Annotated in this window: 86 protein-coding genes, 1 tRNA gene, 1 pseudogene and 1 riboswitch (2 of these 89 only partly in view); of the genes and pseudogenes, 44 read left to right on the forward strand and 44 right to left on the reverse strand. The window is 57.1% G+C overall.

Annotation, left to right across the window (positions count from 1 at the left end):
* Positions 1–96, forward strand: the 3' end of a protein-coding gene (locus ACYVHC_RS08795) for a phosphatidylserine decarboxylase (RefSeq protein ID WP_460613319.1). 585 nt of this gene lie to the left of the window's left edge; 96 of the gene's 681 nt are visible here — the last part of the coding sequence; its start codon lies beyond the left edge, outside the window; the stop codon is at positions 94–96.
* Positions 97–210: 114 nt separating this feature from the next.
* Here ACYVHC_RS08795 and ACYVHC_RS08800 read toward each other — a convergent pair whose 3' ends face one another.
* Positions 211–1110, reverse strand: a complete 900-nt coding sequence (locus ACYVHC_RS08800; protein ID WP_460613320.1) for a carboxypeptidase regulatory-like domain-containing protein — start codon at positions 1108–1110, stop codon at positions 211–213.
* Positions 1111–1224: 114 nt separating this feature from the next.
* Entirely contained in the window at positions 1225–1794 is a 570-nt protein-coding gene (locus tag ACYVHC_RS08805; RefSeq protein WP_460613321.1) for a dihydrofolate reductase family protein, read from the reverse strand.
* A gap of 462 nt (positions 1795–2256) precedes the next feature.
* Here ACYVHC_RS08805 and ACYVHC_RS08810 point away from each other — a divergent pair, with 462 nt between their 5' ends.
* The 8 genes from ACYVHC_RS08810 to ACYVHC_RS08845 all read left to right on the forward strand — a co-directional run bounded on the left by ACYVHC_RS08810 (position 2257) and on the right by ACYVHC_RS08845 (position 9849).
* Positions 2257–2739 (forward strand): GAF domain-containing protein, encoded by a 483-nt coding sequence (locus ACYVHC_RS08810; RefSeq protein ID WP_460614302.1) that lies wholly within the window; start codon positions 2257–2259, stop codon positions 2737–2739.
* A 215-nt stretch (positions 2740–2954) separates the two neighbouring features.
* Entirely contained in the window at positions 2955–3758 is an 804-nt protein-coding gene (locus ACYVHC_RS08815) for a HipA family kinase (RefSeq protein ID WP_460613322.1), read from the forward strand.
* Positions 3736–4128, forward strand: a complete 393-nt coding sequence (locus tag ACYVHC_RS08820) for a DUF3037 domain-containing protein (protein WP_460613323.1) — start codon at positions 3736–3738, stop codon at positions 4126–4128. Before ACYVHC_RS08815 ends, ACYVHC_RS08820 begins: the two co-directional genes overlap by 23 nt.
* A 377-nt stretch (positions 4129–4505) precedes the next feature.
* The gene (locus ACYVHC_RS08825) at positions 4506–5774 is read left to right on the forward strand and encodes a tyrosine-type recombinase/integrase (protein WP_460613324.1); all 1269 of its coding nucleotides are present in this window, start codon (positions 4506–4508) and stop codon (positions 5772–5774) included.
* 76 nt (positions 5775–5850) lie between these two features.
* A complete protein-coding gene (locus ACYVHC_RS08830) occupies positions 5851–6840 on the forward strand; it encodes a hypothetical protein (protein ID WP_460613325.1) in 990 nt (329 codons plus the stop codon).
* Between the two features lie 110 nt (positions 6841–6950).
* Positions 6951–7253, forward strand: a complete 303-nt coding sequence (locus tag ACYVHC_RS08835; RefSeq protein ID WP_460613326.1) for a helix-turn-helix domain-containing protein — start codon at positions 6951–6953, stop codon at positions 7251–7253.
* Positions 7254–7257: 4 nt separating this feature from the next.
* A complete protein-coding gene (locus tag ACYVHC_RS08840; RefSeq protein WP_460613327.1) occupies positions 7258–8139 on the forward strand; it encodes a BT4734/BF3469 family protein in 882 nt (293 codons plus the stop codon).
* Between the two features lie 525 nt (positions 8140–8664).
* A complete protein-coding gene (locus ACYVHC_RS08845; RefSeq protein ID WP_460614303.1) occupies positions 8665–9849 on the forward strand; it encodes a DUF3987 domain-containing protein in 1185 nt (394 codons plus the stop codon).
* Positions 9850–10376: 527 nt separating this feature from the next.
* Here ACYVHC_RS08845 and ACYVHC_RS08850 read toward each other — a convergent pair.
* From ACYVHC_RS08850 to ACYVHC_RS08860, 3 genes are all read right to left on the reverse strand, one after another.
* Positions 10377–11261, reverse strand: coding sequence for an HNH endonuclease (locus tag ACYVHC_RS08850; RefSeq protein ID WP_460613328.1), 885 nt, complete (start codon positions 11259–11261; stop codon positions 10377–10379).
* Positions 11242–14061: a tetratricopeptide repeat protein gene (locus tag ACYVHC_RS08855; RefSeq protein ID WP_460613329.1), complete on the reverse strand. Its 2820-nt coding sequence runs from the start codon at positions 14059–14061 to the stop codon at positions 11242–11244. The genes ACYVHC_RS08850 and ACYVHC_RS08855 overlap by 20 nt, the downstream gene beginning before the upstream one ends.
* Before the next feature lie 232 nt (positions 14062–14293).
* A tRNA-Met gene (locus tag ACYVHC_RS08860) sits at positions 14294–14366 on the reverse strand.
* A 219-nt stretch (positions 14367–14585) separates the two neighbouring features.
* Between ACYVHC_RS08860 and ACYVHC_RS08865 the strand changes: the two genes are divergently transcribed.
* Complete coding sequence (locus ACYVHC_RS08865) at positions 14586–15740, forward strand: alpha/beta hydrolase (RefSeq protein ID WP_460613330.1); 1155 nt, start codon at positions 14586–14588, stop codon at positions 15738–15740.
* Positions 15741–15876: 136 nt separating this feature from the next.
* Here the strand turns inward: ACYVHC_RS08865 and ACYVHC_RS08870 are convergent, their stop codons facing one another.
* The gene (locus ACYVHC_RS08870; RefSeq protein WP_460613331.1) at positions 15877–17745 is read right to left on the reverse strand and encodes a BamA/TamA family outer membrane protein; all 1869 of its coding nucleotides are present in this window, start codon (positions 17743–17745) and stop codon (positions 15877–15879) included.
* A gap of 164 nt (positions 17746–17909) precedes the next feature.
* Between ACYVHC_RS08870 and hemW the strand changes: the two genes are divergently transcribed.
* The 5 genes from hemW (at position 17910) to ACYVHC_RS08895 (ending at position 22837) form a co-directional block, all read left to right on the forward strand.
* Positions 17910–19046, forward strand: coding sequence for a radical SAM family heme chaperone HemW (gene hemW / locus ACYVHC_RS08875; protein ID WP_460613332.1), 1137 nt, complete (start codon positions 17910–17912; stop codon positions 19044–19046).
* 198 nt (positions 19047–19244) lie between these two features.
* Positions 19245–19727: a hypothetical protein gene (locus ACYVHC_RS08880; RefSeq protein WP_460613333.1), complete on the forward strand. Its 483-nt coding sequence runs from the start codon at positions 19245–19247 to the stop codon at positions 19725–19727.
* A 24-nt stretch (positions 19728–19751) separates the two neighbouring features.
* Positions 19752–20426, forward strand: a complete 675-nt coding sequence (locus ACYVHC_RS08885; protein ID WP_460613334.1) for an alpha/beta hydrolase — start codon at positions 19752–19754, stop codon at positions 20424–20426.
* A gap of 104 nt (positions 20427–20530) precedes the next feature.
* Positions 20531–21298 (forward strand): cyclase family protein, encoded by a 768-nt coding sequence (locus tag ACYVHC_RS08890; RefSeq protein WP_460613335.1) that lies wholly within the window; start codon positions 20531–20533, stop codon positions 21296–21298.
* A gap of 36 nt (positions 21299–21334) precedes the next feature.
* Positions 21335–22837: a zinc-binding metallopeptidase family protein gene (locus ACYVHC_RS08895; RefSeq protein ID WP_460613336.1), complete on the forward strand. Its 1503-nt coding sequence runs from the start codon at positions 21335–21337 to the stop codon at positions 22835–22837.
* Positions 22838–22925: 88 nt separating this feature from the next.
* Here ACYVHC_RS08895 and ACYVHC_RS08900 read toward each other — a convergent pair whose 3' ends face one another.
* The 7 genes from ACYVHC_RS08900 to ACYVHC_RS08930 all read right to left on the reverse strand — a co-directional run bounded on the left by ACYVHC_RS08900 (position 22926) and on the right by ACYVHC_RS08930 (position 39350).
* Positions 22926–23201: a hypothetical protein gene (locus ACYVHC_RS08900; RefSeq protein WP_460613337.1), complete on the reverse strand. Its 276-nt coding sequence runs from the start codon at positions 23199–23201 to the stop codon at positions 22926–22928.
* Positions 23202–23470: 269 nt separating this feature from the next.
* Positions 23471–24523, reverse strand: coding sequence for a galactose-1-phosphate uridylyltransferase (locus ACYVHC_RS08905; RefSeq protein WP_460613338.1), 1053 nt, complete (start codon positions 24521–24523; stop codon positions 23471–23473).
* 72 nt (positions 24524–24595) lie between these two features.
* The gene (gene galK, locus ACYVHC_RS08910) at positions 24596–25765 is read right to left on the reverse strand and encodes a galactokinase (protein ID WP_460613339.1); all 1170 of its coding nucleotides are present in this window, start codon (positions 25763–25765) and stop codon (positions 24596–24598) included.
* Between the two features lie 231 nt (positions 25766–25996).
* The gene (locus ACYVHC_RS08915; protein WP_460613340.1) at positions 25997–28462 is read right to left on the reverse strand and encodes a DUF5686 and carboxypeptidase-like regulatory domain-containing protein; all 2466 of its coding nucleotides are present in this window, start codon (positions 28460–28462) and stop codon (positions 25997–25999) included.
* 152 nt (positions 28463–28614) lie between these two features.
* Complete coding sequence (locus ACYVHC_RS08920) at positions 28615–29577, reverse strand: NAD(P)/FAD-dependent oxidoreductase (RefSeq protein WP_460613341.1); 963 nt, start codon at positions 29575–29577, stop codon at positions 28615–28617.
* 138 nt (positions 29578–29715) lie between these two features.
* Positions 29716–35637: a putative Ig domain-containing protein gene (locus ACYVHC_RS08925; RefSeq protein WP_460613342.1), complete on the reverse strand. Its 5922-nt coding sequence runs from the start codon at positions 35635–35637 to the stop codon at positions 29716–29718.
* A gap of 983 nt (positions 35638–36620) precedes the next feature.
* The gene (locus ACYVHC_RS08930) at positions 36621–39350 is read right to left on the reverse strand and encodes a 4-alpha-glucanotransferase (protein ID WP_460613343.1); all 2730 of its coding nucleotides are present in this window, start codon (positions 39348–39350) and stop codon (positions 36621–36623) included.
* 543 nt (positions 39351–39893) lie between these two features.
* Between ACYVHC_RS08930 and ACYVHC_RS08935 the strand changes: the two genes are divergently transcribed.
* Both ACYVHC_RS08935 and tamL read left to right on the forward strand, forming a co-directional pair.
* The gene (locus ACYVHC_RS08935) at positions 39894–45374 is read left to right on the forward strand and encodes a translocation/assembly module TamB domain-containing protein (RefSeq protein ID WP_460613344.1); all 5481 of its coding nucleotides are present in this window, start codon (positions 39894–39896) and stop codon (positions 45372–45374) included.
* A gap of 64 nt (positions 45375–45438) precedes the next feature.
* On the forward strand, positions 45439–47871 hold the full coding sequence (gene tamL / locus ACYVHC_RS08940; RefSeq protein WP_460613345.1) for a BamA/TamA family outer membrane protein: 2433 nt from the start codon (positions 45439–45441) through the stop codon (positions 47869–47871).
* Between the two features lie 130 nt (positions 47872–48001).
* Here tamL and ACYVHC_RS08945 read toward each other — a convergent pair whose 3' ends face one another.
* Both ACYVHC_RS08945 and ACYVHC_RS08950 read right to left on the reverse strand, forming a co-directional pair.
* Complete coding sequence (locus ACYVHC_RS08945; protein ID WP_460613346.1) at positions 48002–50554, reverse strand: FdhF/YdeP family oxidoreductase; 2553 nt, start codon at positions 50552–50554, stop codon at positions 48002–48004.
* Between the two features lie 309 nt (positions 50555–50863).
* On the reverse strand, positions 50864–51187 hold the full coding sequence (locus tag ACYVHC_RS08950; RefSeq protein ID WP_460613347.1) for a DUF7009 family protein: 324 nt from the start codon (positions 51185–51187) through the stop codon (positions 50864–50866).
* Positions 51188–51325: 138 nt separating this feature from the next.
* Between ACYVHC_RS08950 and ACYVHC_RS08955 the strand changes: the two genes are divergently transcribed.
* The 4 genes from ACYVHC_RS08955 (at position 51326) to ACYVHC_RS08970 (ending at position 58552) form a co-directional block, all read left to right on the forward strand.
* Positions 51326–52090: a hypothetical protein gene (locus tag ACYVHC_RS08955; protein WP_460613348.1), complete on the forward strand. Its 765-nt coding sequence runs from the start codon at positions 51326–51328 to the stop codon at positions 52088–52090.
* A 61-nt stretch (positions 52091–52151) separates the two neighbouring features.
* Positions 52152–54926, forward strand: coding sequence for a carboxypeptidase-like regulatory domain-containing protein (locus ACYVHC_RS08960; protein WP_460613349.1), 2775 nt, complete (start codon positions 52152–52154; stop codon positions 54924–54926).
* Between the two features lie 11 nt (positions 54927–54937).
* Entirely contained in the window at positions 54938–56077 is a 1140-nt protein-coding gene (locus ACYVHC_RS08965) for a DUF4249 domain-containing protein (RefSeq protein WP_460613350.1), read from the forward strand.
* Between the two features lie 42 nt (positions 56078–56119).
* Positions 56120–58552 (forward strand): hypothetical protein, encoded by a 2433-nt coding sequence (locus ACYVHC_RS08970; RefSeq protein ID WP_460613351.1) that lies wholly within the window; start codon positions 56120–56122, stop codon positions 58550–58552.
* A gap of 14 nt (positions 58553–58566) precedes the next feature.
* Here ACYVHC_RS08970 and fdhD read toward each other — a convergent pair whose 3' ends face one another.
* Entirely contained in the window at positions 58567–59430 is an 864-nt protein-coding gene (fdhD, locus tag ACYVHC_RS08975; RefSeq protein WP_460613352.1) for a formate dehydrogenase accessory sulfurtransferase FdhD, read from the reverse strand.
* A gap of 189 nt (positions 59431–59619) precedes the next feature.
* Here fdhD and moeB point away from each other — a divergent pair, with 189 nt between their 5' ends.
* The 3 genes from moeB (at position 59620) to ACYVHC_RS08990 (ending at position 62508) form a co-directional block, all read left to right on the forward strand.
* On the forward strand, positions 59620–60723 hold the full coding sequence (gene moeB, locus ACYVHC_RS08980) for a molybdopterin-synthase adenylyltransferase MoeB (protein ID WP_460613353.1): 1104 nt from the start codon (positions 59620–59622) through the stop codon (positions 60721–60723).
* A 181-nt stretch (positions 60724–60904) separates the two neighbouring features.
* Complete coding sequence (locus tag ACYVHC_RS08985) at positions 60905–62071, forward strand: putative sulfate/molybdate transporter (protein ID WP_460613354.1); 1167 nt, start codon at positions 60905–60907, stop codon at positions 62069–62071.
* Positions 62072–62169: 98 nt separating this feature from the next.
* Complete coding sequence (locus ACYVHC_RS08990) at positions 62170–62508, forward strand: hypothetical protein (RefSeq protein WP_460613355.1); 339 nt, start codon at positions 62170–62172, stop codon at positions 62506–62508.
* On the opposite strand, the gene ACYVHC_RS08995 is transcribed toward ACYVHC_RS08990, so the two are convergent.
* The 3 genes from ACYVHC_RS08995 to moaA form a co-directional block, all read right to left on the reverse strand.
* Complete coding sequence (locus ACYVHC_RS08995) at positions 62505–63323, reverse strand: DUF2490 domain-containing protein (RefSeq protein WP_460613356.1); 819 nt, start codon at positions 63321–63323, stop codon at positions 62505–62507. The genes ACYVHC_RS08990 and ACYVHC_RS08995 overlap by 4 nt on opposite strands.
* A gap of 221 nt (positions 63324–63544) precedes the next feature.
* Positions 63545–64342, reverse strand: coding sequence for an alpha/beta hydrolase (locus ACYVHC_RS09000; RefSeq protein ID WP_460613357.1), 798 nt, complete (start codon positions 64340–64342; stop codon positions 63545–63547).
* A gap of 85 nt (positions 64343–64427) precedes the next feature.
* Positions 64428–65435, reverse strand: a complete 1008-nt coding sequence (gene moaA, locus ACYVHC_RS09005; protein WP_460613358.1) for a GTP 3',8-cyclase MoaA — start codon at positions 65433–65435, stop codon at positions 64428–64430.
* Between the two features lie 273 nt (positions 65436–65708).
* Between moaA and moaD the strand changes: the two genes are divergently transcribed.
* Both moaD and ACYVHC_RS09015 read left to right on the forward strand, forming a co-directional pair.
* Positions 65709–65951 carry a MoaD/ThiS family protein gene (gene moaD, locus ACYVHC_RS09010; RefSeq protein WP_460613359.1) on the forward strand — a complete coding sequence of 81 codons (243 nt, stop codon included), beginning with the start codon at positions 65709–65711 and terminating at the stop codon, positions 65949–65951.
* Positions 65952–66098: 147 nt separating this feature from the next.
* A complete protein-coding gene (locus ACYVHC_RS09015) occupies positions 66099–66518 on the forward strand; it encodes a molybdenum cofactor biosynthesis protein MoaE (RefSeq protein WP_460613360.1) in 420 nt (139 codons plus the stop codon).
* Between the two features lie 86 nt (positions 66519–66604).
* On the opposite strand, the gene ACYVHC_RS09020 is transcribed toward ACYVHC_RS09015, so the two are convergent.
* Both ACYVHC_RS09020 and moaC read right to left on the reverse strand, forming a co-directional pair.
* Positions 66605–67795, reverse strand: a complete 1191-nt coding sequence (locus ACYVHC_RS09020) for an NTP transferase domain-containing protein (RefSeq protein WP_460613361.1) — start codon at positions 67793–67795, stop codon at positions 66605–66607.
* A complete protein-coding gene (gene moaC / locus ACYVHC_RS09025) occupies positions 67785–68273 on the reverse strand; it encodes a cyclic pyranopterin monophosphate synthase MoaC (protein ID WP_460613362.1) in 489 nt (162 codons plus the stop codon). Before moaC ends, ACYVHC_RS09020 begins: the two co-directional genes overlap by 11 nt.
* 246 nt (positions 68274–68519) lie before the next feature.
* Between moaC and ACYVHC_RS09030 the strand changes: the two genes are divergently transcribed.
* Entirely contained in the window at positions 68520–69770 is a 1251-nt protein-coding gene (locus tag ACYVHC_RS09030; protein ID WP_460613363.1) for a molybdopterin molybdotransferase MoeA, read from the forward strand.
* Positions 69771–69805: 35 nt separating this feature from the next.
* Here ACYVHC_RS09030 and ACYVHC_RS09035 read toward each other — a convergent pair whose 3' ends face one another.
* From ACYVHC_RS09035 to metH, 11 genes and pseudogenes are all read right to left on the reverse strand, one after another.
* Complete coding sequence (locus ACYVHC_RS09035; protein WP_460613364.1) at positions 69806–70168, reverse strand: tetratricopeptide repeat protein; 363 nt, start codon at positions 70166–70168, stop codon at positions 69806–69808.
* A pseudogene (locus ACYVHC_RS09040) lies at positions 70157–70243 on the reverse strand (hypothetical protein); the annotation flags it as partial. The pseudogene ACYVHC_RS09040 and the gene ACYVHC_RS09035, both read right to left, overlap by 12 nt.
* Positions 70244–70261: 18 nt before the next feature.
* Positions 70262–70534 (reverse strand): hypothetical protein, encoded by a 273-nt coding sequence (locus tag ACYVHC_RS09045; protein WP_460613365.1) that lies wholly within the window; start codon positions 70532–70534, stop codon positions 70262–70264.
* An 83-nt stretch (positions 70535–70617) separates the two neighbouring features.
* Entirely contained in the window at positions 70618–71052 is a 435-nt protein-coding gene (locus ACYVHC_RS09050) for a putative signal transducing protein (protein WP_460613366.1), read from the reverse strand.
* A 79-nt stretch (positions 71053–71131) separates the two neighbouring features.
* Positions 71132–71278 (reverse strand): MFS transporter small subunit, encoded by a 147-nt coding sequence (locus ACYVHC_RS09055; protein WP_460613367.1) that lies wholly within the window; start codon positions 71276–71278, stop codon positions 71132–71134.
* A 58-nt stretch (positions 71279–71336) separates the two neighbouring features.
* On the reverse strand, positions 71337–72737 hold the full coding sequence (locus tag ACYVHC_RS09060) for an OFA family MFS transporter (protein ID WP_460613368.1): 1401 nt from the start codon (positions 72735–72737) through the stop codon (positions 71337–71339).
* A 421-nt stretch (positions 72738–73158) separates the two neighbouring features.
* Positions 73159–73686 carry a hypothetical protein gene (locus ACYVHC_RS09065; protein WP_460613369.1) on the reverse strand — a complete coding sequence of 176 codons (528 nt, stop codon included), beginning with the start codon at positions 73684–73686 and terminating at the stop codon, positions 73159–73161.
* Positions 73687–73787: 101 nt separating this feature from the next.
* The gene (locus tag ACYVHC_RS09070) at positions 73788–74357 is read right to left on the reverse strand and encodes an energy transducer TonB (RefSeq protein ID WP_460613370.1); all 570 of its coding nucleotides are present in this window, start codon (positions 74355–74357) and stop codon (positions 73788–73790) included.
* A gap of 312 nt (positions 74358–74669) precedes the next feature.
* Positions 74670–75140 (reverse strand): tetratricopeptide repeat protein, encoded by a 471-nt coding sequence (locus ACYVHC_RS09075; protein WP_460613371.1) that lies wholly within the window; start codon positions 75138–75140, stop codon positions 74670–74672.
* A 129-nt stretch (positions 75141–75269) separates the two neighbouring features.
* Positions 75270–76226 (reverse strand): methylenetetrahydrofolate reductase, encoded by a 957-nt coding sequence (gene metF / locus ACYVHC_RS09080; protein ID WP_460613372.1) that lies wholly within the window; start codon positions 76224–76226, stop codon positions 75270–75272.
* Positions 76227–76409: 183 nt separating this feature from the next.
* Complete coding sequence (metH, locus tag ACYVHC_RS09085; RefSeq protein ID WP_460613373.1) at positions 76410–80120, reverse strand: methionine synthase; 3711 nt, start codon at positions 80118–80120, stop codon at positions 76410–76412.
* Positions 80121–80192: 72 nt separating this feature from the next.
* A riboswitch (SAM riboswitch) is annotated at positions 80193–80307 on the reverse strand.
* A gap of 416 nt (positions 80308–80723) precedes the next feature.
* Here metH and ACYVHC_RS09090 point away from each other — a divergent pair.
* From ACYVHC_RS09090 to ACYVHC_RS09125, 8 genes are all read left to right on the forward strand, one after another.
* Entirely contained in the window at positions 80724–81845 is a 1122-nt protein-coding gene (locus ACYVHC_RS09090) for a PA14 domain-containing protein (RefSeq protein WP_460613374.1), read from the forward strand.
* Positions 81846–82025: 180 nt separating this feature from the next.
* The gene (locus ACYVHC_RS09095) at positions 82026–83159 is read left to right on the forward strand and encodes an alkene reductase (RefSeq protein ID WP_460613375.1); all 1134 of its coding nucleotides are present in this window, start codon (positions 82026–82028) and stop codon (positions 83157–83159) included.
* 369 nt (positions 83160–83528) lie between these two features.
* The gene (locus tag ACYVHC_RS09100) at positions 83529–84530 is read left to right on the forward strand and encodes a Rossmann-fold NAD(P)-binding domain-containing protein (RefSeq protein WP_460613376.1); all 1002 of its coding nucleotides are present in this window, start codon (positions 83529–83531) and stop codon (positions 84528–84530) included.
* A 306-nt stretch (positions 84531–84836) separates the two neighbouring features.
* Positions 84837–85436, forward strand: a complete 600-nt coding sequence (locus ACYVHC_RS09105) for a gluconate 2-dehydrogenase subunit 3 family protein (RefSeq protein ID WP_460613377.1) — start codon at positions 84837–84839, stop codon at positions 85434–85436.
* 90 nt (positions 85437–85526) lie between these two features.
* The gene (locus tag ACYVHC_RS09110; RefSeq protein ID WP_460613378.1) at positions 85527–87215 is read left to right on the forward strand and encodes a GMC family oxidoreductase; all 1689 of its coding nucleotides are present in this window, start codon (positions 85527–85529) and stop codon (positions 87213–87215) included.
* Between the two features lie 27 nt (positions 87216–87242).
* Positions 87243–88580 (forward strand): glycoside hydrolase family 1 protein, encoded by a 1338-nt coding sequence (locus ACYVHC_RS09115; protein WP_460613379.1) that lies wholly within the window; start codon positions 87243–87245, stop codon positions 88578–88580.
* Positions 88581–89057: 477 nt separating this feature from the next.
* On the forward strand, positions 89058–90500 hold the full coding sequence (locus ACYVHC_RS09120) for a M16 family metallopeptidase (RefSeq protein WP_460613380.1): 1443 nt from the start codon (positions 89058–89060) through the stop codon (positions 90498–90500).
* A gap of 8 nt (positions 90501–90508) precedes the next feature.
* Positions 90509–91972, forward strand: a complete 1464-nt coding sequence (locus tag ACYVHC_RS09125) for a M16 family metallopeptidase (RefSeq protein WP_460613381.1) — start codon at positions 90509–90511, stop codon at positions 91970–91972.
* A gap of 235 nt (positions 91973–92207) precedes the next feature.
* On the opposite strand, the gene ACYVHC_RS09130 is transcribed toward ACYVHC_RS09125, so the two are convergent.
* Positions 92208–93722 carry a catalase gene (locus ACYVHC_RS09130; RefSeq protein WP_460613382.1) on the reverse strand — a complete coding sequence of 505 codons (1515 nt, stop codon included), beginning with the start codon at positions 93720–93722 and terminating at the stop codon, positions 92208–92210.
* Positions 93723–93868: 146 nt separating this feature from the next.
* Between ACYVHC_RS09130 and ACYVHC_RS09135 the strand changes: the two genes are divergently transcribed.
* From ACYVHC_RS09135 to ACYVHC_RS09155, 5 genes are all read left to right on the forward strand, one after another.
* Positions 93869–94798, forward strand: a complete 930-nt coding sequence (locus ACYVHC_RS09135; protein WP_460613383.1) for a LysR substrate-binding domain-containing protein — start codon at positions 93869–93871, stop codon at positions 94796–94798.
* A gap of 120 nt (positions 94799–94918) precedes the next feature.
* Positions 94919–95533: a TlpA family protein disulfide reductase gene (locus ACYVHC_RS09140; RefSeq protein WP_460613384.1), complete on the forward strand. Its 615-nt coding sequence runs from the start codon at positions 94919–94921 to the stop codon at positions 95531–95533.
* 92 nt (positions 95534–95625) lie between these two features.
* Positions 95626–96366: an alpha/beta fold hydrolase gene (locus ACYVHC_RS09145; protein WP_460613385.1), complete on the forward strand. Its 741-nt coding sequence runs from the start codon at positions 95626–95628 to the stop codon at positions 96364–96366.
* 186 nt (positions 96367–96552) lie between these two features.
* Entirely contained in the window at positions 96553–98562 is a 2010-nt protein-coding gene (pulA, locus tag ACYVHC_RS09150; protein ID WP_460613386.1) for a type I pullulanase, read from the forward strand.
* 85 nt (positions 98563–98647) lie between these two features.
* The gene (locus tag ACYVHC_RS09155) at positions 98648–99487 is read left to right on the forward strand and encodes an MIP/aquaporin family protein (RefSeq protein ID WP_460613387.1); all 840 of its coding nucleotides are present in this window, start codon (positions 98648–98650) and stop codon (positions 99485–99487) included.
* An 89-nt stretch (positions 99488–99576) separates the two neighbouring features.
* On the opposite strand, the gene ACYVHC_RS09160 is transcribed toward ACYVHC_RS09155, so the two are convergent.
* From ACYVHC_RS09160 to ruvX, 6 genes are all read right to left on the reverse strand, one after another.
* Positions 99577–101913 (reverse strand): patatin-like phospholipase family protein, encoded by a 2337-nt coding sequence (locus ACYVHC_RS09160; protein WP_460613388.1) that lies wholly within the window; start codon positions 101911–101913, stop codon positions 99577–99579.
* Positions 101914–102106: 193 nt separating this feature from the next.
* Complete coding sequence (locus ACYVHC_RS09165) at positions 102107–102478, reverse strand: DMT family protein (RefSeq protein WP_460613389.1); 372 nt, start codon at positions 102476–102478, stop codon at positions 102107–102109.
* A gap of 32 nt (positions 102479–102510) precedes the next feature.
* Entirely contained in the window at positions 102511–103488 is a 978-nt protein-coding gene (locus tag ACYVHC_RS09170; protein WP_460613390.1) for a zinc dependent phospholipase C family protein, read from the reverse strand.
* Positions 103489–103521: 33 nt separating this feature from the next.
* Entirely contained in the window at positions 103522–104196 is a 675-nt protein-coding gene (locus ACYVHC_RS09175) for a DUF4241 domain-containing protein (protein ID WP_460613391.1), read from the reverse strand.
* A 228-nt stretch (positions 104197–104424) separates the two neighbouring features.
* Entirely contained in the window at positions 104425–105024 is a 600-nt protein-coding gene (def, locus tag ACYVHC_RS09180) for a peptide deformylase (protein ID WP_460613392.1), read from the reverse strand.
* Complete coding sequence (gene ruvX / locus ACYVHC_RS09185; RefSeq protein ID WP_460613393.1) at positions 105021–105431, reverse strand: RuvX/YqgF family protein; 411 nt, start codon at positions 105429–105431, stop codon at positions 105021–105023. Before ruvX ends, def begins: the two co-directional genes overlap by 4 nt.
* A 423-nt stretch (positions 105432–105854) precedes the next feature.
* On the opposite strand from ruvX, the gene ACYVHC_RS09190 reads away from it, so the two are divergent.
* Positions 105855–107537 (forward strand): S41 family peptidase, encoded by a 1683-nt coding sequence (locus tag ACYVHC_RS09190; RefSeq protein WP_460613394.1) that lies wholly within the window; start codon positions 105855–105857, stop codon positions 107535–107537.
* Between the two features lie 68 nt (positions 107538–107605).
* On the opposite strand, the gene ACYVHC_RS09195 is transcribed toward ACYVHC_RS09190, so the two are convergent.
* Positions 107606–108628: a transglutaminase-like domain-containing protein gene (locus tag ACYVHC_RS09195; protein WP_460613395.1), complete on the reverse strand. Its 1023-nt coding sequence runs from the start codon at positions 108626–108628 to the stop codon at positions 107606–107608.
* A gap of 192 nt (positions 108629–108820) precedes the next feature.
* Here ACYVHC_RS09195 and ACYVHC_RS09200 point away from each other — a divergent pair, with 192 nt between their 5' ends.
* Together ACYVHC_RS09200 and ACYVHC_RS09205 are read left to right on the forward strand one after the other, a co-directional pair.
* Positions 108821–110029 (forward strand): homogentisate 1,2-dioxygenase, encoded by a 1209-nt coding sequence (locus ACYVHC_RS09200; RefSeq protein WP_460613397.1) that lies wholly within the window; start codon positions 108821–108823, stop codon positions 110027–110029.
* A gap of 228 nt (positions 110030–110257) precedes the next feature.
* A complete protein-coding gene (locus ACYVHC_RS09205; protein WP_460613398.1) occupies positions 110258–110788 on the forward strand; it encodes a hypothetical protein in 531 nt (176 codons plus the stop codon).
* A gap of 81 nt (positions 110789–110869) precedes the next feature.
* Here ACYVHC_RS09205 and ACYVHC_RS09210 read toward each other — a convergent pair whose 3' ends face one another.
* The 4 genes from ACYVHC_RS09210 to ACYVHC_RS09225 all read right to left on the reverse strand — a co-directional run bounded on the left by ACYVHC_RS09210 (position 110870) and on the right by ACYVHC_RS09225 (position 114592).
* A complete protein-coding gene (locus tag ACYVHC_RS09210; protein ID WP_460613399.1) occupies positions 110870–112426 on the reverse strand; it encodes a hydroxymethylglutaryl-CoA reductase in 1557 nt (518 codons plus the stop codon).
* A gap of 86 nt (positions 112427–112512) precedes the next feature.
* Positions 112513–113034, reverse strand: a complete 522-nt coding sequence (locus ACYVHC_RS09215; RefSeq protein ID WP_460613400.1) for an energy transducer TonB — start codon at positions 113032–113034, stop codon at positions 112513–112515.
* A gap of 39 nt (positions 113035–113073) precedes the next feature.
* The gene (locus ACYVHC_RS09220) at positions 113074–113745 is read right to left on the reverse strand and encodes an energy transducer TonB (RefSeq protein ID WP_460613401.1); all 672 of its coding nucleotides are present in this window, start codon (positions 113743–113745) and stop codon (positions 113074–113076) included.
* Between the two features lie 76 nt (positions 113746–113821).
* Positions 113822–114592 carry a WG repeat-containing protein gene (locus ACYVHC_RS09225; RefSeq protein ID WP_460613403.1) on the reverse strand — a complete coding sequence of 257 codons (771 nt, stop codon included), beginning with the start codon at positions 114590–114592 and terminating at the stop codon, positions 113822–113824.
* 224 nt (positions 114593–114816) lie between these two features.
* Between ACYVHC_RS09225 and ACYVHC_RS09230 the strand changes: the two genes are divergently transcribed.
* A protein-coding gene (locus tag ACYVHC_RS09230; RefSeq protein WP_460613404.1) for a phytanoyl-CoA dioxygenase family protein crosses the window boundary here: on the forward strand, positions 114817–115343 show its 5' portion. The gene runs 289 nt beyond the window's last position; 527 of the gene's 816 nt are visible here — the first part of the coding sequence; its start codon is at positions 114817–114819; its stop codon lies beyond the right edge, outside the window.

Genomic DNA, 115343 nt, shown 5'->3' on the forward strand with positions numbered 1-115343 from the left:
CTTGATACGGAAGTGAAAGTGCAGATTGGCGAAAAGGTAAAAGGCGGCCAAACCATCATTGCCCAGCTCAAAACCGAAGCTCCTTCGCTTTTTTAATACCGAATAGGCCCGACACTAGCATCGATATAGTGCCAAACCCCTACAGCAGCAGCGCCCGCCTCAATACTGAGGCGGGCGCTGCTGCTGTAGGGGTTTGGCCGGTAATCAGGCCTAGGGCTGCACCACAGCCTGAATGGCGGGGTCAGAAATTGAAAACTCCTGGCCATTGGGCATAGTGCGGGCTATCATCTGCCGCCACTGGTGGCCAGCCGAACGATACCACACCACAGCACCTGGCTGCGTTAGTCCGCCCAGGACTTGCCCGTACATAGTGCGCTGCTTTTTTTGCTTTGAGGTAGGGTCGGTATAGGGGTAGGTGCAGAGGTATTTGTCATCGGTATACACCCATTCCATAGCTACAAAGAACCCACCAGCAGGTGCCGTAAGGCCAAAGCGGCGCAGGTCAACGACTATCCAGCCCGGCTGGGTGGCCGCCGCCAGCACCGACTCAGTGAGCAAATCGGTGCCGGGGGAGATGCCAGGGCCGTCGGCTGCGTACACCCGCACCCGAAACGGGGCCTGATGCATATCCTTGCAGCTGCCGATATTCTTTTTCTTGACAAAGAAACGAGCCTCGGTCAGCGTTACCGGCGCGGTGGTAGGGAAGTACCGGGCAATCTGCCACCCCGTGTTTTTGGTGGTCGAAAGCCCCGTTTGGCTGTACCCGCGCACGTTGAAGTTGCCGGAGGTAGGCCCCAGAACTAAGGTGGGAGCCGCCCGCACTACCACTTCCCGCAAGGAAACCGGTAAGGGCTCCAGCATCAGGCGGAAGGAAGCAGTGGAATTAGGCAGTACCACGCGGCGTGGCCGGTAGCCCAACGCTGTGACGGTAAGCGAATCGTGAGGGGTTACGGCTGCGGGAAGGGGTAGCGAAAAACGGCCCGCCTCGTCGGCCTGCACGCCTTGCTGTTGCGCGGGCAGCTCAATCACTGCAAAGGGCACTGCGGTTCCCTGAGGGTCGTGGACGGTGCCCGTAAGGGTTTGTTGGGCCAACAGGGATAGGGCACCCATACTTAATCCCATAGTAAGTAACAGGCGCATCAGAAGCTATGAGCTAGCAGCATAAAAAAACCGAATAGCAGAGCGAAGCTATTCGGTTTTAAAAGAAATATAGCGCGAATGATATTAAAGGGTGACTGCGGCGTCAGGTTCAGGTAAAGCAGCGGCGTCATGCGGCAACTGGTAGTGCAGCAGCGTAGTGCCATCGGGCCAGGTTTGAGTACGTAGCAGCACGGTGGCTTGTGGGTGAGGCTGAGGCCGCCAGAGCGTAATGCCCGAGCCCAGCAGCTGGGGCACAATGAACAGCATAATCTCATCAATCAGGCGGGCGGCCAGCAGAGGCGCCGCCAGCGTGCTGCCCCCAATCAGCCAGATGGTGTTGCCGGGCTGCTGCTTTAGCTTACTAACAAAGCTAGTGGGGTCTTCGGATACAAAATGCACGGAGGGGTGCGCCGGCTCAGTGGGCGGGCGGTGCGTAAAAACGTAGTTGGTAAGCGTGGGGTAGGGCCACTCCCCGAAGGTGAGCACCTGCTCGTAGGTAGCCCGACCCTGCAGCGTAACGTCGGCCGTGGCCAGAAAATCGGCATAGCCGTAGTCCTCGCCGGGGGGCGGAGTCGGCAGCCATTCAACGGAACCATCAGGAGAGGCAATGTAGCCATCGAGGCTAGTCGCAATGTACAGAACGACTTTACGCATGGGTGGGAGGTAGTGGTTGGGTGGGAGTGGTAGGCAAACGAGGGGCAGGACCACTAGCCGCGCAAGCCGCTAGTGGCATAGATCAGGAGCGAGGAAAAGGAGCAGAATAACCCAGTTTGGCGCAGTTGGCTACTGCCAGCAAATGGGAGAAGTTCTAACTAGCTGTAAAATACAACTTCTTTCGTCGCGGCAAGCACTTTTGGCTGGCGCCTTGGTGTTTGGCGTTTCTTTCAACTGTGCCAGGTTTTATAAGGTTGCGCCCGAACCTAAAACAGCCAGCGCGGCCTCCCAGTGCTACCAGCAAGCCTAGTTGCGGACTGCTGCCTACCTTCGCAGTAGCAGTTGCCTGTTGGCTATTAAGGCTGGCAAGAATGTGACTGCGCCTGAACCACGCAACCTGCCCGGGCGGAGCGTTGGTGCGCAGGCCTGAAACCTTATTCGCCTTTTTTGATTTCTGCTGCTATGGCCGAAGAACTGCACCTCGATACAACCCTCACCAAAGCGGAGCAATACCGCCAGCTACTACCCCAAATTGAAGCCCTAACCACCGGCGAGCCGGACTTGGTGGCTAACCTGGCTAATACTGTGGCAGCCCTGCGGCAGGCTTTCGGCTTTTTCTGGGTTGGTTTTTACCTGGTGAAGCAAGATGAGCTGGTATTAGGTCCTTTTCAGGGACCCATTGCCTGCACCCGCATCCGGCGCGGCAAAGGCGTGTGCGGCAGCAGCTGGCAGCAAGCCGCTACGCTGCTAGTGCCTGATGTAGAGGAGTTTCCCGGGCACATTGCCTGCAGCTCCGATTCCAAATCGGAAATTGTAGTGCCCGTCATCAAAGATGGCCATGTAGTAGCCGTGCTCGATGTGGACAGCGACAAGCTCAACGACTTTGACCACGACGACCAGCAGGCCCTTGAACAGCTGATGCCGCTGGTAGCCAGTTGGTTTTAACTCCGCGTGGGCTGAAGCTTCGGGGGGGCTAGCTGAAGTATGCCGCCTGAGTCTGGACTAAGGTTCAGGCCACCACGAGGCCTAGGGTTCTGCCCAGCACCCCAACATCCGTGCTAGGGCTGGGTTGGCAACCAAGGCCGGTGCTAGTGCGTTGCAGAACCTTCCTGTCTCCGACCGTTTATCCATCCTTTCTGCGGTCTTTCTTTTGCTCCTGTATGCCGCCTAGTGCCCTTGCTCTGAGAACTGTTGAAGTAACCCGCTACGTCACGCCGCTGCGGGAAGGCGGCTCCCTACCCGCTCTGGCTGAGGCCGACGACGAGTTCCTGTACGTGCTCAAGTTTCGGGGCGCTGGGCAGGGCGTGAAAGCCCTGATTGCGGAGCTAATTGTGGGCGAAATGGCCCGCGTACTGGGTCTGCGAGTTCCAGAGCTGGTGTTTTGTGAGCTGGATGTGGCCTTTGGCCGCAGTGAGCCCGATGAGGAAATTCAGGACCTGTTGCGCGCCAGCACCGGGCTCAACCTAGGCCTGCACTACCTCTCGGGCGCCAGCACTTACGACCCCCTAGTGAATACCATTGAGCCCCGGCTCGCTTCCCAAATTGTGTGGCTTGACAGCCTAACGCTAAACGTAGACCGCACCGCCCGCAATACCAACCTACTGATGTGGCACAAGGAGCTCTGGCTGATTGACCACGGCGCCGCCCTCTATGTGCACCATGCCGGCCCGGGCTGGGCACAGCCAGAAAAGCACCGCACCTTTGCCCAGGTGAAAGACCACGTGTTACTACCCCAGGCCAGCGAGCTAACCGCCGTTGATGCCGAAAGTCGCGCGCTTCTGACTCCCGAAATCCTCCGGACTATTGTGGCCACCGTGCCTGAGGAGTGGCTGCAAGTAGCCGCCGGCCCTGATAGCACTGCCCAGGAGCAGCGTGAGGCGTATATCCAGTTCCTGGAGGCCCGCCTGGCCACCTCCGACCTTTTTGTTCAAGAAGCTCAGCATGCCCGCAATGCACGTATTTGAGTATGCCGTGTTACGCGTGGTGCCCCGCGTGGAGCGTGAGGAATTCCTCAACGTCGGGGTAATCCTGTATTGCCGTGAGCAGGGCTTTTTGCAGGTTCACGTTGCCCTGCCCGAAGCACGCCTGCAGGCATTCACTAGCCCGGAGTCTGCCCTGGACCTCGATGATCTGAAGGCGCGCCTGCACTCGTTTGAGCGAATCTGTCAGGGACGCGCAACCGGCGGACCCATCGGGCAGCTACCTATTGCCGAGCGGTTCCGCTGGCTCACGGCCACGCGCAGCACCATTGTGCAAACCTCGGCGGTACATCCGGGCCTCTGCGAAGATGCTGCTGCCACCTTAGCGCGCTTATTTCAACAATTGGTAGCGTAACAACACTTGGTTTCCATTCACTACTGAGCGTCATTCCTGCCTTCCCTAGGTCCAGAATGGCGCTCAACCCTGTGTAAGGTGAGGCCACAACCAACTCGTGTTACGCTTGCTTACCTGCAAAAGAAAAAGGCCAAACAATTCGTTAGAATTATTTGGCCTTTTCGGAGGTAGCGGGGACTGGATTACAACCTACATTTTCATAACGTACGTGAATTGAGCAAAACAGCCTCCTTGTAGTCTTAAAATTGCCTTTTATGTCGTTCTTCTGTCAAGACAAGTAAGGATAGACACGGTATAAATATGATTTTTTGTCCTACAAAGTGTCCTATGAAGGACAGGATTCTATACTTTTGGAATGGCAACTACCACCTTTCCAAATGGCTAAAATATCCTACCTGCTGAACGCGCCCGGTGCGGACAAGCCGACCCCTATTTTCACCTTTCTAAGCTTTGAGGGCCGCCGGGTGAAAGTGTACGCGAACCGTTCTATACTCCCCCGACAATGGGACGCTAAGGAACGCCGCGCTCTGACGCGGGGCTACCCACGTAACGGGCATCTAAATGACTGGCTAGACCTGTTAGCCGAACGTCTGATTGCCTGCTGCGATGCTCACGCTGCCGCTGGTACCGCGCCTACAGCCGCCGAGCTTCGCGCTCTAGCCGAAACTGAACAAATTGTTGAGCCTGCCCCTGTAGAAGTTGCTGTTCGTGGGTCGCAATTCTGGCAACGCTATGATGAATGGGTAAACTATACCCGCGCCGCCGGTACCGTTCGCACGGCGCAAGCCCACGCCACCGCCGGCCGACACTTACGGGAGTTTGCTGAGACCAACGGGTATGCTATCGATTTTGATACCCTGACGCCCACCGTAGGAGACCGTTGGGCCGCTTACCTGCTGAACGTAGCACGTCTAACTGATAATACCATTAACAAGCACCTGGGACGGCTCAAAGCTTTTATGAAGTGGGCAGGCAAACGGGGCTATACGGAAAACACGGCCCTTGACCGGGTTAGCTGGGCACGACGAGAGCCGGATGTTATAGCCCTAACTGCCGACGAGTTGGCCGCTCTCGAAGCATTGCCGCTGGTCACTGGCTCCCGTCTCGACAAGGCCCGCGCTTGGTTCCTACTGGCCTGTTACACCGGCCTGCGGTACTCTGACCTAGTGAGCATCCGTCCCCAGCACCTACGGTCCGCTACTGAGAAGATACCCGCACACCTGCGACTGACCGCCAAGAAAACCCGTGCCGTGGTGAACGTGCCTCTGAGTGCCCTCGCCCTCGATATTGTAAACCGTTTGCTGGCTGGAGAACTGGCTACCGTAAAAGAGCAACCTATTACTAACCCTGTACTTAACCGCTTCCTGAAAGAGCTAGGTAAGCTAGCCCAAATTGATTCGCCGGTTGAAGTTATCCGGTATAGGGGTGGGGTTGCCGATATAACGACGTGCTGCAAGTACGAAAAGCTGACTGTTCACACAGCCCGCCGCACGTTTGTAACGCTGAATCTGGGTAAGGGTATGAGTGCCGAGTTTGTGATGAAACTAACCGGGCACACGTCCTATAAATCATTTCAGCGGTACGTGAACCTCACGCCCCAGCGGGTAGCCGAAGAATTTGCTCGGTTTCACGAAATGCCTAGCTAAGAATAAAAGATGTTTTCAGCCTGGCACTTTCGATAACCTTGATACCAGGCAAACTTCCAACTTGAGCAGGCAAACCATGAAATCCGCAATAGAAGTACACGAATACTATTCCCAGTTATTTGAAGCTTACACCGTATTGCCACCGGCTGATATTGCAAAAGACCTCAGTTTCGGGTGCCTGGCAGAGCTTTGGAATCGGGGTAAATATCAAGAATACCGAGATAGTTTAGACCGTCTGAACTCCTACCTAGATAAGAGTAAACTTGACCCGGAAAGACGAAAAGAAGTAGCCGGTTTTCTAGCAGTTCATAAGCTCCTTGTTGAAAAACACATTCTGTTTCCAGAGTGCCGACACCGCTTGTTTGAAAGTGACCGGATAGACTTGCGGGAGCGGTTGTTTGAGCTATTGAACGGCCCCAATTTTGGAGAGGGAAAGCTGTGGGCCGCTGGGATATATCTTGGAACAGTAGCAGAATTAGAGGCCAACGCCCAAATAAAGCCTGATAAGGATGCCTGCAACCGGATAGCAGTAATCAAAAAGTGTCTGGCAACCCTAGACGAACAGCGAGAAGCTAGGGTAAATGATTCTACGGATGATGAAGGGTTGCCATTCCCCCAGCGCACCTTTTACTATCCAGGTACGGTGAGTGAAAGTTCAACCATCCGAACAACACCCCGTCCACAGTTAGAATCGGAGCTACGCGTCACTGTGGGGCCAGTAACTGCCGCGCCAATGGGAGTAACGGTCACCGGGCCCTTCGATGCGCTATTATTCAACTACTCCTTGGCCAACTTAACCGCATTACTTAAAGAGCTGGGGCTACTCAACCCTGACACAGAAAAGGCCACCCCAGCGGCCAGGCCTGGAGCCTGGGTTGGGGTAATCTATGCCTTACTAGATGCAGAGAGCCCGCGCCTTAGAGGTAGTATGGCCGCTATTCGCCGGGCATTCATTAGCACATTTGGGGCGGTTGTAAGTGAGCGGGCGGTTCAAAACGGACTAGGTAAGCGTGAAAGTGAGGCCGAACAGGTCAAAAGGAATGCCTTGTCAATCCTAAATAGATAAAAGAATTGCGGATTACTGCGGGTTAATGCGGTCCGCAAGGTTCCGCAATGGTTATTCCCGCCCTTTGTGGCAGAGCTGGCCGGCACACCTCCCCGGCGGCCCTGTTGCCAATGCAAGCTGTTATTCCTGTAGGCGTTGAATATGCCCAATTACTCGAAGATGTACGGGCGGTCGTTCGTCATGAATTAACCCAACGCACCGCATCATCCACTACTGTGGCCGCGCCTGTTGATGAACTTCTAACCGTACGCGAAGCCGCCACGCTGTTAGATGTTACGCAGCAAACAGTACACGAATGGAAACGACGCGGGCTGCTGAAATACCATAAGCTAGGCCAGCGTACCTACCTAAAGCGGGCCGACGTGCTGGCCGCGCTACAAGGGTGTCAGCGGAGCGTGAAAAAAGGTCGTTAGTCCGATGCAGCAGATTAACGACCTCAACACAGCGAGCGGGGTGGGAGGGCGCAAAATCATAGAAGACGACGCGCTGGCGTGTGCTTTAGTGCTGACAGGAACATGTACGCCCACCTCTAAACGACTAGCCGCCGCTCTAGCTGAATTATTTCCTAACGGTACCGGCCCTACCGTGGCCGGCATACTAGCTGCTGGGCTGTTAGTGCCCACGGTGGATAAGCGAGGCCTACGGATACCCCCTCTACAAACTGATACGCACTTTTGTGCGCCACACACGACCGCTTTGCTCAAGGATACGCCCGTAGTACAACCTTCTTCTATAGCCAGCGGGCTGCCTGCGCCCCTGTTTAGCCTTTACCGTGGGCCTATTACTAACTCGGCCCCTTGCAGATCTATTACTCCGGTTGAGCTTCACCAACTGCTAACCTCAGACTGTTATCGGAGCCGAACTGAAGCATTACGAGTCGCCCCGGTAGGCAGTACCCAGCGAACCGCTTTAAAAAAGCAACTCGATTATGTGACACCCGCCGGCATTTTCACCCATCGGGCAAATAGTGGGTTAAGAGAAAGTTCGGGTTTGCTGGTTCTGGATTTTGACCATGTACCTGAGTTAGGCATGGCCCGCGCTGCCTTGCTAGCTGATGCGCTGCTGGCCCCTGAAATAGTGCTAGTATTTGTCAGTCCCAGCGGAGACGGGCTAAAGGCATTGGTGAAGGCTGACCCTAATGCTGGACACCTTGACAATTTCCGGGCATATGCTGCCTACCTAACGGGGCGCTACGCAACCCTGGGGCTACGCCCTGATGAGGCGGGCAAAGATGTAGCCCGCGCCTGCTTCGTGCCCTATGCACCTGATGCTTGGCTGGCTCCTGGCTTCGCAGCCTGACCCCTTTCATATTCTTCAAGCTGGCAACAAATGGATATTAAAAAGCTCAGGGCAGCTACACCCGTTCCTCTGCCCACTAGCGATACTTTACCCCTGCGCTTAGCTTCGTCTCCCGTTGTCGCTTCGGCTGATGCGTTGGCTTGGTGTCTCGACACATTCAACCGGGGGACGTTCCCGGCGGAGGGTGGGCGCAACGACTGGCTCGCCGCGCTGGGGCTGTTTTGCAACGAAAGAGGCGTACCCCTAGCTGAACTTGAAGCCTATGCCCTAGTTCACTACGTAGCAGCCGACTTTCCCCAGCGGGAAATAGAGCAAACGCTACGCGGTATTTATACCCGAGAAGCTGACGCCCACAATAGCAAGCCTTACGCTTCGCATACCGCCTTAACTAATCACACGCCCACAGGGCTAATACGAACTGCTTCGTTACACTTGCCGGATACGTTCCCATCGGTCATGTATGATGCACTTCCCGATTACTTACGGCGCTGCTGTGCGCCCTTTGAAGGCCACGAAAAGGCGGTTATGCTGCTAGGTGCGTTGGCCGTACTATCTGGGTGTTTTCCGGCAGTAGGTGGCACATACAACAGACGTCAGTTTGGCTTAAATCTATTCGCATTCATCATTGCCCCAGCAGCTAGTGGCAAGGGCACATTAGCTTGGGCGCGTCGGCTGGCTTGGCCGCACCATAAGGCGCTGACGGAAGCCAGCCGCGCCGCCCGCCTTGACTTCGATGCGGAACTGGCCGCGTTTAGAAACGCTGGAAAAGCTAAAGCCAGCTTGACACCGCCACTCGCCGCTCCACCAGCTTACAAGATGCTGTATCTACCCGGTAACACTACGGCCGCCGCATTACTAACCGCGCTGGCTGAAAACGATGGGCGTGGTATTATTTGCGAGACTGAAGCCGACACTCTAACCGGGGCACTTGGGTCTGACTTCGGTAATTTTTCCGATGTGCTCCGCAAATCCTTCCAGCATGAGCCTATTTCATTACTCCGCAAGACGGACCGCCAGCACCTCGATTTAGCACGCCCTGCCCTAAGTATTGCACTCACAGGTACCCCCGGACAGCTCCCCCGACTAGTGCCGTCTGCTGAAGATGGGTTAGTGAGCCGTTTTCTTTTCTATACTTTCGCTCAAACACCCACCTGGCAAGATGTTGGGCCCAGCGCCGGCCCGGCCCTTGACCCGTATTTTGATGAATTGGCAGGTGAACTAAGCCATATGATTGAGGTTACCCCGCTAGCCTCAGAAGAGGGCAATAACTACCCTATTGAAATAACACTGACGCCAGCAGACTGGCAACGGTTAAACAAAGCAGGCGCTGCCGGACTAGATGAGGCGCTATCCGTAGGCGGGGAAGTTGGGGGAAGCTCAGCGTACCGTCTAGGGCTGATTGCTTGGCGAGTAGTGGGGTTACTTACTGTGTTGCGCTGCTTCCAAAACGGGGAGGCCCCAATAGGTCGCCTACAAGCTGACCCGACCGATGTGGGTTCGGCCCTAGCAATTATGGATACCGCCCGCGCCCACGCTCTAGCCGTGCTGGCTTCTTTACCTACGCCCGGTGGGCAGGGCAGGGGGCGCTTTACAGCAAAAGCCGGAAAAGAAGAACAAATACGAGAGCTTCAAGCACAGGGCCTAAGCCTTCGGGAAATTGCCGATAAAACAGGTGTTTCTAAATCCACTGTAAACCGCTGGCTGGCGTAGTGCCCTAAGTGTCCCGTCCCATTTTTGGGACGGGACACTTAGGGCACTACTCTAGGCCGACATACTCCTGACTGAGTTGAACTGATGGAGCTTAGTCGGGATTATTGTCTACCATAAGCGCCGCAAAAAGGACAGTGTTTTCCGGTTTTTTGCGGCGTGACTCATGTTTCTATAAGAATTTTGCGGTGCTACTATATAAAAGAACTCATTACCGCAAAAAGCCGAATAGAAGTAACTAGCTTAACTAGCCGCGTGGAATAAAACAGTAGTGTAAACACACAATAGATACAAACGCAATATTCGATCGTGCCGCAAAACTTCGAATAAAAAGCCCCGCGTTCCTCAGTTGAGAAACGCGGGGCTTTGCCGTAGGTAGAGCTGGCAACTACACACCTATTAGCATGCAAATTTAATATAACTAGCCTAGTTTATGGGCAGGAAGTAGGGAGTGTGAGATTTAAATCAGACTGGTACTTCAAGTGAACTTTACAACTACTTAAACTGTGCTGTTGATAAGCGCTGAACCATTATCTACTCCATGTCAAAGCATTTGGAACGGCCTGAAATAATTTTTTTGCTCTATTCAGCCTCTGATGCTGGCGCTGCATCTCGCGCCATACAGTTGGATGTTGATATTCTATGATAGACCTTTTTATGTTGTCTAACATACTTTGCCGCTCAGTATCGATGTCATTCGAGTAATTAAGTAAATGAGGGTCCCGCACAAAATCTTCGAGTTCATCCCAAGTAGTGCAAGCCTGCAACTTTTGGTACTGACTTAACAAGTTCTGAAAATGATTCAAGGCTGTCTCACGCGCAAAGGCAAGCGCTGGTCGGTCACCAATTTGCAGTACGCTCAATGTGCGTTCAGCCTTGGCAATATCGCGTGGGTCGGTAAGTAAAGGATGGGGAACTAGGTGAAAACCGTTATGCTTAATTTCGAGAAAGAGGAAGTCCATTGGATCTTCAACATGCGGGTCGATAAAAGCTGCATCTTCCGATGGCGGCAGCTGTTTTCGTTGCAATGCTACAGCATTTGAAGACTGTGCTGGAGAAAAGACATAAAATTTATCTAGCTTAAACTTTGTATTACAGGACTTACAAGCCAACAGAAAATTAGATAGCTGAAAAGTGCGGCCCGGGAAAAACGACTTTGGATAAATGTGCTCAACGTCGGTAGCTTCATTATGCTCACAATAGTTGCAAAGCTCCGTACTCACACACATTCCAAGCAGCGTTTCCTTCAATTCATCAAAAGCAATTTTTCCTGCTTTGGGGTTGCTTTTAGAGTCCCATAGGTCCTGCGCTTTATCTGCTTGTTGATCAACTGGTAGGCTATTGATAGCAGCTTGCTTAGTGGCTAGATATCGAAGCGTTGTTAAGCTTGGTGAGCTAATATTCAACTGTAGCATCAACGGACGAGAATATTTGACGTAGTTCAATAAGGCGCTTTAGATCACTTGGCGTGGCTTTTCCAACCGACTCCTTGGCGCTGAGGCGTGCGCGCTCATTGAGTAGTGCTGTAGCTTCCTGAGCTTGCTCTACTTCATGTCCACCAAACAAGCCGGTACCATAAGCGTCAAGCACAGAGCCAAGACGTAAGCGCTGCCGTTCCACACCTGTAACTTCTTCAGCGTTTTGTCCCTGGCCAGGAGTAGGAAGACGCCAGATACTACCTGCAGTATCAGTTACAGCGCGGCAAATAAGAGGGCTGTGTGTGGTAACAATAAACTGAAGCTGTGGAAAACACTTCGTGAACCATTGCCCTATACGCGTCTGCCAGGTAGGATGTAAATGAGTGTCTATTTCATCGATAAGCACAACCCCTGGTAATTCAATAATTGTGTGTGTGCGGCTGGGTGGGAAAACAGCTGCTAAGCCGTATACTCGAATTAGTTGGCGAATAAGCTCGAAGGATAAGCTCAGTATTGAGCGGAATCCATCTGATAACTGTGTTACGGATACTTTCTGTCCATTTCCATCCTGAAAAATAGGGCCCTCAGTGGACATACCTTTAAATTCAGTCCCGGCTGGTAGAAGCTTACTTTCGTTTATGAACGTTCGCAAACGGATCGCTAACCAGTCATTATCCTCAAGTGGTAACTTTTGTGATACGCTAGTAGCATTAATGGCAATAATTGGAGCCGTTGAGGCAGCATTCTTGGCTTTATATTGTTGGACTAGTGTGCTGGCTTCCTCTAGGCGGTTAGTATCCTTAAGAAGAAGGGCTAGGTCGTTAAGCCTTGCAATTACTCTGGGGTGGCCAGGGCCGTAGTTCGCCTCATCAATGGCGAGTGCTCGGCGTATGAGCGGCTCAGCTTCCTCTAACCGATTAGCATCCTGAAGTAAAATAGCCAGATTGCTCAACCTGAGACCGATAGTTGGATGGTCAGGGCCATAACTGGCCTCATCAATGGCCAGAGCTCGGCGCACGAGCGGCTCAGCCTCCTCTAGCCGGTTAGTTTCCTGAAGTAAAGCAGCTAGATTATTAAGGTCAGTAGCTACCCCAGGATGGTCAGGGCCATAACTGGCCTCATCAATGGCCAGAGCTCGGCGTATGAGCGGCTCAGCTTCCTCTAGCCGCTTAGTTTCCTGAAGTAAAGCAGCTAGATTATTAAGGTCAGTAGCTACCTCATGATGGTCAGGGCCATAACTGGCCTCATCAATGGCCAGAGCTCGGCGTATGAGTACCTCAGCCTCATCTAGCCGCTTAGTATCCTTAAGAAGAAGGGCTAGGTTGTTAAGCCTAGTAGCCACTCTGGGATGATCAGGGCCGTAGTTCGCCTCCCCAATAGCTAGGGATCGGCGCATGAGCGGCTCAGCTTCCTCTAACCGATTAGCATCCTGAAGTAAAATAGCCAGATTGCTCAACCTGAGACCGATAGTTGGATGGTCAGGGCCATAACTGACCTCATCAATGGCCAGGGCTCGGCGCATGAGCACCTCAGCCTCCTCTAGCCGGTTGGTGTCTCTAAGTAATAATGCTAGATTGTTGAGGCATACTGTTAGTGAGTTATTATCATTACTATGATGTGCTTCAGCAAGGGCCAGTGCTCGGCGCATCAAAAGCTCGGCCTCGCTCAATTTGTTGACTTTTTTAAGCAGAGTACCTAAGTTGCTGAGACTAACTAAGATATCGGGATGATTGGGTCCATAATTCGCCTCGTCTAGGGCTAAAGCACGGCGCAGAAGCGGCTCAGCTTCCTCTAGCCGGTTAGTCTCCTGAAGCAAGTTGGCTAGATTGATAAGGCTGATTGCTACCCCTGCACTATCTGATCCATGGTTCGCCTCATCAATGGCCAGAGCTCGACGTATAAGTGGCTCGGCCTTAGACGTGCGGTTTGTCTCCATAAATAGTGAAGCCAAATGATTCAGGCCTAATGATATAAGAGAACGATTGTGCTCAATTTCATTCTCTGCAATATTTAAAGCTCGATGAAGCAAAGATTCTGCTTCCTTATAAAGACTGTTTTTGCGCAGCCTAGCAGCTATATCCCAAAGCTGTTCTACTTTCTCTATAACTTCTTCAACGGAGTCAGCTTGTATACTTTTGTTAACAGCCAAGTTAAGAGGTTGGGTATCCTGCCGAATCTTCTTCTCCCTAGCTTTTAACTGCTGATAGTCGATCTCTTGTAGCCACCGCAGTGCCTCGGTAAGTGCTACATCTTCCCCAAATACAGATAGGTGAGCACCGCAACGAGGTGATGACAGATATACTTTGTCATGCTCAGTATCACCGCCAGTAAAGCGTCGGAATGGCCCAAAACCAGCCGAAAACCAACCTTTCGTAGAATTTCCCCAAAGGTGTTTAGCAAGAGCTGGCTTAACTACATGTTCGTCGATTATGGCCTCTATAATTGGAGCGCTGCCGGCTATACCACTAAACGAATTTGAAGGCTGCAATAAAACCTTAGCCTTAAGGCTCTGAGCCTTGCCAAGTCCTCTGGAAGAGTCATAATGTGAATCCCACCCTAAGCTAAGCTCTACAAAGCCACTTTTAGCATCCTTGCGCAGCCATTCCGCAAAATTTGGATGAGCGGCTCGAACCTCATTTGGTCCTATCAACCCTAATGCAATAGCCCGTATTAAAGTTGATTTACCAGCACCATTGTCACCTATTATAACGTGCCATCCCGCAGGTTGCACAGGAAAGGTCATCTCGAGGTGCTTTAGCCCCCGGATATTTTCAATGGTCAGCTTTTTTAAGTACATACGAGTGGCTAAGAGCCTAAATATAGGATGCAATATAAGCGCAACATCCTCTAAGGCTGTTTAACTATTTAGTGTGCGTAACAGAGCAATACTAGTTAGTAAGGATGCGTATCCTACGCAATCCACTGATATATTATCCTTTAATAGTTTAATAGATAATGTAAAATAGTCCTATAAGATGTCCTATGGACATTAAAAAAGGGCGTTTCCATCTTGGAAACGCCCTTTTAGGTAGCGGGGACTGGACTCGAACCAGTGACCTTTGGGTTATGAGCCCAACGAGCTACCAACTGCTCCACCCCGCACTGTTTGGTAATACAAATGTAAGAGGCTTTTTGGGAAATCCGCATAGTGGTGTCGCAATTAGCGTGAATTGAGGCTTTTTAGGCTGAGTATCAGCTATAAAAATTTTATAATGGTAGCAGTGGAGTTCAAAGTAGGTACATGATTTTGGGTGTGTTAGTTTTTTATGGAGGCTCAACCGTAAGGTAGCCTGATCTATCTGTTCTTCTCATAACACAAACATGAACCCCTCCTTCCTCCCCTCCCTTCGTTGGGCAGTGCCCATGCTGGCAACTGGCCTAGCACTAGCTTCCTGCAACTCGTCGCAAACCAATGAGTCGAAGTCGGCTACGGCTGTTGCTACCGACTCGATGATGACGGCTCCCGTTGATTCTGTCAGTGGCAGCGCTTTAAAGGCCATAAAGCCAGCCGGCCCGAAACCGGCCTGGGCGCCTACCATTGCCCCCGAAATGCAAACAGTGATGGAGGCCCTGGCCAGCCTCAATCCGAAACCTATTGAAACCCTTTCAGCAGCGGAGGCGCGCAAGCAGCCGGGCCCTAAAGAAGCGGTAGAAAAGGTAATGCGCGACAACAGCATCCCGATGCCTGCTTCCACTGCTGACACTACCAGCCGCATGGTGATGCCCGGCGTGAAGGTTAGAATTTATACCCCGCGCAATCCCAGCGGCCCTTTGCCCGTGGTGGTGTACTACCACGGCGGTGGCTGGGTAATTGCCAACCTAGATGCCTATGACGCTTCGGTGCGGGGATTGGTGGAAAAAACCGGCGCCATCTTCGTGTCGGTAGCGTACCGGCAGGGGCCGGAGCACAAGTTCCCAACTGCCCACAACGATTCGTTTGCGGCTTACCAGTGGGTGCTGCGGAACGCTGCTTCTTTCAATGGCAACCCACAGAAGATAGCAGTAGTAGGAGAAAGTGCTGGAGGCAACTTGGCGGCGGCCGTGAGCATGATGGCACGCGACAAGAAGGTAATGCTGCCCAAACATGAGGTATTGGTATACCCCATTGCCGGCTACGACCTCAATACGCCCTCTTACCAGCAGAATGCGCAGGCTAAGCCTCTGAACAAGCCCATGATGGCGTGGTTCTTTGAAAACTACCTGCGTGGCGCGGCCGACGGGAAAAACCCGATGATTTCGCTGGTAAATGCCAATCTTAAAGGCCTGCCGCCGACCACGGTAATTACCGCCAGCATCGACCCGCTGATGAGCGACGGAAAAATGTTGGCCGATAAGCTGCAAGCTGCTGGTGTGGCTACCCGCTACCAGAACTACGAAGGCGTTACGCACGAGTTCTTCGGAATGGCCGCCGTAGTGCCCCAGGCTGGTCAAGCACAAGAACTAGCTGCCAGCGAGCTTAAGAAAGCGCTGCAATAAGCAGTCAGCATGAATACGGCAAAAGCCTCTGCTACCTGGTAGCAGAGGCTTTTGTAGTTAATAGCACTAGGTTGATCCAAGCAGTCAACCGGCGAGCTAACAAGGTTTGACGCTGTGTAAGGGGTAGTAGCCTGGGTTAAAAGCGGCTGGTGATGCCAAAGTGAATTTTGCCCGAGTTGAGCCCAAACTTCTGCTGCTTGTCGCGGCCTAGGGCGTACACAAACTGAAACTGTCCGGCCCCGGTCCGGAAGCTCAGGCCGGCTCCTAGCCCGGTGGGCGTATCCTGTGGCACGGGGTCGGCAGGTAAGTCGCGGCGGAGGTACGCCTGATCGACAAACAAGAATACGTAGGCATCACTGCCCGTAAATTGGCGGTACTCGGCGGTACCAACGGCGTACTGGCTGGCGTAGAAGTTCAACTCATTAAAGCCGCGCAACGTCGCTAGGCCTCCCACCCGAAACAAGTCGTTGAGAAACAGGCGCTGATTGATGAGGGCTTCGCCGCGCAGCCGGGCTAGCAGCACGCCGGCACGCCCCACCCGCACGTACTGCTCAATGCGGGTGCCCAGGCTGACCTGGGTAGAGCGCAACGGAATGCCTTGGTATAGGCTTTCGTTCAGGTCGGAGTTTTTGCTGATGATTTTTGTGCCAATGGCCGCCTGCCCGCTGGCTAGCAAGCCGCGCCGTGGAAAGTACACGTCGTCCAGGGTGTTCCAGGCGTATTCCAGGCCGTAAGAAGTAAACCGCGAGTCGATATTTTCGGGCAGTACGGTGGCCTTATACAGCAGCGAATCAATCAGCCGGGAGTTGCGCCATTCCACAAACACCGACACGCGGCCGGCTTGCGCGGTAGGGTACACGGCCTGCAGGCGGGGCTTTAGAGTCAGAAACTGGTCGTTTTGCTTAAGCAGGTTGAAGGAGCCGTTCAGCTCTAGCGGCGTGCCAAAAAATGCCGGGTGCACGTACTGCGCATCTAGCAGCTGCGACGTCGGGTCAAGTTTGCGCCACTGCACCCCAATGCCTTTGCCGCCCCCACTGATGTTGCGCAGGTTGATGGTCACGTCGCCGGTAATCTGCACGCGTTTTTGGCCGGCCAGCGGGTTGGGGTTGGGCAGCACACCCACAATAGCATCAAACTGATTGGCCGTGCGGTCTTCGAGCAGAAAGTATACCCGCGCCCGCCCTTTGGCAAAGCGTACTTCGGGTTCGGCCTTGAGTTGGAGGTAGGGAAGCTGCCGCAAGCGCCGTGTGGCTTCCTGAATGCGCAGTTGGCTGAACGGCTGGTTGGGCTCAATCTGTAGGTATTTGGCCAGAAACCGGGCCCGCGTTTTGGTTTTGCCCACCACCTGAATGGAATCGAATACCACGGCTGGCCCGCGGCGCAGCACGATTCGTCCCTCAATGTCAGTCCCGTCCATCGATAAGGAATCGAGGCCTATGGTGGCAAACGGGAAGCCTTGGTTTTCAGCCTCGTGTAATACACGCTCCTGCAATTGGGCCCACTCTTGGGGCCGGAAGGGTTGCTGCTGAAACAGCTTTTCGCGGTAGCCGGCCCTGGTAAGCAGCCCGTCGCCGAGGTTGCCGTTGCGCAAGCGTGCCCACCGAAACTTCTCGCCCAAGTAGAGTCGCACGCACACCGTGTCGCGGCTCCAGCGCAGCTCATCGGCCGAGGCTGTGAGGTACGCATCGGTTTGCAACGCCAGCACTAGGGCCCGGATTTCGCGCAGGGCCGCCAACGAATCGGGTAGTACAGTGCGATATCGATAGGCCCGTAGCGTCGGTTGGTCGCTAGGTTCAATTTGCAGTTGAAGTGTAACCGGGGGCCTACTGGGCTTTAGGGCTGGTGCCGGCCGCTTTCGGGTAGTATCGGGGGGTAGGGCTGCGGCGGGGCTGGCCTGTAGGGGCGGCGCAGCCGGATTGAGCGGTGCCGTTTGTTGCGCCCAGGCGCGGGAGCCACTGCCTACAGCAAACAGCAACAACCAGAAAACGAGGGCGCGGGCGTACATTTGAAGTCTGAAACGCGAATCGCCGCGTTTAATTTCCCGAAAGGTATTTCTCTGCCGCCAATTCAGCGGCTATTCTGCCGAAGCCACAGAACGTAGCGCCCTTGGTTACTGTTCCGGCATTATTCGCGGCACCCATTGCCCGCCCCTGAACGACTCTCGCGCCCATGTCTGGCCTCTACCTTCACATTCCCTTCTGCAAGCAGGCCTGCCATTACTGCGACTTCCATTTCAGTACCTCTATGGCACTGAAAAGCAGTTTGGTAACGGCTATTACTCAGGAGCTGGCCTTGCGCCGCGACTACCTGGGACCTAACGCCACGCTCAATACCATTTACTTTGGTGGCGGTACGCCCTCTTTGCTGACAGCGGCAGAATTAGATTCGATTTTTGAGGCCATCCACCGCCACTTTAGCGTTGCCACCGATGCGGAGATAACCCTGGAAGCCAACCCCGACGACCTCACGCCCGAAAAAGTACGCGAGCTGGCGGCGTCGCCCATTAACCGCCTAAGCATTGGCTTACAAAGTTTCCACGAGCCTCACTTGCGGATGATGAACCGGGCACACTCGGCGGAAGAATCTAGGGCGGGGGTGTTGCGGGCGCAGGATGCGGGCTTCGAGAATATTTCGGTGGATTTGATTTACGGCGTGCCCGCGCCCGACCATAGCATTTGGCAGCAGGATATGGCCGTGGCGTTTGGCCTGCAGGTGCCACACCTGTCGTGTTACGCCCTCACCATTGAACCCGACACGGTGTTTGGCCGCCAGCTCCGGAAAGGCAAGTTTGTGGCGCCACCCGATGAGTTTGTGGCACAGCAGTTTGAGATGTTGCTGTCAGAAATTGAGCGCCACGGCTATCAGCAGTACGAAATCAGCAACTTCTGTAAGCCCGGCCGCGAGTCGCGCCACAACTCGGCGTACTGGCGCGGGGTGCCTTACCTGGGGTTGGGGCCTAGCGCGCACTCCTTTAACGGCGAGAGCCGGCAGTATACGGTAGCCAAAAACCCTCAGTATGTAGCAGCCGTGCTGGAGCGCCAGCAGGTGCCAGCCACCGTGGAAGTGCTGAGCCCCCAAGACCGCGCCAACGAGTACCTGATGACCAGCCTGCGCACCGCCGGCGGCTGCAGCCTGAGCCACCTGCGCGACGCACTAGGGGTAAATTTGCTCGCAACCCGGGCGGCCTACCTGCACGAGCTCCAAACCACGGGCTTGGCTACCTTGGATGCCAGCGCCACCCTGCGCCTCACCGACCAAGGCAAGCTGCTCGCCGACCATATCACCTTGGAGCTATTTCAGGGCTAGCGAGTTCTGCTTTCGGTGTAGGCCAACTGCCGGGAGGTGTGGCAATGCTTTCTGCCTATGTCTGCTCAAAATGCCAGTAAAAGCACTAATTTCCGGCATTCCTCTATCCTTTTCCCTATGGTTGAGCGGGCACTGGTGGCAGCACGCGCCCGCAATTTCCTCTGAGCCTAGGGTGCTTTCAGGCTCAAGTCCGTGATTATGAGAAGACTAATAGACGCTCTGGCCGACGACACGGATTTCTTTATCGAGCAGGTGCAGATAACTGCTATTGTCTTCGATAATTCTGATGACGTCACCATCTGGGCAACTACCAATTTCGATCAGGAGCCCCACTTCTTCCACTTGGGCCTGCCGTTTCAGCTGCTTGATTTGCTGTTGCGGCTGGCCGGCCCGCGCGTTGAGGAACTGCAAGAAGATATTGCCGACGCCTTGGCCACGGTGCACGAGTGGCCTTGCCTGCTGGAGTACAACAGCGAAGCCGACCCGCCCGTGCTGCTGCCCAACGTGGCCCTCAAGCTTTCGTGCACTTACCCTGCCGATGAGCCTTATGAAGAAGGCGACGACGACGAAACCTTTGATATCAGCATGGCCGCCGACCTGGAGGATGCTGAAGAGTTTGAATCCAGCCAGCCCCACAACATTTTCTACCTTGAGGGCGTGTTCCTGCGTATTGAGCCCTAAATACGCTGCCGTATCCTGCTACCTATGTTTTACCTTTTTCCCGGGCTAGGGGCCGATGAACGGGTGTTCCGGAACCTGCTGCCGTTGCTCAAGGGCGAGGCACAGGTGATGCAATGGCTCACACCTACCCCCCAGGAGCCCCTGCTGCACTATGCAACCCGCATGGCGGAGTCCATTCCGCAGGAGGCAGAGGGGTTGTTGGTAGGCGTTTCGTTTGGAGGGGTAGTGGCCTTGGAAATCAATCGGTTGCGGCCGCGCATGCGCACCGTACTTATCAGCAGCATTCCAGATGCCAGCTGCCTGCCGCCCTTGCTGCGGCTGGTGCGGTTTACGGGAGTTCACCACCTAGTGCCTCCTCAGCTACTGAAGCTATTTCCGAGAGCCGGACAGTGGTATTTCGGGGTGGAAAACGGCGAAGAATACCGGCTCTTCAAACAGATTTTACAGGATATGGAGCCGGTGTATACCCGCTGGGCCATTCACTGCCTTCTGCACTGGGACAGCACCCACGTGGGCCGCAGCATCCAGATTTTGGGTACCCACGACCGAGTATTTCCGCCCGGCCCCACTCCGGTAGAGTACCTTATTCGGGGCGGCGGCCACTTCATGGTGGTTAGCCACGCCGAAGAGATTAGCCGGATTCTGAATACGCTCAATACCAAAGAGGTACAATCAATAGCCGCGGAGAGAGAGGTCTGAAAACGAGCTTCCGAATCTACGCCTCCTGACACTTCGCCACCCCTAAGGGGCTAGCAGCATCTGCTGCTAATGCACCTCACGTTGTTTTCTGCACTTCCTTTCTCATGCTTGCTACCTACCCCCATCAAGGCCGCAGCTTTGCCTTCGACCCCGCTGCCCCGCTAGATATATCGTTGCCGCTGGCGCCCGGCGAGCAGCAAGTAAACTGCTTCTGGGCCGAGCCCGTGCAGTTTGATGTGATTCGGGTGGGGAGTTTTGTAGGGAGTGTGGCCGAGGGTGGCAGTACCAACTACAAGCGCGTGCACCTCACGCCCCACGGCAACGGCACCCATACCGAGTGCTACGGCCATATTTCGGCTAGCCCCGCCGCCACGCTCAACCGCTGCCTGCGCCGCTTTCTGTTTGTAGCGCGGCTTGTTTCGGTACAGCCGCGCCCCCAGCCCAACGGCGACGAGGTGGTGATGCTTGACGATGTACGGCGCGAGTTGGAAGGTGGCCCCGATGCGGCCATCCGGCCAGAGGCCCTAATTTTGCGCACGCTGCCCAACCACAAGGCCAAGCGCACTAGGCAGTATTCGGGCACCAACCCTACCTACCTGGAGCCGGCTTTGGCGCACTACCTGGCTGAGCACCACATAGAGCATTTACTGCTTGACCTGCCTAGCGTAGACCGGGAAGAAGATGGCGGCGAACTGCTGGCGCACCATGCCTTTTGGCGCTACCCCGCCGCTACCCGCGAGCACGCTACCATCACAGAGCTGATTTTTGTGCCCGATGAAGTGGAAGACGGCTTATTTCTGCTTAATCTGCAAATAACTAGCCTTGAGCTCGATGCCAGCCCTAGCAAGCCCATCCTGTACGCCCTGCGCTAGTAGTCACCTTCCGCCTTACTTTTTCGCTTTTCAACGATGCGCACAACTACGCTGTATGGTGCCTTGGGGCTTTTTGTTGGCATACTGGCCGGGTGCGCCCGGGGGCCGGTAGCTTCCACAACCAGTGCGGGTGATTCTGGCGGGCCGGGCCTAGGGGCAATTCGGGAAGATGACCTGCGCCGCGACCTGTTTGCCATTGCCGACGACAGCTTCCGCGGGCGCCGGGCCGGCACCGCCGATGAGTTGCGGGCCGCCGTGTGGGTAGCCGAACGCGCCCGGCAAGCCGGATTGGAGCCCGCCGGTGACGATGGCACCTACTTCCAGTTTTATCCGCTGCGGCGCATCACGGTGGCCGCTACCTCCCGCCTGCTGCTCAACGGTCAGCCCTTGGCCCTGTGGCGCGATGCCTGGGTGACGACCCCCATGAATGCCCGGCTCAGCGGCCCAGTAGTGTGGCTCAATACCTTAGCCGATACCGTGCGCCGCGACCTGCGAGGGAAAATTGTGGCAATGCCCATTGTGCCGCCTACCCCGTTGCCGGCCCCCAAAATGAGCCTCTGGGGCATGCGCTACGCCCTAGCTGCCATTAATCAGCAAAGTGTTGCGCTGCGGGCCCGTGGAGTTGCTGGTATTGTGCTGGCCGCTGATGCCACGACGGAGCCGAACCTGGATTTTGTAGGGCACCGCTACGAAGACGGCCAATACCTGCTGCCCACTATGCTAGCGCCGGAAACGCTGGTGCCGGTGCTGCTGGTGCGGCAAGCAGTAGGTGCTACGCTCCGCAAATCGGGCGCGCGCCTACAGGCCGAGCTGGAGAAGAACGACTTCGAGTACCCATCCGTGAACGTGGTAGCACGCGTGGCCGGCACTGACCCCACCCGGCGACAAGAGCACGTGCTCTTCAGCGGCCACCACGACCACGATGGCATTGGCAAGCCCGTAGCCGGCGACTCCATCTGGAACGGGGCTGATGACAATGCTACCGTGACGGTGGCCCTGCTGGCCATCGGCCGGGCCTGGAAGCAGCGGCCCGGAGCTCGGTCGGCGCTGTTTGTGTGGCACGGCGCCGAGGAGCGGGGTCTGTTGGGCTCGCGCTGGTTTGCTGAGCACCCCACCGTGCCGAAGTCCTCGCTGGTAGCCGTGCTCAATGGGGATATGATGGGCCGCAATGCCCCGGACTCAGCGGCCCTGCTGGGTTCTATTCCGCCTCACCGCAACTCCCGCGCCCTTACCGAAATGGCCCTGCAAGCCAACCAACGCACCGCCAGCTTCAAGCTCGATACAACCTGGGATGCCGCCACCCACCCCGAAGGCTGGTACTTCCGCTCCGACCATTTACCCTATGCCCGCGCCGGCATTCCGGCCGTGTTCTTTACCACCCTGCTGCACCCCGACTACCACACGCCCCGCGACGAAGCCTCCCGCATCGACATCGGCAAGCTTACCCGCATGACGCGCTGGATGTATGCCACCGGCTGGCTGGTTTCGGAGGCATCCGAACGACTTAAGGCGGACCCTGACTTCAAGCTGGAACGGTAGCCACGAAAGCCAACTTCACCCAACGTAAAACGCCCGATTCTCACGTGAGAATCGGGCGTTTTGCTGCTATGTTAATACGAGAGTCGGACTAATTCAGCCACACGGTCAGCAGCATTTCGAAGCGGTGTGGGCCGTAGGCATTGTAATAGGGCGCTTCGCCCTCAAAGCCAAGCACGTGCACCAGCGGAATGCCCTCCGTGTGCGAGTCCACTACCCGAACGGGGTACAGCTGGCCTTCTTCGGGCCAGTCGCCCACGTGGTTGTAGGGGCGCTGGCTGGCATCTACGCAACGCGCGTAATCAACAAAAGGAGCATGACGGGTAGCTTCCGCCAGGGTAAGATTAGCAACTTCGTACTTTGGCATGGTGTGTCGTTCTACAGATATGAGGCCTTAGGCAGAGTGCTACCCCTACAAAGAGCGGTAACCCGGGCCAACGGATGATGAGAGCAAAAGCCTGCGGGGTATTCCGTGCCAAGGGTACGGGCTCCGGACGGACCTAGTCAGGTAGTAATGCTTACCGTCCAACGCATCGGCGCGGCGCATTGTTCGACTAAACTAACCGGATTTTTTCTGTTCCAAGCAAATCCTTGCTATCATACAACCTTATCTTGACTGGTGTCAAAAGCAGGTAACTATTTGTTGTTCAGCTTGTAGTGAGTCGATGGTAAGCTCCGCAGTTTTTCGGCGCTGAACTCCGGCGTGATGTCGCGCTGCGGGGTGCCTAGCATTTCGTAGCCTACCATAAACTTGCGGACGGAGGCCGAGCGCAGCAGCGGCGGATAGAAGTGCATGTGCAGGTGCCACTCGGGGTGCTCCTGGCCATCGGTGGGGCGCTGGTGCAGCCCCGCGGAGTACGGGAAAGAGATGTTGAACAGGTTATCGTAGCGGATGGTCAGCTGCTGCAGCGCCTCGGCAAAGGAGTCCTTTTCGGCGTCGGTCAGCTGCTCAATGGACTGCACATGCCGACGCGGTAACACCAGCGTCTCGAAGGGCCATACCGCCCAAAAGGGCACTACCACTACCCAATGCTCGGTTTCCAGCACCACGCGCTTTTGCTCGCGCAGCTCCAGGGCCAGGTAATCGGAAAGCAGGCTGCGGCCATGTTCTTGGAAGTAGGCAGCCTGCTGCACCGACTCTTTGGCGGGCTCCACCGGCACCGTGCGCTGCGACCAAATCTGGCCGTGCGGGTGCGGGTTCGAGCAGCCCATAATGGTGCCCTTGTTCTCAAAAATCTGCACGTAGTTGATGTCAGGCAGCGCACCCAGCTCCAAGTACTGCTGCACCCACACATCTACTACCCCCCGAATGGCTGGCAACTCCATTTCCGGCAGGGTCAGGTCGTGGCGCGGTGAGAAGCAGATAACGCGGCAAATACCCGATTCAGCTTCGGCCCGCAGCAGCCCTTCCACATTAATGCCGCCCGTGGGCACATCAGGGGTGAGGGCGCCAAAGTCGTTATCGAAAACAAACGTGCCTTCGTAAGCTGGGTTTACCTCGCCATTAGCGCGCGTGTTGGTGGGGCAGAGGTAGCAGGTAGGGTCGTAGGCCGGACGCACTTCCGGCTCCGCCGACTCCTGTTGGCCCTGCCAGGGGCGCTTGGCGCGGTGCGGCGAAACCAAAATCCATTCTCCGCTCAGCGCATTGTAGCGGCGGTGAGGGTGCTCGGTGCTATCAAAATCGGCCATGAGAAGCTGAGGTAAGTAAGAGAAACGTGCCGGTTGGGCAGCAAAGTAGGGCTAGGCTTTAATGGCAGCAGATTACTGCACTACGCTGGGTTCCAGCGTACCCACGCCGCCCACAATGGTAGCCGTGTAGGTTTCCAGGTGTAGCCCCAGTTGCTGCTGGTAGGCGGCCGTCTGGTGGGCAATGAACGCCTCCACGTGTTCGGGCGCTACCAGGTTAATAGTGCAGCCGCCAAAGCCGCCGCCCATCATCCGGGCTCCGAACACGCCGGGTGCCTGCTGAGCCGAAGCCACCAAAATATCCAGTTCGGGGCAGCTTACTTCGTAGTCGTCGCGCAGGCCGGCATGCGAAGCGTACATTTCCTGCCCGAAGGCGCGCAAGTCGCCGGCCAGCAGGTGGCGGCAGGCTGCTTCTACCCGCAGGTTTTCCTGCACCACGTACAGGCAGCGGCGGAATACAACATCCCCGAGCTCGTCCTTATGGGCCTGTACTTGCTCCGGGGTGGCGTCGCGCAGGCTCTGAATGTGGGGGTAGTGGCGTTGCAGCAGCGCTACGCCTTGCTCGCACTCCTGGCGACGCGTGTTGTATTCCGAGCTGGCCAAGGAGTGCTTTACGCCCGAATTGCAGAGTACAACTTGGCTGGCTGAGGTATCAAAGGGAAAATACTCATACTCCAGGGAGCGGCAATCGAGGCGTACTACCTGCCGGGGCTGGCCAAACAAGCTGGCGAACTGGTCCATAAGGCCGCACTGCACCAGGGCGTACTCGTGCTCTGCTTTCTGGGCCATGTGGGCCAATGTCATGCGGTCCAGCTCGGTGCCGAGCAGCGTGTTCAGGGCAAAGGCCAAGCCGCACTCCAGCGCCGCCGACGACGACATGCCTGCACCCAACGGAATATTACCGCCAAACACGCAGTCGAAGCCTGGTACCTGCACGCCACGCTTCTGAAACTGGGCCACCACGCCTAGCAGGTAGTTGGCCCACTGCACCTGGCCGCGCTCCACCGCCGTAACTTCTATGGAAAACGACTCTTTCAGATCATGCGAAACCAGTCGAATAGTATTGGTCTGGTTCAGGCCCACCGCGAAGAAGATTTCCTTATCCACCGCCGCGGGCAGCACATAGCCGGCGTTGTAATCGGTGTGTTCCCCAATTAGGTTAACCCTGCCAGGGGCGCGTACTAGCAGCGGCTCGGAGGTGAACTGCTGACGAAATTCGTGGGCAATGGTGGTAGCTAGCTGCATAGCGAGAAGGAAATAAAGGCGGTTGCTGCTGTAGGAAGGCCACTACAGAACAGGAGGCTGGTACCGGCCGGCGCGGCTCCATGTTACGTGGTATTTCAGACTTTGGCTGCGCTAATCTAGGCGCTTCTGCCGCTTTTATGGCACCGTAGCCGGTATTTTTCACCAGTAAAGTCAGTTCTAAAATGCTGTGCTTTCAGTGGAGACGTACCTGCTGCCCTGGCGCAGAACCCACTACAGCTTGAACTGGAAGCTCACCTTCACGCCAAAGTTGCGAGCCCCTGGCGCGTTACGATACGTGAGGCGGTGAATGAAATCAACCCGGGCCACCTTCAGGATGTTCTCTACGCCATAGCCCACCTCCGCATACGGCGTGTTCCCTAAGGCCTGAAACGACGGAAGCGGCCCGCCGTTCACGGGGTCGGTCTGCGGAATAATGTGCCGGTTGGCTTGGCTGACGCTGCCCCATAGAATATTGCCGGTAGCCACCAGCCGCCAGTTGAGCTGTTTAATGGCCGGAATAGAGTTCAGCAGAAACCCATCAAACTGGTTTTCCAGCCGAAACGCTACGTACCGGTCGCTCACAAACTCAAAGTAGCGCATCAGGTTAAAGGCGCCCGCGTTATAGAACGGCGACTGGTTGCCGAGGTGCGTTTTGAGCACCGGATACGGCACCGTGCTCGGGATGTAGCCCGCATCCAGCCGGTAATCGGTGCGGCCCAGCTGGCCCAGCCGAATGCTCTGGTCGATGAGCAGGTTGAGCTTGTGATACCGGAAGTCTGACCCCAGCACGTCATCTACGCCTAGGGTGTAGCGCACCGTAAACACCGGCCACCGCTTCACACCAATGGCCGAACGACGGTTCTGGTTGTTCTCTACCAGCACCTCGTCCCGGGCATAGCGCGACTCCAGCACTACTTCCGACAAGGAAAATTGGTCATCGGTAGGGGAGCCGGGCTGAGTTTCGCGGGTGTAGTAAGCGAAGGGGTACAAGGGCCGGAACTGCTGATGGCGCAGTACCACGCGTTGGGTAAAGCCCCGAAACAGATCGGACTGCAACGCCACGCTGGTCAGCTCGCGGCGCAAGGGCCGGCTGCTGCTGATGTTGCCTAGGCGGGCCGAAGCTTCAAACAGCGGATTTTCCAGGGCATAGTCGTTGTCGAGCAGGGCTACCTGGTCTAGGTCGTTACGGTGCTCGAAGTTGGCCACCGTCCAGTGCCGGCGCTCTAGCACCCGCTGCACCCGCAGCCCATACTTAAAGCGCCCATCCTGCGTGCCGTAGGCCAAATACGTGCGCAACAGCCAGTCGCGGCTTAGCTCGGGGGTAGTCCGGAAGCCCACCCGGAAGCGGTGACCCTCAATACTATTGAAGCTGTACGCCGTCAGAATCGGGCCCCAGTCGAGCTTGCCGGCGCGGTAGTAGCCGTTCACGGCCACATCGGCTATTTCTAGCAGGTTGCGCACCGCCGGCAGCTTCCGCACCGAGTCCAATACCATCAGCGTGGCCTGCTCTTGCTGGGTCAGGGAGTCAGGCCGGTTTTGCGCAAAAAAGTCCTTGGGCACGTCGAACGCATCGGGTGCCGTTTCTAGGGGCCGGTCATAAAACGCCAGCGGCTTGGGCTGATTAACCAGGAAATTGGAGTTGACCGTGGTGAGGCGCGCCAGAATGCCCGTGCTACTTTTAGTAGGCTTTATGCCGATTACTACCCTAGTACGCCGCGGCAACCCTGCGCCGGCGGCGGAGGGCGTCAGCTCTTGCCACACGCGCACCTGCTCTACAAAATTGAGGTTAGCCTGGGGGCTTACCGCCAAGTCAAGCTGGCGCAGGGCGTACGTGTCGGTTGTTATCCAGATAGTGCCCACAAACGCCAGGTCCTGCGGCCGGCGCGGCGTCACGCCAATCTTGTAGCAAAAGTCCTCGCCGACCATCACCGAGTCTTGCAGCTCATACTCATAGGTGAACTTCCAGCCCTCGGCAATGGGCGAGATAAAGTCCTTGCCGAGTAGCTGCTGCCAGTTCAGGTAGAAGTCCCAGTCCTGAAACGACGACCCCATAATCTGCGACACCACTGAGCCTTCGCGCGGCGTTGCCCCGCGCATCTGTGTCTTGCGCACTTCCTCCCGCTTGCGCAACGGGTTGTTGTTCTGATAAAAGCGCGACAGCACCTCAGAGGCAAAGATGGGCACTATGGCCTTGCCTTTGGCATCGCGGGCTACTCCTAGGCTATCGGCTACCTGTATCATCTGGCGCAGCACGCTACGGCGACTTACCTGATCGGGCAGGTTATTGAGAGCCAGCTCTGTACGATTGTAGGAGTCGAACTCGAAAGCCTCCAGTCGGCGCTTGTTGTTGCGGTTTTTGTGGTCCTGCACGCGGCGAAGAATCACGTACGCCGGGTTTTCGCGCGGCCGAACCACTACCTCGCCCAGCGCCACCGACCCTGAGCCCAGTGCAAAGTTGAAGGTTTGCTTAGCAGCGGTGCTGGTAATAGGCTTTTTCACAGCCGTAAATCCAATGGCCGATGCCACCAGCGTATCCACGGGGCCAGCCACCGTCAGTTGGTAGCGCCCATTCTCATCAGCCGTAGCGCCCTGGCTCGTGCCGCGTACAAACACCGAGGCGAATGGAACCGGCTGACCATTAACGGTTTCCGTCACGCGGCCACTGAACACCAAGCGTTGAGCTTGCGCCTCAGACATACCTAGCAGTAGCAAAGGCAGCAAAAGCAGCGGGCAGAAGATACGCATGGTGGCGGTGGGTTCAGGCCAGACTACGGTAACCTAGCAACTGGTAAGATATCGAGCGACATCGGCAAAAGCGAATAAGCTCCCTTCCAGCTCGGTCCCGGCGGTTACTTCGGGCATTCTTCGCGGGTCAGGGTTTCGTTGATGCTGATGGCGGTGGCGCTACCCTCTGCCGCCGCCAGAAGGGCCTGCTGCGTACCAGGAGTGTTGTCGCCGGCGGCGTACAGGCCGTGCACTGATGTTTGGTGGTTTTTATTAACCCAGATGGCGCCCTTACTGGTCAGGCGGCAGCCCATCTGCTCGGCCAAGGGGCTGCGTTGGTGCTGGTGCGCGTGCACAAACATGGCTGCGCGAGCCAACTTCTCTCCCGACTCGAACACAATATGTCTTAGCTCCCCGCCATCTGTGCCTTCCAGCCTTGCCACGGGTTCTTCGCGCACCTGAATGTTTTGGCGGCGTAGGCGGCGGCGAGCATTTTCCGTCAGGAAGCCTGGGCCGTCAATACACGCTATTACGTCTTTGCTCCAACGGCTAACCAGTAGGGCCAGGCCAGTCACCATTTTGGCGCGTCCGTACACGGCCAGCGGCTGGTCGCGCACTTCCCAGCCGTGGCAATAGGGGCAGTGCAGCACGCCTTTGCCCCACAGTTCGCGCATGCCCTCAATGGGCGGCAGCTCATCTTCAACGCCGGTGGCCAGCAATACTTTGCGTGCCGAAAGCGTCGACTTGCGGCCCGTCGGGCCTTCTAGGGTAAGCTCGAAGCGTTTGGCTATGGCCTTAATCTCCAGAACCCGCGCCTCCCTGATTTCAACGGAGGCGTATTGCGTCAGCTGTTCGCGGCCCAAGCGGAGTAGCTCAGCGGGTTGGGTTCCGTCTCGGGTCAGGAAACCCTGTACGGCCGGTGAGGGGGCATTGCGGGGTTGTCCGCCATCGAGCACCACCACACGGCGCAGGCAGCGGCCTAGTACCAAGGCCGCGCTCAGGCCAGCGCTACCAGCACCCACAATAGCAACATCCGTATCGGTCAAAGGCCAGCTAGGTACCCGATGGCGAGGAACTGAGTCAGACATAAAAACAAGAGTTAGCCCAGTCTATACCCAGAATTCGGGAGTGAGGTTAGGCCAGCGGGCACGTGAATTGGCCATCTATAACAAAAAAGCCCCTTCTCCGAAGAGAAGGGGCTTTTTGCGAAAAGCAACCTAGTCAGATTATTCTTTCACTAAGCGCTTGGTGAACACCTGGCCATTGCCCTGAATGGTGACGATGTAGCTGCCTTGCGGCAAGCCTTTCACTTCCAGTGCCTGGTTGAGGCCACCTTGCTGCGTAGTTGAGCGAACCATGCGGCCGGCCATATCGGTCAGTTGCACGCGGTACGTGCCAGCCGGCAGCGTGGAAAGGTCCAGACGAACATCCGAAAGGTCAGATGCTGGGTTCGGGTACAGTTCTACGTTAGCTACTGCTTTTGCGAACGCCACGGCCTGCACCATGCTCAGCGTAGGAGTGCCATCCGTATCCATCTGGCGCAGACGGTAGTACACCGCACCCTGCGCTTTCGTGCCTACATTGGCGTCTACGAAGCTGTAGTCTTTAGCCTGAGTAGTAGTGCCCTGGCCTTTTACCTCACCGATGGCCTGGAAGGTGACAGCATCGAAGCTGCGCTCTACCACAAATCGGTCGTTGTTCAGCTCCTGAGCCGTGCGCCAGGTCAGTTTAGCATCCTGGTTAGCAGCCTTAGCCGAGAAGCTTACCAGCGTAACCGGCAGCGGGTAGGCCCCGATGATGATAGTTACGCGGCTGGTAGTTACACCACCTGTAGCATCTGTAGTAACTACATCCATGGGGTACGTGCCATTCTTCAGCAGTAAGCGGTTAGCTACTGTGAACTGACCCGTAGCAGCGTTCATATCAATACCCGAAGGCAAGTTTGAATTGCTGAGCACTGCTCGTACTACTGCGCCGTCAACGTCGGAAACCGTAGCGAAGGAGTAGCCATTGGCGTAAGGGCCATTGGTTGGCGAGGCCACGTTGTACACGGCTTCGGTCTCGAATACATTGAGCGCAACCGCTACCGAAGAGGTGCCGCTGGTGGCATCTGTAGTATTGACCGTGAAGCTATACTGACCTTTTACAGCCGCAGAAGCAGTGGGTACGCTAATGGTACCATCAGCACCTACAGTCAGCCAAGTTGGAACACCAGTACCAACTGCCGCCGTGATAACTCCGTTTTGGTCCGTGATAGTTACTAGGCTCCTGCCGTTCGTCAAGGCATCGAGGTTGTAGGCGTTAGGCGTAGAAGCTACGGCTTCCTGGTCAGCGAAGATGGTGATGCTGACAGTTACCGTTGACTTACCACCTAGTGCATCTACCGTATTCACCGTGAAGGTTGTGGTGCCCGTTACAGCAGCAGATGCCGTAGGAACCGTGATGGTGCCATTCGAAGCTAAGCTCAACCAAGTGGGCAGGTTGGGGCTAGTAGCCGTGATGGTGCCATCGGCATCGGTCACCGTTGCTAGGGTCTTGCCATTGGTCAACCCATCGCGGTTAAACGAGTTCGGAGAAGAAGCTACAGCCTCTCTGTCGGCATTGATAACCAGGGTGATAGTGCTGCTGCTGGTGCCGGCCGTTGCATCGGTGGTGCTGATGGTCAGGGGGTAGGAGCCAGCTACCAGTGTGCCAGCATTCGTTACCGTGATGGTACCGTTTGTAGCCAGAGTAGTGCCGGCGGGCAGCGTACCGCTCGTGAGCGAAGCGGCCGTGATGTTGCCGTTGCCGTCCGTAACCGAAGCCAGTACGTTAGTATTAACGTAGCTGTCTACGTTTTTCGCTGGTGCTACGGTATACACCGCTTCCTGGTCAGCGAAGATGGTGATGGTAGCCGTAACACTCGACTTGCCACCAGTTACATCCACCGTATTTACTGTGAAGTCATAGGTGCCGGCAGCAGGAGCTGTGGCACTGTTCACCGAGAACTGGCCCGTAGTAGTGTTGAAACCAATACCAGCAGGCAGAGTGCCCATCGTGATAGTAGCCGAAGTGAGGGCGCCATTAGCATCCGAAACCGTAGCCAGCGAGGAGCCGTTGCTCAGCGCATCACGGTTGAACGAGTTCGAAGTGCTGTATACCGCCTCAGCATCCGGATTAATAACCAGCGTGATAGTGCTGCTAGACAATCCACCCGTAATATCAGTTGTGCTGATGGTCAGGGGGTAGGAGCCGGCAACAAGGGCACTGGCATTGGTCACGCTAATGGAGCCGTTGGCAGCTAGAGTAGTACCAACGGGCAGCGTACCAGTTGTCAGCGAAGCGGCCGTGATAGAACCGTCGCCATCCGTAACAGAAGCCAGCGTGAAGCCGTTGGCGTAATTGTCTACGTTTTTAGCTGCAGCTACTGTGTACACTGCTTCCTGATCAGCGAGGATGGTGATGCTTACACTTACCGTCGATTTACCTCCGGTTGCATCCACGGTGTTCACCGTGAAGGCATAAGTGCCATTCGCTGGACGCGTAGCTGGTGTGCCGCCGATGGAATAAAACTGCCCAGTAGTAGTGTTAAAGCCCATATTAGCGGGCAATGCACCCGTTGCGATGGTTGCCGAAGTAAGAAGGCCGTCGGCATCCGTCACGGAAGCCAGCGTTTTATTAGCAGTCAGTGCATCCGTATTAAACGAGTTAGACGAACTGTACACTGCCTCTTGGTCTGTGGTGATGGTAATGCTGGCAGTTACCGTCGATTTGCCACCTAGGGCATCTACCGTATTCACAGTGAAGGAATAAGTACTAGCAGCAGGAGCTGTGGTGCTGTTCACCGTGAACTGACCTGTGGTAGTGTTGAAGCCTATACCAGTTGGCAAGGTGCCCGTTGCGATGGTTGACGAAGTGAGGGTGCCATCAGCATCCGAAACCGTAGCCAGCGAGGTGCCATTGCTCAGCGCATCGCGGTTGAACGTGTTCGGCGAACTATAAACTGCTTGCTTGTCGGTGTTGATAGTGATGGTAACGGGTACTGCCGATTCGCCACCTAGTACATCCACGGTGTTGATGGTGGCCGTGTAGGTGCCCGCCGTAACCGCGTTAGCATTTACACCGATGGTACCGTTAGCTTGCAGCGTCAGGAATGTAGGCAGAGTGCTACCGCTAGCAAGCGTTGCCGAAGTGATGTTGCCGTTCGCATCGCTTACGGTTGCTACTACCGAGCCATTGGTTAGGGCTGTGTTAGCAAACGTATTAGGAGTAGAATACACCGCTTCCGTATCGTTCTCCTTTACCGGGATAGTATAGGTAGCAGGAGTAGCATCAATGCCGCCATTGTTATCGGTAGCTGTGAACCGGAAGCTGTCATTCTCAACGCTATTGTCAGCAGTTGGGAAGTTGCCCGAGGGGTCATACTTCAGCGTACCTGCCTGTGCTGTGCTTAGGTTAAGCTGACTGCTACCCCCTAGTAAGTTAGCAGCCGTAACAGCTACGTAAGAGCCAGCCGTGCCATTGGTGTTAGTGTTGTAGTAAAGCGTGCCTTTGGTTGGCAGGCTCGTGAACTGATAAGAAGCAATAGTGCCGTCTTCATCCGTTGCGGCCAGTGTTGGAATGCTCGTCTGGCCGTTGGTGCTCAGAATAGCCGAGGCTACCTGAATGCTTACATCCGTAGCGGAAGGAGCTACGTTGGTTACCGTAATGGTGTACGCAACAGCCGGAGAAGATATCCCACCGTCGTTATCGGTAGCCGTAAAGTTGAAAACGAACGTACCGTTGCTGGTGCCAGCCGGGTCGAATTTCAGGTCGCGAGCCTCAGCCAGGGTGAGTACTAAGCCAGGGAAGTTCGTAGTGTTCACCACAGTGGTTCCCACGTACAAGGTACCTAGCGTGTAAGCAGGCAGGCCGGACAAAGTGTACCTGGCAATAGTGCCGTCAGCATCTGTAGCGCTAGGTACTAGAATAGCCGTGGATCCATTGCTGCTTGGCATGGTAGCGCTGGTAGCTGTTGCAACAGGCGCCACGTTTCCAATCGGAATGGTGTAGGTAGCCGGTGTAGGATCAGTAAGGCCGACTGCAGTGTTCGCACGAGCCGTGTAGGTAAATGTAACGTCCGTGGTGTTGGTGCCAATAGGATCAAAGCTCAGTACGCCCAATGTGCCTAGTGTGCCCGTCGTAAACTCGGAGCCAGCGGTAACAGCGGAAGTGACGCCTGCGAACGTGCGGTAAAGCGTACCCTGAGTAACTGGGTCGGGTATGGTGGAAAAGATGTAACTGTAAATGCTTCCGGTTGTGATGCTAGCACTCAGCGTGGATATACCCGTACGGGCCGCGCTGCTCAGGATAGTGGCGTTGGTGATATCATTAGCTACCGGTAGCGTTGTGTTTACAGGTATGGTCAGCGTAGCCGTGTTGGTGCTGGTAGCGTTGTTGTTATCTTTAGCCGTAAAGGGAAGACTTAAGATAAACGAGTCATTGTTGTTAGCTGGGTCAAAACGCAGCGTACCGTCTGCTGGGATATCAGTAGTGGTCGTAACAAGTACGTTAGCGGTAGATCCAGCAGTTCTGTAGTAAAGGGTACCTTCCGTACTACTATTAGGTAGCGACGTAAGCCGGTAAGACGTAACAGTGCCATCAGCATCGCTGCCTTGGAATGAAGGCGTTACTAAATAAGTTAAAGCACCGTTTCCGCTTGGGAGAATAACATTGCTTACGCTTGAAATAGCCGTTGGGGCTACGTTGCCTACCGGAATGGTATAAGTAGCAGGCGTGGCATCTGCTGCACCATCGTTGTCAGTAGCCGTGAAAGTGAAAGTCACGTTGCCATTCGTAGACCCAGAGGGATCGAAGCGTAGGCTGCCTGCCTGTGCCGGCGTTAGGGTTACAGTCCCGATGTTGCTGCTCGTGAAAGCAACGTAGTCGTAGCCAGCATTGTAGTACAGCGTACCATCAGTGGGCAAGCTCGAAATTTTGTAAGATGCAATAGTGCCATCAACGTCCGTAGCAGACAATGCTGAAATAGCGGTTTGATCAGCGCTGCTGCTAATAGAGCCAGAGTTGGTAGTATTGGTAGCAACCGGGGCCGCGTTGGTGATCGTCAGCGTGTATGTAGCGGCTGATTTGCTGACTTCCCCTAGTGCGTCCGTAGCAGTATACGTGAAATTTACGCTGCCCAACGCTGCGGTGGTAGCAGGCATAAAGTACAGGGCCGCGGCCTGGGCCGGCGTAAGCGACAGCCCTGGGAAGTTGGTGGTATTTACCTCTATATAATTGCCGCCAACAAGAACATACAGTTTGCCGGAAGCACTAAGTGCTGTGAGGCTAGCCTGGGTGATGGTGTAGCTAGTAATGGCGTCATTATCGGCATCGGTTGCTGACAAAGGCAGTAATGCGGTATAGCTCCCTCGGGGGGTAGAAGTGCTTTTAGCTGCGGGTACTGGCGGCGTGTTCACAACCGTCGATACTTTCGCATTTGCCAACGTGCCGTTGTTATTAACCGGCTCTATGTCCAATCCGGTAGTTGTGCTACTGGCCACCCCAGTAACAGGGCCCGTGGCTGGCATAGTGAAGCGGATAGTGCTGGTGCTAGTGGCGTTGCTCGCTAATGTCCCAATGGCAGGTAACGTTAGCAGGCCTGTATTCGAATCATAGGCTGCACCGGCTGCGACCCCATTAATGGTCACATTTGTCAGGCCCGCAGTCAGCTGAACCGTGGATACAACCCCCGCAGCACTAATGTCACCTTGGTTTTTAGTTGTCGCTACGTAGTCTACCGGCTGCCCGGCAACAGCACGAGCAGGACCCGTAAGCGTAGTGGCTAGGTCTACTTCAGCGCACCACACCATTGATGGTATACCAATGGTCTGCAAACGAAGGTTGCCGGCAGTGTACGCCTGCGTGTTCTTGTAGATAATCTCAAGCCGCGAAATAGCAACCGTTGCAGGGTACGTTAGTACCACTGTACCTGCGGGGCCACTATTCACACCAATGCCCTTGATGGTATTGGTGCCAGTTACAAACGTGTTACTGCCGTTGGAACCCAACGCCACATCAGCAGCCTGGAGTTGATACAGAGTTCCACCCAGAGTATAGGCATTGAACGTTACCTCGTCAATGAAGTCGCTACCGCCACTAGCTAAGGTGCTAACGTCGATATCCTCCATTGCAAATGCCAAGTTCTTCACTGGGCGGCTAAAGTTCATCTGCACAGTAGATGTATTTGCTGCGCTAACATTGATATTGTCGAGTTGCCATACTAAGCCTTGTGTAGAGAGGCGGGCGGGCTGATTTTCTATGCCCAAAATATTTGTCTGCCCTGCTGGAACAGATGAAGTATAGCTCGTAGTGCTTACAGTAGTATTAGCAACTGTAACCCCGGCCTGTGCTTTCCAGCTCTCTCCTACTGTTCGCTCTGAAAAGTCAATAGCGCTGTTTTGGCTGCATGAAGCATTACTAACAGGCAGCGAGTATGTAGCCGCAGTCGCAATATTGCTAGTGCGATATGTAAAACTATAATTGCCTGCTGCTGCTGTAGCATCAGGAGCATAGGTCAGCGAACCGGCGTTACCCACGGATACAGCGGCTGGAACTGCAGTTATCGGAGTCCCGTTGAGCCGTAGTACCCCTTTTGCTGGCAGTGTAAGAATGGTATAGCTGCCAGGAGTCGAAGTAGCTGAAAGCGGCTTGATAGCAGTAGCCCCAAATGATTTTGGAATAATAGGGGCCGCTTTATTTACGGCTGTTTGTGCCCAAGCAGGCCTTTCAGCTAACATGAGCCATGCTAGCAGGAAGGGGGCTAATCGTAAGCGTGTTTTCATAGAATGAAGTGAAATGAAGATTGTCTGAGGGAGGGGCCTCTAGCAATTGAAAGAGGTTTGAGTGCACTATTATGCTAGCCCAAAACTACCTTGCGCGTGTGGCGAGCCCGGTTGATTTCGCTGAATGACGATCTGTTCTCGGTGAGTTAGTCGATTTTGTTAGCGAATGAATTGGCCAAGATTTTTACTGTGCTGCCGTAATTGTCCCACTTTGGGAAACCCCAGCCACCATATGCCAAGCTCCGCCGTCAGCTAGATTTTCGTTGGGCAAAAAAAGAAGCCCCACCGGATGGTGGGGCTTCGTAGTCTGGTTTGTTGAAAAAGGCCGGCTAGTAGACCTGATTGCGGCCGCTTTGATTGACGAGTTGCTGGACCTCTTGGTTGAAGCCGGATTCCTGCTGCAAGTCCTCTAGGTTGAGGTGGAAGCGGTATTTCCAAAAATGAGTTGGGTTGGCTGGTACGTTGATTTGCTCAGCAAGTGGGTCCTGGCGGCGTAAGCTCGCATCCATGGCCAGCAAATCCTGGAGAGGGAAGATGGCCCACATGGCTGGCGAGTACAGGTGCTGCACCGTAATGTCGCGGGCAACCCAGGGCTCGCAGAACGGCGGCGCCTGCTGACCGTGGTGCCCCAAAATGGTCTCGAAGAAACGCTGCGTTTTCTCGCGGTCTTCTTCCCACCAGCCGCGCACTGTGCTCATGTCGTGCGAGCCGGGGCTAACCACGGAGAGGTATGGCGCGGCACCTGGGTGGCCGAATTCTACGCTCGGGTCAGAAGGCATGCGCTGGATGTTAAGGCCCAGGATGCCCAGCGCCTTCATCACGCCTGGCACCGAATCAGGTACCATACCCAGGTCTTCACCGCAGATGAGCATATCGGTAGCCCAGCGCACGGCCGGCAGTTTTACTAGCCCCTGGCGGCGCCAGAAGTCCTCATGACGGCGGTAGAAAAAGTCGAAGTACAGTTCCTGCAGGCGTGGGCGCGTCTGGTCATCCAGCTCCCGAAACGAGCGGCTTAGGTGCAGCGTGATGCGCGGATGGTAGAAGTCAGCCTGTTGGTCGTCGGGCACAAACAGCACCTCATTTACTAGGCAGTACAGGCCGGTGCGCAGCCAGCGGTAGTGCTCGGCGTTGCTAGGGTCCTGTTGCAGCTGAACCCCCAGCACGGCTTCAATCTGGCGCTGGGTACGCACGTGCTCCTTCAGGCGGATAACGCCGTGGCCGGCATCTTCCATGAACTCATCAAACACGCTCTGGGCCTGACCGTGGAAGATTTCCTGCAGAATGTGCCAGCGGATATAGGGCTCACAAAGGCGGCCATAATCGAACCAACCAATGCGATGTTCAATTTCGTGTTGGTGTAGGGGTAGTGCCGGCGAGAAGTGACCCAGTAGGCCCTCTACAGAATGCCCCGGAATTTCCCAGATGCGGAAAAAGCCCAGAATATGGTCGATGCGAAGGGCATCGAAGTAGCGGGCCAAGTGGCCCATGCGCTGCTTCCACCACTGGTAGCCGTCTTCGGCCATTCGCTCCCAGTTATAGGTGGGGAAGCGCCAGTTCTGACCCGTAACCGAGAAGTCATCGGGGGGCGCGCCGGCCTGCTGGTGCATGTGATAAAGCTCAGGCTGGGTCCAGGCATCTACGGAGTGGCGGTAAATACCAATGGGCAGGTCGCCTTTTACTACTACCCCGTGGTGGCGGGCATAGTCAACGGCTTCCCGCAACTGCTTATCGAGGTAGTACTGCGTGAAGAAGTGAATCCCGAACTCATCAAAGTCGGCGCTGGCCTCATCGGTCAGCTCGGCTACCTTGGCCGGCGTGCGGAACTCCTCGGGCCACTGGGTAAAGTCGGCGGTATGGAACCGGTCGCGCAGGCCGGAGAAGGCCGCGTACGGTACCAACCAGGCCTGCTGCTCCTCGCGGAACTGCTGAAAATCGGGGTTGGCTAAAAACGCAGCCTTTTCCTGCTGATAGAGCTGGCGGATGAATTGCCATTTGGCGTTCATCACGGGCTCGTAGTCTACGAAGTCTTTGGCGTTTAACTCCTCGCGCAGGCGCTCTAGTTCCTGGCGCGCCATGGGGTCCTGTAGCTCAGCAATTTCGTCGAGGTTGAGGTACTGCGGGTGCAGGGCAAACACCGAAATAGCCGCGTAGGGGTAGCTATCTACCCAGGTGTGGGTGGCTACGGTGTCGTTGATGGGCAGAATTTGCACGAGTTTCAGGCCGGTCGCTGCGGCCCAATCTACGAGCAGCTTCAGATCAGGGAACTCGCCTACGCCCAGGCCGCGGCGGCTGCGCAAGGCAAACACGGGCAATGCCACGCCCGCCCCGCGCCAGTTGCCGGTAGGGTAGCGGAAGTGGTCATCGGCCTTTACCACTAAAGTGCGTGGCCCCTGGCTGGGCTGAATAAGGCGGTCGTCGCCGGCCTCCAGGTGCACAATTTGTTGCGTCCGCGGGTCCCAGATGCCGTATTTGTACTGCACCGTCTGGCTGGGGTTCTGCAACGCCACTTCTGCCACCCAAGTAGGGTAGTCAGCGTCTGAGAGGAGCACGGCCTTTTGGGCGTCCCAGGCACCTAGCGCGGCATCGGAGCCTAGCACGCACAGCTGGTGGTCAGACTCGACGCGTGGCGCCGCCAGTTGAAAACGCACCACGGCATCGGCAGCGGGAGTTGCCGGCGCTGCCGCAGGGGCGGGGCGTCGCATCAGGGCTTTGGTGAAAGCGGCCGTGTGCAGCTCGTTTTCAGCCAAGGCCGGAGCACGCCAAAAATCTTCTAGCACAACGCGCGTAAAGCGTCCGGCTTCATAGGTAATTTTCCGGTTCGGGCCCCATTCCCAATGCTTGCCTCCGTCGCGCTCATCTAGCAGCACGTATTTATATTCCACTGTGTCCAGCTGGTCATCGGGCAGGCTAATTTCCTGAGACCAGGTGCCTGAATCAGCGTGGTAGAACAGGTCCAGAGCTTGGTCGAGGTTCCATTGGCCCAGTGTGGGCAATGAGCCGCAAACTACCAGGCGCTGGCCCCAGGCCGTGCGGAAGGGTAGCGTAAAGCGAAGAATCATCGGGTACTGATTTTACAGAAGAAATAGGGCCGAAAGATAAGGCTTAATGCGCTGTCAAGTGGCGCTGGGCAGGGCCTCAAACGGACATAAATTCAGGCATTTTACCTTGATTTTGGGGCTAGTAATGGCCGGTTGATACGAGGTTGATGCCCGATTGATTTTTTGCCTCCATGCCCGAAATTTTACCCGCCGAAAATAAAAGTGAGTGGGTAATAACTTTTCTCAAACGTGACCTTACTACCTCCTTCCTAAAGGCAAACTGAGAAGGAGGTTCGCCTTCGAAGCAGTAGGAGTTGCTCGGGTACGGGTGCCATTGGCCGGGCCCGCTAGGTACCTAGTACTAGGCATCGGCTGCTGGCAAAAGGTAGCGGCAACGGCCCGAGTGACAGGCTAGTGGTGGCGGCGGGTTGGAGCGGAAGAGAGGGCCAGAAGCAAGCCATTGGTAGCTATAACGGCCTGAGTGACCGGTAAAAAGGGCATCGGGCAAACCTGGGGAGGGTGTTTGTCGTTTGCCGGACTAGGTTTCATTCTACTCTCTGCCTTTTGCCAGTTTATCTGCGTCGTATTCTTTACGCCCTGTTAGGGCTCGTCGGGCTCGTGCTACTCTTAGTAGCCGGGGTTTTTGTGTTTCTGCAAACCTCATCAGGTCAGGATTTTGCGGCCCGGAAAGCGGAAAATTACCTGCGCGACAAGCTCCAGACCGAAGTCAGAATCGGGAAGTTTCGCTCTGACTTTAAGCACGCGCTCAGCCTCGATGGCGTGTATCTGGAAGATCAAAAAGGGGATACGTTGGTGTCCGTGGGGCACCTAGGGCTGGATATTGATATCTGGGCCCTCACCAAATCCCAGATCAACCTGAAAAGCCTGGAGCTCAACGATGGCCGCATCGCTATTAAGCGTACGGAACCCGACAGCATCAGCAACTACGATTTTATCCTCAACGCCTTCACCGCCGGCGATACGGCCACTGCAGCTACTACCCCCGCCGATACAACGGGCGCGGGCTTTCAGTACAACATCGGCGACTTGCGCCTAACCAACATACTGCTCACGTACAACGATGCGGTGGATGGTATGAACGTGCGCACCAAGGTGGGGGAGTTGGCCGTGAACATGGACCTAGTGGATGTGGATGGCTCTACCTATAAGGTCGATCAGGCCGCGCTGAAAAATACCAGCATCGGGATTGTGCAAACCAAAGTGCCGCCAGACACCCCCGCCGATACGGCGGCTCTGCAGCTGGAATTCGGCCTGAACCGGGCGCTGCTGAACAACGTCAGCCTGACGTATAAGAACAACCCATCGGCGCAGTTCATCAGTACCCGTGTGGGCGAAGCGGAAATTACAGCCGACAACATCGACCTGATAAATAGCCGGGTGGCCCTGAACACGCTGAAGCTACGCAACACTAGCTTCGCGTACGCTCAGAACGAGGAAGTGCCTGTAGAGCAGCGCGTAGTAAACCCCGCGGAGGCCGTACGCGACCTGAACAAGTCGGTAGAAAACGCAACCGGCCAGGAGGCTAGTTGGGTCGTCAGCCTCAAGCAGTCCGATATCAGTGGGGTAGACGTAGCCTTTGATAATTTCAATGAACCGCGCCAGAAAACCAAGGTGCGGGGCATGGACTACAATCACCTCAAGTTCACCAACTTGGTGCTCAATACCGAGAACCTGCGTTACTCTGAAAATAGCACCACCGGCCGTATTACCCAGCTGGCTGGGCAGGAGCAAAGTGGGTTTGCCGTGACCCGCGCCCAGGCCGATGTCATCTTCGACTCGGCCCAAACCCGGCTTGATAACCTGGATTTGGTTACGCCGCACACGCGCATCCGCCAGACCCTGGCCATGCGCTACAAAAACCTGGATGCCATTGCCGACGACCTGCCCAACCTGCGCATTGAGGGCGACCTGCGCGACACCCGCCTCGGCTTCCGCGACATTCTCTACCTAGCCCCCGATCTGGCTTCAACCCCCCCTTTCACTACCGGCCCCAATCAGTCGGTGCTGGTAAGTGGGCAGGTGAGCGGCCGAGTAGGTGATTTACAGATCCGGAACCTCGATGCCGTGGGCTTCCGCAACACGGTGGTACGCGGCTCGGGCCGCATTCAGGGCTTACCGAACACCGATGAGCGGCTAGTATTGAACCTCGACATCCGGGAGCTGCGCACTACCGAAACCGATATGCGCGGACTGCTGCCGGCCGGCACATTGCCACCTTTGGCTACCAACCCCAACCTGCCACTTACGCTTAGTGGCCGCGTGCAGGGGCGCCTCAACAACTTGGCTCTTCAGAACGTCAACTTCCGGGGCCTGACGGGTACTCGCCTGCGGGCTAGCGGTCGCATTCAGGGATTGCCCAACACCGACCGCCGCCTCTACACTGACCTGAATATTCAGGAGTTTGTCTCTACGGCTGCTGATATCCGGGGGGTGTTGCCGGCCGGTACGTTGCCAGCGGGCTACAATCTGCCACCTCGCATAGCGGTATCGGGCACGTTCCGGGGACGCCCTACGGCGTTGGTGTTTGATACCGATTTGCGCGCTACAACCAGTTATGGCAACCTAGCCGCCAAAGTAAATGTGGGCGAAGGCCCCGCCGGCCAAGAACCCGTAACGGCTACCTTCAGCACCCAAAGCCTGGATGTGGGCAAGTTCCTCAACGACCCCACCATTGGCAAAGTAACAGCCAGCGGTACGCTCAGGGGCCGCGGCGGCCTCGACCCAAACCAGCTGCGTGGTACACTGAATGCCCAAGTGCAGGAGGCTACGTACAATAACTACACCTACCGCGGCATCACGGCTAAAGTCGATATTGACCGGAACCGCTATGTGGTGGACGCTAGCAGCAAAGACGACCCCAACCTCAACCTCGATCTGCTGGCGACCATTGACCTGCGCAATGCCTCGAACCCTACCTATACTGTTGACCGCTTGAACCTGCGCGGAGCCAACCTCACGGCCCTGGGCTTTTACACCGGCGGCGACCTGCGCGTACAGGGCGACCTGACGGCTAACATCAGCGGCTCTGATCTGAACACTCTGAACGGCACCTTCTCGGGCAACCGCGTAGTCATCGTCAGCAACAACCAGCCCTTTGCGCTCGACTCCGTGAATGGCCGCATTGTGCAGCGCACGGGCCGCACCGAAGTCGACTTTACCAGTAGTGTGGCCGATGTGACCTTGCGTGGCAACACCCGCCTCGGCGACATTGCCACTGAGTTGCAGCGCCACATTGATCGGTACTTTGACCTGCCCGGTGTGCGATACCGCCCCAGCGCCGACTACCGGCAGTTTACCTTCGAAGCCAACCTGAAGCAGCCGCGCCTAGTGCAGCAGCTGGTGCCTGACCTCACGCGCCTCACGCCGTTTAAGCTCACCGGCAGCTACGACAGCCGCGCCGCCGACCTGCGCCTGAACACCCGTGTGGGCCGCATCGTGTACATGGGCTATGCCCTAGATTCACTGAAGCTTAATGTTAGCTCCGATCCGCAGAAGCTGGACTACGCCTTGGGCCTGCGCCAAATAAGCCAGGATACTACCCTGTCGGTGCCGAACCCTAGCTTAGTAGGCAGCATCCAGAACAATGAAATCGGGACGCGGCTGCGCATTGCCCAGTCGGATAGTGCCGAGCGGCTGAATCTGGCCGGTGCGCTGTGCGTGCTAGGTGGTGGCGACGCCTATGCCTTCCGGTTCGACCCCAAACTGATGCTCGATCAGAAGCAGTGGGACATTCCGACCAACAACGAAATTCGCTACACCAGCGCCACGGGGGCCATCTTTGCCCAGAACCTGAGCTTCAGCCGCAACAACCGGCGCCTGAGCCTCCAAACGCTGGCTGGCGCACAATATCCGCTGCAGGTGAATATGGAGAACCTGGAAATCAATGCGCTGGGTCGGGCCGCTGGCTTCCAGGATTCGTTGATTGCCGGTACGCTTAATGGCCAAGCTGTAGCCTTTAGCCTAGGCCAGCCCAAGCAGGCCTTTACGGCTAACGCCAACCTAGCAGGCTTCGTGTTCAACAAAGCGGCCATCGGCGACATAGCGCTGCAGGCCACCAACCCCACCTCCGACCGCTACAACGTGGATATGCGCCTGACCAACCAGCAGGGCATGGATGTGCGCGCGGTGGGCTACTACCTTGCTACTCCGGCCAGCCCCATCCAGTTTGATGTGAACGTAAACCGGCTGGATCTGAAAATTGTCGAGCCTTTCTCGTTGGGGCAATTGCAGCAGATGGGTGGCGGCGTAACGGGGCAGCTAGCCGTAACGGGCAGCGCTACCCAGCCCGTGGTAAACGGTACGCTCACCACCACCCCCGATGCTACCTTCACCCTCTCGCAGCTGGGTGCACCGTACTTCCTGGCCTCGCAGGATATCGATTTTACCAACCAGGGCATTGGCTTCGATAACTTCATTGTAAAAGACTCCCTAGGCAACCGAGCCGTGGTAAACGGCTCCATCCGGACCCGCGACTATGTGTCGGACTTCCGCTTTGATTTGGAAGCGACTACGGAGAACTTCCTAGCCGTGCAAAGCTCCCGCCGCGACAACCCGCTGTTCTGGGGTAAGCTGTTTGTGGATTCTGACTCGCGCATTACCGGCAACCTAAACCTGCCTATCGTCCGGACGCGGGCTAGGGTGGCGAATGGCTCCGACCTGTTTGTGGGTGTGCCCACCGATGACCCCGTGAAAGTTGAGCGCGAAGGCATTGTGGAGTTCATAGATAAAAGCGCCCCCGTTGATACCATGCTGGCCCGTCAGCTAGCCCTCGATACGCTGCAAACCACCAGTGGCTACGACGTGCAGGCTTTGGTAACCGTCACCGACAAAACGCCCTTCACCATTGTAATTGACGAGGCCTCCGGCGACAACCTGCGGGTACAGGCCAACGGCACGCTCAACACCGCCATTGATGCTACGGGCGCCATCACCCTTACGGGCCGCCTCGATGTTACGGAAGGTAAATACCAGATGTCGTTGTATGATCTGGCTTCCCGCGAGTTTGACATTGCGCCGGGCAGCTCTATTACCTGGAGCGGCGACCCCTACAACGGGCAGGCCAACGTAACGGCCATTTACAAGGTACGCGCTGCCCCAGCCGAGTTGATTTCGGCGCAGGGCCTAGCCGATGAATCCCTGTCGGCTATTGGTCGCAATCAGCTTCCGTTTGAGGTAGATCTGAAAGTGACCGGCGAGCTGCTCAAGCCTGTTATCGGGTTCAACATTCGCTTGCCCGAGGAGGCCCGGTCTGATTTGCGCGGCCCCATTGAAGCCCGTCTGACGCAGCTACGCCAGCCTTCCCAAGAAAGTGAGCTGAACAAGCAGGTGTTTTCGTTGCTAGTGCTGAACCGCTTCCTGGCTGATGACCCCTTCCAGAGCAGCAGCGGCAACCTAGTAGCCAGCCAGCTGCGCGGCTCGGCCAGCCAGGTGCTCACGCAGCAGCTCAACAACCTCACGGGCTCTTACCTATCTAACCTGGGCGTGGAGCTCGGGGTGAACTCCTATGCCGACTTCAGCAGCGGCGCCGAGAAAACCCGCACCGACCTGAACGTGGCCGTGCGCCGGCAGCTACTTAATAACCGCCTCACGGTACGGTTGGGTACCGATGTACCCCTAGGCGGCGGCAACCAGGCCTCGCAGGGCCAGAACCAGTCGGGAGTAAGCGCCTTTGCCGGCGACGTAAGCGTGGAGTACAATGTGCTGGCCAACGGTCGGATCCGGCTGCGCGCCTTCCGCAACAATGCCTACGGCGACATCGACGGGCAATTTGTGCGGACCGGCGCCTCCCTGATTTTTCAGCGCGACTACCGCAACCTAGCTGACCTATTCAAGGGCATTGATGAGGAAGTAAAAGAGGAAGTGAAGCTGGAGAAGCGCCGCCGCCGCCAAGACCGCAAAGCCGGCCGCGACACGGTGGCTACTGCCTCCTCCGCTGCTCCCCAAGATTCTACTAAGCTGCGGCCGGTCTTTATCCGGCCGGATTCTGCCCGTCGTGTTACGCAGTCGTCGGCCCCGCACCGCTAACTTCCTAGGTGCCTGTTAGGTCCAAAGGCCGTCTGTTATTTTTTCTGTTCTGAACTTCCGATTCATGTTGCATTTTCTGCCCTTCCTCTCCTCAGTCAAGGACGCTGCCGACTCTCGTGGTCAGGCTTGCCCGGCCCGCCGGGGTGGGTGGGGCCTGGGATTTGCAGCGCTGGCCCTGCTGGCGTCGTGCTCGGGCACCAAGTACATTCCGGAGGGCAGTAAGCTGTACACGGGCAGCACCGTAAACATAAAATCGGCCAGCCTGATACCGCGGGAGGCAGAGCTGACTACGGAACTGGAATCGGTTATCACGCCCAAGCCCAACAGCTCGTTTCTTGGGATTCGGCCCAAGCTATACTTCTGGCATTTGGGCGAAGGCAAAACCAAAGGCCTAGGCCACTGGATAGCCAATAAGTACGGCGAGAAGCCGGTGCTGCTTAGCCAGGTAGATACCCAGAAGGTGAAGGGCCTGATGGTGAACCGGCTCTACAACAACGGCTACTTCAAGCCCGAAGTCCATAGCCGCGTGCAAACCAAGGGTAAAGCGGCCACCGTTGACTACACGGCAACGGTAGGCAAACCCTACACCCTCAAGGAAATTTATTTCCCGGAGGGCGACTCGCTCCTAGCCCGCGCGGTGCGCGCAACCCAGCCGGCCTCCCTGCTGAAGGTTGGCGACGCCTACAATTTGCAAACGCTCACGAATGAGCGCACCCGCATTGATGGCGTGCTGAAAAACCAAGGCTTCTATTACTTCAGCCCCGAGTACATTCTGTTTCAGGTAGATAGCACGCTCAACAATGAGATGAACGTGTACTTGAAAATCAAGGAGAAAACGCCAGAGCAGGCCTCTAAGCCCTACTTGGTGAACCGCGTTCGGCTCAATACCAACTACTCGCTTACCGATACTACCATCAATGAGCAGCGCCCCATTCGGTACCAGGGTTACCTGTACTTTCCGGATGAGGAGATGTTCAAGGCGCGCTCCATCACCAACGCTACGTTTATTTACCCCGACAGCCTGTACCGCCGCCGCCGCCAAGACCAGACCTTGAGCCGCCTCATGAGCCTAGGCACCTTCAAGTACGTGGACATCGGGTTTCGGCCCGCCCGCCAAAAAGCCGACTCGGCAGGCTATGGCTTCCTGAACTCGTATGTGCGCATGACGCAGCTGCCCAAGAAGAGCTTGCGGGCCGAGGTGCAGCTGGTCAGCAAATCCAACGGCTTCACCGGGCCCGGCTTCCGGGTGCAGTACCGCAACCGCTCGGCGTTGCGTGGGGCCGAGCAGCTCTTGATCAACCTCACGGGCTCCTTTGAAAACCAGACCCAGAGCAATGCCACCACCATTGGTGTTACCAGCTACGAGCTTGGTGCCGATGCCCAATTGCTGGTGCCGCGTCTGATTACACCGCCCTTCGATATTCGGTTGGTAAACTCCGACTTTCAGCCGCGTACTTCCTTTGGGGTGGGGGTACGGTCTGTGACGCGGGTAGATGCTTTCACGCAACGGGGCTTCAACTTCAACTACGGCTACAGCTGGAAAACTAGAATCACGAACGAGCACGAGCTGCGCCCCATTGATGTGCAGTACCTGCGCCTTACCGATACTAGCGCTGCCTTCAACCGCTTACTGATTGAGCGGCCGTTTCTGGCCAACTCCTTCCGGCAGCAGTCCATTCTGGCCAGCTCGTACCGCTATACCTACAATCAGCAGGCCCTGGAACAGCGCCGCAACCAGATTTATTTTAGCGGCGGCGTGGAAGTGGCCGGCAACCTGGCGTATCTGGCTAGCTCGCTCACGGGCCAGCCCCAGGTTACGAACCCCGACGGCAGCAGCTCCTACACCATCTTGGGCCAGCAGTTTTCGCAGTATACCAAGGTTGATCTGGAGCTGCGCAACTACTTCCGCACCAGCGCTAATCCGGCCAGTGGCAACAAGTTTGCTACTCGCCTGCTGCTGGGCTTAGGGCTGCCCTATAAGAATGCCAATGTGTTGCCCTACCTTAAGCAGTATGGCATTGGCGGCCCCAACAGCGTGCGGGCCTTTGCCGCCCGCGGCCTAGGTCCTGGTACGTACCGAACCCCCCTATCGCGTGAAACCAGCGCCTTCTACGACCAAGTTGGTGACATGCGCATTGAAGCCAACGCCGAGTACCGCCAGGATTTGTTTCCGTATGTGAAGGGTGCGCTGTTTGTTGATGCCGGTAATATCTGGCTTATCAACAACGACCCCAGCCGCCAAACCATTGATGCCGAGGGCAACCCCGATGGTAAAAATGGTCAGTTCACGTTCAACTCCTTCATGAAAGAGCTGGCCGTGGGCGCCGGTGCTGGTTTGCGTATTGATGTGCAGTTCTTCGTCATTCGCTTCGATTATGCATATCCGCTGCGCTTGCCTTACAGCAACACCGAAATCCGGGATGCTTTGAATCAGGTCATTTACGAGAAGACACCTACTTCTGGCCGCCTCAACATTGCCATTGGCTACCCTTTCTAGGCCGCGGCCTGTACCGGGTTTGAGCTATTGCCGAGCCTAGTGCAGTATGCCTTAGGAGCGCAAGAACAGTAACAAAAAAGCCCCGCCACGTAAGTGGTGGGGCTTTTTTAGGTTTGAGGCGTACTGCTACCTAGGCTTCTACGGCCAGTCGGATTTCAGCAGGGGCGCCTACCGTTTTATGTGCTGGTACTACCGTTACCACCACAAACTTGGAGGTAGGTGTGTTGCTGACTTTGGCTACGCTACCTACCGGCACCAACGGGTTGGCCTCGGGGAAATAAGCGGCTACGTTGCCTTTCGGAATGTCGTACGGCACGGCCACGAACTTCTCCACAGTACGCTTTTCGCCTTTGTAATGGCTCGTGATGTCAATCAGGTCTTTGGCCTTGAGGCCTCGGTCGGCCATGTCCTGTGCGTTCATGAACAGTACGCGCCGCTCGCCATGAATGCCGCGGTAGCGGTCGTTGTACTCGTAAATGGTCGTGTTGAACTGGTCGTGGCTGCGTACGGTCATCAGCACCAGCTGGTCGGGCTCCAGGATGTGCTTTTCCAGCTCCGTAGTAGAGAAGTTCGCCTTACCGTTCTTGGTAGTGAACTTGCGCTCCCTAGGTCCGTTGGGCAGGTAAAACCCGCCGGGGCGGCGCAGCTTTTCATTGAAGTTCTCGAAGCCCGGAATGACCCGCGCAATGTGGTCGCGAATGACGTCGTAGTTTTCCGTCATGGCTACCCAATCGGCAATGTTAGTTCGCTCGCCGAGGGTGGCAATGGCCACTCCCGCCAGAATAGCTACCTCGCTCATCATCTGGCCTTCCAGCGGCACCAGCACACCTTTGTTTTGGCTTACCACGCCCATGGAGTTCTCGCAGGAAGTCATCTGCTGTCCCGACTTCTGCATGTCAATATCCAAGTGGGTGAAGCAGGGCAGGAGCAGGCTGGTTTCGCCGGTAGTGAGGTGGCCGCGGTTGAGCTTGGTACCTACAAATACCGTGAGCTTCTGCTTGCGCATGCCTTCAGCAATAACCTCGGTGTCGGGGCCGGCCGCCAGCAGGTTACCGCCCAGGCTGAAAAATACCTTGGTTTTGCCCTTGTACATAGCCTTAATAGCCTCTACCGTGTCGTAGCCATGCTCATAGGGCGGCGTGAAGTTGAACTCCTTGGCCAGAGAATCCTGAAACTGCTTGGTAGGCTGCTCCCAGATACCCATGGTCCGGTCGCCTTGCACGTTGGAGTGGCCGCGTACCGGGCAAGTACCTGCGCCAGGTTTGCCAATGGCCCCTTTCATCAGGTGCAGGTTTACAATTTCTTGGATGGTTTGTACGCCCTGGCGCTGTTGCGTTACGCCCATGGCCCAGCAGGTAATGATCTTCTGCTTGGTAGCCAGCATGTTGGCCGCTTCCAGCAGCTGCGCCCGCGAAATGCCGCTTACTTCCTCAATATCTTCCCAGGCCGTGTTGCGGATGTTCTGCTCAAACGACTCGAAACCGGTGGTGTACTCAGCAATGAAGGCACGGTCTACTACCTGGCCGGGGTTCATGTCCTCGGCCTCAAACAAGTGCTTCATGATACCGCGCAGCAAGCCCATGTCGCCATCTACCCGCACTTGCAGGAACAGGTCGGTAATCTGGGTGCCGTCGCCGAGCAACGCGCCCAGCGCCTTGAAGGGGTTCATGAAGTCCTGCGGGTTCTTGAAGTGGTTCAGGCCAGCTTCCAACAGCGGGTTCACGCTGATGATTTTGGCGCCGTTCCGCTTGGCCTTCTGCAAGGCCGAGAGCATGCGCGGGTGGTTGGTGCCCGGGTTCTGGCCAATAACCAAAATGACTTCGGCCTCGTGAATATCATTGAGGGTAACGGAGCCTTTGCCCAGGCCTAGGGTGGGGCTGAGGGCCGCGCCGCTGCTTTCGTGGCACATATTGGAGCAGTCGGGCAGGTTGTTGGTGCCGAATTGCTTGGCAAACAGCTGGAACAGGAAGGCCGGCTCATTGGGTACTTTGCCCGAGGTATAGAACAGGGCTTCATTGGGCGAGTCCAGCGCGTTCAGCTCATCGGCAATAATCTGAAACGCATCGGGCCAGGCAATGGGCGAGTAGTGGTTGTCGCCGGGGCGCTTCACCATGGGGTGCGTGAGGCGGCCGGCGTTGTTCTGGTCGCGGTCCGTCATCTGCGACAACTGCGCCAGGCTATGGCGGGCAAAAAACTCCGGGCCGGCGGCTTTATCGTCGGCATCAGAGGCAGTAGCTTTCGCGCCGTTTTCGCAGAACTCTGCTACGGAGCGGTGGTCGTCGGGGTCGGGCCAAGCGCAGCTGGAGCAGTCGAAGCCATCCTTCTGGTTCATCTTGAGCAGCCCCCTAGTGCCGCGGTTTACGCCGCCTTCGCCCCAGCTAAACTCCATAGACTTGATAACGGCTGTTACGCCGGCTGCTACCTTGGCCCGCTCCTCCAGCTTGAGGCCGGTAAGCGCTTCTGGTGGCTGCGCTAGAATAGGGTGCAGGTACTTGGCGTTGGCTACATCAGGGGCAGGAATCACTGATTCGTCTCGTTGGTGTTGGGGGTCGGGCCGGTAATGGTCGTTGGTAGGGGCTACTCCCTGGTCGGGGCGCTCACCACTTTTGGGCACGTTATCCTCAGCACCTTGCTGTTCGGTTTTGCCAGCCTTGCTGGGATCTTCGATGGGGGATTTTTCCATGACAAGCAGAACAAATGAAGAGGAAAAGATAACGGAAAATCAGTCACTTACAGCAACTAAGCCCGCCTCTTTTTAGGGTGATTACTAGGGTGTGCGGTGGCGGTAAGCCCAGCCGCCGGCACGTGGAGGGCCGCGCCATTTGCTGGCGCGTGCTCCTGGGGAGAGCTAAACCCAAAGCCCGGCCGGCCACTACTGTTGCTAAAAGCATTCTGGCGGGCAATGGTTTGAATTTCAGACGAAGAAATGACAGCGGAAGTTGTGGAAACCCCGAATTTGACACGCCCTGCTGCGCATGCTGCCCCCAGGCTCTTAATGTTTGCAATCAAAGTCTTTTTCCACCAACACCTTCAATGGCTGCTCGTGGGCCATCATGAGCGTGGCGGAAAGGCCTACTTGGTCGGTTTGGGTCCAGTGAGTAGCTAGGGCAGCGGGCACTTTAATGGTCAGCGCCCCGGCCCCGTAGCCAATACGAAACTCTTCTGACTCGACGCGCTCCAGCGCATACGTGAAGGTTTCGGGCTCTGTGGGGCCTAGGGAAAGCACAACCGCAACGCGGCCGGTTTCGGCAAACTGCTGCACTTCGGCATCGGAAAGGCGGAGACGAAGGGAATTGTCTTCGAGGCGGAGTTTCATGAAGCGTAAATTGAGGTAGATTGTAACAGCTTTACGCAGAAATGGCCGCGTAGGCGGAAGCTGCTGCCCGCATGTGCGCCCGCCAGGGCTGAATATAGGCTTTCGTGTAAGAGAGAAGGAATAAGTAAGTATGGTGATATGATTGCGAAAGCTATGCTGTGCAGTTTCGGCGTGTATGTTGGGCTAGCGGTTGCTGGGCGCCCCGGCTGGGCCCAAACGGCCCGCCCTGATTCCAGCTTGCAAACCGATGCAGGCAACAGCCTGCGCCAACACTACACCCAAGGGCTAGGCTACGAGTCGGGGTTGTATACCGGTCCCGAGTACGTCAACTATGTGAAGCGCTACATTGTAGGGCATCCGTTTTTGGGGGCAGGAACGCCCCAAGAAGGCACCCTGGACTATGCCGGCTTTACCTACCTGGGGTTGCCGCTGCGCTACGACCTGGTGCTGGACCAAGTGGTGCTGAAGTCGCCCTCGGGAGGACTGGATATGAGCCTGGTAAATGAGAAAGTGAGCCGCTTTACTATTGGCCCCCACACCTTTATCCGTCTGGCGTTTACGGATTCTGCTACTGCCGCCGGCATGCGCACGGGCTTTTATGAGTTGCTGGCCGATGGCCCGGTTCGGCTACTGGCTTTGCGCAGAAAAGAAATACAGGAGCGAGCCGCCACCGACGGTATGGAAGGCCATATAGACCAGAAGAATAAGTTCTTTATCAATACGCGTGGTCAGTATTATGAAGTAAGCAAAGCCAAAACGGTGGTGACCCTTTTTCCGGAAAAGAAAGCAGACCTACGCAAGTACATCCGGAGCCAGCACCTTACATTCAGCAAAGCCACTCGCGAGAAGTCACTGGTTACGCTGGCACGCTATATCAGCACCCTCGCGCAGCCCGTGCCCTAGTAAGCTGCTCCTGTATTCGCTCTCCTGATAATTCGCGTGGGCTTATGCTATCCTGCCTGTTATGAATTCTTTTTATCGGTTTGTTCTGCTTGTTTTATGGTGTGCGGGTAGCTTTTGCAGCTACGGGCAAACCCCTGAGCCCAGCGTGAGCGGTACGTTTCAGGGCCTGAGCCTGGAGCAATTCGTGCGGCAGCTGCAGGCCCAAACCAGCTATCGGTTTTTCTTTGATTCAACGGCCGTCAGGGGCGTGTCGGTTACGATGCAGGTGCAGGCGCAACCGCTGAGCAGCGTACTCCGGCAAGCCCTGGCCCCCACGGGGTTGCACTTTGCCATTGATGAGGAACACAACGTGTTCATCTCCGCAAAGGGGGTAGTATCAACCAACCTGCCCGAAAGCTATTTCCGCACTGCTCCCGGGGCCGTGGCTGCTGATGTAGCGCCGGGAGCAACGCCTCCGCCCTTAGCGCCCGAGCGCAATCGGGCTGCTGCCCCCAACATGCGGTTGTATGAGATTGGCAATCCTAGTAGCGCCCCTGCTTCGGGCAGGGCTACTCTGGCCGGTCACATCCGCGAAGCCAAATCGGGCGAGGCGGTGCCGGGTGCTTCGGTGTATGTGGAGGCCCCAACGATTGGCGCTTCTACTGACCAGTTTGGCTATTATGCCCTCACCCTGCCGGTGGGCCGCCACACACTCAACATCCGTGGAATTGGCATTAAGAATACCCAGCGCCGTATTATGCTGCACGCCGACGGGCAGCTGAAAGTGGAGGTGGAGGAAGACTTTACGAACCTGAAGGAGGTAGTAATTGAGGCCGAGAAAGACAAGAATGTAGCGGGCATGCAAATGGGCCTGGAAAAGCTCGACATCAAGACGATGCGCCAGGTACCCACGGCTTTCGGCGAAACCGATATTCTCAGGGTAGTGCTTACGCTGCCGGGTGTGAAATCAGTAGGAGAGGGCAGCACCGGCCTGAGTGTGCGCGGCGGCAACACCGACCAGAACCTGATCTTGTTCAACGACGCCACCGTGTACAACCCGTCGCACCTGTTCGGCTTCTTTTCAGCCTTTAATCCGGATATTCTCAAGTCGGTTGAGCTTTACAAAAGCGCCATTCCGGCACGCTATGGTGGTCGGCTTTCCTCGGTGCTGGATATTGCCACCCGCGACGGCAACAAAAAGAAGCTTTCCGGCTCGGGCGGCATTGGGGCGCTCACTAGCCGCCTTACGCTGGAAGGCCCGATTATCAAAGACAAAAGCTCGTTTCTGGTTGGCGGCCGCACCTCCTATTCCGACTGGCTGCTGCGGGCCCTGCCAAACCGCGACTTGCGCGAAAGTGCCGCGTCCTTCTATGACCTGAGCGCCCACCTCAGCCACGAACTAAACGAGAAAAACACGCTCTACGCCACCGGCTACCTGAGCCGCGACCGGTTCCGGCTGGCCGCCGACACCTCCTACACCTACCACAACCGCAACGCCAGCCTGAAGTGGAAGCATATTTTCAGCAACAAGCTCTATGGCGTGCTTACGGGTACATACAGCCAGTATGCCTACCAGATTACCAGCGAAAAGAACTCCGTGAATGCGTCGGAGCTGTCGTTCGGCCTGCGCCAACTAGGCGCCCAGGCTGATTTCAGCTACTTTCTGGATACCAAGCACACCGTTGATTTTGGGGCCACTACCCTGCGCTACCGCGTAGACCCAGGCCGGCTGCAGCCCTTGGGCGAAGAGTCGTTGATTCTCAAAGATGAGCTAGCCCGCGAACAGGCCCAGGAAAGCGCCCTCTACCTTTCTGACCGCATTGATCTGACGCCGCGGCTGGCCGTGGTAGTAGGGCTGCGCTACTCGCTGTACCAGGCGCTGGGCCCGCGCGATGTCAATCAGTATTTGCCCGGAGCGCCACGCACCGTCGGCAACATCAGTGATACGGTGCGGTATGGGGCGGGCAAGAGTATAGCCACGTATCATGGCCCCGAGTACCGACTGTCAGTGAAATATGCGCTGTCGGAGAAGTCGTCGGTGAAGGCCAGCTTTAACCGCACCCGCCAGTACATCAGCCAACTTACTAGCACCACCTCCATTTCGCCTACCGACACTTGGAAGCTAAGCGACAGGTACTTGCGGCCCCAGGTCGGCGACCAGGTAGCGCTAGGCTACTACCGCAACTTCCGGCGCAATACCATCGAGACATCGGTGGAAGCCTATTACAAGCGGATGCAGGATGTGGTAGACTATAAAAGCGGCGCCAAGCTGCTGCTCAACCATCACCTGGAAACCGACCTGATTAATGCCGAAGGCAAGGCCTACGGGGTGGAGCTATCCATCAAGAAATCATCGGGTAAAATTAACGGGTGGCTGAACTATACCTATTCTCGCTCGCTGGTACGCATTAACCCCGAGGTGGCCACAGAGCGCATCAATGGTGGGCGCTACTACCCCAGCAACTTCGATAAACCGCATGATGTGATGCTGGCCGGCAACTACCGCTTTAGCCGCCGCTTCAGCACTTCCCTCAACTTCAACTACAGCACCGGGCGCCCTATTACGCTGCCGCTGGCCCGCTACTACGTGGAAGATGTAGCCCGCGTATTCTACTCTGACCGCAACGCCTACCGCGTGCCCGACTACTACCGGCTGGATTTTGCCATGAACATTGAGGGTGGCCACAAAGTCAAGAAGCTGGCGCACAGCTCCTGGACGCTCTCGGTATATAACCTGACGGGGCGCCGCAACCCGTACTCGGTGTTCTTTAAAACCCAGAACGGTAAAATCGTGGGGTATCAGCTTTCCATTTTTGGGCAGCCTATTCCGACGGTTACCTACAACTTCAAGTTTTAGTGAAGCGCCCTATGCCGCGTGTAAAGCACTTTTTGATCTGGTTACTAGTAGCGCTAACGCTGCCCAGCTGCCTCGACCCATTTGAGCCGGAGGTGGAGGGTACGCCCGAGGGCTATCTGGTAGTAGGCGGCTTTATTAACCTGAATGGCATAACTACCATCCGGTTATCGAGGGCGCAGGGGGTAGCGAATGCCGCCGCCGCCGCGCCCGAAACCAAGGCCACCGTTACGGTATGGGATGATGCCGGAGCCTCGTTTGCGCTTTCGGAGCAAGCGCCGGGTAGCTATAGTTCAGCCCTCCTGACTTTAAGCGACGCCCGGAAGTACCAAGTTCGGCTGCGCACCTCGGCGGGCCGCGAGTATGCGTCGGAGCTGGTGGTGGCCAAGAGCGCGCCGCCCATTGATAGCATTTCCTGGGCCGTTGAAAACCGGGGCGTGCAGCTATACGTGAACAGCCACAACCCCACCAATAACTCGCGCTACTACCGCTGGACCTACGCCGAAACCTGGGAGTTTCAATCAGCTTTCAGATCTAGTATCGAGTATGTTAACGGCACTATCCAGGAGCGCACCGAAGATATTTACCGGTGCTGGGGCTCGGCCAACTCCAACACCCTTCTGTTGAGCAATACCGTTCGGCTGAGTGAGGATGTGGTGTCGGAATTTCCGCTGGTGTTGCTGCCTCGAAACTCCGTAAAGCTGCGCTATAAGTACAGCGTGCTGGTTCGGCAATACGCCCTCACGCCCGAAGAATATGCCTACTGGGAACTGCTGAAAGCCAACACCGAAAGCTTGGGCGGCCTCTTTGATCCGCAACCTACTCAGCTCACGGGCAATGTGCGCTGCCTGACCGATGCCGCGGAGCCTGTAATTGGGTACATTGGGGCGGGCGCCGTTACGGAAAAGCGCCTGTTTATTGCCAGCACCGAGCTGCCTGATATTCGCTATGAAACCGGCTATGGAGGATGTAGAGACATTGATACCGTGTTGGTTAAAGATGCCTCAACCGCTTTCGCAAGCCCGGCGTATTTGCCCCTCTATAACATCTATATTCCTCAAACCAGCATCCTGATTGGCTACGCGGCGGCCACTGCCGAATGCACCGACTGCCGCCGCCGTGGCACCAACGTCCGGCCCGACTTCTGGCAGTAAGCCTCACCTGCTTTGTTTAGATCCTTCATTTTCTTTACTACCGTGAGTTCTTCGCTCAACCGTTTCCGGCTACTCCGCCAAACTCCTAGCGTATGGCTGTGGTGGGTGGTAGGATGGTGGCTGGCCGGGCTAGGTAGCGCCGCGGGGCAAACCGGCTCTGGCAGTATTCCGCAGGCGCTGGCCCGCTATGCCCAGCACCTGCCCACCGAAAAGCTGTTTCTGCACCTAGACCGGCCGTGTTACGTGAGTGGCGAAACTATGTGGTTCGCGGTTTACGCTGTGGAGGGGGCTAGTCATCAGCCACTGGCAGCCAGTACTGTGGCCTATGTAGAGGTGCTGGACCAGGAGCAACGGCCCGTGGCGCAAGGCAAAATTGGGCTGCGTCAGGCCCTGGGGCAGGGTTCATTTGTGTTGCCCGCCGAGCTTGTTTCGGGGCAATACACCGTCCGGGCCTACACCAACTGGATGAAGAATTTCGGGCCCGCGCTGTATTTCCAGAGCTCCATAACCATCGTGAATACCCGCACGCCGGTAGGTCCACCGGTTGCTCGCACGGCGGCTGCTTTCGACCCACAGTTTTTCCCGGAGGGCGGCTATTTAGTACAGGGTCTGACTAGCAAAGTCGGCTTTAAGATTACGGATGGCCGCGGAAAGGGCGTGGCCGCCGAGGGCACTGTGCTGGATGAGGCTGGGCAGCCGGTGGGTCGTTTCCGTACGCGGCGGTTTGGGTTGGGCAGCTTTTCCTTTACGCCTACCAAAGCGGGTGCTGCTTATACAGCCGTTATCCGGGTTGGCACGCAGCACACCATAACCAGCGCCTTGCCCCCGGTGCAGGCCCAGGGCTACGTGCTGCGCCTGGAAGATGTTAATGCCGAGCAGGTTCGGGTGGTGGTGCAGGCTAGTGGCGCTGGCTTGACTACGGAGCCTCTTTTTCTGCTGGCGCATACCCGGCAGCAGCTGGCCTTTGCGGCTGAGGCGCAGCTAGGTAGTGGCCAAGCCCAATTCATAATCGAGAAAAAACAGCTGGCGGCGGGTATCACGCATTTTACGCTCTTCAACAGCAAGCGGCAGCCCTTGTGCGAGCGGCTCTACTTCCGGCCACCCACCAACACCTTAGCCCTTACGGCCCGCCCCGATAAAGCCCAGTACGCACCCCGCCAGCAGGTACGCTTGCAACTGGCGGCTGCCCTAGCCCCCGGCGCCTCGCAAACCGCCCACGTGTCGGTGGCCGTGTACCAGCTCGATTCATTAACGGCCGCAGGAGGCGCGGATATCTCCAGTTACCTGTGGCTTTCCTCTGATTTGAAGGGGACTATTGAAAACCCGGCGTATTACGTCTCGGCTCCAGATACAGCCGTGGCCGCCGCTGCCGACAACCTGATGCTGACGCAGGGCTGGAGCCGGTTTACGTGGGCTGAGGTGCTAGCAGAAAAGCCGGCGCCTGTAGCCTATCTGCCCGAGCTCAATGGCCATCTGGTGCGGGGCCGGGTGCTCCACCGCTCTACCGGCGCTCCGGTGGCGAGCATCCCGGTGTACCTCACCGCGCCCAACCGGGCCATTCAGCTTCATAATTCCATCAGCAAGCCCGACGGCAGTATTCAGTTTGAAATGCCCCACCTGTACGGAGCCAAGCAGTTGCTGGTACAGCCCAACCTGCGGCGCGACAGCCTCGTGCAAGTAGAACTCCTCAACCCGTTCTCAGCGCACTATACGCCGGCTCCCAAGGTTCCCTTTACGCTGTCTGAGCGCTTGGCCGCGAGCCTTCGCCGCCGACATGTGCAGGCCGAGGTACAGCAGCACTATGGAAGTAGGCCGGTGGTGTACCACATGCCCGCTACGGACACCGTGGCGTTCTATGGACAGCCCGATGAGCGCTATTTGCTCGATACCTACACTCGGTTTAAGGTGATGGAAGAGGTGATGCGCGAGTACGTGCCTGGGGTGCTGGTTCGGATTCGGAAAGACGGGTTTCACTTTCTGGTGCCCGATGACAATGCCCGTACTACCCGCGAAAACCCACTGGTGCTGCTAGATGGCATGCCGGTGTTCAATACCAACCAGATTATGGCCTTTGACCCCCTGAAAGTGCAGAAGCTGGAGGTGGTCAGAAAACGATATTTCGTGGGGCCGCTCGTGTACAACGGCATCGTAAGCTACACCACCTACAAAGGCGATTTAGCCGGATTCCCGCTCGACCCGCGGGTACTGCTCCAGGAGTATGAGGGCGTGCAGGGCCAGCGCGAGTTTTACGCGCCGCGCTACGAAACGCCCCAGCAAGCTCAAAGCCGGCTACCCGACTTCCGCAACTTACTGTACTGGAATCCGGCCGTGAGCCTAACCGCCGGCACCAGCTCCGAGCTTACCTTCTATACCTCCGACCAGGTAGGTGCCTACCAAGTAGTGGTGCAGGGCATTTCCGGCGCCGGAAATACCGGCAGCACCACCTACACCTTTGAGGTAAAGCCGGCTTTATAAGACCGAGGCAGATACTACGTCAGCCGCCACTTGTGGCAATACACGTTGTAGCGTTTCTGGCGCACGAAGCCGCAGAGCGTCATGCCGAAATCCGTAGCTGCTGAAACGGCCAGGGAGCTTGGAGCACCCACGGCAGCTAGTACCGGAATGCCTGCCACGGCGGCCTTCTGCACCAGCTCAAACGAGGCCCGCCCGCTCACGAGCAGCACCGTGTTGTGCAGTGGCAACATATCCTGAAACAGGGCCGCGCCAATTACTTTATCCAGTGCGTTGTGGCGGCCTACATCTTCGCGCAGCAGCAGTAGTTCGCCTTCCGGCGAGAACAGGGCTGCCGCGTGCAGACCGCCAGTTTGCTCAAATAACTCCTGGGCGGCCCGTTGCCGCTCGGGCAGTTGGTGCAGTACAGCCGCTTCTACGTAGGGCCCAGCGGCAGGTAGCACGGGGCAGGCCGCCGCGTGCACTGCCTCAATGCTGGTTTTGCCGCACACGCCGCAGCTGCTGCTGGTATAGAAATGGCGCTCCAGGCGAGGCAAATCGGGGGAGGCGCTAGGGGCCAGCTCGGCCCGAACCACATTCTCCCGTTCCTCTTCTTTTTCCACATCGGGGCAGTAGATAATGCCCTGCAGGTCCTGGCGGCCCCGGATGATGCCTTCGGTCAGTAAAAAGCCTGCGGCCAGCTCAAAGTCGTGGCCCGGGGTGCGCATGGTAATGGAAAGCGTGCGGTGCTCTCGCTGTTCACTAGGCCCAAAACCCACCCGAATCTCCAGGGGCTCTTCGGCGGCCAGCACATCCGAGGCTTCGGTTATTTCCGTGCCCTGCACTTTGTGCACGGTAACGTAATCGTAGCTGGTAGGGGGCAGAAAAACAGGCGCAGACACGGCAACAAGTCAAGAGGGAAGAGAAGATACAAGAGCAGACGGGGGCCGCCCGCTACCCGAGCAGGACGTAAGCGCCGGCTATTAGGTTAACCTTATGGCCCAGAAGTAAGTTTAGCCATGACACACCTTCGCCAGCAGGAAACCGCCCGCTGATAGCGACCCACATGGCCATACCTAGTATCTTGTAGAATGCTTACCACGGAAGAACGCCAGATATATCGTCGGCATTTACAACTGCCTGAAATAGGCGAGGCGGGCCAGCTCCGCCTGAAAAATGCCCGCGTGCTGGTAGTAGGAGCCGGCGGTTTGGGCTGCCCTATTCTGCAATATCTGGCCGCCGCCGGCGTGGGCACGCTGGGCATTGCCGATGCCGACAAAGTGGAAGCCAGCAACCTGCAGCGGCAGATTCTGTATGGCCCCGCTGACCTGGGCCACGCCAAAGGCACTGCCGCCGCCCGGGCCATTCACCGCCTCAACCCGCTCGTGCATACGGAAGTGCACAACTGCCGCGTCACGCTGGGCAACGTGCGCGACCTAGTAAGCAAATACGACCTAGTAGTGGACGGCTCCGACAACTTCCCGACGCGCTATCTGCTGAATGATGCCTGCGTGAGCTACGACAAACCGCTGGTGTCGGGTGCTATCTATAAGTTTGAGGGGCAGGTTTCCGTCTTTAATTACAAGGGCGGCCCCACGTACCGGTGTTTGTTTCCGCAGTCTCCTTCGTCCTCAGAGGCACCTAACTGCGATGCTACCGGTGTGTTGGGCGTGCTGCCGGGGCTAGTAGGTACGGTTCAGGCTACGGAAGCGCTGAAGGTAATTCTTGGCATTGGGGAGGTACTGTCGGGGCGGCTATGGCTGCTCGATGCTCTTTCCTTCGAAACGCGCACCCTGCGGTTTGCCCGGCAGCCCGCACAGGCCCTGCTGAACCTCGATACTGCCCCCGTCAGCGACTACGCCGACTTGTGCGGCGTCAGCATCCGCAGTATTTCGGTTACGGAGCTGCACACGCTGCTGGAGTCGGGCCAACCGCCGTTTTTGCTGGATGTGCGCGAGCCCCACGAGTTTGCCGCCAGCCACTTGCCCGGCGCTACGCTGCTGCCCCTGGGCAGCCTGGAGAAAGGAGTGCCTGCCTTGCCCAAACAACACCCCGTGGTGGTATACTGCCGGAGCGGCCGCCGAAGCGCAAAAGCCATTGAGCAGCTCCAAACCAACTTCGGCCTCACCAACCTGCTCAACCTAGAGGGCGGGATTCTGGCCTGGGAAGAGCAGGAGCGCGTGGTAGGGCTGTAGGCAACCACCCCTGAACTGAATGCGGCGGAAGAATGCCTAACAGCAGGCGGCTTCCGCCCATGCGGCGCTAATTCCGTACTTGCGTACAAATCTGGCCAGCCGAGAGGGGCTTGGGCTGCCTGTGTGGGGTAGTACTTGTTCTCGGGGCCGGCTTCTTAGTGTAGTATCACCTGCTTTCCTTATGCCGCTTGCTGCCTCGCCGCTGGCCCGCCGTCCTCGCCTCCGCTTTGACCGAAACGAATTTGCCGGCGCGCTCGGGGACTTAGGTACGGACTTACCCTTGCTCATTGGCATTATTGCGGCCTCCGGAATCAATAGCGCTGGCGTGCTGGTCATGTTTGGGCTGATGCAGATTTTTTCGGGCCTGTGGTACGGTATGCCCATGCCCGTGCAGCCCCTGAAAGCCTTTGCTGCCCTGGTCATTGCCCAGAAAATTCCGGGCCGCATTATTTTTGGCGGCGGGCTGGCCATTGGCATCGGTATGTTTCTGCTGTCGGTATCGGGGCTAATTGATGCCCTGGCGCGCTTGGTACCCAAGCCCGTGGTGCGCGGCATTCAGTTTGGTTTGTCCTTGCAACTGGCTACCCTGGCCCTGAAAGAATACGTGCCCGCCGATGGCCTAGCGGGGTTTGCGCTGGCGGCCGCCGCGTTTCTGGTTACGGTAGTGCTGCTGGGCAACCGGCGCTGGCCAGCGGCGCTGGTAGTACTGGTGCTGGGCGTTAGCTATGGGTTAGTCTTCAAACTCGACCTAGGCACGGCCCAACGCGCCATTGGCCTGCACTTGCCCGCCTGGCATGTGCCCCAGTGGGCCGATATTCTGACGGGTGCGGTGCTGCTGGCCTTGCCCCAAATTCCGCTTTCCCTAGGCAACTCCGTGCTGGCAACCCGGCAGGTGGTAGAAGACTACTTTCCGGAGCGGCCTCTCTCGGTGCGGCAAATTAGCTTCACGTACTCACTCATGAACCTCGTAAATCCGTTTCTGGGTGGTTTTCCCGTATGTCACGGCTCGGGCGGTATGGTGGGGCACTACACGTTTGGCGGGCGCACGGGTGGCTCGGTGGTGCTGTATGGGCTGCTGTTTCTGGTGCTAGGGCTCGTATTCAGCCAAGGCTTCCAGCAACTAGTCCAGATTTTTCCGCTGCCTATTTTGGGCGTGCTGCTGCTGTTCGAGGCCCTGACGCTGGCCACGCTGCTGCGCGACATTAGTGGCACGCACTCCGAACTGCTGCTGGCCTTGCTAGTAGGCCTGCTGTGCAGCGGCCTGCCCTACGGCTACTTAGTGGGGCTAGTGACGGGCACGGCGCTTTATTATGCCATGCAGCGCGGCTGGGTAGGACTAGGCAAGTAAGCTGCCGGAAGTATGGTTACCTTGCGGGCGGGGAACGGGCTACGGCGCTGCATGCGGCTGGCAGCCACTCTACGGTTGGCCCAGGCAACGATTCGCGTATGGAAGAAAATGTACTCTGTCAGGTTTGGAAAACAGTGCGAATGGAGGCTGGGCCGCATCCGTTTCAGGGCTACTGGAGCACCGGCGACAGTAAGCTCTTCGACTTTCGTTTTCTGGATGCTCCGCAACTCGCTTCTGCTGCTAGTCCGGCGGCCAACTGGACCCGTGACGCCGACAAAATCCGGCACCCGGGCAATGAAAGCGCCCTGTATCTGCTGATTCAGGCCGCCACGCCCGAGTACCTGGTGCTGGAAATGCACATGCTGTACTCCGGTCAGGATCGGCACACGCTCACGCTCTATCTGGTTCCAGATACTTTGAGCGCACGTAGGGCCTAGTCGGGTTGGGAGGGTACGTGTTCCGGAGTCGGCACGGCCGGGTTGCGGCGCGCAATCCGGTACATTACCGATAGCACCAGGTTGTTTTTGGAGGTGCGGCTTTGCGGCGTGAAGATGTTCTGATCGTAGTGGGCGGCCGTGTAGTTCGACTGGTGCAACCAGCCAGCCTGCAAGGTCCAGTTGGCATCAAACTGATAGCCTACGCCACCATACACCCGGTTACGCTCAAAAAACGGGCCCTTGGGGTTGAGGAATATCTCATCATACGCCGACAGAAAAAACGTCTGGTCGGTGATGGTGGCGTGGTTGAGGGGTAGAAAACCATTCAGGCGGTACCGGATGCGGTTGCGGAACGTGGAGGAGCCGGCGGGTGTGATATTATCCCGGAAGGAAAACCAGCGCTGCTCTACGCGGTAACGGTGCTCTACCTTCAGGCGGGCGCTGTAATGGGTGAAGGTTACTTGTTGCCAGAGGCGCTTTTCCACGTTCAGCGGTCCGTCGCCGAGGTCCCGGTAATCGGAGGTAGAGTAGCGGCCCCCGGCCACCATAACGCTGAAGTTTTTAGAAATATCGTAGCTGATGCCGCCCTTCAGCTCATTGTAAAAAAACTGCCGAAACAGGTTGTTGGAGCGCGCCTGCACCTCGGCATAGCCACCCCAATGCTTGGGCCCGCCCGGCAGCACCACCGTCCCGATGGTCCAGGTGCCCCAATGCGGATCTGCAATGGCATTGGTTTGGGCCTGCGCCGACTGGCACATAGCGCCGCACCAAGCAGCCGTCAGGAGCAGAATAGCAGAGGGTTTGGAGAGCAGCATGGCCTAGGGAAGAAGGAAGGCAAAAGTATAGAGCGCGGTTGTCGGATACACCAATCGAGAGGCAGAATAAGGTAAACTCGATTAAATGGGCAAACACCAATTTGCGTAGCACTCGAGTAGTTTCAGCTGGTAGCAGGTCTGGCACTTGGCAGCAGCAGACATCACACAGAAGAGTTACGCTATACGCTAAACGGCACCGCCGGATGAAGTAAATACCACCATCATAGCACGCTTTGGAGCACCGCCTGATACTCGGCGTTGTCGGTGAGGCCGTTGTGTCCGGCGCCGCGCAGCGTAATAAACTGGTCCTGGGGTTTCAGCAACGACTTCAGCTTCAGGCTTGCCGCATGGCTGATTAGCTCGTCTCGCTCCCCATGGAAAATAAGGATGGGCGCACTAATCTGCGGCATCACTTCCTCGGTATTGAGGAGGTAGCGCAGGATAGCGCTCGGAATCCAGGGGTAATGCTGGCGGGCTACAGCGCGCATGCTCAGGTAGGGTGCCTGCAGAATCAGCAGCTTGGGGCGGTACCGGGCGGCGAGCCAGGCTGCCGCGCCAGTGCCCAATGAGTAGCCCAGCACAACGGTGCGGTCTTCGGGGTATTCCTTTAAAACGTGTCGATACGCCACTTCTACATCCTCGAGGAACTGCTCTTGGCTGCTGATGTGGCCCCCGCTTTTGCCGTAGCCGCGGTAGTCCAGCAGAAATACGTCGTAGCCGAGGCGCGTGTAAGTAGGCGCAACCATTCCCCAATCATCGAGGGCGCCGCCGTTGCCGTGCAGATAGAAAACCAGGCCTTTGGGCGTGGGCGTTTCGGTGCGGAAGTGCAGGGCATGTAGTTGCGTGCCGTCGGGTGTAGTCACCCAGCGCTCCTCAAACCGCCCCGGAAACAAAAATCGGTGCTGCGCCGACAGCTTGGTGGGGAAGAACAGCAACCGCTCTTGCTGAAAATACAGTAGCAGACATACCGCCACGTACACTACCGCACCTAACCCCAGTATCCAGAGAAGAACTTTCATCTTGCTTCAAACATACGTGGGTTTCACGTAGTCTGGTAGTTCTTCCGTGTGCCCTCACCGATTTGATAAGGTGCTTAGGGGCTTCTTACCCCCCAATCGTGCTCATCGACTCAAAGCTGAGCTGATGCAGCGGGCGCTGGCTTTCGGCCTCAAAGCCATTAGCGGCGCGGTTGCGGAACGCGGTTTTCAGGGCCTCTGCAATCTGCTCATCCGAGGAGCCGCCGCGCAGCAGCGCCCGAATATCCAGCACGCCCTGGTCGTAGAGGCAGGTTTTGAGGCCACCTTCCGCCGTAAGCCGAATGCGGTTGCAGGTGCCGCAAAACGTGCGGGAATATGCGGCAATGATGCCCAAACGGCCCTGATGGCCGGCCACGGTGTAGTGCGAGGCGGTGTCGCCGGGGCGGGTGCTCACGGGGGTCAGCTCGCCTAAGTTCAAGGCCAGGTGTTCCCGAATGCGGTTATGGTTCCAGGGCAGGGTAGCAGCGTGGCTGCCGCCGTTGAAGGGCATTTCCTCAATAAAGCGCACATCTACGGGCAGCTCGCGGGTCAGCTCGGCCAGGGGCAGAATGTCCTGCGTGTTCTGGCCGTCCATTACTACCGCGTTGATTTTCACCCGGATGCCGGCCGCCAGCAAGGCATAAAACGTTTCCATCACGCGAGGCAGTTCATCACGGCGCGTGATGCTGGCAAAGCGCGCCCGGTCCATCGTATCGAGGCTGAGGTTCACGGCTTTCACGCCCATGCGAGCCAGCTCCGGCACATACGGCGCCGTAAGTACGCCGTTGGTGGTCATGGTCAGCTCCTCGATGCCCAGAATTTCGGCCAGACGGCTCATAAAGGGTACCAAGTCGCGGCGCACGAAAGGCTCGCCGCCGGTCAGGCGCACTTTGCGCACGCCCAGGCTGGCCATAATAGCTACCAGCCGCTCCATTTCTTCGTAGGTCAGCAGCTCCTGCTTGGGCAGATACTTAATGCCTTCTTCGGGCATGCAGTAAAAGCAGCGCAGGTTGCACCGGTCCGTGACGGCCAGCCGCAGGTATTCCAGCGGACGGCCGTGGTTATCAAACAAAACGGACGGAACAGCAGCAGGCATAGCAGGCAAAAAGAAGCGTATCGCGAAGTCCGCGAATGTAAAGCAAAGGCGGATACTACATCCCTAACAACCGGATGACCCAGATTGTCAGTCTTCGAAAAGAATTCTGCGTAGTTGGCTCCTCTACGAAGATTACTAGGCAGAAGATGTTCCGGAACCCAGACAACAATGCCAACCCGCCGTAGTTTAGCCTACAGCAACCGAAATTGCCGCAGCCACTAGCCCCTGAAGTTGCGTAAACCGTGGCATACTTTGCGTAATTACTCTAAGATAATGAACCTGAAAATAGCTTTGTTTGGCATTGCCCGCGAAATAGTAGGCCGCTCCTCGCTGGAAGTTTCGGCGCCCGAAGGCCAGTCGGTGCAGGCGCTGCTGGCCTCGTTGCAGGAGCAGTACCCAGGCCTGGGCCAACTTTCGAGCCTAGCCGTGGCCGTTAATAACGAGTATGCCACTGCGGATGCTGCCTTGTCGGAGCGGGATGAAATTGCTTTGATTCCGCCCGTTAGTGGGGGGTAGCAACCGCTGACTAGCTCTGTGTCTAACGCGCCCGTTTACCGTCTGCGTTGGGTTTCAGACAGGTTACTAGCCCTTGCCAGCACGCCAACTGCCCTAGAAGTGGTGGGTTGGGTGCGCTGTTTAATCTTCCTTCATTCTGCTTGCTCCTTGATTCACATCGACCTCATTGACCAGCCCATCGACGTACTGGCCGCCTTGCAAACGGTGCAGGCCGATGGCGCCGGCGCCGTTAATACCTTCATTGGCACTGTCCGCAACAAAAGCACGGGCCGCCCAGTCATTCGGCTGGAGTATGAAGCCTATGACAGCATGGCCCTGCACCAGTTGCGCAAAGTAGCAGAGCAAGCCGTGGAGAAGTGGCCCATGCTTCAGAAGGTTACCGTTATTCACCGCAAAGGCACGCTCTATATTGGCGATGTAGCCGTGATAGTGGCCGTATCGACCCCGCACCGCGCCGAAAGCTTCGATGCCTGCGAGTATATTATCGACACGCTCAAGCAAGTGGTAACCATCTGGAAAAAAGAGTTCTACGAAGATGGCGACGTGTGGGTAGCCGCGCATCCGTAGGGTTTGACCAACAACGAGGCCTAGTACCCGCCGGTATTTTCTCCCAGTACTCGGGAAAGAATACGGGCAGGTACTAGGCCTTTGCTTTACTGCAACTCCTGTTTGGCCTGCTCCGCTTCCTCGGGTGTGTTCACGTTGCGCAGCTCCTCGGGCGCCGGCGCGGGCAGCAGATTGATATCGGAATTGATCAGCGATTTGCGCGGGCAGCTGTAGCCCAGGCTCAGGAAGCGCAGCAGCGTGCCGTAGCTACTAGGCTCCCAAATGGTGATAAGCGGCTCGGGCCATTCGTTTTCGGAGCTTTGGAAGGCCGTAGCCATTTTGCCGGCCTGCCGATGCTCTACCAAATGGCCCAACGTAGTTTCGGAAAGAAACGGTAAGTCGCAGGCTACCACCAGCCAGGCCGCGTTGGGGTCGAGGCGGAAAGCCGACAGCAGCCCGCTCAGGGGGCCCAAATCTGCAAACGTATCGGGCAGGGGGCGCAGTCCGGCATATTCTAGCTCCACCACCTGGTCGGGGCGGCAAGAAACGTGCACATCCTGGCAAAACTGGGCAAGTAGCTCGGCGGCGTGTGCGCGTTGCTCCTGGCCATGATAAGCCAGCTTACCTTTATCCTGGCCCATTCGCTGGCTCCGGCCCCCGGCCAGCACCAGGCCGCGCAGGGGAGGAGCCGCCGCGTGCCATTCCTGCAAAATCAGGTCGGCTAGGGCTTGGGTGTCGTGGAGGGGTAGTACGGGTATCTGTGCTTCGGCCAAATGAGCACGCAAATAGGCGGGCACCTCCGTTACGCCCTCGGGCAGCAGCAGGGCGCGCACATCCGTAAGGCGGTCGAGCTTCTTTTCTACGGGCTTGGCGGGGTCCAGAATCACAAGTTGCTGCCGGGCCCGGAAGTGGTTGCCGTTTACCAGCACCAGGCTTTGGTGGTGGAGCAGCTCCTGCTGGCTAAACTTATCGAGCCCACGCTTCACATCCAGCCTAGTGAAGGTAATTTTATCGGTGAGCTCCGCGGCGGCCCCGGCTTGCAGAATAGCATCCTGGTCGCCGCTGCCGCCTTGGGCGGCATCGTCGCCGGCAGCATGGTCGGCATCCACGTATGCTACTTGCAACTGGCTGGCAAGCAGCGGAATAAGTCGAGTCGTTAGCTCCTTGATTTTGCCGCAGGGTGCTCCCAGAATAGCCAGCTCATGCCGGTTAAACTCGCCCAGATGGGGCCGGGCCAATTGGGCGTGCTTGGTGCGTGGCCCTCCTTTCGGCTCTTCAGAAGTACGGTTATCCGGCATGATGAAAGTCCTGTTTGCCGCCGGTTTTTTCCAGCAGACGGGTTTCCTGAATTACAATGTTGTGCGACAAGGCTTTGCACATATCATAAATGGTAAGAGCGGCCACCGAGGCACCGGTGAGGGCTTCCATTTCTACCCCGGTTTTGCCGGTTACAGTAGCGGTGCACTCAATCACCACGGCATCTTCGCCATCAGGCTCAATGCGCACCTGGCAGTCGTCGAGGCCAAGCGGATGGCACAGCGGAATCAGCTCCGAGGTGCGCTTGGCGCCCATAATACCAGCCAGAATAGCCGTCTGAAACACGGGGCCTTTGCGGGTAGGCAGGTCGCCTTCCTTTACCAGGGCCATAATTTCGGGCCCGAGGACCACGCGGCTGCGGGCTCGAGCCACACGACGGGTAGGCGTTTTCTGGCCCACATCAACCATGGCAGGTTGGCCGGCAGCGTTTAGGTGAGTGAGTTTGGAAGAAGCAGACATAAAGAGGAAATAGAAAGCGAAGGCCGCAACGTGTGCTACACGGCTAGGCGGGCCCATTGGGCGGGGTACAGCCGCTCAAATTGGAAAGGCGAAGCGGCTTAAGCAACAGCTCCTGATACGCGAACCGTTACGTTTGCGCTGCCTAACTGGCCAGAACGAGTTGCCGTTGCCGCATCTTGCCAAACAACCAACCCAATTACCCGTTGGTTAACGGCGCAAGCTAACGCTTACCCTACATTCGTGCCCATGCTCACCGTTCAAGAAGCCACCCGCCTCGTACTCGCTACCATTCACACACTGCCTCTAGAGCATCTGTCGTTGCCGTTGGCGGTGGGGCGCGTGCTGCGCGAAGACCTACGCGCCGACCGGGACTTCCCGCCCTTCAATAGGGTAGCCATGGATGGCATTGCGCTGCGGTTTGCGGCGCTAGAGGCCGGACAGCTGGAATTTCGCATCGAGAGCACCCAGTTTGCGGGCCAGCCCCCTACCCCCCTGCAAGACCCTGGCGCGGCCATTGAAATCATGACCGGAGCCGCACTACCCGAAGGCCTTGATACAGTTATCCGCTACGAAGACCTTTCGTTCCGGACTAATGAAGCCGGCAACCGCTTGGCCGCCGTGCAGGCCCTACCCCCGCGCCAGGGCCACAACGTGCATGCCCGTGCTGCCGACCGCCAGCAGGGCGACTTGCTAGTACCGGCCGGTACGCGCCTGGAGCCCGCCGAGGTAGCTGTAGCAGCAACTATAGGAGCCGCCACGGTTGCCGTCACGCGCCGGCCTAGGGTGGCCGTGGTTAGCACCGGTGATGAACTGGTGCCCATCACGGAGAAGCCCGCCGCCCACCAGATTCGGCGCTCCAACGCCCTGATGCTGCAAGCCGCGGCCTGGCAGGCCGGCGCCGAGGCCGATACCTTTCATTTTGATGACGACCCCGCGGCCCTGCGCCATGGCTTACCGGCGTTGCTGGAAGGCTATGATGCCGTGGTACTCAGCGGGGGCGTCTCGAAGGGAAAGGCCGACTTTCTACCCGAAACCTTGCGGGAGCTAGGCGTAGAGCAGATTTTTCATGAGGTGCAGCAGCGCCCCGGTAAGCCCTTCTGGTTTGGCCGGCAGCCGGGTGGCGCGGTGGTATTTGCCTTGCCGGGCAATCCGGTTTCCACCTTTGTGAACTTTTACCGCTACGCCCGGCCCTGGCTGCTAGGGGTACAGCAGCCCGCAACCCCATCAAACCTGGAGGTAGTTTCTGGTTTATTGGGTGGCCCAGTGCCTGCCGTGCTAACCCAGGATGTTCAGTTTCGGCCCCGCCTCACGCATTTCCTGCTTGTGAGCCTAACTCCTGGCCCCGATGGCCGCCTGCTCGCCACTCCCGAACGCGCCGGCGGCTCCGGCGACATGGCCAGTCTGCTTACCTCCGCCGGTTTCCTGGAGCTACCGCCTGAACAGGAGCACTTCCCGGCCGGCAGCGTGCTGCCCGCGTGGCGGTTCCGGGGTGCATAAGTAGAAGTTTACGGACTGACTAGTAGTATTCTCAGTCAACGACAAACTTGCTTCTGAAACTTTTCTACGTGAGTCATTCCTAAGTCAATGCACCGTTTTAGATCAGCGCAACAGCCAACCAAATCCTGAACTTGATACTTAGCAACAGCCCTATTTTCGTAAGCAGTTGCGTAGTTCGGGTCTAATTTAATGGCCTGATCATAGGCTTCAATAGCTTGTTCGTAATGACCTTGCATTAGGTGTGCTTTTCCTATCCCGTAAAAACTTGTTTTGTTCGAGGGGGAAACCTGAATTGCGTGCTCAAACTCGGAGAGAGCGAACCGATAGTTGCGCTCCTGCAAATAGCTGTAAGCAATGTTTTCGTAAGATCTCACATCGGTTGAATCAGCTTTTTTCATTTGCGTGAGATACAGCCGCGCTTTTTCAAACTCACCCAGGCTATTGTGGATTACCCCTAGGTTCCAAAGGGCATTGTAGTCATCAGGGGTGAATTAATCAGCGTTGATAGCTAACACCTGCTGCGAATCCTCTTGAGCGCCTTTATAATTTCGCTGCTGATATTTGGCTTTACTGCGAAGAATCAACGCTCGTTCCTGCAGCGGCTGTTGCTTTAGCAAGGCATCAAAATGCTGGATGGCCGCGGCAGTATTGCCGGCATTTAGCGCCTGCTCTCCCAAGACAAATTCATCTACACTGTTTTGTGCTTGACAAGATTGGGCCAATAACAATAATATAAACCAAGACCAAAGTACAGTACGCATCATAGCGTTAAAGATGCCAAGGCTGGCCAAGAATGAAAAACATATTAGGCTAGTAATTCTGTAATCATACATCACTATCCGCCACTTCACCCCTCGAAATCGTGGCCGCAGGTGAAGCAGTGGCATTGGGGCTTTTCGGGGGCTAGTAGCCAGAGGCGCAGCTTAGTGAAAAGCGTATCGGTGGGTTGGGGTAGATGCCGGCACACCACATCATGATGCTGACACCGAGGACAGGAGGGGGTGCTGGTACTGGTGCCGGTTTCGGCGGCTTCGTGGGGTAGTGCGTGCATGGGTGTGCGGTGCGGGTGCAGCAAGTCCTGTGCAGCCGCTACATCGGGCTCCCGCACATACAGGCGCACCCCACCCGAGAGCACCGAGCCATACGGTCGGTTTTCATTGCTCAGAAAGCACGGGATGCCCTCCGCATCGAGCCGGTTTTTTGCTAAGTGAGCCGCAATAGTATCCGCAAAGGTGTCGAGCAGCACAATGGCCGGACCGGCGGCGTCTGAATCAGAGAACATGTGCTTAGAAAGGGTTTGCCCAGTAACAACAAAAGCACCCGCGAAGGTGCTTTTGCTGCTGAAAAGTACTGGCTGGCTGTTACTTAAACAAGGCCAGCGCTTTCACAAAGGTCTGGGTGACGCCCCAGGCCAGCGGAATGCCTACAATAAGCCAGGCAATGGCTACCGATACGGTCGAGCTGGGCGAGGCATCGGGGGCGGTGGTACGGTTTGCGGAAGTATCCATTTGCAAGTGAAGTCGGAGTAAGGAAAAAATAAGACTAGGGCCTCGTGAGGCACCTAGTTTAGGCCACGGCTTTCTGAGGAGCAGCTTCTTTCTCGAAGTACTTCTCTGCCACCGGCTTTACCAAGAAGTTGGCAATCAGGCCAATGACAAGCAGGCCCGCCATGGCGTAGAACACGTTCTGGTAAGCTGCTGCACCTTGCAAATTGTTGGCTTTAGCATTGCTGTGCAGGAAATTCACAATCAGCGGGCCTAGTACACCGGCCGTGCTCCAGGCCGTAAGCAGGCGGCCATGAATGGCTCCTACCTGTACTTTTCCAAACAAGTCGGAGAGGTACGCCGGAATAGTAGCAAAGCCGCCACCGTACATGCTCAGAATAACACACGACACTACCACGAACAGGGCCAGCGAAGCACTAGCTCCTAGGGTAGGCACCAAGGCATACAGCAAAATGCCCAGCCCAAAGTAAATGGCATAGGTGACCTTGCGCCCCAATTTATCGGAAGCCGACGACCAGAAGAACCGGCCAAGCAGATTAAACAAGCTCAGCAGCCCGACGAAGCCTGCTGCGGCCGCGGCCGTTACGCCTCGGCCTGCCCCCATCACGTTATCCGAGAAAGACTCCTGAATAAGGGGCGAAGCGGTTTCGAGTACCCCGATACCGGCCGTTACGTTCGTGAGCAGCACCACCCACAGCAGCCAGAACTGCGGCGTTTTGATGGCGTTATCGGCCGTAACGTTGCCACTTGTGATAAGCGCGCTGTGCTCGGTAGGAGCTACATAGCCCTCGGGTTTCCAGTCATCGGCCGGCACCCGAATGCTCCAGACGCCAAACTGCATGAAAATCAGATAAATGACACCCATGGCAATGAAGGTAGGCGCCACGCCAAGCGGTGCGGTATCCTTGAAATGGTCCATTAGCGCCACCGATAGGGGCGAGCCAATCATGGCGCCGCCGCCAAAGCCCATGATAGCCATGCCAGTTGCTACCCCCTTGCGGTCGGGAAACCACTTGATAAGCGTACTCACCGGCGAGATATAGCCAATGCCTAGGCCTATTCCGCCCACAAACCCGTAGCCGAAATACACCAGCCATAGGTTGTGCAGGTGCACGCCCAACGATGCAATAAAAAAGCCGCCGCTAAAACATAGGGCTGAGGCCATCATGGCCTTGCGGGGGCCAACCCGTTCCAGCCACTTTCCAAACACCGCCGCCGACAAGCCCAGCAGCACAATGGCAATAGAGAAAATTACGCCCAGTTGGGCCGGAGTCCAGTCGGTGGGAGCCGGAGCATCGGGGTTACCGCTGATGAGCGCCCCCAGTGGTTTCTTGAATACGCTGAACGCATACGCCTGCCCAATGGCCAGGTGAATGGCCAGTGCAGCGGGCGGAACAAGCCAGCGGTTGTAGCCTGGGCCGGCTATAGTTCGGCTGCGGTCCAGTAAGGAAGCGTTTGCCATACGTGAAGGGGTGTTTTTGTAGTAGAGAAAAGAACGGACTGACCACCCGTTAGCTGGCTGGAAGCGCTCAGCTTTACGTGTTGGTCCCTGATAAGGTAGAAGGCTTTTACAGGCTTTCTAAGGAAGAGTTCAACTATTTTTTGCTAACTACCTATAGCTTCAGCCGTTACATAGGGCTTTGACTTCCAGTGAATCTGCACTCCTACCAGTTCAGCTCAGGCTAATATCTGTATCTACATGCTTGTTTGAGGCTTTTTTCAGAAACCCTGGCAACCTGAGAACTGCTGAGTAGGGAGTGCGAAAGTGCTAGGTGCTGCTGTGTCCGCAACCTCTGCTGCCGACGCTAGGCTTCGGGCCCGGGCATAAAAAAAGCTCCACCGTGAGGTGGAGCTTTGGAATAGGGTTGAGGCCAGAAGGCAACCTAGGGCTGCTTTACGGCTTCGCCGAGGTCTTTTACGTCGCGGCCGGTTTCCAGGGCCGTAAACTCGGTTTGCAGCGCCCGGATGTGCAGCTCGTCGCGGCCCTTGATATCGAGGCGGATGGCCCGGAACTGTGCGTTCAGGCGGCGGCTGATGGTAGTGGCATAATCCCAGTCGCGCTGGGTCCATTGGGTGCGGTTGGCGCGCACCTGCTTCATAAACTGTACAAAGGCAGGCTCAATGGTTTGTGGAGTAAGCTGCTCTACGTTGGCATAGGTGCCGAGTAGCTCATTCGTGAAGGCTGCTTCTGCCGCTTTATCAAGCGGCTGCCGGCTGCGGGCCCGCGAAACGGAATCGAAGCGGGCGGCCCGGCGGCCGGCCGTGCGCAGCTTAGTTGCCGCCCGGTCAGCCAGCGTATCTAGCTTGCGGGCTTCTTCTTTCACAATATCCTGACGTTCGCGTGGGGTGGAGTCGCAGGCAGTCAGCAGCAGAGCAGCAGCCGGAAGCACAAGTAAACGGAGGTAGTTCATGCCGGAAAGGTAAGAGTTGTACGCAATAGGTAGCGCCGCCTAGCCGGCGGCAGTACCTCGTACGGGAAAACCCTGGCGGAAGCTGCGCCGCTGCTAGGTGCTTACTGCGGCCGAAGCCGGAACGTAAACGGCAGCTCGTGCCGCGACACCACGGCCCGGCTACCAATGCGCGCCGGAATCCACTGGGCCGGAATGGTCCGGGCCACGCGCAGCGCTTCTTCATCGCAGCCGGAGCCAATACCCAGCAGCACCTGGTGGTTAGAGGCCTGACCTAGTGTATCCACCACAAACGACACCAGCACCCGGCCCTGCACGTTCTTGCTTTGCGCCGACTCAGGGTAGTTAAGCTTCGACATGTACTGCGCCAGGGCCGCGTCGCCGCCTATAAAGAATACGGGGTGCGTAACCCGCTGGCGCGTCCATTCGCCAGAGGGCGTTTGCACCTGGTAGGGAATATCATCAAACGGACGATAAAACAATAGCTTCTTGGCGGTGTGGTCGTACTTCTGGGCCACTACTTGGCTTCCGTCACGGGTATAGGCGTAGTATTCCCATACACCCACTTTTTCGCCTTTTTCAAGCGTACCGCTTTCAATTTCGTTTTTACGCAGCTTTTGCGCCTGAGCAGCGCTGGTACCCAATAGTAAGAGTAGAAGTAACAGGTGTTTCATGCTGTACATGACAAGAGTGGGAATTCGGGGAACGGGTAGGCAAAAAAGGGCAGGCAGCCGACTGAACGAGCAGTCGGTATGGAACCGATTGTAAAAACGAGTCTTAGTTTAGTTATATGCAGCGCCTGGGCTGCCAAAGGTGGGAATTAGGCGGGTGGGAGCATGTACGCACTGTTGTACGGCAAAAAAGCAGCTGTTATTGGTGGGGGGAGTTACCAATATCACAGCTAGTGCCGGGAAATTTACAAATTTCCATCCAGCCTAACAACAAACTTGTAAATGAGGTTGCTAGCACTCAGCAACTTAATCTTTTTACTCCTCTAGCCGGTCTCGCAGGTCGCGCAGCTGGCTCTGCAGGCCCGGCCACGCTGGGCATAGCGCCTCCAACCGACCTAGTACCCGCAAGGCGCCCCGGTCATCGCCGAGCATGCGCAGCATAGTGGCCCACCCCGAGAGAGCCCCAAAATGGCGCGGCTCCAGCCGCAGCGTTTCGCGCACATCGCGCAAGGAAGCATTGTACTCACCCCGCAGATAATAGGCGGTGGCGCGTTTGTTCCAACCCTCTGCATACTGCGGGCTGGCTTCAATAAGGGCATTAAACTCGCTGATGGCCGTGCTGTAGTTATCCGCTGCCAGGTACCGCATGCCGGCTTCTAGGTACTTATCGAGCACCAAGTTGCCGGTAGTAAGCCAAATCTGCCAGATACCTTCCTGCAGCACCTCAACTTCGGCGGGCGTTGTGGCCTCCCGTAGGCGGGCAAATAAGTCGTCGAGGGAGTCCAAGTAGTGAAGTTATGAAGGGTGAAGTTGAGCGTTTTACGTGCGGTTAGCGCCAGTGGTGCAGTCAATGATAAGAAATCGGCTACTTACCTGCTACAGTGTTTCACAAGTTCACCCTTCACCAGTTCACTCTTAAAAAAGGGCCGCTGCCACCCGCCGGATGCTCTCCGATTTGCCCATGCTGTAGTAGTGCAGGCAAGGCACGCCATGGGCCATCAGCTCTTTGCTTTGGTTGATACACCACTCAATCCCAATTTCGCGGGCCGCATTGTTATCCGGCGCTAGGTGCACCGCATCGGCCAACTCTTCCGGAAGATTCAGGTAGAAGGAGCGCGGCAGCATGCTCAGCTGGCTTTTAGTGGTAAGTGGTTTAAGGCCCGGGATAATAGGAACCGTGATGCCCGCTTCCCGGCAGCGCTTCTCAAAGTTGAAGAACTGCTCATTATCGAAGAACATCTGGGTCACAATGTAGTCGGCGCCGCGGTCTACTTTGTGCTTGAGGTAGCGCAAGTCCGCCGCATAGTTCGGCGACTCAAAGTGCTTCTCAGGGTAGCCCGCCGTCCCGATGCAGAAATTAGTGGCCCAGGTATCGTCTTGCTCCTCATCTAGATATGCGCCTTTGTTCAGGTCCGCCACCTGCCCAATGAGGTCGGCGGCGTAGGCATGCCCGTCGGGGTCCGGCTTGAAGTGTCCTTCCGACTTGATTGGGTCGCCACGCAGGGCTAGCACGTTGTCAATGCCCAGGAAGTGCAGGTCGATGAGCGCGTTTTCGGTTTCCTCCTTCGAGAAGCCCCCGCAGATCAGGTGAGGCACCGTGTCCACATCGAAGCGGTTCTTGATGGCGGCGCAAATACCTACCGTGCCGGGGCGCTTGCGCACGGTTTTCTTCTCCAGAAACCCGTTGGGGTGCTGGCGGTACACGTACTCCTCGCGGTGGTACGTCACGTCAATAAACGGCGGCTTGAACTCCATCAGGGGCTCAATATTCGAGAACAGGTTCTGGATGTTCTCGCCCTTCTTCGGGGGCAGTACCTCGAAGGAAAACAGCGTCTTGCCGTCGGCGCGGGTCAGGTGTTCGGTTACTTTCATATAGAGCACCAGCTAGGGGCTAGTGAGTCGAGGGAGTAGTAATCTAAACTCCCCTCCTCAGATGAGGAGGGGTTGGGAGCGGTTGAAGCGGCCTAGATTGATAACTAGCCTTAGTTACTAGCTCTAGTTTTTCAACCACCCCTAGCCCCTCCTCATCTGAGGAGAGGAACTAGTTTTAGTGGCCTAGAGGGCCGTCACCGGCACGCTGGCGGGGTCGTAGTTTAGGTTAGGAGCCAGCCAGCGCTCTAGCTCTGGCAGTGGCATGTTTTTCCGTTCGGCAATGTCTTCTACCTGATCCTTGCCGATGCGGCCGAGACCGAAGTAACGGGAATCGGGGTGGGCGTAGTAAAGGCCGCTGACCGAGGAAGCAGGGTACATGGCCAGGTTCTCGGTGAGACGGATTCCGGTGTTATTCTCCGCGTCGAGGAGTTCAAACAGGGTAATTTTCTCGGTATGGTCGGGACAGCCGGGGTAGCCGGGAGCGGGACGCACGCCTTTGTATTTCTCCTGAATGAGGTCTTCGTTGGAAAGGTTCTCGGCTGGGTCGTAGCCCCAAAACTCTTCGCGCACCCGCTGGTGCAGGCGCTCAGCAAACGCCTCGGCGAGGCGGTCGGCCAGGGCTTTCACCATGATGCTGGAGTAATCGTCGTGCTCCTGCTCGTACTTCTCCAGCAGCTTCTCAATGCCTAGGCCTGCCGTTACCGCAAAGCCGCCGATGTAGTCCTCGCGGCCGGTTTCCTTGGGCGCCACAAAGTCGGAGAAGGCGAGGTTGGGCACACCGGGTGCTTTCTCGCTCTGCTGGCGCAGGGTGAAGAACTCGGTCTGGATTTCCTCGCGGGTTTCATCCTTGAAAATCTGGATGGTATCGTGGCCTACGGTGTTGGCGGGCCAGAAACCGATAACGGCGCGGGCCGTGAGCAGCTTCTCGTCGATGATTTGCTTGAGCAGCTTCTGGGCGTCGTTGAAGAGTTGGGTGGCAGCTTCGCCCACGTTCTCATCGGTGAGAATTCGGGGGTAGCGGCCCTTCAGCTCCCAGGTTTGGAAGAAGGGCGTCCAGTCGATGTATTCGGCCAGTTCAGCTAACGGGTAGTCTTCCAGTGTTTTAGTACCCAGGAAGCTCGGCTTCACAATGCGGCTGGTTTCCCAATCGGCTTTGAATCCGTTTTCGCGGGCGGCTTCAATAGTCAGGTAGTTTTTATCACGCTGGCGGCCGGCGTAGTCCTCGCGGAGTTGGCGGTACTCCTCGCGCACGGTGCGAGCATACTCCACATCGGCGGAGCCCAGCAAAGCCGCGGCTACGCCTACGGAGCGGGAAGCATCGTTTACGTGCACTACGGGGCCGGAGTAGTTAGGCGCAATTTTCACGGCGGCATGCAAACGGGAAGTAGTGGCGCCGCCAATGAGCAGCGGGGTTTTAAGGCCACGCTTTTCCATTTCCTGAGCCACGTACACCATTTCGTCCAGCGAAGGCGTAATCAGGCCGCTCAGGCCAATCACGTCTACTTGCTGCTTGGCGGCTTCGTCTAGTATCTTCTCCAAAGGCACCATAACGCCCAGGTCCACGATGTCAAAGTTGTTGCAAGCCAGCACCACGCCCACGATGTTCTTACCGATGTCGTGCACATCACCTTTCACGGTGGCCAGCAGGATTTTACCAGCCGTTTGCCGGTCGCCGCTTTGCTTGTCGGCGAGCAGGTAGGGCTCGAGGTAGGCCACTGCCTTCTTCATTACGCGGGCCGACTTCACCACCTGAGGTAGGAACATTTTGCCCGCGCCAAACAGGTCACCAACTACGTTCATGCCAGCCATTAGCGGGCCCTCAATCACTTCAAGTGGCCTAGTAACCTGCTGGCGCACTTCCTCGGTGTCTTGGTCGATGAACTCCGTAATGCCTTTCACTAGGGCGTGCTGCAGACGCTCTTTCACTGGCAGACTGCGCCAAGCGTCGGCTACTACCTCCACTTTGTCCTTCTGCTTTACCGTGTCGGCAAAGTCTACGAGGCGCTCGGTGGCATCGGGGCGGCGGTTCAGCAGCACGTCTTCTACCAGTTCCAGCAGATCCTTGGGTACTTCATCGTACACCGCCAGCTGGCTGGGGTTCACGATGCCCATGTCGAGGCCAGCTTGAATGGCGTGGTAGAGGAAGGCCGAGTGCATAGCCTCGCGCACCACGTCGTTGCCGCGGTATGAGAAGCTGATGTTGCTGACGCCGCCGCTGGTGAGGGCGCCGGGCAGGTTCTGCTTGATCCAGCGGACGGCCTCAATGAAGTCCAGCGCGTAGTTACGGTGCTCCTCCATGCCGGTGCCCACCGTCAGAATGTTGGGGTCGAAGATGATGTCCTCGGCCGGGAAGCCTACTTCATTCACTAGGATATCGTAGCTGCGCTGGCAGATTTCGATGCGCTTCTCTAGCGTGTCGGCCTGGCCGTTCTCATCAAAGGCCATGACCACCACGGCGGCGCCGTACTGGCGCACGGTGCGAGCCCGCTCCTTGAAGGTTTCTTCGCCTTCCTTAAGCGAAATGGAGTTTACGATGCTCTTGCCCTGCACACACTTGAGGCCAGCTTCCAGCACGCTCCACTTCGAGGAGTCAATCATAATCGGCACCCGCGAAATATCGGGCTCCGAGGCAATGAGGTTCAGGAACGTGGTCATGGCCTGCTCCGAGTCGAGCATTCCTTCGTCCATGTTCACGTCGATTACCTGGGCGCCACCTTCCACCTGGTCGCGGGCTACTTGCAGGGCGGCTTCGTAGTTGCCGGTCCGGATAAGGCGAGCAAAGGCGCGGGAGCCGGTCACATTGCACCGCTCACCTACGTTCACAAACAGGCTGTTTTCAGTGATGCCGAAGGGCTCTAGGCCACTAAGGCGCGTTACTTTGGGTAGCTCCGGCAGCTTGCGGGGCTCATACTTTTCCGCCAGACGGGCCAGCTCACCAATGTGCTGGGGCGTGGTGCCACAACAGCCACCCACCACCGTCACGAGGCCTTCTTTGAGGTAGTTTTCTACTACGCCCGCAAATTCCTGAGCCGACTCATCGTAGCCACCGAAGGCGTTGGGCAAGCCAGCATTTGGGTACGCCGAAATATGCACATCCGCAATGCGGCTTAGCTCCTTGATGTAGACCTGCAGCTGATCGGCGCCGAGGGCGCAGTTCAGGCCCACGCTCAGCAGGGGCAGGTGGCGGATAGAGTTCCAGAAGGCCTCCACCGTCTGCCCCGAAAGGGTGCGGCCAGAAGCATCGGTAATGGTGCCGGAAATCATGACGGGCACCACGCGGCCACCTTCATCGAAGAACTTCTGCACGGCATACAGCGCCGCTTTGGCGTTCAGCGTGTCGAAGATGGTTTCGATGAGCAGGGCGTCGGAGCCGCCATCAATCAGGCCGCGCACTTGCTCGTGGTAGGCGGTGGCCAGCTCGTCAAACGTCACGGCCCGGAAACCGGGGCGGTTAACGTCGGGAGAGAGGCTAGCGGTGCGGTTAGTGGGCCCGATGGCGCCGGCCACAAAGCGGGGCTTGTCGGGATTTTGGGCTGTAAACTCGTCGGCTATTTCCTTGGCAATGCGCGCCGACTCATAGTTGAGTTCATACACAATATCCTCCAGGGCGTAGTCGGCCTGCGCGATGGTGGTGCCGCTGAACGTATTGGTTTCCACCATATCAGCGCCGGCCGCGAAGTAGTCGGCATGGATGCCTTTGATGATATCGGGCCGGGTGATGCTAAGCAGGTCGTTATTGCCGCGCAGTGGCTTCGGGTGGTCGGCAAAGCGGGTGCCCCGGAAATCTTCCTCAGTCAGCGTGTGGCGCTGAATCATGGTGCCCATAGCGCCATCCAAAATCAGGACGCGCTTGGCAAGAATATCGTGGAGCGGGGAGGTAGTGACGGTCGGCATATCGGCTCTTCAAGTAAATCGGCAGCGAAAAAGTGCCTATCCAGAAAGAGCCGCGTGGAGGCGCGAGTCCTGTACTTATCTTCTTCCAACGCAGGCAAGCTGCGTTGAAACGGGAGTTAGCACCTTGTGTTAAGTCAGGTTGCTAAGACGTCATAGGGCCCAATCCCTCGGTCTTTCTGGATAAGTAACACAGCGAAGATACAACGGGAATCTTCAAATTTCAATTCCGAAGGCTGAAGGAGTGGCCTAGGCCAGTAGGTTTTAGCCTGGAGCAGGCCTAGAACAAAATCGTTGTCATGCTGAGCGGAGTCGAAGCATCTCTACCGCTTCGTCGCAGAGGCCTAGGCCACTTCGTGAGTCAGAGGTAGAGATGCTGCGACTACGCGGACGCCAGATCAAGCAGCACAGTATAGTTTGGCAACGTCAGCATGCGGGATAATTCGCTGCACTCTGTCTAAGGATATATCAGCATTTATCACGCTCTACTATATAGGCCTGGCAGAATGGTTCGTTGAACAGGAGAGGCGGGCTCGTTGAATAAATTTTGCGCCGCCTGATTTTCTGTTCATCTTATGGTCAATGCGTTAACAACTTATTGCTGCTATGATACTATCCAGTCTTTATAAGAAAGCTCTAACCGCCGGGTTACTGCTTGTAAGTGGCCTAGCGCTGGCTCAACACCAGCCGGGTACTGGCCTACGCGGGCAGTACTATGAAGGCAAGAAGTTCGAGAAGCTGGTACTGACGCGCACTGACCCGGGCATCGACTTCAACTGGACCATCGGGCCTACCGGCGACCATTTTGTATCGCCGGGCCCGGGGGTGCCGGGCGAATACTTCTCTGTGCGCTGGGCGGGCCACATTTACGCGCCCGTAACGGGCCTGTACACCTTCCAGATTGCGACCGATGATGGTATGCGCGTTTGGATAGGCGGGAAGAAGGTGCTGGATTCCTGGCGCGACCAGCCCGCTACTACCTCTGTTGCGCACCTCAAAATGAAGGCCGGCGGCTACTACGCGGTGCGCGTGGAGTATTACCAGAGCGACCGGGATTCGAAAGCCCAGTTGGCCTGGCAGCTGCCGAATACAACCGATGAGCCTCAGCCCATTCCGACAGATAATCTGTACCAGAGGCTGCCTAGTAACGTGCTAGTGCTGAGAGAAGCCGCGCCATCCAAACCCAAAGCCACTGCAGCGCTGGCGCCTACTCCAGCACCGGTAGCACCTCCAGCGCTAGCCCCTAAAGCGGTAGTAAAGCCCACTGCTTTAGTGCCACGGGTGGCGCGCCGCGCTAGGCCAGTAGCATCGCCAAAACCCGAGCCCACCAAACCACTTGCTCCTGATACCGTTGCCAACGAATTGCCCGACTTAACGGCGCTCAGCAAAGGAGCCGCCGTGACGCTGCCCAACCTGTACTTCACCCAAAGCACCGCAACCCTGCTGCCTAGCTCGCGCCCCACCCTAAACTCCCTGGCCCGCACTCTGCGCCAGCAACCAGGCCTACGGCTGGAAATTGCCGGACATACCGACAATGTGGGCGAAGCGGCCCTAAACCTGCGCCTCTCGGAGCAGCGGGCCCGCGTGGTGCGTCAGTATTTGGTGCAGCAGGGTGTAGATTCCGTGCGGCTTACAGCCCGTGGCTACGGGGGTGCTAGGCCAGTAGCCGACAACCGCGACCCGCAGCAGCGCCCTCGCAACCGTCGGGTGGAAGTAATGGTGCAATAGCGCACTTGCGCTTCGGCAGCCCGCTGCATACGGGCGCTAGCAGGACCTAGGCCACTTGCGAGCTTACTTGGTTATCGGGAGCAAGGCGAAAAAAATATAGCTAAACGAAAACATATATGTAGCAACACCAGTTACAGTTCGCGAATCGGCATGGAGCTGATTCCCAAACTTTGTTTTGCTATGAATCACACTCCCCATCTTTTCTCGCCTGTACAAGTAGGCGCGCTTACTCTGCCCAACCGCTTTGCTATGGCCCCCATGACGCGGAGCCGCGCCACCAATGAGGCCACCGTACCCACGGAGTCGGTGGTAAAATACTACGTGCAGCGCGCCTCGGCCGGCCTGATTATCACGGAAGGTTCGCAGGTGTCGCCCCAGGGCGTGGGCTATATCAACACCCCCGGCATCTACTCTGAAGAGCAGGTAGCTGGCTGGAAAAAAGTAACCGATGCCGTGCACGCCGCCGGAGGCCGCATTTTCATCCAGCTCTGGCACGTAGGCCGCGTATCACACCCGTTCTTCCACAATGGTGAGCTGCCCGTAGCTCCCTCGGCCATTAAGCCCGAAGGTGCCAAAGCCTTCACGGGTCAAGGCTTCGAAGACGTGCCTACGCCACGCGCGTTGGATCTGAGCGAAATCCCAGGCGTAGTAGACCAGTTCCGTCAGGCCGCTCGCAACGCTAAGTTGGCCGGCTTCGATGGCGCTGAAATCCACGGGGCCAATGGCTACTTGCTCGACCAGTTCATTCAGGACGGCTCTAACCAGCGCACCGACGAGTACGGCGGCAGCCTGGAAAACCGCACCCGCTTCGTGAAAGAAGTAGTGCAGGCTGTAATAGGTGAGTTGGGTGCCGACCGCGTGGGCATTCGCCTGTCGCCCCAGGGCAGCGCCAGCATCAAGGACTCGGACCCGGTAAAAACCTTCAGTTATGTTACGGAGCAGCTCAACCAGTTCAACCTGGCCTACCTGCACGTAATTGAGGCGCTACCCGGTCATCCTATGGCTCAGCCTAGCGTACCGGCCGTAGCCGCGCACCTGCGCAAAATCTTCAAGGGCACCTTTATCCTGAACGGTGGCTACACCCAGGAAACCGCCGAAGAAGCGCTGGCCAACAACGAAGCCGACGTTATTGCTTTCGGCGTACCGTTCATTGCCAACCCCGACCTAGTGGAGCGTTTCCGCATCGGGGCTGCCCTCAATACCCCTGACCCCAGCACGTTCTACGTGCCCGGCGACAAAGGCTACATCGACTACCCCTCCCTCCAAGACCAAGGCGTAGATGTGAAAGAGCCCGTTGATTATCAGAACAACTAACTGAACTGGCCTAGGCCAGTCTGATTTACGGAAACCCGTCTCGGCGCAAGCAGGGGCGGGTTTTTGCTTTATGAAAAATTGTATGCCTCATAAGGCCGTCATGTAGAGCTTGGCGAGACATCTCGCGTGCTGACTTTCCCATACTATCTGTCATGCTTGATCTGGCGTCCGCTTGTCGAAGCATCTTTACCTCTGGCTAATCCAACTGGCCTAGCGAAGCGGGAGAGATATTTCGGCAAGCTCAGCATGACGGTCTTTGTAACCAAGGGCACTAGGTTGAATGGAACGACTACCCTAGTAAGCCAATGCTTTAGCTGTCGAGGCCGAAATCTGCGTAAGCAGAAACCTCAACTATATCCCACTACGCCGATGGCCGCTAAGAAAACTTCTGCCTCTTCAGATTCTGCTAAGCCTGCTTCCAAGGCTGCAACCACCAAAAAGTCTGCTGCTACGCCTGCCGCCAAGAAAGCATCGGCTGCGGCCTCTGCGGCCCCCAAACCTGTGAAGCGGCCTACGGCTAAGGAGATGAAGGAACACGCGCAAAAGTTGCCCTACCCCGGCAAGCAAGCCGATATGAAGCTGCAGCCCGCCATGAGCTTCTCCACTTACAGAGCCGCCGGCAAGCTGCAAGACAAAATTGCCCTCATAACCGGCGCCGATTCGGGCATCGGGCGGGCGGTGGCAGTAGCATTTGCCATGGAAGGCGCCAACGTGGCGGTGCTCTATAACGAAAACACCGTGGATGCCGAGGAAACTAAGCGCCTCGTGGAAGCCCAAAACCGCCAGTGCCTGCTGCTGCAGCTAGATGTGCGCGACCCCGAGCAGTGCAAACAAGCCGTGCGCCTGACTCGCAAAGAGCTGGGCGGCCTCAACATCCTCGTCAACAACGCGGCCTTCCAGATGAGCGCCGAAAAGTTCGAGGACATACCTGAGGAGCAAATCCGGCGCACTTTCGATACCAACATTCTGGGCTACATCTGGATGGCGCAAGCTGCCATTCCGCACCTCAAAAAGGACGACTGCATCATCAACACGGGCAGCATCGTAGGCCTCACTGGCATTCCGATTTTGATCGATTACGCTAGCTCCAAATCGGCCATTCACGCCCTTACCAAAAGCCTGGCTACCTACCTCGGCGAGAGGGGCATCCGGGTGAACTGCGTAGTGCCCGGCCCCGTCTGGACGCCGAACATTCCCGGAACTATGCCCCGCGAGGAAATCGAAAAGTTCGGCTACGAAGTGGCCCTAGCTCGCCCCGGCCAGCCCGAGGAACTGGCTCCGGCCTACGTGCTGCTGGCTTCCCAAGATGGCTCCTTCATGACGGGCTCCTTGGTGCACGTAACGGGCGGCAAGATGAGCAGCGACCAGTAGGAGAAGTAATGAGGATACACTAGGTGTGGCTCGCGCCCATGAGTGAGACCGTCATGCTTGATCTGGCGTCCGCTTGTCGAAGCATCTCTACCTCTGGCCAATCAACTGGCCTAGAACAGCGACGAACCGGTAGAGATGCTTCGGCTGCGCTTAGCAGGACGGTCTTTTTTGCTAACCTAGACATGATTCATAAAAGCGCCTTCTCTGCTCAGGAAAGGCGCTTTTATTGTTCAGCTAAAACATTCGGCTGGCCTAGCTCGTCAGTATAGCAGTAGCCCTTGTATCTCACGGCTGATTCTACTTCCCATGGCTTCCCCTCACTATCCCGAAGGCACCGTGCGCGCCTTGCTCCAAACCGACCTGGTGACGGAAGCTACCCGCGCGGCCCTATTGCCCCGCCTCGACAACGCGCCCTATACGCCCCAGTTTTTTGATGCTGCTACTTACGAGTTGCTGCGCGCCGTGGCGGCTCGCATCTACCCGCAACCCGACCGTGCGGAGCCGATTGAGCTAGCCCCAGTGGTCGATAAACGCCTGGCAGAAGGTGACTCCGATGGGTGGCGCTACGATGCCATGCCCCCCGACCGCGAAGCGTACCGCCTAGGCCTAGGCGGCATCAACCAAGCGGCGCAGGCACAGTTTCAGCGGCTGTTTACGGAACTCACAGAAGCCGAGCAAGACCAAGTTATTGAGGCCGTAGCTCTGGCCAATGCTCCCGGCGAAAACTGGCAACAGCTCCCAGTTACCCGCTTTTTTGAAGAATTGCTGGCTGAGCTAACGGAGGCCTATTACTCGCACCCCTTAGCCCAGGAAGAAATAGGGTATGTGGGCATGGCCGACGTGCCCGGTTGGACCCACATCGAGCCCAACCAGCTAGATGCCCGCGAGCCGGAAGCGGTGAAATAGAGTGCTGGCTGAATAGCGAGTTTGGCGCTTTGTAAAGCTGCTAATTCAGCCGCTCACAGTTTATCATTTCACCACCCACTATTTCACTTTATGCCTGACGAAGAAGTAGCCGAAGAAGGTGTGCTGAACCCGGTAAAGCCCGAAATTCAGGATCCTTTGCTCAAAAGCATACTAGCCGATAACGAAGCCGCGCCAGCAGCACCTATTGAACTAGAACAGCCCGCCCCGCTTCCTGACACAGAAGATGAAGTAGACTGTGTGGTAATTGGTACTGGCGCCGGCGGTGCGCCCTTGCTGGCGCGCCTGGCCATGGCTGGCCTAAAAGTGGTTGCGCTGGAAGCCGGACCTAGGCGCGACCCCACCAAGGACTACGCCACCGACGAAAAGGCTCAGCACTTCCTGTTCTGGAACGATGAGCGCCTGTCGGCCGGCCAGAACCCGGTTTCGTTTGGCAATAACAACTCCGGTACCGGCGTGGGCGGCTCTACGCTGCACTACACTGCCTATACGCCCCGCGCCCACCGCGGCGACCTGCAACTGTTCACCGATTTTGGGAAGGGTGTCGACTGGCCTTTCGGGATTGAGGAGCTAGAGCCTTACTACGAGGAGCTGGAACACTTCCTGGGCATCAGCGGGCCCACACCGTACCCCTGGGATGCCAAGCGCCGCAAAGGCTACCCGCTGGCTCCACTGCCGCTCAATGGCGCGGCGCTGCTCATGCAGAAAGCGTGTGCTGGCCTAGGCATCCAAACGTCGCCAGCGGCCAATGCGGCACTGTCGGCGCGATACTACCAGGAGGGTATTGGCTGGCGCGAGGCCTGCACCAATCGGGGCTTTTGCCAGGCCGGCTGCAACCGCGGCGCCAAAGCCAGCATGGACGTTACCTTCCTGCCCTTGGCAGAGGCCTACGGCGCCGAAATCCGGGCCGACGCGTTTGTGACGGAGATTGAGCGCGATGCTAAGGGCCGCGTCACGGCGGTTGTCTACACCCAGCACGGTGAGCAAAAGCGCCAGCGCTGCCGCCATCTGTTCCTGTGTGCCGGAGCCGTAGAAACGCCACGGTTGCTGCTGCTCAACGAGCTAGCACTTACCAGCGGACAAGTCGGCAAGAACTTCATGGCGCACCCCGGCATGCAGGTGTGGGGCACATTCGACGAAGACATCCGGCCCTACAAGGGCATCCCGGGTGGGCTTATTTCCGAGGATACGCACCGGCCTAGCGATGCCGATTTTGCCGGCGGCTATCTGCTGCAAAGCATTGGGGTGATGCCCGTCACGTTTGCCTCCCAAATGGTGCGCAAGCGCAAGCTTTGGGGCCAGCCCCTTCGTGAGTATATGCGCACGTACAACAACACAGCCGGCATCAATATTCTCGGCGACTGTCTGCCCCACGAGGCTAATTTCCTGGAGCTAGCAGAGGAGAAAGACGCTCGCGGGCTGCCCAAACCGCGCGTGCACTTCACGGCCCAAGAAAACGAGCAGCGCATGAATGCCCATGCCGAAAAGCTGATGCGCCAGATTTGGGAAGGCGCTGGCGCCCGCGACATCTGGGCGTTTGAGCGCTATGCGCACACCATCGGTACCGCCCGCATGGGCCTTTCCGGCGACGATGCCGTAGTAAATGCTGACGGCCGTGCCTTCGATGTGCCCAACCTTTACATCTGCGACAACTCCGTCTTCCCCAGCGCCCTCAGCGTCAACCCAGCTCTCACCATCATGGCCCTCAGCCTGCGCACCGCCGATAAATTCCTGGCCGCTCAGCAGCGGCTGGATGGGTAGTAACCCATTAGCTCCCCTTCATTTCTCATGGCCAAAAGCTTCCTAACGCACATAAAAGACCACTTCGGCGACGGCCTCTATGAGGGCGACGAGTACGGAGGGGCGGCCGGTCATGACGGGAGTGGCCTACCGACTAATAGTCCGGGCAACTTCATGTTTGCCACCGGCATCGAGTGCTCTTACCCCACTATTGCCAACGGCACCATTCGGCGCGACTTGCTGGCCGAAACCGACCACTACAATCGGTACAAGGAAGACCTAGCCCTAGTAAAGGAAATGGGCCTGAAGGTGCTGCGTTATAACCTGCCGTACTACCTCATCCATAAAGCGCCGGGCAAGTTCGATTGGGAGTTTGCCGATAAGGCCATGGCGGAAATTCAGCGCCTGGGTATCACGCCCATCTTGGATCTGATGCACTTCGGCGTGCCCGACTGGATTGGTAACTTCCAGAACCCCGAATTGCCCGTGCACTTCGCCGAGTACTGCGGAGCCGTGGCCCGGCGCTACCCCTGGGTGCGCTTCTATACGCCTGTAAACGAGATATATGTAACGGCCCGGGCATCGGCTAAAGATGGCATTTGGAACGAGCAACTCAAGGATGACCGGGCATTCATTACGGCGATGAAGCACATTACGGCGGCCAGCATCATGGGCAATCAGCAGATTGCCAAGTACCGCCCCGACTGTATCATAGTGCAAAGCGAATCGGCGGAGTACATCCACGAGATGCGCGCCGTGCCTACCCCAGAAATTTGCCTGATCAACAAGCTGCGCTTCCTGTCTTTGGATTTGCTCTATGCTCATCCCTTGGATTCAGAAGTGCTGCTCTACTGCCTCGATAACGGCATGACGCGCCAAGAGCTCGACTGGTTTATGGCTGGCGAGCCGCCCGGTTACCAGATCATGGGCAACGACTACTACGGCCGCAACGAACGGATTATCAAGCCCAACGGCGACTGGTGCGCTGCCGAAGACGTGCTGGGTTGGTACACCATGACGCGCCAGTACTATGAGCGCTACCGCAAGCCTGTGTTCCACACCGAAACCAACACCTTCAACGCCAAAGATGCCGAGTGCTGGCTTTGGAAGCAGTGGGTAAACGTGCAGCGCATCCGCCAAGACGGCGTGCCGGTCGTTGGCTTCACGTGGTATAGCCTCCTCGATCAGCTCGACTGGGACATCAGTCTCGCTGAAAAGCGGCTAAGTGTCAATGCCTGCGGCCTCTACGACCTCGACCGCAACATCCGCCCGGTAGGGGAGAGCTACAAGATGATGATCCGCGAGTTCGGCCAAATCACAATCATGCCCCACGGCGAAATGTTCGAATTCACCTCCCGCCCCGCCACTCTGAAGGTAGAGAAGTAAGACTGGCCTAGCTTAATAGCAAAACAGAACGGCACCCCCCTCCTCAGATGAGGAGGGGCTGGGGGTGGTTGAAGTGGCTTAGAACAAAATCGTTGTCATGCTGAGCTTGTCGAAGCATCTCTACCGCTTCGTCTGGATAGGCCTAGGCCAGTTAGTTAGCCAGCGGTAGAGATGCTTCGACTCCGCTCAGCATGACGGTCCTTGTAAATCAAAGCTCCGATCAACCACCCCCAACCCCTCGCCGCTTGATGCGCGGAATCATCTGAGGAGGGGAGCCTCGTTCTTGCCGTAATACTGCCTAGGCCACTGTTAGCGCTAAAGCGCCCGTATTCGTTGATCAAAACTAGCTGCGAACCCCCTGCTAGGCCATGTTCGTTGATAAACAACTATTCTTATATAAGGTAGGATTAATTCTTTGCGTTAGATTATGTAGGTTGGTGTCGATTCCTGATTCTCTACCCTACTACCTCTCTGACTATGAAGCTAATTACTCCCCTAGGCCACGCATTGGGTTGGAGCGCGGCCTTCCTGCTGACCCTGGGCGCTTGTAGCCCCAAGGCTACCTCAGTGGCCAGCACCAGCGCCACCCCTCCGCCCACCGCCGAAGCAGCGCCGGCCCAGCCCGCTGTCTCGTCGTTTCAGATTCCGGTAGAGTACTACACGCTGCCGAATGGCCTGAAAGTGGTGCTCTCGCCCGACCACACGGCCCCAACGGCTACGGTAGCGGCCTACTACAACATTGGGTTTCGGAATGAGCCCCGCAACCGCACTGGGTTTGCGCATTTGTTTGAGCACCTGATGTTTCAGGGCTCGCAGAACCTAGGGAAGATGGAGTTCATTCAGCTCATTCAAAAGAATGGCGGCATCCTGAACGGCTCTACTCGCTTCGACTTCACCAACTACTTCGAGGTAGTGCCCGCCCACAAGCTCGAAACCATGCTCTGGGCGGAGGCCGACCGAATGCGGGGCCTCGCCATCAACCAGGCCAACCTCACGAACCAGCAAGGGGTAGTGAAAAACGAGGTGCGCGTAAACGTGCTCAACCAACCCTACGGCGGATTCCCGTGGCTGGATATGCCCCAGTACGCCAACAAAAACTGGAACAATGCCCACAACTTCTACGGCGACCTGAAAGACCTCGATGCCGCCACGCTGGAAGATGCGCAGCAGTTTTTCAAGACCTACTATGCGCCCAACAATGCCGCCCTGGCCGTAGTCGGTGACTTTGAGCCCGCCGAGGCCAAAGCATGGGTAGAGAAGTACTTTGGCAACATTCCGGCCGTGACGCAGCCACCCAAGCCCGACCTTACCGAGCCGCGCCAGGAAAAGGAGCAGCGCTTCACCAAAGACGATAAGCTAGCCACCAAACCGGCCCTGGCCTTCGCCTACCATATGCCCGAGCGCAACACGCCCGAGTACTACGCCCTCATCCTGCTCGACCAGATTCTGCTGCAGGGCAAAGACTCGCGGCTTTACCAGGCCATGGTGCAAAAGCGTGGCCTCACCGACGACGTAAGCGGCGGCATCAACTACCTCGGCAATGCCTTCAACTACGCCGGCCCCATGCTTTGGATGGGCAACCTCGTGTACGACCAAACCGTGAAATCTGATTCCGTGGTGAGCGTGTTGGATCAGGAAATCAACCGCTTAGCTAAAGGTGGCATCGACCAATCGACGCTGGATTTGGCCGTGGTGAAGCTCCGCTCCAACCTCTACGACCAGCTTTCCGGCTCCGATAACTTTGGCCGCGCCGATATGCTAGCCGCTTTTGCGCTGTTTGATAACGACCCTTCGCGCATCAATAAGCTGGAAGATGAGTTCCGCAAAATCACGCCTGAGGTGATGCAACGCACTATTCAGGAATATCTGCGCCCCACCAATCGCACGATTGTGGTAGTAAACCCACTGGCTAAAAGCTAACCCGACCTATGAAAACACTGTATCTCGGGTTGCTAAGCGCCGCCCTACTCTCCACTGGCCTAGAAGCCTCAGCTCAAAAGAAACCGGCCGCCAAACCAGCTACGGCGGCTAAGCCAGCGGCCGCGGCGCCGGTTGCCACAAAGCCCAAAGAAACGCCTCCGGCCGGTGGCACGCCCCGCGACTTTGCCTTGCCTGCCAAGGAAGAGTTTGAATTGCCGAATGGCTTGAAAGCCAAGTTGGTGCCCTACGGCCAAGTGCCCAAAGTAACCATGATGGTTTCTATTCAAGCGGGCAATGTGCACGAAGCCACCGACCAGGTAGGCGTAGCCGACTTAGTGGGTAAGTTGATGAACGAGGGCACTACTACCCTCAATGCCACCCAACTAGCCGATAAAGTAGCCCGAATGGGTGGTTCTCTGAACATCTCCGTAGGGCAGGATCAAACTAATATTTGGGCTTCCTGCCTCTCGGAGTATGCGCCGCAACTGGCTATGCTGCTGGCTGACGTGGTGCAGCACCCAGCATTGCCGGCCAGTGAACTGCCTCGCATCAAGAGCGACTTTAAGCGCCAGATGAACCTAGCCCGCGCCCAACCCGGCACCCAAGCCCGGCAAAAGTTTACCGCTGCGCTCTACGGCAACCACCCCTACGGTAGGCCACTCCCCACCGATGCGGCCATCGACGCCCTCACGATGGAGCAGGTGAAAGCCTTCTACCAAAGCCAGTATGGTGCCCAGCGCACCAGTGTGTACGTAGCCGGCAAGTTCGACCAAGCGGCCCTGCGCGACGCCATCACCAAAAGCTGGAGCGACTGGGCTAAAGGCCCAGTACCCCACATTGAAATTGCCAAAGCTCAAATCCGTCCCGATGTAATCACGCTAGACAGGCCTAGCGCGCCCCAATCCACTATCGTCATCGGGATGCCCGTGGTAGACCCCTCGCACCCCGACTATATGAAGGTGCGGGTGATGAACTCTCTGCTGGGCGGCTCCTTCGGCTCGCGCATCACGCGCAACATCCGCGAAGACAAAGGCTACACGTATTCACCTTACAGCTTCATCGAAACGCATTATCGTGCCGGCAACTGGAGCCAGAACGCCGATGTAACGACCCAGGAAACCGGCAACTCCCTCAAGGAAATCGTGTACGAGATTGAGCGCCTCCAGAAAACCCCGCCCACCGCGGAGGAGTTAAAAGGCATCCAGAATTATGAGTCGGGCCTATTCGTACTGCGCAACTCTACGCCGGGAGGCATCATCGGTCAGCTCAACACCCTCGACCTGCACGGCCTCCCCGACAGCTACCTCACCGAGCAGGTGAAGAACATCAACGCCGTCACGCCCCAGCAAGTCTCGGAAACCGCCCGCAAATACGTCCGCCCCGAGGCTATGACCATTGTAGTAGTCGGCGACAAAAAGATCATCGACCCGCAGATAAAGAAGTTTAAAGAAAGCCGGAAGAAGGCGTTATAAGCTAGAAAGCTAGTTCCCCTCCTCAGATGAGGAGGGGCTAGGGGTGGTTGAAAAACTAGAGCTAGAATCTAACACTAGTTGCCGTTCAACGACTGGTCAACCACCCCTAACCCCTCCTCATCTGAGGAGGGGAACTAGCTTTCTAGCCTCTAGGTCTAGTGCTACCAAAAACAAACAGCCGCTCCGGGTATCAGGAGCGGCTGTTTTGTTGCAATGGTGTGCGAGGTCTGGGTATTTACACAGCTGCTTCGGCAGGCTGTGGGTGCTGGGTTGGTATCTCTACATCCACGCCTAGGCCTTTGGCAATGGCCATACCTAGGCGGATATCGGCGCGGAACCAGTGGCAGAGTTGGCGCTGGGTGATGAGGTCCTTTTTCGGGCCGTTGATGCCGCTCATGGAGCCCACTACATTGTCGATGAGGTTGCGCTGGGCCTGGGCGTCGAGGAGGCGGAAGAGGTTGCCGGCTTGCGTGTAGTGGTCGTCGTTGCCGGGGCCTTCGTTGCGGTCGTAGCGGGCAGCAAAGCCGTCGAGCTCCTGGGCGGGCTCACCTTGGGTTTTGTCCTCTACGGGGCCGTCGAAGGAGTTGGGGAAGTAGTTTGGGCCGGGGCCACCGTTGTCGCCGAGGGCCATGTGGCCGTCGCGCTGGTAGTTGCTGAAGCCGAAGGGGCAGGCATTTACGGGTAGGTGCTCGTAGTTGGCGCCAATGCGGTAACGCTGGGCATCGGGGTAGCTCAGGATACGGCCCTGCAGCATTTTATCGGGCGAGTAGCCGATGCCGTCTACCACGTGAGCCGGCGCGAAAGCCGACTGCTCTACGTGAGCATGGTAGTTTACGGGCACCTGGTTTAGCTCCATCACGCCTACTTCCTGCAGTGGGAATTCGCCTTGGGGCCACACTTTGGTCAGGTCGAAGGGGTTCCAGCGGAAGTCGCAGGCCTGCTCCTCGGTCATGGTTTGGATGAACATCGTCCACTTCGGGAAGTTGCCGTTGTCGATGGCTTCAATCAGGTCCTGCTGCGCGAAATCGGGGTTTTCGCCTTTTAGGCGGGTAGCCTCTTCGCTGGTGAGGTTCTTTACGCCTTGCTGGGTACGGAAGTGGAATTTCACCCACACCCGCTCGTTCTGAGTATTAATAAGCGAGAACGTGTGCGAACCGTAGCCGTGCATGTGGCGGTAACCGTAGGGCGTGCCGCGGTCCGACATCAGGATGGTGACCTGATGCAGGCTCTCGGGATTCAGGCTCCAGTAGTCCCACATCATCGTGGGCGACTTCAGGTTGCTGCGCGCCTCCCGTTTCTGAGTATGGATGAAGTCCATGAACTTGATGGGATCCTTCACGAAGAACACGGGCGTGTTATTGCCCACCAGGTCCCAGTTGCCGTCTTCGGTGTAGAATTTCAGGGCGAAGCCGCGCGGGTCGCGCTCGGTGTCGGCCGAGCCTTTCTCGCCGCCTACCGTGCTGAAACGGGCAAACATCTTGCACTCATTGCCCACTTTGCTGAAGAGCTTGGCGCGGGTCAGGTGGGTGATGTCGTGGGTAACGGTGAACTTGCCGTAGGCGCCGCTACCCTTGGCGTGCACCACCCGCTCGGGGGTACGCTCGCGGTTGAAGTGGGCCGATTTCTCGTGCAGGAAGTAATCCTGGAGCAACAGCGGACCGCGCGCACCGGCCGACTGCGTGTTTTGATTATCAAAGATGGGGCGACCAGAAGCGGTGGTCAGCTTCTTGGGTTGGGTTGATTCTTCCATGGGGAAAAGAGAAAGTAGTATAGGAGGTCTCGGCGGTTGGCTGCGGCCTAATGAGGCTGCAGATCTGGGGCAAAGGTTGAGCTTAGTTATGTATAAGGAAAATCGATTATTTTTATACTACTATAGCGTGTGTCTATATTCGTGGCATGAACATTCAGCAGTTGGAGTACCTAGTAGCCCTCGACACGCACCGGCAGTTTGTGCTGGCCGCCGAGAAATGCCACGTCACGCAGCCCACACTTAGCATGCAGCTTCAGAAGCTGGAAGAAGAGCTAGGTGTGCTCCTTTTTGACCGTACCACCAAGGGCGTGCAGCCCACCGCGGTAGGGGAGAAAGTGGTGCAGCAGGCCCGGCAGGTGCTGCGCGAGGTGAAACAGCTGCGTGAGGTAGTGCAGGTAGAGAAAGACGAGCTAGTAGGCGAGCTGCGCCTGGGCATTATCCCGACGCTGGCGCCCTACTTGGTGCCGCTGTTTCTGGTGGAGCTAGTGGAGCGCTACCCCCAACTGCGGGTGCAGGTAGAGGAGCTGCAGTCGGCGCAAATCATGCAGCAGCTCAAGGATAACCAGCTAGATATTGGCCTGTTGGTAACGCCCCTCGATGACCGGCAGCTGCGCGAGATTCCGGTGCTGGAAGAGCCGTTTCTGGGCTACATCTCCGAAAATCATGAGCTGTATTCGCAGGCCACCATCAGCCCCCAGGATATGGGCGCGCCGGGGTTGTGGCTGCTACAGGAAGGCCACTGCTTCCGCCATCAGGTGCTCAACATCTGCTCACCAGCCCCAGTTGATACTACCCGGCCCTTCACCTACGAAAGCGGCTCCATTGAAACCCTCAAGCAGTTGGTACGCCACAACCACGGCTACACGCTAGTGCCCGAGTTATCGGTGCTGCCTGAGCTAAACAACCCCATGGTGAAGCGTTTTGAAGCGCCTGAGCCTGTGCGCGAAATCAGCCTCGTGGTACACCACGGCTTTGTGCGTCTGCCGCTGCTTGCTACTCTCCGCGATATTATTCTGAGCCAAGTGCCGGAGCGCCTGCATGCGGGTAAAGCCGGTCAGAAAATTCGATGGAAATAATATTCGGTACCTAGAATGCATGGCTGCATCAAGGAGGTACGTTAGGGAGCTGTACTAGGGCAAGTGCACGGCTGAACTCATCCTCAGCCCTACCTTGTTGGCTTATTCTAGCTACCAACTATGCAGTTCTCGAAAATAAAATGGACCACCGCTGCCCAATGGGTAGGGCTGGTTGCCTTCCTGGTGATACTGGCCACCGACCTACGTACGCCGGTATTGGGCGGAATGCAACGCGCGCTGCTGGCTACTGGCCTGTGGCGCCCTATGCTACCTGCCGCTCCGGCCCAAACCCCCGTGAAGCTAACGGCAGGCACTTACCCACACAACCTGCCGCTCCTCACTCTAGACGGCAAAGTTGTGAACCTGCGCGACTTACAAGGCAAAGTGGTGCTAGTAAACTTGTGGGCCAGTTGGTGCCCGCCCTGCGTAGCTGAAATGCCAGGCTTGCAGAAGCTTTACAACCAGGTTGATAAGCGGAAGGTCGCTTTCGTGATGCTGTCGATGGACCAGAATGCGGCTAAAGCGCGCCGGTTGGTGGAACGCCGCGGCTATACCTTTCCGGTGTATTTCCCAACTGGTCCGCTGCCACCGGCTTTCGACTCGCAGGCCATTCCGACTACCATTATCCTGGGCCCCGATGGGCAGATAGCAGCCCGCCACGAGGGTATGGCCGACTACGATACGCCTGAGTTCAAGGCTGCTTTGGAGAAACTGGCAGGCCCAGCTCGGCTGTAACCCGCCGAATTTACGTACAGCCGGTACCCCACCCCCGGCTGCAGCAGTGCGCTTGTGCAGGCGAGGTAAGGGTATCATCTTGCTCCCTCCATATGCCTGCTGTACCTGCGCTTACCTTTATTGGCCTGCACTATTGGGCCGGCTCCGGCCGTGAGTTTCAACGCGTAGCCGAGCTGCTGGCCCCCGATTATCCCTTTCTAGCCCCCGATTTACTAGGCTTCGGGGAAGCACCAACCCCAGAGATGCTCAGTTTTTCGCTAGATGCCTATGCCAACCAGGTAGCCGCGTTTGTAGCTGAAAAGCAAGTAGAACGATATGTGCTGGTAGGGCATAGCATGGGTGGCAAAATTGCCCTGGCCTTGGCTGCCCGCCAACCCAAAGGGTTGGCCGGAGTAGCGCTGCTCAGCCCCTCGCCTCCTTCGCCGGAACCCATGACCGACAGCGACCGAATGAGCAGTATGCGCGCCTACGGTAAGCAAACGGAAGCCGAAAAAACCTTGCAGAATATCACCGCTAGGCCTCTGCCGGAGGCAATCCGACAGCAAATTCTGGAAGATAACCTGCGCAGCACCCGGCTGGCCTGGGACGCCTGGCTACTGCACGGTAGCCGCGAAGACATAAGCGCCCAGATGTACAATGTGCACATACCCTGTACCATACTAGCCGGCGACCAAGATAACGTGATGTCGCCTTCGGTGCATGGGCTGGAAACACTACCCTTGCTGCCAACGGGAACCCCTCTGGAAATTATTGGTGGCGCTGGGCATCTGCTGCCCTACGAGGCGCCAGAGGAGGTGGCCGAGCTATTGCGGACGTTTGTCAGAAGGCTATAGGGCTTGCCTGCGGCCTAGTAGGAAGTTGAGGCACAGGCCTTCTGACACTTTACTAGGCGCTGCTACCTAGTAAAGCAGCGCCGTATGGATGGGTTCGCGCTAGTTCCTAGGGGTAGTGAAGCTGTAAATCGAGTGCTTCGCGCTCCAGCCGAAAACTCCGAACTTACGGGCTCATTCCCGCCCCGTATGAAATTCTGGTTTCTGCTACCCTTGCTCCTGGCCCTGACTACTCTTACCACCTGCCGCACGGCCCGCGTAACGGATGCGTACGCCGCGTACCCTACCTATGATGGCCCCGACTTGGGCCTGACTTTTGTGCGCGGCCAGGCGCAACTGCGCGTGTGGGCGCCTACAGCGGAAGCACTGGCGCTCAAGCTGTACGCAGCAGGAACCGGGGGCGAGCCAGTGGCCGAGTACGCTATGCAGAAATCAGTGGGTGGCACCTGGCTTTACACCTTGCCGGCCCAGCCGCCCGGCCGTTTTTATGTGGTGCAAGCCACCATTAAGGGCAAGCAGATGGCCGAAGTGCCAGACCCCTACGTGCACGCAGTGGGCCTGAACGGACAACGTGGCGCCCTGCTCGACCCTGCCACCGCTAGCCCGCCGCAGTGGGATGAGGATTACCGCCCCAAAATGAAGCACCCCACCGATATTGTAATTGGGGAGCTGCACATCCGCGACCTGACCATGCATCCACAGTCGGGGGTGCAGCACAAAGGCAAATTCCTAGGTGTGGCCGAAACCGGAACCCGCGGTCCGGGTGGCGTCCGGACGGGCCTTGACCACCTCACCGAGCTAGGCCTCACGCACGTGCATGTGCTGCCCACCAATGACCATGCCTCCGTAGATGAAAGCCGGCTACACGAAAACCACTACAACTGGGGCTACGATCCGCTTCACTATTCCGCGCCTGAAGGCTCCTTCGCCACCGACCCCGCTGACCCCGCCGCCCGCATCAAGGAAATGAAGCAAATGGTGCAGGCCATGCACAACCGCGGCCTGCGGCTGGTGCTGGATGTGGTGTATAACCACACCGCCGATGCCGCCCGCAGCTCCTTCGAGCAGTTGGTGCCCGGCTACTACTACCGCCACAACCCCGATGGCTCGTATTCCAACTCCTCGGCCTGCGGCAACGAGGTGGCCTCGGAGCGGCCCATGGTGCGGAAGCTCATCGTGGAGTCGGTGGCGTACTGGGCACGCGAGTTTCACGTGGATGGGTTCCGGTTTGACCTGATGGGCATTCTGGACATTCGCACCATGCGCTCGGTGCGCGTAGCCCTGGACCAGATTGACCACAGCATCTTGGTGTATGGCGAAGGCTGGGCGGCTGGTGCCAGCCCCTTGCCCGAGGCCGAACGTGCCCTGAAAGCCAACGTGCCGAAGCTCGACCGCATTGCCGCCTTCGGAGATGAGTTGCGCGACGGTGTGAAAGGTCACTTCGCCCGCCAGACAGAACGCGGTTTTGCCAGCGGCCAAACAGGCCTTGAAGAAAGTGTGAAATTCGGTATTGTGGGCGCCACCCAACATCCGCAGCTCGACTACAGCAAGGTAAATTACTCAAAAGCGCCTTGGGCCAACTCGCCCATGCAGGCCATCAACTACGTAGCCTGTCACGATGATCGGGTGTTGTGGGATAAGCTCGTGGTGGCTAATCCTGGCGCTTCGGAAGAAGAGCTAATCCGGATGGATTTGCTCAGCAACGTCATCGTGTTTACTTCGCAGGGTATTCCGTTTCTGCCCGTTGGAGATGATTTCCTGCGCACCAAAGGCGGCTCGCACAACTCGTTCAACCTGCCCGACAGCGTAAACCAGCTCGACTGGGCGCGCAAAGCCAAGTATCAGCGCATCAATCAGTTTTACCGCCAGCTCATTGCCATGCGCCGGGCGCATCCAGCCTTTCGGCTGCCTACCCAGGAGCTGGTGCAGCAGCACCTGGAGTTCCTGCCCAATCTGCCGGCTACTACCCTTGGGTATCGCCTGAAAGGCCATGCTGGCGATGATGCCTGGAACAACATTGTGGTGCTGTTCAATGGCAACCGCCAACCCGCTAGTCTGCCTATTCCGGGTGGCCGCTACTCGGTGGTACTTGCCGCCGACCAGATTAATCTGCAAGGAATCAGGGCGGTAGAAGGCGCTGGAGAAACTATGATGGTGGAGGTTCCGGCTTCCTCGGCGTTGATTCTGGTGCAACCCTAGTCTTCCGTTGCTAGGTCTTGTATAGGTAACCACCACGGGCCAGGCGCGTTGTACTAGGTATCTGCTGCCTCTGAACCTGCCGCCTATGTCCTTTGCTGTTCGCTTGTATGCTGCCTTGCGCCGCCATTGGGCGCATTATGTGGCGGAAGCAGCCGGCATTGCCTTTTTCATAATCTGTGCCGGCTCCCTTACAGTGCTGCTAGAGCATCCGGAGTCGCCACTGACTCCGGTAGTGCCGGCTACCCCGCTTGGGCGGCGTGTACTGCTGGGGCTGGGCATGGCCGTGGTTATTCTGCTGATTGTGTACAGCCCCTGGGGAAAGCGTTCCGGCGCCCACATCAATCCGGCCGTGACGCTGGCCTTCTGGCAGTTAGGTAAGCTCCGCACCCCCGATGCCGTTTGGTATGTAGGGTTTCAGGTGCTGGGGGCCCTAGTAGCGGCTTTGCTGATGCGGGAAGTTCTGGGTGAGTGGTATGCGCACCCGGCCGTAAAGTTCACCGTTACGGAGCCTAAACCCGAACCAGGGGGCGTGGCGCTGGCCTTCGCCGGCGAGTTCATCATCTCTTTTATTCTGATGGGAGTGCTGCTGTCGGCCCTGCACTCGCGCCGGTTTAAGGAGCGCGCCGGCTGGCTGATTGGGGCGTTGTTGGCGCTATACATCATAGTGGAGGCACCCTTGTCGGGCATGAGCCTGAACCCGGCCCGCTCCTTGGGCACTGCCGTAGCCGCTAATAAGTATGAAGGCCTGTGGGTATATTTTGTGGCGCCACCGCTGGCTATGTGGCTGGTTACGGTGCTGTTCCGGCGCTTTTATCATGGCGAAGACCTGGAGTGTGCTATTCTGGCCGGCTGCGGCCCCAGTCCTTCCTCCCCTCACTCGCCCGGCGAAGAACCCCCACACTACCCCGATGAACAGGCCGCATAAGCGGGCACCAAACAGCGAAGGGGTTGAGCCCGCAACTGCCCTAGGCCGGTCGCGGACTCAACCTCTTCATTGGTTTTAAACGGGCCGCGCTACTCCAACGAACGGTCGCGGAAAAGGACGTAGCCGATGTGTGCGAAAACCCCGAAACGGTGGTTCCGGTCGTCGTAATGAATAGCCTGCACCGACAGCGGGCCGACGGGTGTCTGATACACTAGGCCGGTCATGAGGGTAAGGTAGGGGCGGCTCACTGTGTTTTTGCGGCGCACCAGCACGGGGTTTTCGGGCACCTGCTCCCACGGGCGTACTAGTACGTGAGCAAACGCCTCCGTGCGCCATTCAATACCCCGAAAAATGCCCTTTACATAACGCAGGCCACCTCCGGCGTAGGCAGTACCCCGGTAATTATCCAGAAATAGCGTGCGCGAGTCGGGCAGGGGCATGAAGGCCGAGGAGGTAGTAAGGGTAGAGCGGTAGGTAGCAAATGGGCCCTGAGAGGTAGCCACGGCATCCACCACCCAACCCCAAGAGTTGGTTTTGGTGCCTACCGAGTCGCTTTTGCTTAAGGAGAAGTACTGCTCCGAAAACACCGACATTTTAAGCCACCGCTGGTTTTTGGTGCGGTCGGGCACTTCGTTGGCAGTGGTGCCGGCCTCATATTTTTCCTGTCCCGTTACGCCCCGAAATGCAAACCGCACCCGCCGGCCTTTGGTAGCATACTGGCGCTGATCGAGGGAGTTGCGCTCAAACCGAATGCCGCCCGTCAGGCCTTGAAAGCGGTTCAGATCCAACTCATCGGTGCTGCTAACTTCGGGCGTATTGGCAAACCGGTCGCGGTTGGTGAAGGCCCCAATATCTAGAATGTAGCGGCTGCGGTAGTTGGGGCTGATGCCCACTTGCAGTGCTGTTTTCAGGTCGCGCTGTACCAGCTGGGTATTGTCGGCGCTGGCACCTAGCAAGGAGCCAGTGTCCTGGTAGTTCAGGTTATTAAAGGTCACAATGGGCTCAAAGTAAATCGGAATCTGGCCCGGAATACTGATGCGGAAAGAGCCCTGTACAGCGTTATAAAAGCGGCCAATGGTAGCGTTGGCCCGCACGGTGTAGAGGTAGCGGTTGAGGTAACGATAGGCGCCGCCCAGGTAAAAGTTACTCATTGAGCGAGACGACAGCAGCACGCCCAAGTCAGCGGTGAGGTTGTTGGCCTGGCGGGCATCAATACCGAGGGTGTAGCCTTTTTGCTCCTCGTTGTAGCGGACGCGTGGATACACGTTGGTGAAAAAGTCGTTGCTAACGAGGCGGAAATACCCTTCCTCAATGTCGCTGGGCGAGTAGGTGGAGCCGCTGCGCTGGAAAAACCGCCGCACAAAGTCCTGCTGCTGGCGCGGTAGGCCCTGCACCGTGATGCGGGTAAAGTTGGGCCGCGGTGCCCGCTCCTGAAACGCCCGGCGTCGCTGCTGCAGAGCCACTGTATCTTCCCGCCGCGTGATGCGCTTCATCATCTCATCGAGCTTGTCTTGCGTAGCCGTTTCGCCTATGGCTACTAGGCGGCGTACGCGGCCAAAGTCGGCGGCTGTGTAGTCGGCTACATCGGGCTGAATGAAGATGCCGTTGGGGCCTACCGATAAGGTATCGGCCGCATTCGAGCCTAGGAACACCAGCGTGCTGGTCAGCAGCTCATCATCCTTCTCCTTTGGGTACTTGCGGAAGGCCACGTCGCCCACGTTCACTCCAATAATCACATCGGGCTTAAATTCCTCACGGATAACACCGGTTGGGAAATTGTCGACGACGGCACCATCAAACAGGTAGCGGCCATCTTCCTGCCGGATTGGCCGGAATGCCAATGGAAACGCCATGGAGTTACGCACCGCATCAGAAAGGGAACCGTTGCGCTGCACCACTTTCTGGCGGGTAAACACTTCTGAGGCCACCGCTCGGTAGGGTACAAAGAGGTTATCGAAGTTGTAATTAGCTACGGCGCTGGCTGGTGCCAACATGGTGGCCAGCACGTAGTTGAGCGTGGCATCGTTAATAATGCGCGGCGTTACGCGGGTCCGGAACGATGAGTCGATGGCCAGGCCTAGGTGCAGGGCCGCCGGCGAAGGGTCTGCATCGTAGAAGTTGAACACCTTGCCTTCGAGCGGGCGGTTGGCCACCCAGTTCTGGAACTCCGGCTTGAGTACGATTTCCTCAATTTCGGCAGGTGAATAGCCAGCGGCGTACATGCCGCCCACAATGGCGCCCATGCTAGTGCCCACAATGTAGTCGATGGGGATGCGGTTCTTTTCCAGCACCTTCAGCACGCCTACGTGGGCCAGACCTTTGGCGCCCCCGCCGCTTAATACAAGCCCCACTTTTTGGGCTTGGGCAAAAGAAACACCTAGCAACCAAACGAGGAGCAAGGTACATACACGGTAACAGTGAGGCATATAGCAGGGAAGTAGCAACGAAGAAAGCCCGGCACTAGGGGCGCGTTTCCTACGCATATCCCGGAGCGGAGTTGTCGGCAATTCGCTGGGCCTTGGCTGATTGTTGCCACCGGAGCGTTTTCTGCCTAAGCTCAGCACTACTTACGGCTCAGCGAACGGTCGGTTTGGCCACGCAACACAGCTAGTCGGCCCGTTACCACTTCTTAAAAATAACGTAGACGGCGGCCACTAGCAAGGCGAACCCAACCACGTGGTTCCAGGCCAGCTTATCAGTTTTGAAAACGTACACCGCGCACAGCGTAAACACCGTGAGCGAGACAACCTCCTGAATTACCTTCAGCTGAAACAAGCTGAATGGCCCGCCATTCTCCTCGAACCCAATGCGGTTGGCCGGCACCTGAAATACATACTCGAAAAAGGCCAGCCCCCAGCTTACCAGAATCACGCCCACCAAGCCCAGGCCATGCAGCCAACTGATTTTCTTGAACTGCAGATGCCCGTACCAGGCAAATGTCATGAACAGGTTGGAAATCAGGAGCAGCGTAATGGTGTATAGGCTTTTCACGAGGTGCGGGTTGTGTAAGGGAACTTGGCGGTTTACTCTTCGTGGCCGGCTAGTGGAACTGGGGTAGCTTCGGCTTGCTGTTTGGCTTCCAGGGCCAAGCGTTGTTGTTCTTTTTCGGAGGGCGTGCGAGGTAGCTTGTCTAGGTCGGGCTGGCCGGCATCAACCCAGGCAGTGTACCAGAACGCGCCCACTAGCCGGAGGGCCAGCCGCATCTGCCGCTCTACCTGTCGGTTGAGGCGCTGGTGGTACTCGCGGGCAAAGTCGCGGGAGTAGGTGCGAACCGTTTGGTTGCCGCGCTGCTCGAAGCCGTACTTGCGGTCATCTGGTGTTTTCCGGCTTACCTCCCGCTCCATGCCTAGTACTGAGTCGAGGGCGGCGTACGAGCGGCCCACGGCGGTCCAAATGGCATCGGTAGGGCGGTCGAGGTAGGGTGCTGGGCCGGTAAAGAAGTCATAGTCGGGGCTGAGTAGTTCGGGCAGGCGGCTTTCCCACAGCGCATGAATGCCCCGCTGCCCCGTTAGCTGGCCGTTATAGTTGTGGGTGGTATGCAGGGGCACGCAGGCATCGGCTACGTAATGTCCTAGGTCGGCGGAAAGGTGCAGAATCCGGTCGGTGTCGTGGGCCGCGAAGGCCGCCGTGAGTTGGCCTTTCATGCGCGCCACCTGCCAGGGCACAATGCCGTGCTTTAACAGCGAATCTTCCCCTAGCAGCGCCACGGCATCGGGGTAGGAGTGGGGTAGCTTGTACAAGGCCGAGTCGCCGTACACGTCCAGATCCAGGAAGTGGCGTGCAGCCTCGCCGGGTACTACCGTGCGGCGCGAGTCGGGCCGGGTGGCATTGTCGGTGAGGTAGTCGATGTTCGTTTTATAGAACCCAATCATTTCACGCGGCAGCGTGTACACCGCCAGCCGATTGATAAGCCGATGGCTGAAAAAGCCCCACGCCTGCACCGTAACAGTGGAAGTGAGGACAAGTAACCCAGTGATGCTGAATAAGAATAATTGCCGCATAAGTAGATAGTAAACGAACAGAAAAGAAGTCCGTTACCAAGAAATAACCTGAAAATCGGTTAGCAGTCGGCAGGGTTGGCGCTGGGCATCCAGGCCCACGTAGGTGGCATAGTAGCCATCCCCAAAGCCCGTGGAGAAGGCAGCCACGGTATCGGGCGGCATGGCGTACAGAAAACCTGTACTCGACGAGTTTGTGCCCAGCTGGAAGCTTGTAATCATCAAGTTTTCAGAGGCCTCCCTGTTGGCCAGATACCGCATTAGGGGCTCAACGCTGGCCACATCCATAAAAAAGGCCATGCCTGCATCAACGGGGTAGCCGTAATACTCTTCGCTGCGGAGCGGCAGCGGCTCCTGGCCGGGCAGTAAGGCTGGCTCCCAACTCACCACGGGCGCATCTGAGAACAGAATACGGGCAAAGGCTACACGCTCGTCGCCGCTGAAGCGAGCTAGAGCTAACTCTACCGGAAACCGGCCCCGGGGAAAGCGGGTCGTAAACGGCAGGGTTTGTGGATGCAGCGAAACAGGATCAGCAGCCACTATCTGGCCCGATGGCACAGGCAGGTTGCCCAAAAAACGGCCGTGCAGCGTACATTGCAGGCTATCCTGGCTGATTTGGGTGCCGGGAAAGAAGCTGGTTTCAAAGATGGCTGGCTCGGCCTGTACTTCATACGGAAGCCGGTTAACCGTTGCTCGTCCTGGTGAAAGCACATAGCCCGTAACTACAGGCAAAGTATAGGTTGTAGGAGCGGTGCAACTACCTAGTAGCGCTGCTGCTACCGTAAACCGGGCTAGAACAGAAATAAACACAAAGCAATATGATAAGAAGAGTAAGGTAACGAGCTCCTAAGGCCTCTATGCAAACAGGTGGCAAAATAATGCTCCGTTGTTCGGAACATCATCTTGCCACCTGTCATTAGAAAACTTGCCTTTCCGGGTTTACCGCCGGCCCTGGCCCACAAAGCGCATGCGGTAATCAGCGCTTACGTCGCCTTTGCTGATACGAGCCAGCTTGCCTTTGAGCAACTGCTTTTTCAGGCCCGAGGCATAGTCAGTGAACAGAATGCCTTCCAGGTGGTCATACTCATGCTGGATAACGCGGGCCGTCATGCCCGAGAAGGTTTCTTCGTGCTGCTGGCGGTTTTCGTCTTCGTAGCGCAGCACAATGGTAGAGTGTCGCACCACTTTCTCGCGGATACCCGGAATGCTCAGGCAGCCTTCCTCAAAGCCCCATTCCTCGCCGGTTTCGCTTACCATGCGGGGGTTAATGAAGGCGCGCTTTACCGGGGCTGCGGTGGCTTCTTCTACAATGGGGTTGCCGTCCTCATCCTCATCCAGCATGGGCTCAGAGTCGATAACGAACAGGCGGATGCTTTTGCCAACCTGTGGCGCGGCCAGGCCCACGCCGTGCGCGTGGTACATGGTGTCGTACATGTCGGCAATAATTTGCTTGAGCTCACTAGGGGAAAAGTCAGCCGGAATGTCTTTGGCCAGCGTTTTTAGTACTGGGTCGCCGAAGGCAACAATGGGGTAAATCATCGGGATTCGAGGAAAGATTGCAAAATGATGGTGGCCGACACCCGGTCGACGGTGGCTTTGTCGCGGCGGTCTTTTTTGCTGAGGCCACCGGCCAGCATGGCTGCGTGGGCCATCCGGGAAGTAAACCGCTCATCTACCTCATGCAGCGGCACCTCCGGAAACTCCTTACGCAGCCGGCGCACTACGCCCACTACGGCACTGGTAGAGTCGGTGGCTTCGTTATTAAGGTTCTTGGGCATGCCGATTACCAGCGCCGCCAGCGGCTCGCGCAGGTGGTAGGCTTTCAGGTAAGCCAGCAAGTCCTGGCTGTGCACCGTTTCGAGAGGAGTAGCAATGAGTTGCAGCGGATCCGTCACGGCCAGCCCCACGCGCTTATGACCGTAGTCGATGGCAAGTATACGCCCCATCGCAAAAACAAAAAGTAGAAAGCCAAGCAGCAACGGTTCAGTTTATTACCTCGCGCCACACCCCAAAGATACGACACCGCCTCGGAAAGGTGACACTAGGGTAGCTCAGCAGTGCAATCCGGTCGTGCGGCGGCAAGGGCGGTTTACCGGCAAAAATCGGGGCTTAAACGAGTCAGGTACATCTTTCCAAAATCATAAAATAATATTTGCAGGTAGTTCATCTTCAGGGCTTTTTACCACGGGGTTAACCCAGAACAAATGGGCTTTTTATCGTTTAAGAAATAAAAAATTGCATTGTTATTTGAAAATGCCTATTCCACTATGTAGTAGATGGGTTTCTTGGAATTGTTTCAATATTTTTGAAGAACTGTCTGCCTTGATTACTGCTGCTTATAGCTTAAACTATTACTCTCTCAACGCTTTATGAACATCGAGCCGAACGACTCGTCGCATCCTGCGTCGGAGCCTGCCCCGCGTAATACCCGGCGGCAGGTACGTCAGCCGTTGTTACTAGCCCTAACGTTGGCGTGTGGTATTCTGCTGGGAGCAAACCCGTTCCGGCCAACCGGGCAGAACCCCGACCTCACGGCCCGTGGCTATCTAAAGTTCAAAGAAATCCTCAGCTACGTGGACCGCGACTATGTGGACTCCGTGAATGCCGAGGAGCTTTCAGATTACGCCATCAGCCGCATGCTGGAGCGCCTCGATCCGCACTCGGTGTTCATCCCGGCCAAACAGCAGCAGCAGGCTTCCTCTTTTCTGCAAAGCGACTACGACGGTATTGGGGTTGAGTTTAATCTGTTTCGCGACACCGTAACAGTAGTATCTCCATTAAGTGGCGGCCCCGCGGAGCAGGCTGGCCTGCAGCCCGGCGACCGAATTCTGGCCGTAGACGGGCAGCGGGTGTCCGGCGTGAATACCACTACAGAGCAGATGTTCGGGCAGCTACGCGGCCCCCGTGGCAGCAAAGTGCAGCTCCAGATTATGCGCCGCGGCCAAGCCAAGCCCCTGAGCGTGCAGGTAACGCGCAACCGCATTCCAAACTCCTCAGTTGATGTGGCCTATATGGTAGATAACCAGACGGGCTACATTAAAGTAAGCCGTTTCGCGAGCGGCACATATGACGAGTTTAAATCGGCGCTAGGTGATTTGCGCCGTCAAGGCCTGGCGCGCCTTGTGCTTGACTTGCGGGGCAACCCCGGCGGTTACCTCGACCGCGCCACCAAAATGGCCGACGAGTTCATTGGGGGCACTAAGAAGATTGTGTACACCGACGGCAAAGGCGACCAGTACGATACCCAGACGTTTTCGCGGGTAGTGGGCGAGTTTGAGGAAGGCTCCTTGGTAGTGCTTGTGGATGAAGGAAGTGCCTCTGCTGCGGAAGTGCTGGCCGGTGCCCTGCAAGACCACGACCGCGCCATTCTGGTGGGGCGCCGCACGTTTGGCAAAGGCCTGGTGCAGCAACCCATTGCCCTAAATGACGGCTCGGAGCTTCGGCTGACCATTGCGCGCTACTACACGCCTTCGGGCCGCAGCATCCAGAAATCGTACCGTGGCGGCCTGGCCGAATATGAAAGGGACTTGCAGAACCGGCAGCGCCGGGGCGAGTTCTTCCACGCCGACAGCATTCACTTTGCCGACTCGTTGCGCTACCGCACGGCGCACGGCCGGGCAGTGTACGGCGGTGGCGGCATCATGCCCGACCTCTTTGTACCCCGCGACACCAGTGCGTACTCGGCGTACTACACGCGTTTGCAAAGCCTGAACTTGGTGCGCGAGTTTGCCCTCGATTACTACCAGCAGCACAAAGCCGAACTGGAAGGCCTGCGCTTCGGGCAGTTTAACCAATCGTTCCGCATCACGGATGCGCAGCTGCAGCAGCTAGAAGCCAAGGCGGCCAAAGATGGCGTAGCACCTAACGCCGCCGATATGCGCCGCAGCGCCGCATTGCTCCGCAATCAGCTGAAGGCCCTTATTGCCCGCAGCGCCTACGGCAAATCGGCGTATTACCAGGTGCTAAACCAGGATGATGCGGAGATGCAACAGGCACTTCGCACTATTCAGGAGCCTAGTAACACAGTAATGCTAGGGTTGCTAGAAAAGTAAAGCGCCTACAATGCAATAGGCCCGCCACGCTCTGAGCGCGGCGGGCCTATTGCATTTAAATTGGGTTGCTATTTCTTCACCACATCCTGCACCCGAAACTCCTGCTTGATGTTGGCTAGCGGCTTGCCATCGGCCTCGGCGTAGGGGTAAATGAAGTAGTTGAGGGCCGGGTTGTTCTGGCGCGGTACCAATACTAGGTCGCGGCCGCGGGTGAACTCCAGGCGGTTTTCATCGTGGGCGCCAAAGAAGTAGTTGCGGCGGTCGGGGTTTTTGGCGGCTTCCGAGGCATCGACAGGTACCCAACCGGTTTCGGGGGTGTAGAACTCAGCCCAGCAGTGGTAGCCTTTAATTTCGGCGGTGCCGCGCTCAGGTGGCAGCGGAAAGCCAATGCTGAAGCGAGCCGGAATGCCTAAGGCGCGGCAATAGCCAATGAACACAGCATGAAAATCGGTGCAGTTGCCGCGGCGGGCGTCGCAGGCGTAGTAAATGTCGCCGCGGCCCCAGCCTTGGCCGGTTTTGTCGTACTTCACCGTGCTGACCACGTGCTCGTACACGGCGCGGGCTTTCTCCAGGTTGGTATGGGCGTTGGCTTTACTAGCTACCTCCAGGGCCCAAAGCCGAATCTGCGGATCAAGCGGCACGAGGCTGTCGGCGGCCAGCCAACGGTTCAGGTTAGGGTCGGCGGCTTCGCGGGGCGGGCGTTGGCCATTAAAAGCGGGGGCCAGATGTTCGCGCCGAGTCGCTTTCAGGCGCATATCCACGGTAAAGCCTTCCAGAGCCTTGCCCGTGGCGCGCAGATGCAGAATACGGTTGCCATACGCACCGGTTTCAATGGCATACGGCACGGGCGAGGTTACCTGCAAGTCGCGGATATCCTGTGATTTATCGTCGTGCGGCACCGGCAGCCATAAGTCTACCACCTTGGTGCCGGCGGGCTGAGCCGGAATAGTAGCCGCGTAATCGAAGGTGAAGGTGCGGGTGCGAGGGGCCGGGGTAAGGGGCCGCTCCAGCGTCAGAACGGAAAGCAAGGGTAGTAAAAACGAGAGCATAGCAACAGCAGGGGCAACAGCCGAGTCCCGGCCGGTAATCATAGTGCAAAGAAACAACCCCGGCGTTTGTTATGGTTCAGAAAGTCAGAATACACCACCGGGCTAGGGCCTGAGCAGGTGCCAGCCTTAGCCAGGCGGTTTGCCCGTACCGTAGGGGTAGTAGCCTACGCCAAACTTTGTACCTTCACGCTACGGCCTACTACCCGCGTACTTCCACCCGAAATTTCCACCCGTATGCCTTTTTATCAACGACTAGGTCAGATTCCGCGCAAGCGGCATACCCAGTTCCGGCAGCCCGATGGCTCGCTCTACCACGAGCAGCTGGTGGGCACACTGGGCTTCCACGGCGTTTCGTCGCTGCTCTATCACCGTCACGCGCCCACCGAAATCCGGAAGGTAGGTACTCCCGAGCCCTACGCGCCCAAGCTGCTGAAAGACCGACCCCTGGAGCCAGCCCACTTACGCACCCTGGCCCAAACCAGCACCGGCGGCGACTACCTGCAGGCCCGCCAAACCCTGCTCGGCAACGCCGACGTGACCATGAGCATCTGTAATCCCACGGAGCAGCGCATGGACTATTACTACAAGAACGCGCTGGCCGATGAGGTGATTTTTGTGCACGAAGGCCGTGGCGAGCTGTGGAGCCAGTTGGGCAAGGTAGCCTTTGAGCCCGGCGACTACCTAGTGATTCCGCGCACCATCATTCACCAGCTGCACTTCGAGGAAGGACCGGTGCGCCTGCTGATTATCGAGTCGTTTAGCCCTGTGGAAACCTGCCGGCGCTACCGCAACCACTTCGGGCAGCTGCTGGAGCATGCCCCGTATTGCGAGCGGGACTTCCGCGGCCCATCGGAGCTAGTAGAAAACGATGTGCGCGAATCGGGTGAGTACACCGTGCGCGTGAAGAAAGACGGGCTGCTGCACACCTTGGTCTATGGCCACTCGCCGTTTGATGTGGTGGGCTGGGATGGGTATTTCTACCCTTACGCCACTAGTATTCATGATTTTGAGCCCATTACTGGCCGTATTCACCAGCCGCCACCCGTGCACCAGCAATTCGAGGGCAACAACTTCGTGATTTGCTCCTTCGTGCCGCGGTTGTTTGATTATCACCCCTTGGCCATTCCGGCGCCCTACAACCACTCTAACGTCGATTCCGACGAGGTGCTGTATTACGTGGCCGGCAACTTCATGTCGCGGCGCGGGGTAGATCTGGCTTCGTTCACGTGGCACCCAAGTGGCATACCGCATGGCCCGCACCCCGGCACAGTGGAGGCCAGCATCGGCAAAAAGGAAACCCATGAGCTAGCCGTGATGGTAGATACCTTCCGGCCGCTCTACCTCACTGAAGCCGCCCTGCCTTACGTGGATGGCCGCTACCCCATGAGCTGGCAGCCCGACTTCAAGCACGACGCGCCACGGGCAGCCGATATGATGGATTAACGGTAGTGCAGTTACAGAAAAAACGCGAGGATGTTGGGCAACCAGCATCCTCGCACTGCTTTTACCTAAGGTTATATGGATACTGAACTGCAGAAGTAAGTGGGCAAGCTCAGCATGATGTTCTTTGTAGCTGCTGATACAACGGCTACGGTTGCTTTTCTGCTAGGTAGCTCGGCACTAGAAACCAGTAAGAAAAGGATTTCGTAACTTCGCCGAAACTGCAACTCTATGAAAAAAATCCTGTTTTTAGCCCCACTGCTTCTGGTGCTGGCCGTACTGTCGAGCTGCGACAAGCTGGATAAACTGCTGACTTTTTACATCGAAGATTCTCAGTCGGTGAAAATTGCTAGCAACTTCCCTTTTGGTCAGTTCGCGCCGCTTTCTCCCATTCCGGTTACCACGCGTTCCGACGAAAAATTCAAGAACGAGAACACCAGCGCTAACTTGGTGAAGGATGTGAAGCTCGACCGGCTTACGCTCACCATCACTGACCCCAACGCCGAAAACTTCGATTTTCTGCAAGGCATTAACATCTACATCAGCACCGAGCAGAGCGACAAAATTCTGCTGGCCTCGTTGGACAATGTGCCCATGGGCGTGAACACGCTGCAACTCACTCCCACCTCTGAGAAGCTGGATAAGTACGTGAAGGCCAACAGCTATACGCTGTCTACGGAAGCTAAAATCCGTAAGCCTATCAGCCGCGACATCACCATCCGGACGGATACCCGCTTTAAAGTAACTGCCGATCCCCTATAGGCTTCGGAAGTACTAGGCCCCCAAAAAAGCCGAACTCCACAGCAGGGGTTCGGCTTTTTTTAGGACCTAGTGATTTCAAGGTTAGCGGTTGCGGCCATATTGCTCATGGCTACTCACCCAGTCAGACGAAGAAATGGCCGAGCCCAGGCTTAGCTCGCCGGCCAGCACCACGCCCGCTACAATTTCCGCGAACTTGTTCACGGTTCCGCGCCCCACGCACCCTAGCATTCGGAGGCATTCGTTTTGGGTAGCCAGCCCGGTGCCGCCGCCGTGCGTGGCCACAATCAGTGAGGGAATGGTAATGCTCAAGTACAAGTCGCCTTCGGGCGTCACTTCGGAGTACAGCACCCCCGCCGACGACTCCGACACGTTGGCTACATCCTGGCCGGTGGCAATGAACATGGCCGTGATGCCGTTGGCGGAGTGGGCCCCGTTGTTGTTCGCACCGGAAAGAAACGCGCCTACGTTGCTTACCTGGCCGTGGTAAGCCAATTGCTCGGGCGTTACGCGCATGCGCTGTTGTAGCACGTCGCGCTTTATCACGGCCTCGGCCACTACGCGCTTGCCGCGGGTACGCATCACGTTAATCTGCGAAGCTTTTTTGTCGGTAGCGAAGTTAGACTCGAGGTAGAAGTGGCGAATGGGCGCGCCCTTGTAGTGCTCCAGAATCCAGGAGCAGGCTGCGAAGGTAGCGCGGCCTACCATGTTCTGGCCCGCCGCATCGCCGGTTGAAAAGTTGAAGCGCAGGTACGCGAACTTGTTGGCCAGGTAGGTATCAATGTACTGGAGCTTGGCCACGCGCGAGGTGCTTTCAGCCTCGGGTCGGATTTTATCGATTTCCTCTTCCACCCACTTGCCAAAGTCGCGGGCGCCACGGGCATCATCAAACACAAACACCGGGGCGCGTTGCATGGCGTCGCCGATGACGGTGCACTTCACGCCGCCACACAGGTTAAGCACCTGAATGCCGCGGTTGTAGCTGGCCACCAAGGTGCCTTCAGTAGTAGCCATCGGAATGAGGAAGTCGCCCTGGGCATGCTCACCGTTTACGTGCAGCGGGCCGGCTAGCCCCACCGGAATCTGGGCCACGCCCGTGAAATGCTCACAGTTGCCTTGCAGCATGTGGGCGTCAAAGGAGTAGTGCTTCAGGTGTTTAAACTCCTCGCCCGAAAACTCCTCGGCGAACTGCTGCCGGGCCTGGATGGCGGTTTCTGAGTAATCGTCTTCGTCGGAGCGCGGAATACGGGTGCGGTTTTCGGGCCGGTTTACAATGGCGTCTTCTACCTCCACGGTGAGCTCCCCAAACGGGTCAGCGGCAAAGTGCACCTGCACGGTATGCAGTCCTTCTTTCAGTGCCTCCGTGTCAAGGTGGAACGTAGCCGACTGCCCCACGGGAAGCGTGAAGCCCGTGCTATCAGCATTAAACGCAGTAGCAGGCCGTACGTCGCCTTCGCCCAGATCCAGCGCAATTTGCTCCACACCAATCTTTACCCCGTCAATCTGCACGTAGTCAACGCGCGTAATGCGCACAGTGTCGAGGCGGTTTTTGATGCTAAAGGCCACGCCTTCGGGCGTGTTGCGGAGGCTGCCGCGCGTATAGAGCAGCTTGAGCAGCATGGGGCTGGGCGTGAAGATCATCGGGCGGGAGAGGGTTAGTTAGTATTGCGGGTAATGTCTGAAACTTCTGGTAAAAAGCGAGAAGCCGCAGCTTTTTATGGGTTACGTTAATTCAGGAGGAAAGAAACTGGTACCACCATTTCGTGCGGCCGTTCTACTCCGCCGCATACGGCTGGCGAAAAGCGACCAGACAGTAACTGGACTGCCCGTAAAGCTTCCGCATCAAAATCCGGATGGAGTAATTTTAGGATTTTGGTATGGTACACGTTGCCGTCTGTGCCAACCATAAAGGAAACGAATACTTTGCCTCCTATATCCATTCTCAGTCCTATGGCAGGCCAATGCAAGTTCTCTTGAATGAAGCGAGGAAGGCTATCTTTTTTGTGGCGCTTTATATAAGCCGGCATGACTTCACAAAGCATTGGAATAGTGCCTCTTTTGTAAACTGACTCGTAATCTGCCAGCGTAACACCATCCGATAAGCCATCTTTCTGCGGAGTAATGACCTTAGGCTTCATTGGTTCGCACTGCAGCGCAGTCGTATCTACTACTGCACCTACCTGAGCAGAGGTAAGCTGGCTACCGAAACATATGAAAAAAGCTCCCAGGAAAACGAGTATCCTATTCATCGGCTAGCGTTTACTAGGTAGAGCTGGCGCTATTGTTCCTTAAAACGTGATAGGAATGGTATAGTCGACCGACACTGGACGGTGGTTTTGCATCCCTGGGGTGAACTTGCCTTCTAACAAGTTCACCACGCGTAGGGCTTCTGCGTCTAGGGCTGAATGAAGCCCTTTCGTCAATTGTACGTTGCGTACGGCTCCGGTTTCTGTTACCTGAAATATCACGAACACTTTGCCACTCAAGGAGGAAGGCGCATCAGCGGGTCGTTGTACGTTGGCGACAATAAACTTCACGAGAGCTTCCTGGCCTCCTTGGTACATGGGCATCTGCTCTACACCACCAAAGGGCCGATTAGCGGGCTGCTCTTGTGCGGATGCTGGTGGTTGGGTAACTAACGCCGCCTTCTGTACCTGTGCTACCGCTTCCTGGCTCGTGAGCCCTAAGCCACATACCAGCACCAAGGCCACCAGAAACCGGCGGAGGTTTAGCCGCAGTTGGGGCCTAGGCGCGAGCTGCTCCGACCGGAACCGCCCACAAACACGACCGCCAGGAGAAGCTTGAAAGGCCGCCTCCAGCTCAGCTTGGTTGGAAGTGGTGAAGTCAAGAACAACCCGCTGGCACACTGCGCAATGGTGGCCTTGGGCAACCGGCGTCATCTGCTGCCACTCCTCGTGGCAGGCGTTCAGGCGAACATCAAGAATAGGAAGCGGTAGCATAGCCGGCGGATAACAGCAGGAATATACGAAACGGCTGTTGCGTAGCCCGTGGTATCTGCTGATCTGCTAGGCCTAGTTAATCCCAGAACTCCTGGCCGTTAGCGTTGATGTAGCCGGGCTGCCCGTCGGGGGCCAGTACGCGGGCTATATCATTCAGAAATGGCTCGGCCTGGGGGTAGCGGATGTCGGTGAGGGTATTGCCTTCCTCATCAAGGTAGCCAAACAGCTGGCCCTGCTGCACTACCGGAAACATGAGGTTGCCGGTCAGGCGAATGGCATCATACTGCAGAGGCTGCACCAACTTGCCGCTACTATTAATGATTCCCCATTTTGTGCCTTGGCGCACAAACAGCAGCCCGTTGTAGTTTTCACGGATTTCGTCGTAAATGGCGGGCACCGTGGCCGTACCTACGGTAAACCGAAACCCCACCTTGCCCTCCTTGCGGACCAGGTCGCCGTGTTCCAAGGGTTCTTCCTCCGGTTCGGGCAGTGCGGGCTCCAGAAGGCGCTGGCCGGTTGGACTTAGCTCGAAGGTTTCGCCGTTGAGCTCCACGGCTGCCCGGCCCCGGCGGAAAGTAGCCGCGCGGGTAAACCGGATGGGGGTCACGGGGTTGCCACCCCCATCAATATAGCCGTAGCGCTGGCCCTGGCGCACCCAGGCAATCTCATCTACGAAGGGGCCGGTTTCGTCGTAGCGAAGGGGTAGTACCAGGCGGCGCGACTGATCAGCATATCCCCATTTGCTGCCCTGCCGAAAGGGTACGAGGCGGGAAGCTGCCGTTTGGGCCTCCAAATAATTGGGGGCAGTAAGCAACAGTAAAAGTAGCAGTAACAGAGGGCGTTTCATGCGTAAGTAGACCCGATGAGCACCGGCTATTTCAGCTAAGGTACGCAGTTGGCGTAAACCAAATAAGAGGGGCGTGGTTGATTCACTCGTTCTTCACCAAACGGAGCAAATCTTGCCCATGGTTTTAGAATAATACCAGTATTGTACCGGAGGTTTCTGTGTGCCGGGATGGGTATTGTATCTTTGCTTCTCCTCAACGGGCGCCTTGTGGGTCGCCTTCGCTTATGGCATCAACATTCAGATATCCGCTATTTACGTTAGAAGAGAGCTTGACTACCGAGCAACTAGCTTTCTTTCAGGAGTATGGGTTTCTGCACTTTCGGAAGTTTATTTCTTCTGAAACGGTAGAAAGTTTGTTGCAGGCTTCGCAGCAGGTGCAACAGCGCTGGCTGGCTGAACGGGTGCAAAAGGTAAACGGAGTGCCTATTAAGTACGGCAAGGATGTTGATGGCTCGCCCATTGTGCAGCGCTTTGCCTTTGCCTCGCACCACAGCGCAGAGCTGCACGAGTTTCTGCAGGACCCGCGGTTTCGGGCGCTGTTTCCGCTCTTGGAAGCACCCGGTGGCCGGGTTGGCGAAGATGAAAAGGACGGGCTGGTCATCAACCACTACGTAAACGTGCCTGGCTCCGAGTTTTCGCAGATGGGCTGGCACACGGACTCGTTGCGCGACGTGTTTTACGGCAAGAAAATCGGGCCGATGCTGAACGTAGGCGTGCACCTCGATGGTACTCCGGCGACCAACGGCGGCCT

The organism is Hymenobacter seoulensis, from assembly GCF_054780535.1.

Coding starts and splice junctions, on each gene's coding strand:
- ACYVHC_RS08800 (WP_460613320.1), bottom strand. CDS start 1,110: ATGGGTGCCCTATCCCTGTTGGCCCAACAAACCCTTACGGGCACCGTC.
- ACYVHC_RS08805 (WP_460613321.1), bottom strand. CDS start 1,794: ATGCGTAAAGTCGTTCTGTACATTGCGACTAGCCTCGATGGCTACATT.
- ACYVHC_RS08810 (WP_460614302.1), top strand. CDS start 2,257: ATGGCCGAAGAACTGCACCTCGATACAACCCTCACCAAAGCGGAGCAA.
- ACYVHC_RS08815 (WP_460613322.1), top strand. CDS start 2,955: ATGCCGCCTAGTGCCCTTGCTCTGAGAACTGTTGAAGTAACCCGCTAC.
- ACYVHC_RS08820 (WP_460613323.1), top strand. CDS start 3,736: ATGCCCGCAATGCACGTATTTGAGTATGCCGTGTTACGCGTGGTGCCC.
- ACYVHC_RS08825 (WP_460613324.1), top strand. CDS start 4,506: ATGGCTAAAATATCCTACCTGCTGAACGCGCCCGGTGCGGACAAGCCG.
- ACYVHC_RS08830 (WP_460613325.1), top strand. CDS start 5,851: ATGAAATCCGCAATAGAAGTACACGAATACTATTCCCAGTTATTTGAA.
- ACYVHC_RS08835 (WP_460613326.1), top strand. CDS start 6,951: ATGCAAGCTGTTATTCCTGTAGGCGTTGAATATGCCCAATTACTCGAA.
- ACYVHC_RS08840 (WP_460613327.1), top strand. CDS start 7,258: ATGCAGCAGATTAACGACCTCAACACAGCGAGCGGGGTGGGAGGGCGC.
- ACYVHC_RS08845 (WP_460614303.1), top strand. CDS start 8,665: ATGCTGCTAGGTGCGTTGGCCGTACTATCTGGGTGTTTTCCGGCAGTA.
- ACYVHC_RS08850 (WP_460613328.1), bottom strand. CDS start 11,261: ATGCTACAGTTGAATATTAGCTCACCAAGCTTAACAACGCTTCGATAT.
- ACYVHC_RS08855 (WP_460613329.1), bottom strand. CDS start 14,061: ATGTACTTAAAAAAGCTGACCATTGAAAATATCCGGGGGCTAAAGCAC.
- ACYVHC_RS08865 (WP_460613330.1), top strand. CDS start 14,586: ATGAACCCCTCCTTCCTCCCCTCCCTTCGTTGGGCAGTGCCCATGCTG.
- ACYVHC_RS08870 (WP_460613331.1), bottom strand. CDS start 17,745: ATGTACGCCCGCGCCCTCGTTTTCTGGTTGTTGCTGTTTGCTGTAGGC.
- hemW (WP_460613332.1), top strand. CDS start 17,910: ATGTCTGGCCTCTACCTTCACATTCCCTTCTGCAAGCAGGCCTGCCAT.
- ACYVHC_RS08880 (WP_460613333.1), top strand. CDS start 19,245: ATGAGAAGACTAATAGACGCTCTGGCCGACGACACGGATTTCTTTATC.
- ACYVHC_RS08885 (WP_460613334.1), top strand. CDS start 19,752: ATGTTTTACCTTTTTCCCGGGCTAGGGGCCGATGAACGGGTGTTCCGG.
- ACYVHC_RS08890 (WP_460613335.1), top strand. CDS start 20,531: ATGCTTGCTACCTACCCCCATCAAGGCCGCAGCTTTGCCTTCGACCCC.
- ACYVHC_RS08895 (WP_460613336.1), top strand. CDS start 21,335: ATGCGCACAACTACGCTGTATGGTGCCTTGGGGCTTTTTGTTGGCATA.
- ACYVHC_RS08900 (WP_460613337.1), bottom strand. CDS start 23,201: ATGCCAAAGTACGAAGTTGCTAATCTTACCCTGGCGGAAGCTACCCGT.
- ACYVHC_RS08905 (WP_460613338.1), bottom strand. CDS start 24,523: ATGGCCGATTTTGATAGCACCGAGCACCCTCACCGCCGCTACAATGCG.
- galK (WP_460613339.1), bottom strand. CDS start 25,765: ATGCAGCTAGCTACCACCATTGCCCACGAATTTCGTCAGCAGTTCACC.
- ACYVHC_RS08915 (WP_460613340.1), bottom strand. CDS start 28,462: ATGTCTGAGGCGCAAGCTCAACGCTTGGTGTTCAGTGGCCGCGTGACG.
- ACYVHC_RS08920 (WP_460613341.1), bottom strand. CDS start 29,577: ATGTCTGACTCAGTTCCTCGCCATCGGGTACCTAGCTGGCCTTTGACC.
- ACYVHC_RS08925 (WP_460613342.1), bottom strand. CDS start 35,637: ATGGAGGATATCGACGTTAGCACCTTAGCTAGTGGCGGTAGCGACTTC.
- ACYVHC_RS08930 (WP_460613343.1), bottom strand. CDS start 39,350: ATGATTCTTCGCTTTACGCTACCCTTCCGCACGGCCTGGGGCCAGCGC.
- tamL (WP_460613345.1), top strand. CDS start 45,439: ATGTTGCATTTTCTGCCCTTCCTCTCCTCAGTCAAGGACGCTGCCGAC.
- ACYVHC_RS08945 (WP_460613346.1), bottom strand. CDS start 50,554: ATGGAAAAATCCCCCATCGAAGATCCCAGCAAGGCTGGCAAAACCGAA.
- ACYVHC_RS08950 (WP_460613347.1), bottom strand. CDS start 51,187: ATGAAACTCCGCCTCGAAGACAATTCCCTTCGTCTCCGCCTTTCCGAT.
- ACYVHC_RS08955 (WP_460613348.1), top strand. CDS start 51,326: ATGATTGCGAAAGCTATGCTGTGCAGTTTCGGCGTGTATGTTGGGCTA.
- ACYVHC_RS08960 (WP_460613349.1), top strand. CDS start 52,152: ATGAATTCTTTTTATCGGTTTGTTCTGCTTGTTTTATGGTGTGCGGGT.
- ACYVHC_RS08965 (WP_460613350.1), top strand. CDS start 54,938: ATGCCGCGTGTAAAGCACTTTTTGATCTGGTTACTAGTAGCGCTAACG.
- moeB (WP_460613353.1), top strand. CDS start 59,620: ATGCTTACCACGGAAGAACGCCAGATATATCGTCGGCATTTACAACTG.
- ACYVHC_RS08985 (WP_460613354.1), top strand. CDS start 60,905: ATGCCGCTTGCTGCCTCGCCGCTGGCCCGCCGTCCTCGCCTCCGCTTT.
- ACYVHC_RS08990 (WP_460613355.1), top strand. CDS start 62,170: ATGGAAGAAAATGTACTCTGTCAGGTTTGGAAAACAGTGCGAATGGAG.
- ACYVHC_RS08995 (WP_460613356.1), bottom strand. CDS start 63,323: ATGCTGCTCTCCAAACCCTCTGCTATTCTGCTCCTGACGGCTGCTTGG.
- ACYVHC_RS09000 (WP_460613357.1), bottom strand. CDS start 64,342: ATGAAAGTTCTTCTCTGGATACTGGGGTTAGGTGCGGTAGTGTACGTG.
- moaA (WP_460613358.1), bottom strand. CDS start 65,435: ATGCCTGCTGCTGTTCCGTCCGTTTTGTTTGATAACCACGGCCGTCCG.
- moaD (WP_460613359.1), top strand. CDS start 65,709: ATGAACCTGAAAATAGCTTTGTTTGGCATTGCCCGCGAAATAGTAGGC.
- ACYVHC_RS09020 (WP_460613361.1), bottom strand. CDS start 67,795: ATGCCGGATAACCGTACTTCTGAAGAGCCGAAAGGAGGGCCACGCACC.
- moaC (WP_460613362.1), bottom strand. CDS start 68,273: ATGTCTGCTTCTTCCAAACTCACTCACCTAAACGCTGCCGGCCAACCT.
- ACYVHC_RS09030 (WP_460613363.1), top strand. CDS start 68,520: ATGCTCACCGTTCAAGAAGCCACCCGCCTCGTACTCGCTACCATTCAC.
- ACYVHC_RS09035 (WP_460613364.1), bottom strand. CDS start 70,168: ATGAAAAAAGCTGATTCAACCGATGTGAGATCTTACGAAAACATTGCT.
- ACYVHC_RS09045 (WP_460613365.1), bottom strand. CDS start 70,534: ATGATGCGTACTGTACTTTGGTCTTGGTTTATATTATTGTTATTGGCC.
- ACYVHC_RS09050 (WP_460613366.1), bottom strand. CDS start 71,052: ATGTTCTCTGATTCAGACGCCGCCGGTCCGGCCATTGTGCTGCTCGAC.
- ACYVHC_RS09055 (WP_460613367.1), bottom strand. CDS start 71,278: ATGGATACTTCCGCAAACCGTACCACCGCCCCCGATGCCTCGCCCAGC.
- ACYVHC_RS09060 (WP_460613368.1), bottom strand. CDS start 72,737: ATGGCAAACGCTTCCTTACTGGACCGCAGCCGAACTATAGCCGGCCCA.
- ACYVHC_RS09065 (WP_460613369.1), bottom strand. CDS start 73,686: ATGAACTACCTCCGTTTACTTGTGCTTCCGGCTGCTGCTCTGCTGCTG.
- ACYVHC_RS09070 (WP_460613370.1), bottom strand. CDS start 74,357: ATGAAACACCTGTTACTTCTACTCTTACTATTGGGTACCAGCGCTGCT.
- metF (WP_460613372.1), bottom strand. CDS start 76,226: ATGAAAGTAACCGAACACCTGACCCGCGCCGACGGCAAGACGCTGTTT.
- metH (WP_460613373.1), bottom strand. CDS start 80,120: ATGCCGACCGTCACTACCTCCCCGCTCCACGATATTCTTGCCAAGCGC.
- ACYVHC_RS09090 (WP_460613374.1), top strand. CDS start 80,724: ATGATACTATCCAGTCTTTATAAGAAAGCTCTAACCGCCGGGTTACTG.
- ACYVHC_RS09095 (WP_460613375.1), top strand. CDS start 82,026: ATGAATCACACTCCCCATCTTTTCTCGCCTGTACAAGTAGGCGCGCTT.
- ACYVHC_RS09100 (WP_460613376.1), top strand. CDS start 83,529: ATGGCCGCTAAGAAAACTTCTGCCTCTTCAGATTCTGCTAAGCCTGCT.
- ACYVHC_RS09105 (WP_460613377.1), top strand. CDS start 84,837: ATGGCTTCCCCTCACTATCCCGAAGGCACCGTGCGCGCCTTGCTCCAA.
- ACYVHC_RS09110 (WP_460613378.1), top strand. CDS start 85,527: ATGCCTGACGAAGAAGTAGCCGAAGAAGGTGTGCTGAACCCGGTAAAG.
- ACYVHC_RS09115 (WP_460613379.1), top strand. CDS start 87,243: ATGGCCAAAAGCTTCCTAACGCACATAAAAGACCACTTCGGCGACGGC.
- ACYVHC_RS09120 (WP_460613380.1), top strand. CDS start 89,058: ATGAAGCTAATTACTCCCCTAGGCCACGCATTGGGTTGGAGCGCGGCC.
- ACYVHC_RS09125 (WP_460613381.1), top strand. CDS start 90,509: ATGAAAACACTGTATCTCGGGTTGCTAAGCGCCGCCCTACTCTCCACT.
- ACYVHC_RS09130 (WP_460613382.1), bottom strand. CDS start 93,722: ATGGAAGAATCAACCCAACCCAAGAAGCTGACCACCGCTTCTGGTCGC.
- ACYVHC_RS09135 (WP_460613383.1), top strand. CDS start 93,869: ATGAACATTCAGCAGTTGGAGTACCTAGTAGCCCTCGACACGCACCGG.
- ACYVHC_RS09140 (WP_460613384.1), top strand. CDS start 94,919: ATGCAGTTCTCGAAAATAAAATGGACCACCGCTGCCCAATGGGTAGGG.
- ACYVHC_RS09145 (WP_460613385.1), top strand. CDS start 95,626: ATGCCTGCTGTACCTGCGCTTACCTTTATTGGCCTGCACTATTGGGCC.
- pulA (WP_460613386.1), top strand. CDS start 96,553: ATGAAATTCTGGTTTCTGCTACCCTTGCTCCTGGCCCTGACTACTCTT.
- ACYVHC_RS09155 (WP_460613387.1), top strand. CDS start 98,648: ATGTCCTTTGCTGTTCGCTTGTATGCTGCCTTGCGCCGCCATTGGGCG.
- ACYVHC_RS09160 (WP_460613388.1), bottom strand. CDS start 101,913: ATGCCTCACTGTTACCGTGTATGTACCTTGCTCCTCGTTTGGTTGCTA.
- ACYVHC_RS09170 (WP_460613390.1), bottom strand. CDS start 103,488: ATGCGGCAATTATTCTTATTCAGCATCACTGGGTTACTTGTCCTCACT.
- def (WP_460613392.1), bottom strand. CDS start 105,024: ATGATTTACCCCATTGTTGCCTTCGGCGACCCAGTACTAAAAACGCTG.
- ruvX (WP_460613393.1), bottom strand. CDS start 105,431: ATGGGGCGTATACTTGCCATCGACTACGGTCATAAGCGCGTGGGGCTG.
- ACYVHC_RS09190 (WP_460613394.1), top strand. CDS start 105,855: ATGAACATCGAGCCGAACGACTCGTCGCATCCTGCGTCGGAGCCTGCC.
- ACYVHC_RS09195 (WP_460613395.1), bottom strand. CDS start 108,628: ATGATTACCGGCCGGGACTCGGCTGTTGCCCCTGCTGTTGCTATGCTC.
- ACYVHC_RS09200 (WP_460613397.1), top strand. CDS start 108,821: ATGCCTTTTTATCAACGACTAGGTCAGATTCCGCGCAAGCGGCATACC.
- ACYVHC_RS09205 (WP_460613398.1), top strand. CDS start 110,258: ATGAAAAAAATCCTGTTTTTAGCCCCACTGCTTCTGGTGCTGGCCGTA.
- ACYVHC_RS09210 (WP_460613399.1), bottom strand. CDS start 112,426: ATGATCTTCACGCCCAGCCCCATGCTGCTCAAGCTGCTCTATACGCGC.
- ACYVHC_RS09215 (WP_460613400.1), bottom strand. CDS start 113,034: ATGAATAGGATACTCGTTTTCCTGGGAGCTTTTTTCATATGTTTCGGT.
- ACYVHC_RS09220 (WP_460613401.1), bottom strand. CDS start 113,745: ATGCTACCGCTTCCTATTCTTGATGTTCGCCTGAACGCCTGCCACGAG.
- ACYVHC_RS09225 (WP_460613403.1), bottom strand. CDS start 114,592: ATGAAACGCCCTCTGTTACTGCTACTTTTACTGTTGCTTACTGCCCCC.